The organism is Desulforapulum autotrophicum HRM2 (genome assembly GCF_000020365.1).
GTDB lineage: Bacteria > Desulfobacterota > Desulfobacteria > Desulfobacterales > Desulfobacteraceae > Desulforapulum > Desulforapulum autotrophicum.
Genome location: NC_012108.1, coordinates 173015 through 288357, shown reverse-complemented (window position 1 = coordinate 288357; position 115343 = coordinate 173015). Strand labels below are relative to the sequence as shown.

The window sequence follows — 115343 nt, the reverse complement described above, 5'->3', positions numbered from 1 at the left end:
CCCGAGGATCTGGCCCAGTGCCATGGTTATGCCGACGCTGTATATGACATTTTGCCCAACCACAAACATGGTAAGGGCAACCACGTTGCTCACCAGGTTCATGATGCGGGTGAAACCTGCAGCCCTTGTCATGCTGAACCCCATGACAACCATGAATCCCGTCATCCAGAAGTTACCCGTTCCAGGGCCAAAAAACCCGTCATAAAAGCCAAGTCCAAGCCCAAAGAACACAAAGAACAGGTTCAAGGAAAGCCGTGCCCGGGTGGTGACCTTTCCCAGATCCCTTGAAAACAGGGTGTAAACAAAAACACCCACCAGCAGCAGGGGAATGATATAGGTCAAGAACCATGGATCAAGCCGCTGGATGGCCCAGGCCCCGGCCAGGGCACCAATCAGGGTAAAGAAAATTCCGACCAGGGTCTTTTTAGGTTCCACCTCTCCCTTGCTCGTGTAGTTGCATGCGGCAATGAAGGTGCCAAAGCTTCCCTGGAGCTTATTGGTGCCAAGGGCCATCTGGGGAGGCATGCCCGTTGACATGAGAATGGGCAGGGAAATCAATCCACCCCCGCCGGCAATGGAATCCACGAATCCTGCAAAGAACCCCGTGCCGAACAGAAGGGCAAATAACTGGGGGGAGAGCTCAATTGGGGTCATGACACTTATCCGTCCTGAAATTTTAATTTTTTTTTATATGAAACACTCGCCAAAGCATTGTCAATGAAGGTGTTTCAAAATTCGTTGAGGCCGGAGCCATAACTCGCTCCGGCCGTGCCGGTTATAAGAAGCAACTGTCGAAACATCATTGTGAAAGTCTCGACTTTCAAGCCCTCTTTGGTTTCCCTGACCGGAATATTGTAAACCAAAGGGGGTAGGCTTTTTGCCCTTCCAGGCGTTAAAAAGCGCAGGCTGTTTGAGGACTTTAGCCCGCAGTTCCTGCGCTTTAGCCTGGAAGGGCAAAACTCCCCCCGACGTTTACCGTTCCGGTCAGGGTAACCAAAGGGGGCGCAATGGTACGATCGCCTCCCCTGTATCATCGTGTTTCATGCTTCGTTGTGACTGCCAGGACATGTGGTTTTTTATATGAAACACTCACCGAAGCATTGCAAACAAAGGCGTGTCATCATTCGTTGTGACCATAATCTATATCTCGCTCCGGCCCTGCCGATTATGCAACCAGCAGATATCACTGATATCCTGGAAAAGCTTAAAAATCCAGGACTATATCTTTTGACTGGACTTTTTTCAGTGTAAAATAGTATGAAAATGGGCCTGGGAACGTTTTTATCTGGGACACCCACCAACGGATTGCAATCAAATACCTGTATCGTTCGTTGGGGCCAAAGCCATACCTTGCTCCGGCCGTGTGGGTTTGTGGGATGCAAGGTCAATTGAGAATAAGGATAAACGTTGAAAAGACTGTTTAAATGAAAAAACAAGCCATTATGATCCCGGCCCTTGCGGTAATAATATTTCTGTCCCAGGGCTGTTTCAGAACAGGGCCCCTGCCCCTTGCCCCTGTTCCGGACAGTCTTCCAGAAACCTTCCTGGCAGGCCCGAAAGCTTCTGGGGACAACCCCGGGGCTGCCATGGCGGTTCATGAGCCGTGGTGGAAAAGTTTTGGCAGCAGCGAACTCAACCGGATCATCGACCAGGCCCTTGGCAGCAACTTTACCATTCGGGAAGCCCTGGCAAGGCTTGACCAGGCAAGGGCCATGTCCATGGAAACGCGTTCCCTTCTCTTGCCGGTCATCACCCTTGAGGCTGGCGCTTCCCACAAACGAACCCGGAGCCAGGGCCAGGAATCGACCCTGGATACCATCGCCCTGGGACCGGCAGCAAGCTATGAAATGGATCTCTGGGGAGAGATCAGATCCCGTACAATGGCAGGAGATCTCTCAGCCAGGGCCAGCCGTTCTGATCTTGAAACTGCAGCCATGACCCTGACCGCAGAGGTCTCAAATACCTGGGTGGATCAACTGGCAGCCGTCAAGGCCCTTGACCTTGTGAAACAGCAGCTGGCAACCAACACGTTGCTCCTTGAACTCCTGGAACTCAGGTTTGAAAACGCCCTTTCAACATCCCTTGACATCCTTCAGCAGCAGGAGGCTGTGGCCCATGTAACAGCCCAGATCCCCCCCCTTGAACAAGAGATAAAACGACTGTCCAACCGACTCTGCCTGCTCCAGGGCAAGCCGCCCACCAATGCCCTGGCTGTCATAAATACCGATTTTCCGATCCTTACCCCTTTGCCTGCCATGGGGATTCCTGCAGATCTTTTATCGAAACGGCCGGATATCCAGGCCGCAGGCTTCAGACTCATGGCCGATCAGTGGGAGAGCCGCGCTGAACAGGCCGCAAGGCTCCCGTCCCTGAACCTGACCGGCACCATGGGACTCCAGAGTTCCGGCCTGGATGCCCTGTTTAATTCATGGATCCTCTCCCTTGGGGCCAACATGGCCGCAACTGTTTTTGACGGCGGGAAAAAAGCAGCCGCCCGTGAACAGGCCAAGGCCGTGGTGGCCGAAGGACTTGCATATTATGAACGAACGGTTTTCACGGCCCTGGTGGAGGTGGAGGATGCCCTGTCCGAAGAAGTTCACCAGCGGGCATGGCTCGCCGCCCTTAACCAGGAACTGGATGCGGCCCGGCTGGCCCTGGGCGAAGCCACCCGCCGATATCAAAGGGGGATCATCACCTTTCTGCCCCTGATTTCCGAGCAACTCAATGTCCAAAACCTTGAAAAAGGCATTATTCTTCAGCAGGCTGAACTGATAAAGGCAAGAATTGCCCTGTACCGCTCCCTTGGGGGGAGCTTCACACAAACCAAGAACCTTGGAAAACAAAAGTGACCAGACACACAAACCCGCACGGGATGAGAACAACCGGCCAGAGCACCAAAACACCCTGGACAGTCAAAGCCATCAAGATTGTGCTTCCCCTTTTCATCCTTTCAGCGGGCATTGCCATTGGTGTTTTTCTTTACCAGACCAAACCTGCGGCAAAACGGGGAGCTCCACCTGCAAAGGTACCCCTGGTGGAGGTGACAACGGCAGTTCTGTCCGACCATGGGGTGGTCATCTCCGCCCTGGGGGCAGTAACGGCATCCAGGGAACTGGCCCTTAAATCAAGGGTTTCCGGATTTGTGCTTACGACATCCGACCGTTTTGTCCCCGGCGGTATCTTTAAAAAGGGAGAGATCCTGCTCAGGCTCGATCCCCGGGATTTCGAACTTGCACTTAAAAAGAAAAAGGCACTGGTTCTCAAAACCGAAGCCGAGCTTAACCTTGAAAGGGGAAGACAGGCAGTGGCAAAAGCCGAACTTCGCCTCATGGAGCGTTCCTCCGGCAAACGGGTGAATGAACCGGGGCTTGCCCTTCGAAAACCCCAGCTTGCCCAGGTCCAGGCGGATCTTGAAACCGTAAAGGTGGATGTTGAACAGGCCATGGTTGACCTTGAGCGGACGGTGATTCGGGCACCGTTCAACTGCATGATAATGGACAAACAGGTGGAACAGGGATCCCAGGTCACGGCCCAGGAGAGCCTTGCCGTCCTTGCCGGAACCGATGCATACTGGGTCACGGCCACCATTGCCATGGATCAACTCCAATGGATCCGATTTCCAGGACCGGGAACGGATAAAGGCAGCCTGGTCCAGGTGTTTACCCGGGACAATCAACGATACCAGGGAGAGGTTTTCAGACTTCTGGGGGATGTTGCAGACAAGAGCCGCCTTGCCAGGGTCCTTGTTTCCATCAAGGATCCTTTGGGGCAGAATCTGAAAAGAACCTCCCCCCTGCTCATAAACGCCTATGTAACCCTGGCCATTCAAGGTCAAACCATCAACAACACCATTGCACTTCCCAGGCGGTGCGCCAGGGATGGAAACACTGTCTGGATCGCCAGGGACCGTCGCCTTGTGGTGGCCCCCCTCGATATCATGTGGAAAAACGAAAAAACGCTCTTTGTAAGATCTGGAGTCAAGGCTGGAGACAAGATCATTGTCTCGGAACTCTCGTCAGCGGTGAACGGCATGGCCATACGGGTGGAGGAATCCGACAGCAATGGAAATTAAACAAGAATCAGCAACCCCCAGGGGAGCCGTAACCTGGATGGCAGGCAACAGCGTTGCCGCCAATCTGCTTATGCTGGTGCTGCTGGTGGGCGGTCTTTTCATGGCTACAAAGATTAAGCAGGAGGTGTTTCCCGAATATGAGCTGGGCATTGTCAACGTTTCCGTGACCTATCCAGGTGCAAGCCCGGAAGAGGTGGAGCGGGGGGTTGTTCTTGCCATTGAAGAGGCGGTCCAGGGGCTTGACGGGCTCGATGAAATCCGCTCCACCGCCCTTGAAGGCAGAGCCACAATTAACCTTGAGGTGCTTGAGGGGGTTGATGTGCGAAGCTTTGCCCAGGAGGTGGAAAGCCAGATCAATGCCATCACCTCTTTTCCCGACGAGGCTGAAGATCCAATGGTTTCCGTTGTCACCCGACGTCGCAGGGTCATCTCGTTTGCGGTGTTCGGCAGTGTCGCTGAAACCGTTCTCAGGGAGAGAGCCGAAGCATTGCGGGAAATGCTGCTCCAGGACCCGGCCATCACCCAGGTGGAACTCAACGGGGTACGGGATTACGAAATTCACATTGAAGTTCCCCAGGAAAATCTCAGACGGTACGACCTTACCCTGGCCGGGATTGCGGCTGTTATTTCCACGGCCTCGGTGGATCTTCCAGGCGGAAGCCTCAAGACCGACGGCGGGGAAATCCTGGTACGCATGAAAGAGCGGCGGGAGAGCGCCCCGGCCTATGGCAAGCTTGCCGTGATTACCCTTGATGACGGCACCCGGGTGCTTCTGAAAGATATTGCCATCATCACCGAAGGGTTTGAAGATACCAACGCCTATGCCACATTCAACGGTAAACCTGCCATCATGCTTGAGGTATACCGGGTGGGGGATCAGAAACCCGTGGCAGTTGCAGATGCATCCCGACTGGCCGTGGCAGCGTTCAACCAGACCCTGTTACCCGGCCTTGGGGTTGCCATGGTCAATGACATGTCACAGACTTTCAAGGAAAGAGGCACCCTTTTACTCAAAAACGGTTACATGGGGCTTGGGCTCGTGTTTATCCTTCTGGCCCTTTTCCTGGATATCCGGCTGGCTTTCTGGGTTTCCCTGGGCATTCCCATATCCCTCCTGGGTGCCTTTATCCTGCTGCCCCTGACCAATTTTTCCATCAACCTTGTTTCCATGTTTGCCTTTATTGTCACCATCGGTATTGTGGTGGATGATGCCATTGTGGTCGGAGAAAACGTTTACCATTACCGCCAGATGGGCTTTGACTTTCTTGAGTCTTCAATCAGGGGAACCCGGGAGGTGGCAATGCCCGTTGTGTTCAGTATCCTCACCAATGTGGTGGCCTTTTTGCCGATCATGTTTGTTCCCGGCACCATGGGAAAATTTTTCAAGATCATTCCAGTGGTGGTAATCACGGTGTTTATGGTCTCCCTTGCCGAGAGTATTTTTATTCTTCCGGCCCATCTGGCCCATGGCGATTCAACCCCCCCGGGAAGGTTCATGGGATGGATTACAACCCGGCAGCAGCGGGTGAGCAACGCCCTTGTAAGATTTGTAAAGGCAGTATACACTCCCTTGCTTGAGCGGGTGCTTGAATATCGTTACATAACCCTTGCCGTGGGCCTTGCCATCCTTATCATTGTCGGTGCCTATGTCAAGAGCGGCAGAATACCGACCACCCTCATGCCCAGGGTAGAATCCGACTACGCCTTTGTCACGGCAACTCTTCCCTACGGCAGTGCGGAAAACAAAGTTGCTGAAGTGGTTGCCCAGATTTCCAGGGCAGCCGAATCCGTGATCAAAGACAACGGGGGCCAGACCCTTTCCAGGGGATTTTACGCCCAGGTGGATGAGAACGTCATCACATCAAGAATCATTCTCACCCCCAGCCATGTCAGACCCATCAGTACCACCCGGGTAACAGAACTCTGGCGATCGGCCCTTGGTCCCCTTGCCGGTCTTGAATCCCTGACCTTTCAGGCCGACCGCGGAGGCCCTGCTTCAGGCAGTTCGTTGACCATTGAACTCAGCCACCAGGAGATAGAGACCCTGACGTTGGCCAGCGAGGCCCTGGCCCGGGAACTTGGCGATTTTCCCTCTTCCAGGGACATTGACGATGGTTCTGCCAGGGGAAAACAACAGTTGGACTTTACCATGCTCGCCCTTGGAGAAATGATGGGATTCAAGGCACGGGAGGTGGCTCTCCAGGTCCGCCATGCCTTTTACGGGGCCCAGGCCCTGCAAATCCAGCGGGGAAGAAACGAGTTGACCGTGCGGGTCCGCCTGCCGGAGGCTGAACGTTCCTTTGAACACAACATTGAAACTCTCATGGTCCGGAACCCCCTGGGAGAAGAGGCTCTTTTACGTGAAGTGGTCGCCATGGACCGGGGAAGGGCCTATACAGCCATTGAACGACGGGGAGGCCGCAGGATCTCCACGGTTTCGGCCAATGTGATTCCCAGGGACGAGACCAACCAGCTCATCACGGTTCTCAAGGAGGATATTCTTCCCCGCCTGGAACACGATTACCCGGGGTTGACCAGCAAATTCCAGGGTCGCCAGGCAGACATGCGTGACAGCACCACAAGCCTGATCTCTGGACTTTTCATAGCCCTGTTTGTCATTTATGCCCTCCTTGCAGTGCCGTTCAAAAGTTACGTCCAGCCTTTTGTCATCATGGCAGCCATTCCATTTGGACTTGTGGGGGCCGTCATCGGCCATATTCTCCTTGGTTATTCCCTCTCCCTCATGAGCCTTTTTGGCCTTGTGGCCCTGTCCGGAGTGGTGGTCAATGACTCGCTGGTGCTGGTTGACTTTGCCAACCGTTCCAGACGAAACGGCCTTTCGGCCCATGGGGCCATTGTTGCGGCAGGAACCCAGCGTTTCCGGCCCATCATGCTTACCACCCTCACCACATTTGGCGGTCTTGCCCCCATGATCTTTGAAACCTCCCGCCAGGCAAGATTCATGATCCCCATGGCCATATCCCTGGGGTTCGGCATCCTGTTTGCCACCCTCATCACCCTGGGCCTGGTGCCCACATTTTACCTGGTGGTGGAGGATCTCAGGGATTTGTTAAGCGGGCAGTCACGACCCAGTGAGCCATCAAATAACGACAAAATAGCACCGGTATCATAAATTCCTATAACCCGTTAAAAGGCTATTAATATAATCGCTTTGACATCAAAACCTCCACGCCTATAATTGACTCTACAGCTAATCAACCAATGAAGGGAAAATATGAGAGCCGAGCACATTCTGGAAAAAGGATCGGGCAGGATCAACGAAGATGCCCTTGTGATGGAGGGATCTCTTTTTGGAGTTTTTGACGGGGCAACAAGTCTTGACAAGGCCCTGTTTGACGGCTGTAAAACCGGAGGGAAGATTGCCTCTTCAACGGCCTGCGATGTATTTAAAAAAAACGGAGCATCCCTGGAAATCCTTGCAGGCAAGGCCAACGAAAAAATATGGGAGACCATGATCAGCCATGGTGTAAATCTTTCGGAACGTCAGAACCTGTGGAGTACCAGCGCTGCCGTGGCAAAAGTAGACGGCCGGGTACTTGAGTGGGTTCAGGCCGGTGATGCCTGTATCATTCTTGTCCATGGGGACGGTTCCCACCGGGTACTCGGAGAAAAGCCGGACCACGATTTTGAAACCCTCTCCCTTTGGAAACAGATGGCTCAAACCAGCCCGGTCACCATTGGACAGGCCCTGGCCCATCAGATTGCAAAGACACGGCAGCAAATGAATCGTACCTATGGTGTGCTCAACGGAGAAAGGGCAGCAGAAAATTTCATTCTTTCAGGGGTTGAACCCCTGGAAGAGGTCGCCCATATTCTCCTGTTCACCGACGGGCTTCAGCTGCCAACACCCGACCCGGAACCGCTAAAACGGTTTGACGATCTGGTGAATAACTACCTCAGGCTCGGACTCCATGGTCTCAGGGACCGAATTCGGGCCATTGAAGACAAAGATCCCATGTGCAGACAATATCCCCGGTTCAAGTGCCACGACGATATTGCCGCCATCGCCGTCACCCTTTAAGGGCCTTTTTGTAAACGGCTTCAATTTTTTCAAACACCTTCTCCCATGTATACTCCCCTGTCAGGCGATCATTCATCGGCATGTCCGATACCCCTTGTTCAAGATAATCCCCAATGATCCTGGCCAGAATCCGGGTCAGGGCCTGTTCCAGACGGGGAAGGTCCGACCCATGGGGTGTATCCACCGTTGCAAGGGGCGGAAGATTCAAAAATTTCACCCGGCCAGGGGTTATCCCGCTGAGTACCTCACAGGTACCGGGCAGGGCCGTGGTCACGATTGTGCAGCCAGAGGCAAGGGCCTCCATGAGCACCAGGGGAAGTCCTTCAAAAAATGAGGGCAAAACAAACAGATGGGTACGCCCCATGAGGCGGGCAAGTTCAGGGTGGGTCAAGGTTCCATGGAGACAAACCTGGTCACCGAACTCAGCCGCAAGTTCCTTGCAGGTACGTTGTTCCTCCCCACTTCCGCTGCCGGCCAGGTGCAGCCGCCAGGGCAGTGAGCCCAGGGGTTTAAGGGACTTGAGAAGCCAGGGTACACCCTTTGCCCGGCACAGTTTCCCCGCATAGAGAATCTCCACTGGCGGAGGGGTAGGTTTTGCGACCGGAAAAAAAAGATGCTGGTCAAACCCTGCACCCACCACATGGGTTTTTCCCCGGGCAGCCGGGTAGGTGGAAATGATCTCCTGGGCCTGGACCCTGCTCAGGGCAAGGATACCGGAGACCTTTTGGGAAAGCTCAAGGGGTTTTTCCTTTAAATGGGGACACAGGGCCAATTGCCTCAGACAGGTCCCATGGCAGGAGACAACCATGGGGATGGCGGGTGCAACCTCGGTGGCAAAAGCCGACACCTGCCACAGGTGGTGACTGTGAATCAAATCCGGCTTAAATTGATGGACTGCTGCGGCAATTTTCTCTTTGAATGCCACCTCATAACTTCGAAGCTCCAATGGTGAAAGGGTTGCAAATACCCGACTGGGATAAGGCATGACGTCACTCATTCCAGGAATGGGAAAGTTAAGTGCAGGGGTGTTGAAGTTCACATAAAGGGAGCAATCAGGGTCTATCAGACCAGGGGCCAGGGTGAAATTATCCTGAACGCCCGCCACAAGAAAGTTTTCATGGCCGCTCTGCCGGGCGCAGTTGACAACCGCCTGGAGATATTTCCCACTTCCAGTCATATCCGGCATCTGGCTGATCAGGTGTAAAATTTTCATGGGCTACCCATAACATGATTTTATTAAAATGGGAAAATATTTCCATTGACATTTTAACAGCGGCGTCCTATTGTCAATAAAAATTCAGGTATTATGCATCATGAAGAGGGAATCCTGTGAAACTCAGGAACGGACCCGCCGCTGTAACCGGGAATGAACGCTGTCCAATGTCACTGTCCTTGACATTAATTGTTAATGGGATGGGAAGACACAGCAAGTAAGATGATCCGGAAGTCAGAAAACCTGCCTGATATGGAATGAAATAAGACGATCTTGTGGGCCTGCGCGGTTGGGCTGGATCAATTAAAATGGCGGATGAGGATAAATACGGAATCCCATATCGATTAAATGTCGATATGGGTTTTTTTGTTTACACTGTTTCACATGGAACAATGGAGACCCAGTCTCCATCATATATAATAGGAATATGGCACGCAAGTGAGTCTACCGGTTATCGCCATATGGAAGAAGAGAACAGGGCTTCTGGTGCTCCTGTTCTCTTTTCTTCTAGTCGGGATGGTCATTGCTTCTGCATCCATGGGATATGTCGACATCGGGCCCTCAGATCTTGCGTCCCTGATCAAGACAGAAATCTTCAACGATCCAGGCCCTGTTGATGCCACGGTCAAAACCATTGTCATGGATGTCAGGCTTCCACGGATACTGGTGTGTGCCGCCGTTGGCGGCGCCCTTGCCCTGTCGGGCGTGCTGTTCCAGGGTATTCTCCTCAACCCCCTTGCCGATCCCTACACCCTGGGGGTTTCAGCCGGGGCTGCCTTTGGCGCCTGCGTTGCCATCCTCTTAAGTCTTGGGGCCACACTTGTGTCTGTGCCCCTCTCTGCCTTTACCGGTGCCTGTCTCACCCTTTTTGCCGTCATGTTTCTCTCATTTTCCGGCAGCAACAAAGGAGGGGGGTTTTCCTCGAACAGCCTGATCCTGTCGGGTATCATCGTTGCAGCTATCCTGTCGGCCGGGATCAGCTTCATGAAGTACCTTGCCGACGACCAGGTCTCTGCCATTATTTTCTGGCTCATGGGCAGCTTTGCATCAAAAACATGGGGCGAGGTGGCCTTGACCTGGACGGTTCTGGGTGCGGGACTGTGCATCTCGTTGTTCTTTGCAAGGGACCTCAACCTGGTCTGCCTGGGCGACCGTTCGGCCACCAGCCTGGGGGTTGATACCCAGCGGGTCACCCTGATTCTGCTCGTCACCGGCTCCCTTCTTGCGGCCGTATCCGTATCGGTTTCCGGCATCATCGGCTTTGTCGGGCTGCTGGTACCCCACATGGTAAGAATCATCACCGGACCGGACCATGGACGACTCATCCCCGTTTCCATACTCACAGGATCCCTGCTTCTGCTCGGTGCCGACACCATTACCCGGGCTGTTCTTCCCCACGAAATCCCCATTGGCGTGCTCACGGCCCTGATCGGAGGACCTGTCTTCTGCTGGATATTCAAAAAAAGCCAGGAGATATAGAAGATTCAATGGAAATGATTGTTCAAAATCTGGGTTTCGCCTACGACCAGAAGCCGGTACTCCAGGACATCAACCTCAGGTTAAAGCCAGGATATTTTTATTCCATCCTCGGCCCCAACGGCTGCGGCAAGACCACACTGCTTGATCTGCTCATCCGCCACCACAGGGCCGATACCGGCACCATAATGCTCGAAAAAAAATCCATCCATGATTTCACACAAAAACAGCTTGCAAGGGCCATTGCCCTGGTCTGCCAGGGGTATGACATCAATTTCCCGTTCACCGTCAAAGAGATCGTGATGATGGGCCGGCATCCCCATATAGCAAGGTTTGCCCGGCCCGGCAGCGAGGATGTCCAGATAGTCGACAGAATCATGGAACGAACCGGCATCAAGGGACTCATGAACCGAAGAATCAACCGCCTGAGCGGCGGGGAACGCCAGCGATGTGTGGTGGCCCGGGCCCTTTGCCAGGCGACCCCCCTGCTCTTTCTGGACGAGGCCTTTTCCAGCATGGATATCAACCACACCCTGCGCCTGCTAAACATTGTAAAAACCGAGGTACTCAAATCCAACAGAACCGTTGTGTCGGTGTTCCATGACATCAACCTTGCTGCGGCCTGGTCTGACAGCCTTGTATTCATGAAGCAGGGCCGAATCATTGCCGCCGGTCAAACAGATGATGTTCTGGACGAGGAGATGGTGCGGCAGGTGTTTGAGGTGGAATCCCGGGTTGAGTTCAACCCCTATTCCAGGGCAAGGCAGGCCAGTTTCAAGGCGGGATACCTTGAATAAAGATATCAGCAGAATAAAAACCGCCCTATGGCTGAGCCTTTTCATGGTCCTCTCAAACCTGGCACCTGTCCTTGGAGCACAACGGGTGGTTGACCAAAACGGCCGGACCCTGATATTTGAGCGACCTTTTTCAAGGATCATCTCACTGTATGGGGCACACACGGAGAATTTAGTTTTTCTGGGCCTTGACCGGGAAATCATCGGGGTCTCTCGCAGCGACATCCACGACCCTCGATTTTCAACCACCCCCTGGTTTTCCGCCCACGATGGTCCTGAAAAATTTCTCGGGGCAAGGCCCGACCTTATTTTGATCCGCCCCATGATCGAAAGAGGCTGTTCCAGGCTCATCCAGCAGCTTGAACGCTCGGGTATCACCGTAGTATCACTCCAGCCCGCTGACGTTGAAGGAATGTATGATTACTGGACCACCCTTGGACGACTCACCGGCAGGAATGAACAGGCAGGGGCAATGGTCGCTGATTTCAAACACCAGGTAGCCGGGTTTCGGGCCCTTACCAAGGGCATAGCACCAAAAAAACAGGTCTACTTTGAAGCCATTCATTCAAAAATGAAAACCTTTACTCCTGGTTCCATGGCCCTTTTTGCCCTGGAGGTTGCAGGCGGAATCAATGTTGCAAAAGATGCCAGGGCGTCCAGGGGAACAAATATCGGCAACTACGGCAAAGAACAAATTCTTGCCCATGCAGACAAAATTGACGTGTTTCTTGCCCAACAGGGAGAGATGAATCCTGTTTCCCGTGAAACCATAGAGACTGAGCCCGGCTTTGCCATGATCAAGGCCGTAAAAAACAACGCAATTTACCTGATCGACGAACAAATTGTATCACGGCCTGGATTCAGGCTGTTGCAGGGAATTAAAACCATTGGAGAAATCCTCTATCCTGACATCTTCGGCGCCCTGGATCCCAGGAACTCGGACGCCCTGATCCAGGAGAAGAGGAAAGCATTCTGAAATCCGGAGAGACACGGACCCGGACAGGTCCGTTTCCTTCACCATGTTTAACAAGGAAAACAACACATGAGCACAACCGGTAAACTTTTCGGCATAGGAGTCGGTCCCGGGGACCCAGAACTTTTGACACTCAAGGCCGTACGAACCATTAATGAGGCCGATGTCATTTTTACGGCGGCATCCACCAAAAACAGCTACAGTCTGGCCGTGGAAATCGCCCGGCCCCATATCACAAAGGGGACCGATATCTGTTCCCTCTCCTTTCCCATGATAAAGGACAAGGTCGAGTCCAAAGCCGCCTGGGACAACAACGCCCGCAAGATTGCCGCCGTTCTGGAACAGGGCAAAAAAGCAGCCTTTCTCACCCTGGGAGACCCCATGACCTACTCGACCTACGGATATGTGCTCAAAAGCCTTAAAGCCGTAATGCCCCATGCTGTGGTGGAAACCATTCCGGGAATCACCTCGTTCCATGCGGCTGCGGCAAGGCTCAACCGAACCCTGGTTGAGGCGGAAGAGTCGCTGCTCATCACCTCGGGCGCCTATGGGGGAGAACCCTTGAGAAAGAGCATGGACGGTGTTGAAAACGTGGTGCTGCTCAAGGCATATAAAAACACCGCAGACATCAACACGGCCCTTCAGGATGCAGGCATGATGGAAAAGGCCGTGGCCGTTTCCAAGTGTGGCCGGGACGGGGAAAAAATCATCCATGACCTCACTGACCTTGAGGCAAGGAAACCCGACTACTGGACCCTTATCCTGGCTGGAAAATGAAAAAAAAGAAGAATCAGAAAAAACAGCTGGCTGTCTCACTGATAATCACGCTTATGCTCGTGGGCGGAGGTCTGTCCACAGGTCGCCCTGTGGACACAGCCACCCTTGTGAACAGACTTTTCTTCCCCCTTTTTCGGCTCATGGTATTCATCACCCTGGGGCTTGCCGCAGGCCAGGTGATCGAGGCAACCGGGTGGACCCGGCAACTCTCTGTTGTTGCCCGGCCCTTTTTCAGATTCTCAAACCTGGGAAACCGTTGCAGCGCAGCCTTTACTGCAGCCTTTGTCTCGGGGGTTGCCGCCAACGCCATGCTGCTCGAATTTTTCAAACAAAAAAAGATCACCAAAGCCCAGCTCTTTCTCACCAACTATATTAACCAGCTGCCGGCCTTTTTTCTCCATCTGCCGACCACCTTTTTTATCGTGGTGCCCCTCACCGGAAGGGCAGGGATTTTTTATTTTCTGCTCACCTTCAGCGCCACCCTGTTAAGAACCCTCTGCTTTCTTGTCTTCGGATTCTGGTACAAACCCCTTGCATCCAAAACCGGATTAATCCCGGAAAACAACCCGGAAGAAAGGGCCGGGGAAAGGCCAGGAGCACAAGAAGTCCTCAATGGGATCAGGACAAAACTTCCCAGTCGCATCATGGGCATTGCCGTGTATGTCCTGCCCATTTACACCCTGGTTTTTGTGCTCAACACCAACGGATTCTTTGAATTTTTGAACCAGACGGTTTCCCACACCCTCACCCTGTCGTTCATGCCGGTGGAATCCCTCTCTGTTGTGGTTCTCAGTTTTGCCGCCGAGTTTACCTCCGGGTTTGCTGCAGCAGGCGCACTAATGAATGCCGGGGTGCTGACCACAAAGCAGACCGTTATCGCCCTTCTCATGGGAAACGTGATCGCCTTTCCCCTTCGGGCACTGCGCCACCAGATACCCCGCTACATGGGTATCTTTTCCCCAAAAATGGGGCTTTCACTGTTGGTGAGCGGCCAGTTTTTCCGGATCACCAGCATCATTATCGTTGGATTGATTTACTATGGGGTGGCATGATGGGTGTTGAAATCATCGGCATGGGGCTGAGCGAACATGACCTGACCTCCTACCACAGACAGATAATTGAAAAGGCTGACCTCCTGGTCGGAGGCCGACGGCACCTGGAAATTTTCCATTCCCTGAACAAGGCAAGCCTGACCATCACAGGGAAAATAGACAATGTGGTGACCGCCATCAAGCAACGTATGGCCGACGAACGCATTGTGGTCCTGGCTTCAGGCGACCCCCTGTTTTTCGGCATCGGGTCAACCCTGGTACAGGCCCTTGGGCAAGCGTCTGTCACCATCTACCCGAACATCTCATCCCTTGGGGCGGCCTTCAGTGCCATCAAGGAACCCTGGCACGATGCCCTTTTGATCAGCCTCCACGGAAGAGAGCCTCGGGACCTGATGGCAATGTTCACAACCTGCAACAAAATCGGGATACTCACGGACCACACAAGAACCCCAGGCTGGATCGCAGACCGTCTCATTGAAAACAACCTTACGGGCTTCAGGTTATGCGTACTGGAACGCCTGGGTTCCACCGACCAGACCATCTCCTGGCACGAGGACATGGCGGCCGTTGCCAACATTGAATTTGCCATGCCCAATGTGGTTATTCTGAAGGGAAAAAAGGAGCCCTGCCATGGGAGGCCAAAACAATCATCGTGTCCGCTCCTCTGGCCTGGAATGCCCGACACCATGTTCGTCCATGAACGGGGACTGATCACCAAATCGGAAGTTCGGAGCATCTCCATTTCGAAGCTGCGCCTTTGGGCAAAGGACCATGTGGTCTGGGATCTGGGTGCCGGATCCGGATCTGTGGGCATTGAGGCTGCTTTGTTTGTTCCCCGGGGAAAGGTGGTGGCCGTGGAAAAAAATGCTTCCAGAATTTCAGACATCCGGGCAAACAGACAACAGTTCCAGGCAAACAACCTGTCCGTGGTCCAGGGAAACACCCTTGACGTCATGGTCGATCTGCCTGACCCGGACCGGATCTTCATCGGCGGTGGCGGCCAGGATCTTTTAAAAATCGTTGAACAGGCAGGGCGAAGGCTTAAATCAAAGGGTGTAATGGTGGTCAACACGGTGCTGATCCAACACACAACACCGGTGCTTGACCTGCTCAGACAGATGGGGTTCGCTGCCGAACTTGTCCAGATACAGGTATCCAAATCAAAGCCCATGCCCGTTGGAGAACGCCTGGCGGCCTTAAACCCGGTATGGATTATTTCAGGAGAAAAAACAAAAGGAAACCATCAACCATGACCACGGAAACCAACCCCGTCATTTTTGCAGGTGCAGGCCCGGGAGATCCGGACCTCATCACAGTCAAGGGCCAGACGGCCCTTGCTGGAGCAGACCTCATCATCTATGCAGGCTCCCTTGTACCCGAGGCCCTGCTCAAGTGGAAACGGGCCGATGCACAGGCCGTCAACAGCGCGGCCATGGACCTTGGCGACATCATTAACATGATACAGCAGGCCCATGGGCAAGGCCAGAAAATTGTTCGACTCCACACCGGAGACCCCTCCCTCTATGGTGCTATTTTCGAACAGATGAGGGAACTGGATCGCTGTTATATCCCCTATGAGGTGATCCCCGGGGTCACCGCAGCCTTTGCCGCCGCCGCTGCCATGGGCATGGAATACACCCTGCCCGAGGTGACTCAAACCCTTATATTAACCCGGATTTCAGGAAGGACCCCGGTGCCTGACCAGGAGGATCTTGATCTTCTGGCGGCCCACCACAGCTCCATGGCCATCTATCTTTCCATTGTCCACGTGAAACGGGTCCAGGAAATCCTCAGTCGGCACTATGGAGAGGACGGTGTGTGTGCCATCGCCTATAAGATCGGTCACCCCCAGGAACGAATTATCTATACCACATTGGCACACCTCAGTCATACCGTTGAGACCCAGAACATCAAAAGCCAGGCCCTGATCCTTGTTGGAGATGCCGTGGCCGTGGCAAGGGACAAAGGAGAGGTCATCGCCTCAAAGCTCTATGATGCCGGGTTCACCCACGGTTTTCGGGAAAAAAAATGACCCGGGAGGAAAAAAAGATGCAGACCCGCAATCAAGGCAGGGTTGCCGTATGGGCCATCACCCCCAACGGCATAAAACTCGGCGGTCGCCTTGCACGGGCCTTTGCAGCAAATCACCCCCTTGATTCCCGGGCTAACCCTCCTGGGCCATATACCAGAAGAACTCAGGAAGACAGCCAGGGGGTCGATCTTTTTGTCACCACAAAACTTGCGTCACTTCCCGGTTGTCCAGAGGGTGCCATGGGATTTCAAACCCTTACCCAGACCGTTCAGGAGCAGTTTCATGGGTATGATTCCCATATTTTTATTTTTTCAACAGGCATTGCAGTTCGAGTCATAGCCCCGCTGTTAAGATCAAAGTGTCATGACCCTGCCGTTGTGGTGGTGGATGACAGGGGAATCAACGCCATCAGCCTTGTTTCCGGTCATCTGGGGGGGGCCAATGACCTTGCCCGTACCGTTGCAGCCATGATCCATGCAAGACCAATCATCACCACGGCCACGGATGTCAACCAACTTCCAGCCATTGATCTTGTGGCAAAGGCGGGAAACCTTGCCATTGAAAACCCAGAAGCCATCAAGACCATCAATATGGCATTTCTTCAGGGAGAACCCGTTGAGGTCCACGACCCCTATGGTTTGGTAATGCCCCACATCCCCCATGGACTGGCCATTTTAACCACCGGGATCCCGGAAAAAGACAGGCCCTCGGTGGTGTGCACGGACACGACGGAAAACGTTCCACGTGAAACCCTTGTACTTCGACCACAGATCCTGGCCCTGGGCATCGGGTGTAACAGGGGCACATCCCTGGACGAGATCCAGGCATTTCTGGATCAAATGTTACGGCTAAAAGGACTATCCCGGTCATCGATCTTTACCATTGGAACCACCGAGGTAAAGCAGGACGAACAGGGAATCCTATCCCTTGCACACACTCTTGGCCGGGATATTAAATTTTATGACAAACCGACTCTTAACTCGGTAACCACGATTGAAAATCCATCAAAAATGGTGGAAAAACATTTGGGAGTAAAAAGCGTATGCGAAGCAGCAGCGATTCTGGCGTCAAACAACGGGAACCTCATTGTGCCAAAAATGAAACAGGGAAATGTGACCCTTGCCGTGGCACGAAAACAAATCGACTGTTTGTCATCGGGACCGGCCCCGGGGATGTAAACTACATGGCAGGCAGGGCCATTGACCTGTTGGAACAGGCAGATGCCGTTGCGGGCTATACCACATATATGGACCTGATCCAACCGCTGATCAAGGACAAGAAGACCATTGCAACGGGCATGACCAAGGAGGTAGACAGGGTCGAACAGGCCATTGCCGAGGCCCTTACCGGTAAAACCTGTGCCCTGATATCCGGGGGAGATGCCGGCATCTATGCCATGGCAGGCCTGGTGTTTGAAATGTGTCAGAAAAAGGGGATTCACCTGGTCCGCCACGGAACCCCACACCATGGAGATCATAGGGAAAACATCCTCGAAATCGAGGTGGTCCCGGGAATTCCGGCCCTTGCAGCCGGGGCATCCCTGGTGGGAGCACCCCTGACCCACGATTTCTGCGCCATCAGCCTGAGCGATCTTCTCACCCCCTGGGAGACCATTGAGCAACGGATAACAGCAGCGGCTTCGGCGGATTTTGTCATTGCCATCTACAACCCCAAGAGCAAAAAAAGAGACTGGCAGCTCAACCGGGCAAGGGACCTGATCCTCGAGCACAGGAATGAAAACACCCCGGTGGGAGTTGTGACTGCGGCCATGCGCGACGGCCAGAAGGTTTCAGTAGTTCCCCTCAAGGATCTGGACCAGGCCGAAGTGGGGATGCAGACTGTCCTCTTTGTAGGTAACAAGGCGTCGGTTGAATACCTTGACTTCATGTATACTCCCAGGGGATACTCGGGTAAGTACAAACTCTAAAAAGGGAGATGAAAAATGAAGGGATATGTTCAGGTTTATACGGGCAACGGAAAAGGAAAAACCACAGCATCACTGGGGCTGAGCGTCAGGGCCGCAGGCGCAGGACTCAAGGTTTTTATCGTTCAGTTTCTCAAACAGGGCGACTATTCTGAAATCAAGGCCCTGGAACGATTTTCAGAGCTGATCACCGTCGAACAATACGGCCTTGGCCGTTTTGTCAAAGGCAAACCCTCACCCGAGGACATCGAAGCGGGCAAAAAGGGCTATGAGCGTGTGGTCGAGGTTCTGACCCAGGGCCAGTACGATGTGGTGGTGGTGGAAGAGGGTAATGTTGCTGTGATGTGCGGATTGTTTTCCGAAAACGATATTTTAAAGCTCATGGATCTCAAACCCGACCACGTGGAACTTGTGATCACGGGCCGGGGGGCCACCCCCAGGGTGATGGATCGAGCAGACCTGGTAACCGAAATGCGGGAGATCAAGCACTATTATAAGAACGGGGTCAAGGCAAGGACCGGGATCGAAAAATGAAAAAAACAGACGCCATTGCCGTATTTGGAACCGGTTCTGATGTGGGAAAAAGCATTGTCAATGCTGCCCTTTGCAGATCCCTGGCCGATCGGGGCGTGGGGGTAGCACCCTTCAAATCCCAGAACATGTCCAACAACTCCGGAATCACCCCCGAGGGACTTGAGATGGGCAGGGCTCAGATTGTCCAGGCCCAGGCCGCAAGAATCGTTCCCCATGTGGACATGAACCCGGTGCTGCTGAAACCCACGGGCGAGATGGGGTGCCAGGTGGTGCTCAATGGAAGGGCCTTTGCCAATGCAACAGCCCTTGACTACCACCGGAAAAAAGAGCTCTACTTCAAGGAATCCTGCCTGGCCTATGACCGGCTTAAAAGCCGTTACGATCTTGTGGTCATGGAAGGAGCAGGTTCCTGTGCAGAGGTGAACCTCATGCCTTCGGACATTGTTAATTTTCCCATGGCAGCCCACGCAAAGGCCCCTGTGATACTTGTGGCAGACATTCACCGGGGAGGCGTATTCGGCCAGATTGTCGGCACCCTGGCCTGCCTTCCCGATGCCTTTCGGGACATGGTCAAGGGATTTATCATCAACCGGTTCCGGGGGGATATTACCCTTTTCAGGGACGGTATCGAGTGGATTGAAAAACAAACGGGAAAACCGGTGTTTGGCGTGCTTCCCTGGTACTCCCATTTCAGGATTGATGCTGAGGATTCCGTGGAGATCGAATGCTGCCCATCGATCACCGCCCTGGACAGGAAAAAACCGGCCATTGGTGTGATTCGCCTGCCCCATATCTCCAACTTTACCGACTTCCACACCCTGGCAAGTATCGACGGGATTGAACTCGCCTTTGTAGACAGACCCGGAGACCTTTCCGTGTTCAAGGCCGTGATCATTCCCGGATCCAAAAACACCCGGGCCGACATGGACTGGCTCAGGAGCAGCTGCTGGGAGGAAAGCATCCAGACCCATGTTAAAAATCAGGGCTGCCTGCTTGGCATCTGCGGCGGCTATCAGATGCTGGGCACGGCCATTGAAGATCCCCAGGGGTTGGAAGGAGATCCCGGCACCACCCGAGGACTGGGTCTTCTGCCTGTAAAGACCATCCTCCAGGCACCTAAAACAACCACCTTGAGTGCCTTTGAGTGGGACACTATCCCAGGCGAGGGGTATGAAATCCACATGGGTGAAACCCAAAGAACCGCAGGTTCGGCATTTTTCACGTTAATTTCCAGAAATCAACAACCATGCACTGATTTTGACGGATGCATCGCCGACAATGGCCAGGTGGCAGGCACTTACATGCACGGCCTGTTCGACACCCCGCTTATCCTTAAAAAATGGCTGAACATGGCCGGCATCAAGGATATTGACCTGTCGAACGTCCCGTCAAAAGAGCAGAATTATGCCCAGCTCAAAGACCATTTTGAACGCTACGTCAACCTTGGACAGCTCCTGGATGCCACGGGGGTCAGAGCGGGCAGACAGATTTCAGCATAACCGAACAAAAACAGGACAAAAACAATGATAACTTTGGTAATTGGCGGATGCCGCAGTGGGAAAAGCAGCCATGCCCTTGGTCTGGCAAACGCCCTCTCCGGCACAAGAAAACTTTTCATTGCAACCTCCGTTCCCACGGATTCGGAGATGGAAAACCGGGTGATCAAGCACCAGCAGGAAAGGGGAAACAGCTGGATAACGGCAGAAGAACCCCTGGAGATTGCAAACATCATTGACGAAAAATCAGGGTCATCGGACGTGATATTGGTGGACTGCCTCACCCTGTGGACATCAAATCTTATGTTTAACAACCTTGACCAACCTGCCATCGAACTCAAACTCCAGGCCCTTGCATCAAGCCTTGGCCGCGCCTGCTGCCCCGTAATTCTGGTCTCCAATGAGGTGGGTGCCGGGATTGTTCCGGAAAATGCACTGGCCAGACAATTCAGGGATTTGGCTGGATTTGTCAACCAGCGAATCGCCTCTGTTGCGGACCGTGTCGTCTGGATGGTGGCCGGTATCCCCGTCAAGATCAAACCCGTGACCACGGTCTGACCCTGTCCGGGAACCGTTGTCATCCCCATGCTTTTGATTCCCCCGTTCCCAACAAGCACACACAGACACAAGATCTTTCTACCTGTGCGGGTAGCTTTTTTACATGAAACTCATATAAGTCCGGCGAACGGGAACAGGTATAACCCTAGGCTCATTCTCGCAGCCCGTCCATGGGCTGCTGCGAGGGAAATGGTAGCTCCTTCAGCGTCCATGCTGACCGCTGCCATTTAACCCGCTTCGGGTAAAACCTGTTCCCGTTCACCTCTGTTATCGGATTTTATTGTTTCCATGGCCCTTATCTGCCCATGGAACAGGAAGAAGATTTAAATCCTTCAGCCCTGAAATCAAGATCAAAAACAAGATTAACCTGAACGGCCAGATCAGGCATCAGTCCTGACCATGGATTTTGCAACCTTCAATTCTCCGGGTAATCTCCGCTTCAACCAGGGCATATTCCCTGGAGTTTAAGTCATGGTATGTATGTTTAAACTCTAGTTCCATGATCCCTTCGGGAAGATGGTCAATGGGGGGCATAAATTCAGATTCACGGCGAATTCGAGCCATGGATATCTGAAGGGCACGGGCCTGGTCACTGTCAGCAACGGCCAGCTTGGCAAAGGCGATCCCGGCCCTGTCTGCAGCAAGATCTGCAAAGCTGAACCCAGTCCCTCCCCTTGAGTCCTCCATCTCCTTGAATACGCCCACAATGGATGACAGCCCGCTGTTTGAACCTGCAGCAATGGCGGCTGAGATCAAAAAATGCTGGGTAAGATCACTTCGGCCCACCAGGGTCAGGGTCTGCCTTGCAGCTTTGGGCAGAGCAGCCTCTCCAGGATCTCCGGTGAGAATTTTCTCGGACCAATTCATGACATAGAGGGTCAGGCTGAACACCAGGGCACGGTTTTCCGGTCCTGGGGGTTCACCTGCCCGACTTCGCTCCAGAGCCGTTGCAAAAAGGGGTTGAAAATACGCTGATACTGAGAGTGTGGGTTTATTGAATGAGTGGGAAATGCGGGCAATTTCCACGGAATAGAATCTAATTCGATTCCTCTCCGAAGGAGAGAGGATCAAGTCCCTGGCCTGATTCTGAAACCGTTTCGCAACACCCCGGTCCCATTGAAATTCCAGGCTAACCTTTCGATCACCCGGTTCAATGACCCGGATTGAATCAATGACTTCACCCACGGTCTTAAACCAGGCCGTGGATTTAAAAAAAGGATACCCCAGCGCAATGGCAGGGTTGACCCAAAAAACCGGAACTGGCAATTTTCCCAATTTCATGCAGGTTATGGTTGTTTGTCTGCCTTTGAACGAAAGTCGTGCCGCCAGGTTCACGTATTTACCCGAAAGCCTTCCGGGAAGTTCCATGCATACCTGAATCTTTGCCGATTCAACATTCAGGACGACCTGGGCACCCATCCTGGCATCCAGGGATACCAGGGCATAATCCAGTACAAGGTTCAATTCCTCCTGTTGGATGGTGATTTTTTTCACCTGTCCATCCTTTAATCTGCGGGGATCATTCTGTTGAATGATTTTTTTTATTCTCCCGATGTCCTCCTGTTTCAGTTCTCGATCAAGAGTTACAAGGGGGACAGATTCCAGACCCAGAAAAATCAGCCCGATGGAAAGAGAAATGGCAGACACAAACATCAGAACAATCAAAGATCCGGCTATTAATTTAAGGGTACCCATGAAACATTTACCTTTATTGCTTTGGCCATTGACCAGTGTGTAAAACAATTATTCTTGACAAACCCGTGCACATCCGTATGCTTTTGACATAAATACCACGCCAATGGGCTGTTGTGGCAAGGATAAATTTAAAATTCTAAGGATTTCCCTGGATTATGTGTTTCCCCAGAACAAGCATCACCCACCAGGAGAGGATGCAATGAAAGCATCAACCTTCAAGCTCCTCATGAACATCTACCCGCCCTATTGGGGCACGGGAATCCGTGTCAGAGCCATTTCCAGGGAATACCGCTACATCAAGGTCGTAATGCAACGCCGCTGGTACAATCGGAACTACGTCAATACTCACTTTGGCGGCTCCCTCTACGCCATGGTGGACCCCTTTTACATGCTGATGTTGATTCCTATTCTGGGTCCAGACTATGTGGTATGGGATAAGGCCGCTACCATTGATTTCATCAAACCTGGCAGGGGGACCATGACCGCCGAATTCCGCATTACCGATGCTATGCTATCCGATATCATGGAAAAAACAGCAGGCGGTGAAAAATACATGCCCCAATACCCCGTCGAGATCATGGATCAACAGGACGATGTCGTTGCCAGGGTCGATAAACGGATGTATATCAGAAAAAAACGCTGATACCTTTTTAAGCTGCTGAACACGGCAATGGCCATTATGTCCCACCGAAATAGTGAAAAGATATTGTTTAATTTGTAACCTTTTCACTCCTACTTCGTTACATATGAAACGCTTACCGACGTATTACAATCAGAGGCGTTTCAGCATTCGTTATTGCCAGGGCAGATACCCTGCTCCGGCCATGTCGATTATGAGGTCAAGAAATCCTGTTGTTGCCAAAAGGAGGATCCATGGCAAAACTTTTTCAAATCATTTTCATCCTGTTGTGCTTCTCCACCCTGGGTTTTGCCGAAGAATCCCCAGCCCTGTCCCAACGGGCCATTGAAAGTATTCAACAGCAAACCCATGAAATGAGAGCCCTGGGGGTACCCGAATCCCAGGCCCGGAAAATGTTAACACTCATGGTTCAGAAAACCTTCCAGAAGCAAACTCGAATCCGCGCCCGGCAAGTGATCATAACTGCCGCCAAAGAGGGGTTATCCACGGAACCGATTATTAACAAAGCCATGGAAGGCATGGCTAAACAAGTCCGGGAACAGAACATCATCGTGGCCATGGAAGCAGTTTACCGCCGCCACGCCCATGCAAATCAATTGGCCAGATCTCTATCAAACGACAAAGAAATCATTGAAATCATGACCCAGACCATCGCCGACAGTATGGCCGCGGGAATGAAATCCACGGATATAAAATCAGTGGTGGCCCGCCTGCAGGTACGGACCCTTCAACAAACAAGGAACAGATCAGAAAACGACAATCTGGCCATACAAACCATGAAAACCGTTTGTACCATGGCAAGGCTGGGAGTCGAGTCTTCCATTGTGTCAGACATCCTTCGCAACGCACTGCAAAATCAATATTCTCCCCAGGAAATAAAACAATTACGTCAACTTCTCACCCAAAAAGCCAATATCATTTCTCCCCGACAGGTTGCCAATCAATATGCCAGTTCCATTGGCAAGGCAGGAAAAACAGGCGGTTCAGACGGCAGCAGTAACGGTGGTAGTAGCAGTAAGGGTAGTGGCGGCGGTAATGGCAGTAATGGCGGCAGTGGCAGTGGTGGCGGCGGTAGTGGCGGTAGTGGCGGTAGTGGCGGTAGTGGCGGCAGTGGCGGTGGCGGTGGCGGTAGTGGCGGGAAATGATTCCAAAGGGGTAATAAGCCCCGTTTACAGGCTGCTGGCCAATCCAGAGTGTGGTGACGGATCCGGCACTTGTTTAAAGGCAAAAGGATAGTGGATTCCTACGATAGCTTTTACAGGAAGAATAAAGACCGGATATTTGCCTACCTGCTCCGTCTGACTGGGGACTATCACCTCTCCAACGATTTTATGCAGGAAAGTTTCGTTCGATACTTTTCCCACTATCACACCACCCCCGGCAATAATTGTGCATTGCTTTTCACCATTGCCAGGAATGCATTCCTGGATTCGATCCGAAAATATAAGGAGGAAAAATTTCAGGATAAAAAGGAGGTGGCCTGGGTTAGCAATCCTGAATCCCAACTCATTGAAAAACAGGCATTAGACAAAATGCTTGCTGCTATCCAGAAACTCAACTCAGTTGACCGGGAACTGGTCGCCCTGCTGGCAACCAAAACGTTTTCATACAAAGAGATCGGAAAAATACTTAATATCAGCGAAACCAACGTTAAGGTCAAGGTTCACCGGGCCCGCCTTAGACTCAAGGCAATCCTTAAAAATGGAGGTCAGTGATGGATTATCTTTCCAGCATGTACATTGACGATGAGATGGATCTAAACGCAAAAAAACAATTTGTCGAAAAAGTCCGGTATGATAAAGATTTCTACAAACAAACCCTGGATCTTTTGGAACTGGAACAATTGATTGAGATTCAACCGGTTCTACCGGAACCTCTCCCTGGAAACAGATGGCGTCCACCAATCTGGACAAGACTGGCGGGCCTGTTAAAACCCATTGGGTATACAGCCGCCGGTTTTTCCACAGCAGTGCTGATGCTCTTTACTTTTTTCCAGTCTCCACCTCTCCCCCTGTGCAACAACCGATTCGTCCTTTTTGAACCGGCGGCAAATCAGGTGGAACTGGTCGGGTCGTTCACCGGGTGGCAGAAAGTTGCCATGGAACGAATCGGCAACAGCGGCTACTGGGAACTCAACCTTCATCTTGTTTCTGGCGAACATCGGTTTGCTTATATTCTGAATGGCCACTCCAGAATTGCCGACCCCACACTTCCAGCAAGGGAGGCAGACGATTTTGGCGGGGAAAACTCTATTTTAAATATAGAGACACGCATATGAAATGCTTATCGACCCTTGTGATTTTTATGACGTTGATCGCTGGCTGTGCGACCCATTATTGCAGAAAAGAAAAAGATTCACTGGTACTTTACCTGGAGAAACCAGGTGCACAAAGGGTCTTTTTTGCCTATAGCCTGGATGGGTTCAAACCCCACGAAGCAAGGCATTTGGATGGTCGATGGGTGGTGGTCCTGCCGTACGAGAATCCGTTCCGGTACTACTATGTTGTAGATGATGAAATCTTTCTACCGCCCTGTCAGTTCACAGAAAGTGATGATTTCGGTTCTGAAAATTGTATTTTCGATCCGCAACAATAATAATATTCGCCTCCGTTAGCCCCCTTATTTAATCATATTTAATCATATTTAATCATAGTAGTGTAACTTTTCAACCATCCATACGTTGTAATGGCATAGGGCCCATGATCAAAGAAGCTATTGGGACCCCAGTAGCTGAGCTTGGCATCCACCCAGCACAGGAATGTCAGTAATAATTAATGATTAAAAAGGAGAAAAATGAAATGACTCGAAAATTTATGAACCCCTTGGTAATTTTTATGGCAATGCTTCTGTCAACCGTACCGGCCTGGTGTTCACTACCCGATCAGATAAAACCTGCCCGTTCCGATAAAAACATCACCCCGGATATGACAGTGTTGACTGATTACACTACACTTGAGACTGAAATCCTTCTTGCCAGGGGAGGCAATGGCGGCGGTAATGGCGGCGGTAATGGCGGCGGTAATGGCGGTGGCAATGGCGGCCAGGGTGGCAATGGTGGAGGAAACGGGAATGGCGGGAATGGCGGGAATGGGGACGGTTCCTGTGACGGTGACGGCCCAGGACCCGGTGCAAGTCAAGGCCCTGGACCCGATGCAAGTCAAGGCCCAGGCCTTGATGCTGGCCCAGGACCCGGACCTGACAGCAATTCAAAATAAACAACCCGTTTGTAACATGACTTAGATCACCCTGATTCCCTTTAGGGTGCATTGCAAAAATGCAAACAGTTTAAACAACAAAAACAGGTAAAAGGCAGGGGGATTTCCCCTGCCTTTTTTTGTTTCCCCGGGAGGCAGATGGACTTAGGGCCTTGGAAACAATAAAACCTCACATAGGTCTTGTCTTTTAAGTCATATTTTGAAAAAATTTAATCTGATCAATACCCCAGGCAGGAGGAAAATCCATATCCATGTCAATCAAGTCGGTTAACACGATTTTATACTGCACCCGATGGGCAGAGACGGTTGAATTCTACGATAAAAGTTTAAATTTTCAACGGCTCACCACCCGGGAATGGTTTGTCGAATTTTTTCTGACCGAGTCAGCCAGGCTGAGCATCGCCGATGAATCACGCTGTTCGATCAAGGGCGCCAGGGGTATGGGCATTACCATCAGTCTTGCTGTGGACAATCTTGGGGCGGCACACCGAAAATTTCAAATAAAAAAACTCAGCCCGACACCGATCAAAGACCTCTGGGGTGCCAGGGTTTTTTATCTTTATGACCCCGAGGGAAATCGGATTGAATTTTGGGAATAACGTAAAAAAACAAGAAACCTTGCCCATTGATACGTCGGAGCCCACCATGATCGACAAGTTGAGTTTAACATGGCAAAGGAGTTCCCGAAAATTAGGAATTCCCCAGGGTTTATTGTTTGATCTTGAAGCGCTATCGAGGTAGTATACATTCGTTGCGGATAGAGCTGATACCCCGCCAGGGTCCTGCCGGTTATCGGTATAGAATCAGCACGGAAACCACTCAATAACTGTTTGCTGAAGAAAACAGGGGAAACAAATAAATTCAATGCCGTTAAAAAACCATGAACTTGCCCTTGCCGGTGATTTTGTTCAATACACGGACAGCCATATTTTTTTGACGGGAAAGGCTGGCACCGGCAAAACCACCTTCCTCCATGACCTCAAGGCGAACACGGCCAAACGCATGGTTGTAACGGCCCCCACGGGCGTTGCAGCCATCAATGCTGGCGGGGTTACCCTGCACTCTTTTTTCCAGCTGCCCTTTGGCCCGTTCATTCCAGGATCTGAAACAGGGGAACTCAACAGGCAGCGCATGTTCCGGTTCAGCAGGGAAAAACAGCAGATTATAAAAAGCCTTGATCTGCTGGTCATTGATGAGATCAGCATGGTGCGGGCCGATCTGCTCGATTCTGTGGATGCGGTTCTGCGGCGGTTGCGCCGCAATGACAAGCCCTTTGGCGGGGTGCAGCTGCTGCTGATCGGTGACCTCCACCAGCTCTCCCCTGTAGCAAAAAACGCTGAGTGGCAGCTGCTGCAACAGCACTATGGATCGGTATTTTTTTTCAGCAGCCATGCCCTTGCCCGGACCGAGTTGCTGACCATTGAATTAAACCATATTTACCGCCAGACCGACGACCGGTTCATCCGACTGCTCAACCGGGTTCGAAGCAACCGGCTTGACACGGAAACCATTGGCGAACTCAACCAGCGCTACATTGAAAATTTCACCCCCCACCAGGACCAGGGCTATATCACTCTCACCACCCACAACAACAGTGCAGATACCACCAACCGCGACCGTCTGGCCAAATTATCCGGCAAATCCCATCGATTCAGCGCAACCGTTACTGGAGAGTTTCCCGACCACACCCTTCCGGCCCCTGCCACCCTGGTGTTTAAAATCGGGGCACAGGTAATGTTTCTTCGAAATGATTCCTCCCCCCAACGGCGCTATTACAACGGAAAAATAGGTAAAATAATGGCTGTTTCCGACCAGGAGATACGCATCCTCTGTCCCGGTGAAACCGAAGAAATTACGGTTGAGCCCGTTGAATGGCAAAACATCCGGTACACGGTCCACCCGGAAACCCGGGAGATCAGCCAGGAAATCATCGGTACATTCAAACAGTTTCCCCTGAATCTTGCCTGGGCCATTACCATCCATAAAAGCCAGGGGCTGACCTTTGAAAAGGCCATCATTGATGCCGGAGCCGCCTTTACCCACGGCCAGGTCTATGTGGCCTTAAGCAGGTGCAAAAGCTTTGAAGGCATGGTGTTGAGCGCTCCCCTTCCCTGCCAGGGCATTGAACCGGACCCGGCTGTGGTCGACTACCTTGAAACAGCCCGGCACCATCCCCCTTCTGAAACCAGGCTGGAAAAAGCCAAAATTGACTTCCAGCAACGGTTGATTATCGAGTGCTTTGACTTTCAACTGCTCAACAACCGCCTGAACTACCTTGCCCGGCTCTTGTCCGGTAACCGCAATTTGATCCAGGTGTCGGGTGGAATCGATGTTCAGGGGATCCAGACCCGGGCCGCAGAAACAATCTTTACCGTGAGTGAAAATTTCAAACAGCAGTTGTTCTCGCTGTTCAGGGACAATGTACTGCCCGAATCAGACGCCCAGATCATGGAAAGAACCGGCAAGGCATCTGCATGGTTCCAGGAGAAATTTTCCACAACTTTTGATGACCTTATTGAACGTTTCCAGGTGGAGACTGACAACAGGGAACTGGGTAAGAAAATCGGCAATCTCCTGAACAATGTCAGGCAGGAGATTGCCGTGAAACGTGCCGGCATAGAATCCTGCGCAACAGGATTTTCACCGACCCGTTATCTTAATGCCATTGCAAGGGCTGAGATTGATTTTACACCTGAAAAGAAAAAAAAGAGCCCCCCCCCGGATTATGGAGAATCAGACATTGAACATCCAGAGCTGTTCCAGGACCTCAAGGCATGGCGCACGGCCAGGGCCAGCCAGGAAGGGGTCCCGGCGTTCATGGTTCTCCATCAAAGGGTGCTGATCCAGATCGCGGTTAACCTGCCCGACAATTCAGCAGATCTGAAAAAAGTCAAGGGCCTGGGCGATAAGACCCTGAAAAAATACGGCCAGGAGATCCTGGAACTGGTCAGGGCATATCGAAAAAAGCACAACATTGAAACCGTGGTGCTGCCCCAGCCCCCAGAGCCTTCCTCAACCAAGCCCAAAAAGGAAAAGCCTTCAACAAAAACATCCTCACCAGGGTCAACCCCTTCTAACACCATGCAGGCGAGCTTTGATCTGTTCAACAAAGGACTCACCATTGCAGACATTGCCAAAGAGCGGGGCCTTGTGGAAAACACCATCCAGACCCACCTCTGTTTTTTTGTGGAAAACGGCCTTGTGGATATCAGCAGATTGATCTCTCCTGAACGGCGTAAGACCATCCAGGCAGTACTGGACAAGCTTGAAAACGCCTCGTTAAAAGCAATCAAGCAAACCCTGGGCGACGAGTTCTCCTATGGGGAGATTCGTCTGATGACGTCCCTTCAAAAACACCTGTCCGCCAAGAAACATCCTGTCTGACGACACCGTGTTTCCCCTGATCTGCCATGACGTCCCAGGATCACCCCATTGGAAAAACAGGGTGATCCTGAAACAGTTATAAAATTACCTGCCCTGCATCATGGCTTCAATATCACCATCCACATCACCGATGGGCTTGATGTCAAATTTGTCGACCAGCACCTTGAGCACGGTGGGCGAAACAAAGGCCGGAAGTGTCGGTCCAAGACGGATACCCTTGACCCCGAGGAAAAGCAGGGCCAAAAGAACCGCCACGGCCTTCTGCTCGTACCATCCAATGTCGTAGGAGATGGGCAGGTCGTTGATATCTTCGAGCCCGAATACCTCCTTGAGCTTCAAGGCGATCACGGCAAGGGAATAGGAATCATTGCACTGACCCGCATCCAGCACCCTTGGAATACCGTTGATATCCCCAAGGTTAAGCTTGTTGTAACGATATTTTGCACAGCCTGCCGTGAGGATTATGGTATCCTTGGGCAGCTTTTCAGCAACTTGGGTGAAATACCCCCTGTCCTTTTGCCTGCCATCGCATCCAGCCATGACAATGAAGCGCTTGATGGCACCCGACTTGACCGCTTCCACCACCTTGTCGGCCAGGGCAAGCACCTGGTTGTGGGCAAATCCACCCACAATGGTGCCGGTTTCAATCTCCTGGGGGGGGTCACATTTTTTTGCCACGGCAATCACCTGGGAGAAATCCTTGGTTTTGCCGTCCTGCCGGTCGGCAACATGGTTCAATCCGGGGTAGCCCACCACACCCGTGGTGAAGGTCCGATTCCCATAGGTGTTCTTCTTTTTAATGGGGATAATACAGTTGGTGGTCATGAGGATGGCCCCGTTAAAGGTCTGAAAGTCTTCATTTTGTTTCCACCAGGAGCTGCCGTAGTTGCCCTTTAAATGATCGTACTTTTTAAAGGCTGGATAGTAGTTGGCCGGCAGCATTTCTCCATGGGTGTAGACGTCAACCCCCGTTCCTTCGGTCTGTTTAAGAAGTTCTTCCATATCCTTTAAGTCATGGCCGCTGATCAGGATGCCGGGACGGCCGCTGACGCCGATGTTGACCTCGGAGATTTCAGGATTGCCATAGGCCCGGGTGTTGGCTTCGTCCAGGACCGCCATGGTTGTTACGGCACACTCACCTGCCTTCATGACAAGGGCCACCATTTCATCCACGGACAGATCTTCGGTGGTGGATGCAAGGGCCTCCATGAGAAAATCGTAGATCTCATCCTTTTCAATCCCGAGAACAGCGGCATGGTCGGCATAGGCAGCAACCCCTTTGATGCCGATGATCAAAAGCTCCCTCAGGGACCGGACATCCTCGTTTGTTGTTGCAAGGATTCCAACGGTTTTAGCCTTTTCCTGGTAGGCCGTTGCATCATTGTCAAACCAGACGGCGCAATCGTGGATCATATTCTGGGGAGCAGATGCAGGGGCATCACTGAACAGGCCGACAACCCGGGCCCACAAAGACGCCTTTGCAGGGCCGGGGGTCAAAGCATCAAATTTTGCCTTTAGCTCCTTTTTAACCCCCAGGGACTGCTGGATCCAGAGAGTAAGGCTGTCATCGTCAAAGTTGGCATTGGTGATGGTGGTGAAAAGCCCCTTGGCAACAAACAGTCCCACATCCCTTCCCACGTTCACACCCGAAGCCTTTAGCCCCTTTGCGAGTACGGCAATGCCCTTGAGATTGTAGATCAAAAGATCCTGAAGATTGGACGTGGTCTCTTCCTTGCCGCACATCCCCTTGATGGTACATCCCCTGCCCTTTGCAGTTTCCTGACACTGAAAGCAAAACATATTGATCCCTCCATTTGGTTTTTCGTTTATTTCTCATCATAACCATGAAGGTACACCACGGGCCGTATAATTTCCTTGACCAGGGTCAAGAAACCACAAATCAGTAAATTATTTTTTTCCAGAAACTTGATCCAGAGCAGTACATTTGCCACCTGACGCAAAAGGTCCCCGGGGATATAGGTATTTTCACGGGCATCGGCAAAAAGTGCCTGTGCCAGGAGAACATTCGCCATGGTGGGAATGCCCACCTCTTTATCAAGTAAGAGATTTATTAAAACTACTTACTTGGAATCAGATTACAGATTGCCTCCCTGAAAAGGGATTGATTTTAAAATCATATTCCCATACTATCCGTTTCACTCCCCATGGGAACTGATTTATTCAACCCTGTGGGCTGTTTTATTCTTAAAGGCTTGTATGCAACCCAAGGGCCATGGCATGAATCGGTCTGGATTCTTTGCCATGCCCCATAACCAGTTAAACGGAGAATAAAAGGTGGAGCTTAAGGTAGAAAAAAGAGGAGAGAGTGTCATCCTTTTCATCAAAGGACGTCTGGACGCCGTAACCGCAGGCGAACTCGAGGCAAAATTGACAGATATTATACAGAACGAAAAGGAGAACATCATCATCTCCATGGACGCTCTTGAATACATCAGCAGTGCAGGGCTCAGGGTAATTCTTCTAATTGCCAAAAAACTCCATGCCCTTGGACGAAAGATTGGATTTGCAGCCGTATCCGGCAATGTCAAGGATGTCTTTGACATCTCAGGCTTTTATGCGTTGTTCGAAATCCATGATACCCTGGATGACACTTTTTTCGCCTGATGAAATAAACCGAACCGGTTTATTTTTTTAAATGACCATGCCTTGAGGGGCATGGCAACAGATGAAACTCGGCAACAGGTTTGGGCTGGCGCGGAGTTCAGAAGAAAAGGGGAGGTTTTTCAATTGAAACGAGTGTCATGGCCTGCAGAACTCGCATCCCTTCCACTTCTCCAGGAACATGTGGAAACCCTGGCACAACAATCAGGACTCGGTCCAAAACGTTTGATTCAGCTCTCCATTGCCCTGGAAGAGGTGGTGATGAACATTATCAACCACGCCTATGCCCCGGCAGAAACAGGAAAAATCTCCATAGGATTCGAGGACCAGGGGGACCAGGTCTTTATTTCCATTTCAGACACAGGTGTCGCCTTTAATCCCCTTGGAATGGCTGCCCCCGACGTTAAAAGTAACCTCATGGACCGACCCATCGGCGGCCTCGGGGTGATGATGGTAAAAAAATTCATGGACAAAGTCGCCTATGAACGCTGCAACAATGAGAATACCCTCCACCTGACCTTCAATAAAACCGAATAGGAACCCCCATGTTTTTTTCCATTAAATTTAAAATTCTTATCTCAATCGCCCTGATTATGACGCTGACGGCCGGGGCAAATATCTACTTCACCCACCGGGATGTGGGCCAGGCCATGCTCTCCTCCCAGAGGGAAGCTGCTGAAAAAATGCTGGCCTATGTCCGCCTTAACACAGAGGACGAGTATCGTTCCCTGTTACGGGCCAAAATGGAGATGACCCTGGAAAAAAGGGGGCAGCTCAAGGAGGCGGCGCTTCTGGCCCTGTCAGTGCTTAAATCTTTTAATAAATTTGAAGAAGAAACCGGGAAAACCGGGGCAGAAAAATGGATACAGACCATACCGTTCAAGAATATCCACTACCTTCTCTTGAACCGGGAAACCCGGGTGATGGCAACATCTAGCCCCAGGTTCACATCCAAAATCTTCCAGACCCTCACCGATGTCAAGGGTAGAAACCTTGCCGGAACCATGGCCTGGGACAAAATTTCAGCCCGGGGGGACTATGCCGTGGTCAACCTGGGGGAAAAACAGATTCTGACCTATTTTGTTCCATTTCCCACCTGGCAGTGCACCCTTGCCACAATTCTTGATATCAACGACATCGAAGCCGAGGCTGAAAAAAAACTGGCCAGAATTATCACATCCCTTGAAGCCTCCGCCCGGGAACTGGTTATGATCAAGGGAGGTTACGCCTTTATGTTCACCGGGAAAAAGACCTTTATCATCTCACCGCCAGAAGCCCTGGCCCAGGGCCTTGCAGAGGGAGTCAACACGCAAACAGGCCATCCCATCCTCGCCGATATGATGACCGCTGCCACCCAAAACCCGGAAAAAAACAAAGAAGATCAAAAACTGATCCATATCTCGTCCCTTGACCCCCAACAAGAAGAAATGGCAACCAGTATCAGTTATTTTAAGCCCCTGGACTGGTATATCGGAGTCACCGTCCCGGTTCGGGAAATCCAGCGCCCTGCCCGGGACCTGGTGATTCGCCAAAGCACCCTCATCGCCGTTATGCTGGCCCTGGGACTTTTGATCATTGGATTCATGGTATCCCGAATTGCCTCTCCCCTGCGCGCCCTTGCAGCCCATGCCAAAAAATTACCGAACCAGGATTTTACGGCTGAATCGGGCACAGCAGTCTCCATTCAAGAGCGGGTCCTCCGTTCCAGGGACGAGGTTGGAGAACTTGCCCGATCCTTCGGGTTCATGGAATCAGAACTGAGAAAAAACATCAGCAACCTGGTTGAAATCACCGCTGCAAGGGAGAGAATCCAGGGGGAACTGAATGTGGCAAGGGAAATCCAGATGGGCATCATTCCCAAAACCTTTCCCACCTTTCCCGACCACAACCAGTTTGACCTGTTTGCCACCATCAAACCGGCCAAGGAGGTAGGCGGTGACCTTTACGATTTTTTCCTGCTCGATCCCGACCATGTCTGTTTTACCCTGGGCGATGTTTCAGACAAAGGAGTACCGGCTGCCCTGTTCATGGTGATCACCAGAACCCTGATCAAAACCACAGCCGAACATGAACGCTCTCCAGCCAGAATCATGTCCCGTATCAACACCATCCTGGAGGCGGACAACCCCCGGGCCATGTTCGTCACCCTGATCATCGGCGTGCTGAACATCCGCACGGGAGCGCTGACCTATTCCAGCGGTGGGCATAACCACCCCATTCTTGTAGAAAAAAACGGCAGTATTAACTATAAAACAGACAAGAGCGGCCCCATGGTGGGGGTCATTGCCGATTTCGATTACAGGGAAATTTCCGTGGACCTTCTACCGGGGGACGGATTTTTCCTCTACACGGACGGGGTCACCGAAGCCATGGACAAAGAACAGCATCTTTTTTCCGATGGGAAACTACTGGAAACGGTTCAGAACGGCCCCCTGGACCGCCTTGAAGCGACCATTGAAAATGTCATGGAAAAGGTCGTCGACCATGCAGGGGATGCCCCCCAGTCCGATGACATTGCCATGCTCATGATACGCTACAACGGTTAATTCCTTGGATAACCCAATGAAAACCACAAAACTCACCCCTGCATTTAAGTGTAAGCTCCTCTTTGCAACCACCTTGATGATACTTGCAGCCCTTTCATTCAACGCCTTTCTCACCTCAACCACCCTGGAAAAATTATATGTAAAAACCCTTGCCTCAACCTATGGAATCATTGGCAGGGATCTTCAGATCAGCATAGAAAAAGCTGTGAGGTATGGAAAAAAAATCGATAAATTTATAGGTATGGACCGCCTTCTCAAAAAGACCCACCAACAGATGAACAGGGGCAAAGATACCTCCTTCCAAATGGAAAACCATGTTTCCATTGCGGTCTCTGGCGGCAGTATAAAATATTCGTCTTCCCCCGACCTTGTGGGCAGCAACGCCAGGTTGACCCCCGGCAAATCCATCCTTTCCAACGGGGAAGGCTTTACCGTTCAAAAACAGGCAAAGCGTTATGTGATTCCCATTCCCATCAACGACAAACAGATGGAAACAGTCGGTTTTGTCATCATTGATTTCAGCCGGGCCAGCGTGGACAGACTCATGCATTCAGTTCACCTGAAATACCTTAAAACCGGAGGGATTATTCTTTGTTGCGGGTTCATTCTGCTCGCCATCGCCTTTAATGCGATCCAGCTGAACAAACCAGGTAAGGGTTCAAAGCAATCGGGAAAACGGATAATGATGGCCGCCCTTGCCATTATCATCCTTTGCCAGGTGGCATTTTCAGTCTACGGTAGAAACGCTTTTTACGCCTACTATCTGAAAATAAACAGGGAAAAGGTCGCTCTTATCAATCACACCCTCAAGGGTAAAATCGAATTTCTCCTGAACAAGGGATTAAAGATCAACGGGCTTTTTAAAGTCGAAGATCTGCTCCATGGCATGATTGAACAATCCCCGGAAATTGAAAAGATTGAACTTCAAACCAACGAGAATAAGCCTCTTTATACGGCCGTGAACGACGCCGGGAAAGGTTCGGCCGCAAAGATTGCTGCCAGCGTCAGCAAGGCCGATTCAGATAACTTCTATACCATCAAAACCCCCCTTGTTAAGGAGGGTGAGGTCCAGGAGGGCCGTCTTATGACCACCATTTCCAGGGACAAGGCACTGGAACAGATTAAAGCCATTGGCCTTGATGCCGTGACCGTCCTGGTCATCGCCATCTTGTTTTCTTTTGAACTTTTGGTCATTATTTTTCAAATGGTCGATAAAACCATTGAAAAGACGAAGGTCCACTACATGGATATGCGGCCAGCCGCATTTCTCTTCTCCTTTGGCATTGATATCTGTGTCTCATTTTTACCCCTGTACATGGACCGACTCTATGTTCCCAATGCCTGGATACCCAAGGATATTTTCATTGCACTGCCCATTTCAATGGAAATGCTGTGTGAAGGCCTGGCCATATTCATGGCCGGCACCTGGCTGGACCGAAGGGGATGGCATGAACCCTTTTTGTGGGGTGTTGTGCTGACCGGCGCCGGATTAATTTATTCATGGCTGGCTCCGGATGCCTTTCACCTGATCGCATCACGGGCCGTTGCAGGGTTTGGTTATGGTTTTGTCATCATGGCGGCCCAGGGCTTTGCCATTTCATATTCCAATACCGACGAAAAATCACACGCCCTCACCCAGCTGTATGCAGGTCTTTATGCCGGCAGCATCTGCGGAGGAGCCGCAGGTGCCATGCTGGCCGAACGGCTGGGGTTTAAACCAATTTTTTTAATCGGGGGGCTTCTGATCCTTTCCATCCTGATCTATGTTTTCATCTTCATGTCAGACGCCGTTAAAAAGAGCTCCCAGCATGGGAGTAAAAACCGCCCCACCCCGGCCCCATGGCTGGATCTGTTTAAATTTTGTTCAAACCGAAATATCCTGGGGCTGATCACCCTCATTGCCATACCCGCATCTGTTTCATTGATCGGTTTCTTATACTACTGCATTCCCATCTATCTGAACCAGCATCAGGTGTCCCAGTCAAACATTGGCAGGGTGTTCATGCTCCACGGGATCTGTCTTGTGTATGTTGCACCGTTTATCAGCCGTTTTGTGGACCAGTCCCGGAACAAGAGAGGCTTTCTCATGTTAAGCTCCGTTCTGACGGGCATTGCATTTATCGCCTATTATAGTTTCCAGGGGTTTGTTATCACCCTGTTTTCGGTTGTGGTGCTTGGGGTGGCAGGTGGTCTAATGTATGCGGCTCAAAACCCCTATCTCTTGAAACTTCCCATCACCCAGACCCTGGGCGAGGGAAAGGCTTTGAGCATCATCTCTGCGACAAGCCGGATCGGACAGATACTCGGCCCATTTATTTTTGGCTGGATGTTTATTTTCGGCATTGACCGCTGCCTGCCCCTGGTGGGCGCTATTTACCTGGTGGCTGCCCTGGCCTTTCTCCTGGTCACCCAGAAAGAAACCCTGGCCAAGCCCCCTGCCCTCTCAGATACAACAAAGGCACAGGGGTAAAAGACCACTGACCGGGAAGCTAAGGCCCGCATATCTCAGATACAATATCATCCACGCTTTCATGGTAGGGCACCCGGGTCAGGATATTGTACCGGGACTGAATCTGCCTGGCCTTTTTTAAGGCCTGCTCCCGGTTCATCTCCTTGGAATACAGGGTTATGGCAATGGGTTTTTTGCCGTCAAAGGCCTCGATGATCCTGAGTTCCCGTTCAAGGCTTGGCATTTCAAACTTGGGAAAAAGCGCATAGGTTTTACGCTCCGACGCATATTGAAGGATCACATATTCTGGCTTTGCCGCAGCAAGGAGCTCAAAACCGCCGGGGTCCGAAGGGTGCAGCATGGCACCTTCCCCATGGGTGACGATCACTTCAGGATCATCCTGCTTCCAGGCCTTCCACACGGCATCCTCAATGGCACCGGTAAGGAAATCAAGCACAATGGCGTCAATGACAATGGCGTGCTTAAACCCCTGCATCCAGCCTGTCTGACCCATGGCCACAAACGAGGTTTTGATCTTTCTTTTCTGCAGGCACTCAAAAATATCAATGGCCGTGGTTCTTTTGCCGATGATGCCGTCCGTTCCAATAACAGCCACCTTCTTTGCCGTCACATCCAGAATTTTACCTGAAAAAGATACCCTGAGATTGTTGAAAATTTTTCTCACATCAATCAATTTGACCCCGTACCTGAAGGCAAGTCCTGCAATTTCAGGATCGTCCGACAAAAACATGTGCAGGCCGTTGACGATATCCAGCCCCTTGATGATGGCTTCACAAATCAACGGATAGTAGTCCCGGGGAAGTCGTCCCCCGGCATTGGCAACGCCGATGATCAAAGTTTTAATGCCCGGGGTTGTGCCCAGGGCATGGCCAAGGGATGAAAAAAAGGGAATATTCCTGTGAATCCCATCAAGGACTTCTCCGGCATCCCTGCCCGTAAGGTTGGAATCAATGACACCTGCTATCTCGTATCTGTTTGAAAATTTTACCAGGCCGTGGGCTGTTTTTCCGTAAAACGAGTCATACCTGTCCTGGGCCAGAATAACCGCTTTGGTCTTGGTTACATTTTTGATCATTTTGATGGCTTCTCTATTTCCTGGTAAATTTCATCCGCTGCAACAAGCACATCCACGGGGAGATCAAATCCAATGATTTCAGCCGTCTTGAGGTTAATTGCAATTTTAGGCGGAGCTTCAAAGAGTTGATTGAGTTCACCCGGTTTTGCCCCGTTGAAGATCCGGGCAATTGAGTTTGCATTAAATTCACCCACATACCGGAACTCAGACTGGGAAATGCTCATGAAAAACCCCTGTTTGACCTCGTCTGACCCGGATTGGGAAAATGTGGGAATCCGGCCCTGATTGGTTATCTCTACAAGATCGGCAATGCTCTGGGAGGATATGCCGTTGGGAGCCACGGGGATATAAATGGCGTCCGAAGTTTTTATCAGTTTTTTCAATGCGGTTTTAACACTTTCCACGGCAATCGCCTCTGAACTTACATTGGTCTCCTGGGTAAACGCGCTGACGATTTCAAAATTGAGTTCCTTTGCCAGTCGTTCAATGACACTGATTGCAGCATAGCTTCGGCCTTCAACGGAATTCTCATAGGGAATCCCCAATCTTTTAAACCCCACAATATCGTGGAATATCCGTATCTGCTGTTCATCCCGTGTGGGGTCCACCCGGGCCGTAAAATAATCGTTCCCGGAATCCTCAACACTTTTTATGATCCCCGATGCAATGGGATCACTGATTGAAATCCCGATCCCCGGCACCTTTATCCCCGCCTTGGAAACATCCTGGGCAGCCCAGGTGCCCACGGCAAGAATAAGGTCAATATCTTTTTTGTTTTCAACCCTTGATAAGAGCTGATTCTTTAAATTTTTCCTGAGGGCATCGTCCCAATCAGCGCTGTAGAATCCGTCACTGAGAAAATCGATATATTCGCTGTTGATGTCATTACAGAGCCATGACCAGATTCTTTTTGTACTTTCCGTATGGGGTTCTGGCACCCCACCGGCTTCAATCCATCCCTGGGCCATGAGCCCTTTGACCGTGGCCAGCAAGATTTTAGAGTAATCACTGTAATCACCGCCCTGGTAAAGGGCCACCCGCCATTTAACACCATTATTTTTTACAGGATTGACACCGGCTTCACCGGCAGAGGAGGCCGGCGGCAGCAAAGTGAACGAAACACCAAACATTAACCAGCACATGATTGTGATTATCAATGATCGCTTTAATCTTTTGTTCATACATATCTCCTTTCGCCCAATACCAAAATATCAGCCAAATTTTTATAGCACACCGTCATCGCTTTATGTATAAAAAAACACCCCTTCTATTATTTCACTACCTTGGGATGTACGTTTTGATGGGCTATTCTTATCCCTTGGGGCCAATGGCACGGGATTCCGCCATGGCCCTCACCAGGGGAGCCCTGGTTGAAAAGGCCCGGAATGTTCCACCCCTGAAACCAGACACCAACGGCCCCGCACCGGGTGAAGCCATCATTGAAATGGATCGAATCTGGCTCGGGTTGCAAAGAACAGTGTTCCAGCAAAGGTAACATCCATCCTTGTTTTGACTTGACATTGACTGCTTATCTTTTTAACCTCAGTCTGCTACCCGACCAACCAGGCTTTGCCCAGGGCCAAAAAACTGGACCACAACACATATTGGATGGAAACAGGAGGCAGTCATGGAAGATTTTGTTGAAATCAAGCCCGGGGGCGCTCCCCTGAAACGCATCTATCTGAACCTGATGCTCTGGTTTGTGGGAAGGGCCGTCCAGGCGGCATCAAAGGTCGACCCGGCCGTCCGCCAGGAGTTTGACTCCATGCCCATGGGATTCATCTTCAGCCTGGGCGCCTTTCCCAGCGGGCCGTGGATGGTTGTGGAAAAAGACGCAAACGGCCGGGTAAAATATCTGGGACAACGGGTAAAGGACCGGAATATTGATCTTCGCATGACATTAAAAAGCATGGACGCCCTGCTCCTTCTCTTTACCTTCCAGGAGAGCACCCCGGTGTCCAACGCACGGAACCGGCTGTTTGTGGAGGGCGAGGTTCCCCACGCATGTACCGTGGTCAGAATCCTGGATATGGTCCAGGTCTATCTTCTGCCGAAATTCATTGCAAAGCGTGCCATCAAGAGATATCCCCGCTGGTCCCTTAAACGCCACACGCTGGACCGCATCCAGGTTAATATACGCACCCTGATTGGCTGTTAACCCGACGGATTATCAACCGGGCCGGTCGTCTCCAGACGGGTGGCTGACCCGGCCGATTGTTAAAAGGAACCCTGGAAAAATGAACCCATTGAATGCTCAATTTTTATGCCGATCCATGACCAGCTGTGGAAAACATGCCCTGGAGCATCTCCCGTTGGAGCTTGCGGCCCTTGGAGCGAAAAAGCCCCTGGTTATCACCAGCAAATCAATATCTACATCCAAACGTACCACCCATGTGGTCAATGCCTTTAAGGAATCGGGCTTGACCATTGGCATGGTGGATTCCATCACAGCATCCTCCGGGATTGATACCCTGGACGAGCTGACCACCATTTACCAGGACAAGGGGTTTGATGCCATTCTTGCCCTTGGTGGCCCAGGTGTCGCCAATGTGGCAAAGGTCTTGAACATTGCCGTGTCTGAAACAGACGGCAACCTTAGAACCCTTGCCGGGGCCAATAAGCTTACCCGACCGCTGAATCCGTTGTTCTATCTTCCCTCAGGCCCGGGTTCAGGCTTTGAAACCGCCGGCGAAGCCCGGGTGGATTCGTTGAAATTTTCATCCATGTTCCTCATGCCCGACAAGGTGATCATCGACCCCAGACTCATGGCCGCAGACACCCTTTTACCCCTTGCAGCCCAGGCCATGGCAACGCTCGCCTGCTGTGCCGAGGCCCTTTGCACAACGTGCAATCCTTTGGTGCGGGCCTATGCCGCCACGGGCATCACCCTTGTCATAAACAACCTTGAACCGGCCCTTGCCCCGTTGTTCACCCCGGTTGAAACCCGCAGTTTTTTTCCACGGGCCAACCCCCCAAACAGTGAGCTAACAGCCCTTGCAACGGCCGCCGCCATCAGCGGTTATCTCTGGTCCAACTGTCCCGGCCTCATGGCGGTGGAGATGGGCCATGCCCTTGGCAGCCTGTGTCCCACTGCCCCAGGCCTGCTCATGGGGGTCCTCCTGCCCACGGTTATCGAATACCACCATTTGCAGCAGACAGTCGAACCCCATTCCATGGACCGGATTCTGCTGGCCCTGGCAGGGCTTGACTGCTACTGCACAACCCCTGAAGGCCAGCGGTTTGATCTGGCCCTGGCCCGGATCAGGCAGCTGACCAACACCCTGTTTCTCAATTCCAGCGGCGCCATCCCCCGAACCCTTGGGGATACAGACATCGCGCCTGGAAAACTTGAACAACTGGCAGCCCAATGGGCCATGGACCAGGCATCCGGCCAAGGCAGCCATGCCCCAGGGATCATCCTGGCACATGCCCATGCCGGACAACCCATCAAACAAGGAGGCGGCCATGTACCTGCCTGATTACTATGAATTCTGCTGCAGGGTGAAAACCGTTGCCGGGCACCAGGCCCTGGAAACAATACCCGACCTTCTTTCGGACATGGGTGCTCAAAAACCCATGATTGTGACCGACCAGGGGGTGAGCGGCGCAGGCCTTGTGGACACGGTAATGACGGCCATGGCCGGCAAAGTCACCCCGGGTCCGGTGGCCGACGATGTACCCCCGGATTCCGATCTCAGGATGGTCAACGGCCTTGCCTCGGTATACCGGGAAAATGGCTGCGATGCCATTATCGCCGTTGGCGGCGGCTCGGTGCTTGACACGGCCAAGGCCGTCAATATCCTGGTATCCGAAGGGTCCGACGATCTCATGGCCTTTACCGGCGCCAATGCCCTCAAACGAAAACTCAAGCCCCTGATCGCGATTCCCACCACAGCAGGTACAGGTTCCGAGGTGACCATTGTGGCCGTGATTGCAGACCCGGACAAACGCCGAAAAATGCTCTTTACCTCACCGTTTCTTCTTCCAGATGCGGCCGTCATTGATTCAAGGATGACCTTGACCCTTCCCCCCCATATCACGGCTCCCACGGGAATGGATGCCCTGTCCCATGCCGTGGAGGCCTATACCTGCCTTGCAAAGAATCCCCTGAGCGACGCCCATGCCCTGGAGGCAATTGAGCTGATCTCAACCCACCTGGTAAACACCGTCAAAAATCCCGGAGACCGGGACGGCCGCCTGGCCCTGGCAACGGCAGCCACCCTTGCAGGCATTGCCTTTTCCAACTCCATGGTGGGCATGGTTCACACCCTTGGCCACTCGGTGGGCTCAGTTTGCCACGTGCCCCACGGCACCTGCATGGCCATTTTACTGCCCTATGGTCTGGAGTACAATATGCACAAGGTTGAAGACCGCATCGCAGAACTTCTCTTTCCCCTGGCCGGGAGCGAGGTATATGCATCCACCCGCCCCCATGACCGGGCAACGGCAGCCATCTCCCTGATCCGCAAGCTGAACCAGGATCTCTTTGACGCCACCAATGGACGCCATTGTACGGCCTTTAACCAGGTCAAGACCCCCGAGGGTCACCCTGCCGTGTGCAGCCGGGACCTTGAAGCCATTGCCCGGACTGCCCTTGGGGACGGTTCCATTTTTTACAATCCAGAAGAGCTTGATTTTGACGACTGCATGCTGGTGCTGTCCGCAGCCTGGGACGGGACCCCCCTGGACCGTTCAAAGGTGAAACAGGGATAACCGAACCACAGATCAGGTGCCAATCAAGGAGACAACGTCCATGGGAAAAGGGTATATGGGAAAAATTCTGGTTGTGGATCTTTCAACCAGGCAGATACATGAAGAATCAATTCTTCCAAAAATTTATCAGTCCTATCTGTCGGGCATGGGACTTGGGGCGTGGATGCTGTACAACCGCATACCGGCCCACGCCGATCCCCTGGGGCCTGACAATATGCTCGGGTTCATGTCAGGACTGCTCACCGGAACGGGTAGCCTGTTCACCGGCCGCTGGATGGTGGTGGGAAAATCACCCCTGACCGGCGGATGGGGGGAAGCCAATTGCGGGGGCAGTTTTTCACCGGCCATCAAGCGCTGCGGATTTGACGGAATTTTCATCACGGGCCAGAGCAACACGCCCGTCTATCTCCATGTGGACGACCATACCCGGGAAATCAGGGATGCCACCCATCTGTGGGGAAAGGACACGGTGGAAACAGAAAATCATCTTGTTGCGGCCAGTAACCGACCCAACACCCGGGTGGCCTGCATCGGGCCTGCCGGGGAAAACCGCTCGTTGATTTCAGGCCTCTCAACGGACAGGGGCAGAATGGCGGCCCGAAGCGGCCTGGGTGCCGTCATGGGATCCAAGCGCCTCAAAGCCATTGTCCTGGCCGGCACCCGTCGCATCAATGTCCACAACCGCGACGAAATCAAACGCCTCAGTCAGATCTGCAACCGCTGGGTACAATTCCAGCCGCCCTTTGTCACCGGCCCCATGACCGCCGTTGTGGGAGCCCTCATGCGCATACTTCCCACCGTCCTGACCCAGGACGGACTGCTCTACAAAATCCTGCTTCGAAAATGGGGCACCGTATCCATGAATCAAATGTCACCGGAAATGGGAGACGCACCCATCAAAAACTGGAAGGGAACCAGCAGGGACTGGGGCTTTTTCAAAAGCTACTCGTCCAACCCGGATGTTTTCACAAAGAGTGAACAGGTAAAATACCACTGCTACTCCTGCCCCCTTGGGTGTGGCGGCATCTGCCTGACCAACGGTAAATACACTCAGACCCACAAGCCTGAATACGAGACCGTCCTGGCCCTTGGGGGATTGTGCATGAACCAGGATGTGGAGAGTATTTTTTACCTTAACGAACTGTTGAACCGCATGGGTATGGACAGCATCTCAGCGGGTCATACCGTGGCCTTTGCCATGGAATGCTTTGAACGGGGAATCATCACCCTGGCAGATACCGGTGGCCTGGCCCTTGACTGGGGAAGTGCCGAAGCAGTCATCTCGCTGGTGGAAAAAATGTGCTCACGGGAGGGAATCGGCAATCTTCTGGCCGACGGGGTCAAACGTGCAGCTGAAATCCTTGGCAAAGAGGCCCAGGCCTTTGCCGTCCATGCCGGCGGCCAGGAACCGGGCATGCACGATTCCAGGAACGACCCCGGGTTTGCCCTCCACTACAGTGTGGAACCTGCACCGGGCAGGCACACAAACGGTGCCGGACTCTACTATGAGATGTTCCAGCTCTGGAAGGTGGCCAAAGGTCTGCCTAAAATTCCGCCCATGTATTTAAAGTCGAGTAAATACAAAAAAAGCCCCAGGCACGCTGAGACAGGGGCCATCAACAGCAAATTCATGAATGTCATCAACGGGGGGGGAGTGTGCCTGTTCGGTGCCTTTCTCGGGGCAAAGCGCATCCGAATTTTTGACTGGCTGAATGCAGCAACCGGCTGGAACCTGCTGCCCGAAGATTACCTTGAGATCGGGGCAAGGATACAGACCGTGAAGCAGGCCTTCAACGTCCGCCACGGCATCGAGCCAAAATCAAACAGGATCAGCGACAGGGCCCTTGGCATTCCGGCCCAGAAAAGGGGTGCCAACAAGGGCAGAACAGTGGATGTGGATGCCATGATGGCCGATTACTGGGAACAGTTCGGCTGGGACAGGTCAACGGGAAAACCCTCCCCCGAGATGGCAGCAGATGCTGCAGGAAACAGCAACCCATAACCGGCATGATCGGGGCATGGTCTCTGCCCCGGCCACAAGGATATGTGGGTTTATAAAAAAATGCAGCTTCAAATTGTCGACAGCATAGCCCCTGCGGGACGGCATAATACCATTTTCATTATTCGTTGTGTCGGCGAGCCAACATGGCCGTTATAAAAAAAGGGGAAAAGGGGAAAAAATGTCATTCATCATCAATGAAACCTGCATCGGCTGTGGGGCGTGCACGAAAATTTGTCCGTCCGGGGCCATAACAGGGGAAAAACAAGAACTTCACACCATTGACACCGACCTGTGCATCCAGTGCCGGGCCTGCGGAACGGTGTGTCCCACAGGATCCGTGGAGGATAACTTTGGCCGGATCATCCAGCGGGTAAAACCTGGTCAACGGCTGCAACCGATGTTTGACCGCAAAACCTGCATGGCCTGCACCATCTGCGTGGAGGCCTGCCCCACCGGTGCCATCTGCCTGGATGACCCCACGTCAAAGGATCCCCACGCCTACCCTGCCCTGGCCAACGAAAAGCGCTGCATCGGATGCGGATTCTGCGAGAAAGAATGTCCGGTCGGAGCCATCACAATGGCTGCCCCGGTTGAAATCCTGAAGGCATAGATCGTGTTTGAACAAATTTTCAGTCAGACACTATATGTCGATTAAGGTGTCCCCAGATTACCAGATTACAGATTACCTAAAAAATCGAATGCCGGGCAATGTCTGAAATGGCAACCACTGCCGGGTGCTTTAAAATGCGTTCCACGGATATGGCATAAAACCGCTCCTTGATAAAAGGGCAGCGTCCAATGATCCTTACCTGGTACTGGGTCTTTATTTCAGATTCAATCACGGTGGGCGCAACAAAAACACCGTCTCCTGCCTGGCCAAAGACTTTTAAAAGGGCGTTGTCCTCAAATTCCGCAACAATCAAAGGCTGAATGGAAAGACTTTCAAACCATTGATCCAGGGCAGACCGGAGCATGGTCATGGCCATGGGCATAAGCATGGGAACCTTGTCCAGGGAATGGGGAAAGTTTTCCGTTACAGTGTCGGCAATCTCGTCCACTGCAAAAAAAGTAATCCCGCACTGGCCCAGGAAATGGTTGTAGGCCTTGATGCTCAGGTCCGAACGAATGGGGGCGTCGGACAGGACCAGATCCAGCCTATGAATGGCAAGCTCTCCCAGGAGTTTTTCTTCTTTTCCCTCGTGGCAGATCAGATGCACCTTTTTCTCAAGTCCCAGGGCAGGTGCCAGGAGTTTTCTGGCCACTATCTTTGGGATCTGGTCCACAATGCCAACTTTGAGGGAAAGGGGACCGACCACGGGCCGGTTGTGGATCTGATCCATGAGCTCCCGTCCCAGGGGAAAAATCCTATCGGCATATTGGAATACCATCAGGCCAAGATCAGTGGCCTCAAGGGAACGGCCCTGGCGTTTGAACAATTTTCCGCCAAGGGACTGTTCAAGCTTGCCCATCTGGGCACTCACCGTTGACTGGGCAAGGGTAAGTTTCTTGCAGGCAGCGGTAATACTGCCCTCCCGCATGACGATCCAGAAATAAAAAAGATGGTGATAGTTGAGCCATTCCATGGGTTATATTCGTTTTTTCCGAATGGTTTTGACGATATTATCTATTTGACCGAAACAATCCCTGCCATTACTATCGGCCTTCATATGCCTGTCCCCTGATTGTAAATTTTCAGGTAATCCTACCATGAAACAGGTCAAAGGGTCCACGATTTTTCCCAGGTATTGCCCCCTGGGCCCAGGCATAAACCGCCCGATCGGAAATGATGGTAGACCGATTTATAGGGCCTTTAGATAATCCATCAAAAAACACAAGGAAACTCAACCGACCATGATCATGGATCTTACTTCCACCCTGTACGGTTATCTGGGTGTTATCATCTTTGTCGGGGCCTATGCCCTGGTACCCCTGGAAAACAGCATTCACCTGAGAAAAAGCAAGCCGGTTCTGTTTGCCGCAGGCGCCATCTGGCTGCTTGTCTCAATGGCCTATGCCGCCATCGGGGACACTCACACGGCCCATGACGCCATCAAGGAAAGCCTGCTGGAATATGCAGAGCTGTTTTTATTTCTCCTTGCCGCCATGACCTATATCAACGCCATGGAAGAAAGAAACGTTTTCCAGCGGCTCAGATCCTTGCTGGTCTCCAAAGGCTTTTCCCTCAGAAAGATATTCTGGATAACCGGGGGGCTTGCCTTTGTCATCTCTCCTGTGGCAGACAACCTGACCACGGCCCTTTTAATGGGAGCCGTGGCCATGGCCGTTGGCGGTAAAAACAAGCGTTTCATCGCCATTGCCTGCATCAACATCGTTGTTGCCGCCAATGCCGGCGGGGCCTTTTCTCCCTTTGGCGATATCACCACCCTCATGGTATGGCAGAAAGGCAAAATCGCGTTTACCGAATTTTTTGCCATCCTCGTACCTTCCGTGGTCAACTGGCTGGTACCGGCCCTGATCATGGGTATGTTTGTGGACAAGGGTGTGCCCGCTCCCCTGAAGCAGGATGTAACCATGAAGTACGGGGCCTGGACCATCATGGGACTCTTCCTTGCCACCATTGTGACGGCCGTGTCCTTTCATAATTTTTTCCACCTCCCCCCTGCCGCTGGCATGATGTTCGGGCTGAGCTTTCTGGGGCTCTTCTCCTACCATATCAAACGCCATGAGAACCGATCGCTCAAGTATGACGGGATTCTCGGGGTCAGGGACAAAGACTGCAACGGAAACGGAAACAGCGATTTTTCGCCCTTTGATATCATGAAAAAAATCTCCAGGGCCGAATGGGATACCCTGCTGTTCTTTTACGGGGTGATCCTCTGTGTGGGCGGGCTCTCCCAGTTTGGTTACCTGGCAAAAGTCTCTGAATTTATGTACACGGACCTTGGCGCCACCTGGGCCAATGTGCTGGTGGGGGTACTGTCAGCCATTGTGGACAATATCCCGGTCATGTATGCGGTTTTAACCATGGATCCCACCATGCCCCACGGCCAGTGGCTCCTTGTGACCCTGACGGCCGGAACCGGCGGAAGTATGCTTGCCATAGGCTCTGCTGCAGGTGTGGCCCTCATGGGAACCGCCCGGGGAGTCTATACCTTTGGCGCCCATCTGAAATGGACCCCGGTGATTGCCCTTGGATACGGGGCAAGCATTCTGTGCCACCTGGTGATCAACCGAGCCCTGATGTAAAAAAATGGTGCAGGGATGACACTAGATGACCCTTTGCTGAACTTGAGCAGCAAAGGGTCATCAACGCTCCCAGGTTCAAGGGATTATCCTTTTTTCCGTTCCCGCTCGTCCACCACGCAATGGACGCCCTTGCCGGCCATGGCAGGCCTGAAGCAGAGATTGTCTGACAGGCAGGTTGCAGGCCGGATGTCACCGGATTTCCACCGGTTGACAAGGCCAGGTTCCCGGATCAACGGCCGGCACATGGAAAGATAGTCTGCTCTTTTCGTCGCCACAAGTTCCTGGGCAACTTCAAGGGATCGAATCCCCCCCACCAGGATCAGGGGAATGTTGATGGCACCCTTGACGGCTGCGGCCTCTTGCCTGAAATAGGCCTCCTTGTCAGGTGAATTGATACCCACCCGGCTGGGGGAAAGTTTTCCGCCGGTGAGCATTCCACCGCTGAGCTCAATGGCGTCCATGCCGTTGTCGGCAAGCTGTTTGCACACCCAGACGGTATCCTCAAGGGCCAGTCCATTTTCCTGGAAATCCTGGCAGTTAATCTTGATCAGCACGGGAAAATCATCACCCACGGCCCTGCGGATCGCCTTCAGGATCTCCATGTGAATCCTGGACCGATTTTCAATGGTGCCACCGTATGCATCGGTGCGGCGGTTAAATTCAGGGGAAAGAAATTGACTTAACAGGTAGCCATGGGCCGAATGAAGCTGAACCCCGTCAAACCCTGATTTTCTGGCCCTTAAAGCACCATCGGCAAAGGCCTGCACAAGGTCACTGATATCGCCCAGGGTCAGTTCATGGCGGGGCGTTTTTCCAAGGCCCTCGTACACGGACGGCACACAGGGAGCCATGTTGGACAATTTTTCTGCGGCAAAATTACCGGCATGGGCAAGCTGGACAACGATCTTGCCCCCTGCCCTGTGCACGGCGTCGGTCATGGTTTTGAGCCCGTCGATGTGATCGTCGGAATAAATGCCCAGCTGCCAGGGTCCGGCCTGGCCCTGGACAACCACATTGGCGTGGCCCGTAATGATGAGGCCCACACCCCCCAGGGCAAGGTCTTCCATGGTTTTAACCAGCCGGGGCGTAACAGATCCGTCGTCTGCTGCCATGCCCTCCCAGGTGGCCGACCGGACAAAACGGTTGGCCAGGGTCATTGTATTGATGGTGGTTGTTTCAAAAGCAAACATCTTTCCCCCTTAAATAGCCGTAGCCGCCTCAAATCCCTGGTGAACCGCGTCAAACGCCATGCCGATCTGCCGTGCATCCCCGATAATGGCAAAGGGTATACCCGTCTCCTTAATCACAGGGGCAAGTTCGGCTTTGGATCTGGCCCCTGCCGCAACAACCACCGTGTCGGCTTCAATGGTTTCAATGCCCTGGGCTGTTTCAATCCTGACGCAAGTGGCCGTGATCTCAAGGGCTCGGGCTCCTGTTCTTGATTCTATGCCGAACCGCCCCAGATCCTGGAGCATGGTCCATTTGGTGCTCTTTCCAAAATCCTTACCCACCTTGTCAAGCATCTCAAGAATGGTGATCTTTTTGGTTCCCCGGATGCACATTTCAGCAAGATCCTCGGCGGGTTCAGCCTTATTGATCAAAAGAAATTTCAAGGCTTCAGGGGAAAGGGTTCCCTTTTCAGCCAGAAAAAGGGCGGTTTCAACACCCACGGCACCGCCGCCAATCACCACCACCCGTTGTCCGGCATGGGCCTTTTTCAACAGAAGATCCCAGGCATCAATCACATGGCTGAGCTCAATTCCGGGGATGGGCGGGGTCATGGGCAATGCTCCCGTTGCAAGAATGATATGATCCGGAGCAATCGCCTCAATCAGGGCCTTGTCCACGGTCGTATTAAGATGAACATCAATGTCACGGATTTCCACCTGGACGGCAAGATCCCGGGCAAGGGCGGCAAATTCTTCCCTTCCCGGAGGGGCAGCAGCAAGGTAAAGCTGGCCCCCGAGCCGGTCTAAGCCGTCATAGAGGGCCACGGCATGGCCCCGGTCACAGGCCGTGATGGCGGCGTTCATACCTGCGGCCCCCCCGCCGATAACCATCACCTTTTTAGCGGTCCCGGTTCGATCGACAGTATGGGTCAGCTCATGGCCAGCCCTGGGGTTGCACAGACACTCCACATGTTTGAGCTTGAACAGGTTGTCAAAACAGCCCTGGGCACAGGCAATGCAGTGGATGATCTGGTTCTCCCTGCCCTCTTTCACCTTCATGGGCAGCATGGGGTCTGCAATCAGGCTCCGGCCCATGGCCACCATGTCGCACATGCCGTCGCTGATAGCCTCCCTTGCCGTTTCAGAATCATTGATGCGGTGGCTTGAAATCACAGGCACATTAACCACCTCCTTGATGCCCCGGGCGAGGTAGGCAAAGGTTCCCCTGGGCACCTGGGCCGTGATCTGGGGAATCCGGGCCTCGTGCCAGCCCACATTGATACACAGGGCATCCACTCCTGCCTGGTCAACCAGGGCCTTTGCATACGCCTGGAGTTCTTTTCTTCCCTGGCCCTGGGGCATGAAATCGTTGCCGTTCATGCGCACGATTATGGGATAGTCCGGTCCCACCTCGGCCCTGATGGCCGCCATGACCTCAAGGCCGAACCGCATGCGATTATTGAGGCTTCCCCCATATTCATCCTCCCGTTTATTGGTCAACGGTGAGAGAAATTCGCTGATCAGATAGCCTGTGCCGCTCAAGATCTCCACGGCATCAAACCCTGCGGCCTTTACACGGCCGGCAGCCGCAGCAAAACTTGCAACGATCTCCTTGATCTCGTTGATTTCCAGGGTCTTTGGCATTTCCCGGGTGAGGTTGGAGGCAATGGCAGAAGGTGCCACGGGCTGTTTTCCATCAATAAAAAACGAAAAGTTGTAACGGCCGGCATGGTTGAGCTGACAGCAGGATCCGGCACCGTTTTCCTTGATGGTGGTGGCCAGACGCTTCAACCCGGGGAGATACGCGTCCCTGTGGGCGCCGATGTTCAGGGTGGATCCTGACCGGTCATCCACGGTTGCATACCCCACGCAAATCATACCGGCCCCGCCTGCTGCCCTTTCCTTGTAAAATGCGACAAGCTGGTCTGTTACCTGGTAATCTTCAGCCATGCCAAGGTGCATGGCCGGCATGTAAATTCGGTTCTTGATTTCAAGGTGGTTGATCTTGATGGGTGTCAGCAGGGGATCTCTCATTTTGTTCTCCTTGGATGTAAGACATTGTCTTTGTCAGCCGTTGCCGTGGTAAGATTAGACCTGGAGAGAATGATGGCCCGTATCTGCTCCAGGGAATCGGTCATGTAATAGTCCTGTTTGGTCACCTTGGCGAGCATGCTTCCCCCTTCGATCAGGGCCAGGATAATGTTGGCCATGGCATCAGGATCGGTGTGATCCTGTATGGTTCCCTGTTCGATCCCCATGGCCGCAATGGAAGCGATCCGCTGCTTGAGGCGCTCAATGGCCTCAACCGTGAGGCGGCAGAGGGCCTCGTGGGTGTCATCGGCCTCCGTGGCCGTATTCAGGATGGGGCATCCGCCATAGTCAATGATCTGGCGATAACGTTTGCCATAGGCCCTTGGAAGGGCCAGGAGCATTTCCACGGGCGAAGTTTCTTTGTCCATCTCCCTGAACAGTGAGTTGACCAGCTTGTCCACATTGTACTGGAATACGCACACGGCAACCTCATCCTTGTCCTTGAAGTTGCCGTAGATGCTACCCTTGGTCAGGCCCGTTGCCCGGGTAAGGTCGGACAGGGAGGTGCCCGAAACCCCCTTTTTATTAAAAACAGGCGCTGCCTTTTCAATGATGAACTGCCTTGTCTGGCGGGCCTTGCTCGTATCTTTAGATTTCATGATTTGATCAAATACCAATCGGTATATTTTATGTCAAGGACAATTTAAGCCCTTGATGAAAATCCCAGATTGGCTTAAAACCTTTTCCATGGAAACCATAAGAAGCGTTAAAGAAATCAACTGGGAAGAGTGGGTGCCGGGTGTCCGGGCCGTTATTGTCTACATTCACCAGAACAACCAGGTGCTGTTGATCCACAAAAAAAGAGGACTTGGAGCTGGCAAGGTCAATGCACCCGGGGGCCACATTGAAGCAGGCGAGACCCCGGAACAGGCCGCCGTCAGGGAATGCCAGGAAGAGGTGGGGCTCACCCCAAAGGGACTTGAACTCAGGGGCAAGCTGTACTTTCAGTTTCTGGACGGCCTTCGCATGGAGGGATTTGTGTATACGGCAACAGCCTTTACCGGTGACATGATCGAGACGGACGAGGCCGACCCCTTCTGGTGCCATGTGGACAAAATGCCCCTGAACCGCATGTGGGAGGATGATTTTTACTGGCTTCCCCAGGTGCTGCGGGGCAAGCAGATGGACGGCCGCTTCATCTTTGACAATGACACCATGGTGAGCCTGGATGTGGCCATCCGGGACCCGGAATAGTGCAAAGTTCCTGATTCAGTAAACGCTCCAGACAGTCCGTCCAGGTTTATTCCCCAAAACCTTTGGTGAATTTGTCCCTGAACCATGTGAACATGGTGTTTAAAAAGGGAGGGTTCGTTTCGATTCTGGGCCCAGCAGATGGAGAGAAACAACGCTTTTACGGATCATTGCCGGGCTCGATCATCCCAACGCCGGATCGATCCGGCTGAGCGGTCGGGATGTGACCCGGGAACCGGTGGCCAAACGACGGCTGGAAATCGTGTTCCAACCCCAGAGATGGTTGACTCATGGGATCAAAGACCCATTAAATCTTAATCCTGCCGTAATAATATCCTAATTCATACCAGATAAATTATCATCCATAAATCGCTGAAGGAACGGGTTAACCGTTTTCGATCTTCAGCCAACAGACAACTGGAGGTGACTTATGCTGTGTGAAAAGGTGGAACATTATACCCCTTCTGACAAAGAGGTCTACATGAACCAAAGGCAACTGCAGTATTTCAGGGAACGTCTACTCATGGAACTTGAAGATCTGAACATGGTAACAGCCCATCACAGGGCAGGGGTGCAGAGTATTGGGACATCGGATCCCGGTGATTTAAGCTTCTTTGAGACCAAGATGGCCATGCAGCTAACTAAACTGAACCATTACCACAAGAAACTCAAACAGGTTATGCTGGCCCTGGAACGTATTGATGAGGGAAATTTCGGGTATTGTCTCCTCTCCGGCAACAGAATCGGCTTAAACAGGTTGGAAGTATTGCCCTGGGCAACTCTTGCTGTAGAGACCCAGGAAATGCTCGAGCGCTCACCACACCCAACTCCCTGTCCGGATTATAGATTCAATTTCTCCAACCAATACAATGGGTTGTCGGCCGCTGAAATATGTATCAAAAATTTCAGCTACGAAAAAAACAAAACCATTCTGTCCGGGGACATCGGAACAACTTGCGTATAACCAGCACGGCCGGAGCGAGGTGTGGTTCCCGGCCACAACGAATGATGAAGCGCATCTGTTGCAATGCTTTGGTGGGCGAGAGACACTCCCCTATAGCTGAAACGTATAGTTCATGGGGGAGTGACTATCCTGACAATTTGGTGCGCCATAATTTTTGCAACTGACCGACCAGGATGACAATCAGGATCATAATCAAAATAAACCACACCTGTTTTGAATGGGACTGTCGTCCGGCCCAGGCGGCATAAAGATAAGGAAGCGTACTTGACACAAAGGTAACGACGCTCCATTTTAAAACGGTTCTAAACGCCTGGTTTTTTTCTCCCATTGAAGCAATCAGACGGCTCCAGCCAATGATGTAGGTCGGCACAGTCACCGTATCCAGAAATAAAAATATCCAAGGGTTGATACCATATGCCCGGAGTACATTAAAGCCCACCAGAAATTTAAAAACGGCATATGTCCAGAGAAATGCCATGGCAGGGATGCATGTTTTTGAACCAAGGGGCAGATTCATCAGATCTTGCCTTTTTCAACATGGAATAAAATTTGTGCACCGGTAACAGAACTTCTCCCGGTATAAAGAAAGGTCAGAACCCAGATAACCTCCACAAAAATCATCACCCAGGGGGACCTGAGTTCTCTAAAGCCTGCTTCAATGTGAACCAGGGTTTCCCGGGCCGGAGAGAAAAAAAGGAGAACGACCAGGATATAGGCCAGGGAACCTGCCGCCATGACCTGATAGGGAGTAATCTTGAAACAGCCCCTGAAATCCGCCCGAAAAAATTCAGAGAGGATTCTCCAAACCTGTGTCACCACCATGGTTTCCATGAGGGCTGCGGCAAAATAGCCGTTCATGTACAACCATGTTCCCACAAGGGCTGCCGTGGAATAAAGAATCGCAGTGATGATCTGGATCGGAATGACTTTTTCCCCTTCCAATCCAGAGGCATAGGCTATTTTTTTTGTTTTACCGAAAAAAACCAGATAAAAATGACCGAACAGCTTTTGCACCCAGGGGCGGCATTGATCGACGGGTTTTCCATAGCAGCAGCCGAAACTGATGCATGCCAGGCGGCCAAGCCCTTCGCCATATGCATAGGCGATACACATTGCCGACAAAATAACGGTGACATTCAGATTAAACCCATCTGTCCGGCCTGGGACCAGGCCGGGAATCAAGTTGATCAGGAATATCAGCCATGGAGCCACAAGGGACCCGGCAAATACCGCCCCCCCCACAGTCAAGGTGCCACTCTTTTTTTCCACAATTTTCGCAATGATTTTCGCCGCAGGCATACACACCCCAAGCAGTGCAAGGATGAAAATGCAAATTCCCTGAACAGGGATGCCGGCAGAAACGGTCAGTAAAAGGAAGATGACCACGGCAAAGGTATAGGCATTGGCGCTGAAAAGACCATAATAGGTCAGATTCAACCCCCTCCATCTACCGTTCTCATCCTTTTCCAGGGGAAGGGTCGCCAATATTTGCCATTTCTCCCGGGGAAGGATTTTACCTCCCCAGGCAATGGTCAAAAAGATTAAAACAGCTGTAATACCGATAAAAATAATCTGGTCCATTAAATCGCCCTTCCTATTGTTTCCCTTACGTTAAGATCGGTTTCCACCAAAGGCCTTCCAAAGCCTTGGGCAAAACGGCTTTTGACATCTGTTCTGTTCTGGTTTTCCAAAAGGTCACTGGAAAATCGAATCCTGTTTTTTTCAAATATCAGCACAGTTGTGGAACTGCCCGGGGCAAACAGGCTTTTGGGCTGTCCTTTCTCAATAAAATCACCCTTTTTCAAGGGTAGGGGAGACGCATAGCCATGGGCACTGTAGCATTGATCTATTCTGCCGATCATCAACGCCACAATTTCCACCATGGCCACCCGTCCCACCCCGGTTCCCTTGTCCACATCCGTGTCAATAACCGTTACGCACCGTCTGTTTTTGGAAAAAGGAGTGACGGACTGCACCACGGCATTGGGGTTGCAGGAATGGTAGAGGCCGTCAATTTCGTAGGTGTCTGCAACCCTGCCTGAAACCGGTGAATGATTGTAATGGTATTTGTCGGGTGTCAGCCGGAAAACGGCATAATCGCCCTGGGAAAAAGCCTTTAACCATTTAAGCTTATCCGATCCGATCAACTCGTTATAGGAGAAAAAAGTCTCCTTGATAAACACCATTTTCTGGGCGGAAAAAGAACCGGTCAATATCCTTGAATCCGCCGGGGAGACCACAGCGGATGGAGAGCCTTGGAGAGGTCTGCACTCCCAGTAACGGATCTTACGTTCAAATATTTTTCGATGGGTGTCAAGGGCTTCGATTCGGCCCCAGATTTCATCCGGGTTGATTTTCAGATCGTTGAGAATTCGTTCAATGGGAGGATTTTTGTCCGCCAATCCCAGGTTGGACAGAAAAAAACGCCAACAATCAAGATCATAATTTAGAAAGCCCAGCAATGAAGATGTGCGTTTTGACACAAACTGATTAAAGAGAAAAGGCGCATTTTCCCGAATACGGGAATAAAGGAGGGAAATAATTGGATCACCCACAAGACGTTCGGTCTCGATGGATGCGGTTTTTCTTCGAATATACTGGTGGGTGGAAAGTTTCATTTCAGCCTGTCTTAAATCTTAGATTTAGATGTTGCCAAATGCTCTGGTTTCTTTGTTCACATGGAGAATAATCAGAAACAGCATTTTTTTTGCCGATTCAGGAGGGAGTCGATCTTCAAAAAAAAGCTGTTTAACCTCTGCTATAAACGAATTGAGCGGCTGTTCCCCGAGAATGTCTCCCATGGCCTTTCCGTGGCCGGATTGATTGAAGCCTGCCCAAAAATCCATCTGCCGGAGTTCCTGCTCAAGAACAACAAATCCCTCTTTGATCTGTTTTTTTCTCAGCCCGTCAATATAATAACCCTCGGCTTTTTTATTAAAGACCTCGCCCTTGAATTCCATGGGATTTTTTTTCTTGTCTGCTTTAAGTATCCCCTGGGTGAGTCGTCCACCGGCTGAAAAAACCTCCGGATAAAGAATCCTTGATTCAAGGTCCTGAAGCATCCCTTTTACCGACGCGCCCTGGATGAGTTCCTGTCCATCTTTTTTCAACATTTGAATAAGGGCTTTCTTATAATCAATCAACCGGATGCGCGTATATCCGGGATACCTTTTACTCGCCCTGGTTTTTGTTATTTTTGAAACAATCTGTCCCAGGAATAGGTTTTTCATTCGGGTTTTGACATAACAGGTGGGTAAATTGATTGCCGTGCAGAAAAAAATCTGCCGTCGCTCACTTTCAACATCCGGAGTGTCTGGAATTGTGGAATGGGTTACCTCTCCGGTAAAGATATAGTAGTAGGCCAAAACCGTTATCAGATTTTGCAGATCCAAGGCACCGGCCATATCCGACATCAGGTTTTCAAAGATGCTGAAATACCGGTGCTCAAATCCGCTGTATCCCATTTCAGAGTATTGCCTGTTTCTGACAAGCTGATACATGGGCATTTGTTCATCAAAAACTCCCATCTGGGCCAGATCTTTTTTTAATTGTTCTCCATTGCCCTGAATTCCGCTCAGGGCGGGGCTCTGGTCCGTACTCATGAGGGAAGCAAAATAGTCAATCAGTCTGGCATCTGGAATACAATCGCCCTTAAGCCCAAAGCTGCGACCGATCATCCGATCCAGCCATACCGGTCCGAAGGGGGTGACTGCACGGCCCAGGATGTTGATATCGGCCTTGCGTTTCCACCGTCTCCAGATCATTCGAAGGTGGGTATAATCGACCTCGTGGGGTAAAAAGCCCAGGACCTTTTCCGGATGAAAATCCTCAAAATCAAGCCGCAGTGGCGAAGCGCTGTAGGTGCCGGGGAAAAGACAGAGAAAATGCTCTGTAATTTTTATGACAAGGTCTCCCAGGTGCTTTTCATGGAACGCTGAAAAACCCGAGGCAGGATCCTTTAACAAACGCCCGAGCTTAAGACTTCCCATGCTGATATGGGTGCCGTTGTTGGCAAGACTGATGTTGGAATTGCTGGGCAGCACCACCAGGTTTGACGTGATGATACCTGCCTCCTTGAGCTTTGATATTGCATTGATCTGACTTCTGGAGAGAACCTTATGACACAGCTTCATGTAATCATGCTTTTCCTGGCCCCTGGCCCACCCCGACAAACAGGGGCTCATGAAAAGGGATCGATAAAAAGCGTCTGAAATGCTGTCGTTGAGTTTTTTCTGCATTAATGGCGGTGAGGAAGAAAAGAAAATCCGAATCTGCTGACCATGCTCCTTCAGGCAAAAGGTGTCTTGGGCATAGGCGACCAGAATCTGGGTAAACAAAAACCGGATCAGGGTCTCCTTGGCCATTTCACAGCCAACGGAGTCTGAACCATTGGTTCGTACCGGGTAAAAGGAAAAAATTTCAGGAGAGGTGTTGTCATTTAAAAAATGAGCCATCATTTTTTCACCGGTAATTCGCACCATGGGATGACAGGTTTTATCCGAGCCGATATCCGAGCCAATGGCATTTGCAAGGGCAAGCTTCAATACATAGCTGACGGGAATACGAATAAATTCCTCGTCATCTTTCATGAACGTAAAATCTGCGGCATCGGATCGATTCCCAGAATCCGGTATTGTCTTGTCCGATTTAAGGTCTGCATTAAAGATATGATTTGCAAAGGTATTGAGGGTACGTCTCGGGAACCGGACCCAGCTGTTTTCCCAGACGTCATCAGTCTTCTGATTCAGGTAACGTTCAAGGCCAAGCTTTTTTTTCCGGGACATATCCCCGGAGGCAGCCCTTCGAACGATGTTTTTATAGTAGTTGGATTCTTCGATGGTGATGGCAAGATCCAGATCCTTCCTCTTTCCAAGAACCACGGCCTGGAATTCGTTTTCCGTACCGGCAGTGACATCCCTTGCTGAAAAGGGTAATGATGCGGCAAATGCATCGGTTGACCCGGTATCTATTTCCATCGTTTCCAGAAGATAGCCAAGGTCCCGACGAGGATCTGAACTGCCGACCATGTTGTCAACAAGTTTTAATTGAGCTGTCATTTTATGAACTAACCTCTTCCTTTTTTTAAGGTGATTGATCCGACAGCCCAACTATCCCATGGAAATATTTTTAAAATATTATCCGGGTGCTAAATCTTTGTTTGATTTGATGGAAAGGTTTAATCTCGACCAAGGTTCTAACCTGAATATGTTCAAGCTCAAATCCGATCCTAATATGTTCTGGGTACTATCCAAGATCCAAGATACTATCGAACAAATGCTTCAGGGAAAGCTGGCGATAGTATCCAAAACATCATAAGAGAAGGAGATTAATAATGCAAAAAATCGTTTTAATTAACCGGAACAAATACTATTTTGCCGTGGTCTTGATCTTATCCTGCCTGCTGTTTGTAAAAATATCCTTTGCAGATACATCAAATCATTATACGGGAAAACCGGCTAAATATGTCTTTTTCCTGGTGGGAGACGGACTTGGTATTCCCCAGAGAATGGCAACCCAGGCCTATCTTGGGAAAAAACTGCTTATGGACACCTTTCCCGCCCAGGGAATTACCACCACCCATGCCAATAACCGCTTTATCACCGGTTCTGCCGCATCGGCCACAGCCCTTGCCACAGGGGTAAAAACCAATATCAATTATATCGGGGTGGATGCAGAGTTGAAAAAATTGTCCACCATTGCGGAAATGGCAAAGCAGAGGGGGAAAAAGGTCGGCATCATCTCAAGCGTGTCCATTGACCATGCAACGCCTGCTGCATTTTATAGCCATGTGAAGCATCGGAAAATGGCCCACGAGATAGACGTGGCCCTTGCCGAAAGCGGGTTTGACTTTTTCGGCGGTGGAGGTTTAATGGACCCGACCGGAAATAAATCTGAACAACCCCTGGGAGATGCCTTAAAAATGGCAAGGGAAAACGGCTATACCATTATTGACAACAAAGATAATTTTCTCGGCCTGAATAAGAGCAGCGGTAAAATCATCGCCTATAATGAATGGCTCCAGGACGGCGGTGCCCTGCCATATGCCATGGATATGGGTGAGAAGGACATCACTCTTGCCCAGTTTACTCAGAAAGCTGTGGAGCTTATAGACAACCCAAACGGTTTTTTTCTCATGGTAGAGGGCGGCAAAATTGACTGGGCCTGCCATGCCAACGATGCCACAGCCTCTATCACCAATAATATTGCCTTTGACAACGCAGTACAGGTTGCCTTTGATTTTTATCAAACCCATAAACAAGAGACCCTTATTGTGATCACCGGCGATCACGAGTGCGGCGGTTTGACCCTTGGATTTTCCGGCACCCAATACGCCTCTCACTTTGACGTCCTGAAAAACCAAAAAGTATCCTTCCAGAAATTTTCCGATGACATGGTCAAAACATATAAAGCTCAAAGCGGTGCCTCACCTGACTTTGACTCCTTTCAACCCTTCATTGAAAAATATTTCGGCCTGAAATTTTCCCCGGTCCAGGGATCCGACATCATGGCTGTCAAGCCCCATGAACTTGAAAAAATCAAAACAGCCTTCCACATGACCATGTCAGGGACAAAAGAAAGTCTCAATAAACCGGACAATTATATTCTTTACGGTGGATATGATCCATTGACGGTTACCCTGACCCATATCATGAGCCAGAAAGCAGGACTTGGATGGACCTCGTACAAGCACACCGGCGTTCCGGTCAGCACATCCGCCATCGGGGTCGGATCTAATCTGTTTAACGGTGCCTATGACAACACCGATATTGCAAAAAAGATCATGTCGGTCATGGGTATTGATTTTAAAAAACAGATTGCCGGAATTTAGCGCCGTTAATTTAAAATTCATGGTTCTTTTACGACAGCCGATATCCGCACTTTTTGTGGATATCGGCTGCATAATTATTTTATATGAAACGCATGTCGAAACATCATTGTGAAAGTCTCGACTTTCGAGCCCTCTTTGGTTTCCCTGATCGGAACATTGTAAGCCAAAGGGGATAGGATTTTTGCCCTTCCAGGCGTTAAGAAGCGCAGGCTGTTTGAGGACTTTAGCCCGCAGTTCCTGCGCTTTAGTCTGGAAGGGCAGAAATCCCCCCGACGTTTACCGTTCCGGTCAGGGTAACCAAAGGGGGCGGAATGGTACTATCGCCTGCCCTGTATCATCGTGTTTCATATTTCGTTGTGTCCGCTAGGACATGTGGGTTATAAGAAACTCCCCCGAAGCATCACCAATGGCGGAGTTTCAAATTTCGTTGTGGCCAGAGCAGATCCCATGCTCCGGCCATGCCGGTTATAGAAAAAAGGGCGACAAATCATGTTTAACAAACTTGGCTTTAAAGAAAATATCCCAATTTTACTCATCCTGATGATTATCTGCACTATTTTGTCGTTTCTTCCCAACCCTTATTACAAAACGGGTGAAAAAGCGATTCGATGCAAAGGAAAAATCATGGATGCAGACAATTCAGATATTCTTCAATACGGAATGGTTAAAAAAGGGACCCAAACCGTTGTTCTTCAATTGATTTCAGGAAAATTCAAGGGCAGAACGCTTAAAGCCGGTAACCAGCTCATGGGGCAGATGGACAGGGACAAGCTGTTCAAAAAAGGAGATACTGCCCTTGTAGTCCTGTCCCTGGATGAAAATCAAAATATTGTATTTGTCAACCCCCAGGCCCATTACCGCATCAACAGCCTGATTTTTTTATTTGCGATTTTTACAGCCGGTCTGATCCTTTTCGGCGGCTGGACCGGGGCCCGTTCGTTTTTTTCTTTTATCATTTCAGCCTTGATCATCTGGAAACTGCTTATCCCGGCTTTCTTAAACGGCTATCCGCCTGTCAGTACCGCATTTGCAGTTATTATCCTGCTCTGTTCAATCATTATTTTCCTGGTCGCCGGCGTCAATACAAAAGGTTTTGCTGCTTTTGCCGGCGCAATCCTGGGAGTTCTGACATCCTGCTTTCTCTCCCTTTATTTTACCCCGGAATTAAACCTTCACGGTGCGATCATGCCGTTTGCCGAGACACTTCTATATTCCGGCTACGGTCATCTGGATATGACCGGCGTTTTCATTGCAGGTATTTTTATCTGCGCTTCGGGTGCGGTCATGGACCTTGCCATGGATGTTGCCGCCAGCATGGATGAGCTGATCAAAAAAAAACCAACTTTAGGTAGAAAAGACCTGTTTTTTTCTGGCCTCCGGATTTCCAGAACGGTTGTAGGCACCATGACGACCACGCTTTTGTTTGCCTATTCCGGCGGTTACGTAACCCTTTTAATGGCGTTTATGGCCCAGGGAGTACCTGTCCTCAGCATGTTCAACCTGATTTATGTAGCTGCTGAAATCATGAAGACCCTTATCGGCAGTATCGGACTTGTCATGGTGGGTCCGTTCACCGCACTGGTAGGTTCTTTTGTCCTGACACCGTCTGCGGTCCGGAAAAGAATCAATGCTTCTCAATAACCCCCATCTCGTCCTGAATAAGAGCTGCGGTAAAATCATCGCCTATAAGCGCACCCTGGGTGGGCCTGGTGGCCAGGAGTCTGAGCAGGGTGCTTTTACCACGGCCGGAAGGCTCCACAAAAACGATGGGTCAGGGATAAGTAAATTTCTCGGTGGGACGTTCGATTCGGATGGGTGCGCCATGTAAACAATCTTGGTGCACAGGGTGAAAAAGCGGTGGGGATTTAAATTACGCCGAGATACATTGCCAGAGCACCGAGCAGGGAATGGGAGAGTGTGATCCCCCAGATATTGTGGCATTTTGTGAATATGACTCCCCATGCCAATCCGCTTATCAATGCAATAATAAGCAATGGCGGGTGTCCGTAAATGACATGGAGAAAGCAAAAGGAAAAGGTGGATACCCGTAAAATCCATCTGTGATCAACGTTTGGAATCCGTTTCATTTCTGCAAAGAGAACGCCTCTGAAAAACAGCTCCTGAACAGGCCCAAGAAAAAAAATATAAAAGATATACATCTGGGAAAGGTGATTATGGGTTACAGGCCTTAAAAAACCGGCTTTATGGGTGATGTACAACCCGATGGCCCCCACAACACAAAATATGAAATTCCAACCCAGGGAACGCATCAGATTGTCGGTTCGAAACCCCAATTCACGGCTGTTGTAGTGCCTGCGGCAGCAAAAACAAATAAACCCTGCCAAAATGCCGAAACATGCATAAAAACGGTATTCAAATGGAATAATTTTCAGCCAGATCAGGGTTACCGGCGTATAAAACATAAACAGCAGTAAAAAGAGGTAATAAAATGGCGCAATATGATAAAATCCATACCGAGAGTTCGAGGCGTTTCTGAATTCTTGAACAGCCTCCATCATTGAGATGGAATTTAAGGTCATGTGTTTTTGATTCATCGATTGCCCTGAATCCCTTTGTTGACAGAATCATGAATAATAAATGCAGGCACTCTAACACAACCTTAATCAAAGCGAAATATTTTCTTAATATTTATAAGGAGATCCGGGGCAGCCCCCCCCCGACGATTCCGTTTTCGTCAGGACAGCCGTCTGGGCGGTATAAAAATTTATGACACCCTTCATAGTCAACAATCAAGGGGCTAACCATCATTGGCGAATGGGTTTTTAAACACGAATGTACTTTTTAACACAATTCTAACAATTATAGGGTATGGTAAGATAAAATTCGTCTAATTTGTCTTGTTTCATATCCCACGACACCCAGTATGGGTAAAGAGCCTGAACTCATGGCCCTGGTACTGGGTTTGTTTACCTACCCCTTAGGTTTTAGTCGGAAAATCCGGCAGGACCCGCAACACTTGAAAATGTGGGCCGGGGATCTAAGCGACTACAATGCCTGTGACTACTTTAACGGGCGCATTCCCCCGGACTTCCGAAAAATGAACAAATGAGGAAAACAGATGAATTTAAAAAAAGAACAAGATGAATCTCAAGACATCAAAGCAATGCAAATCAAAGATATCAATACATCTATACGAAAAGCTAACTTGAAAGGAGTGATTAACAAAATTGTTCAAACCGGTGGACCTACAATCTTCAGCATATCCGATGGAACTGGAAATATTACAATAAAGGATTTTGTTAAACCAGGGCAGCGGGCATACCCGGAGATTGACGAGGGTTCATTTGTTACCGCATTAATCAAGGTGGGTTCATATAAGGGCGTATTGGAAGGTGAAATCAGATCAATTGAAATCCTGAATGAACAAGAAAAAGACCTATTGAAACAGGAAATAAAGAGACTTGAGATAGACGGCATCAAGGTAAAGGATATCGGATTTCTAGTAGACAACAGAATCCTGGATAAACTTAAAAATCGCTTCATTCTGGCTGCACAGCAGATAAAACTTGCCATCGTTCAGGAGCGACCGATTATAGTAAGACATCACAATGACTGTGATGGCTACTCGGCCGGTTTTGCTTTAGAACAGTCGATTGTTCCTTTGATCGTTAAGCAGCATCATACCCCAAAGGCACAGTGGGAGTTTTTTCTGCGGGCTCCCTGCCAGGCTCCGTATTATGAAATAGATGATTCAATCAGGGATACTTCAAACTCGCTTCGTAACGCTGCAAAATTCTCCAATAGAATGCCGCTCATCATTATTGCCGACAATGGCTCGTGCGAGGCCGATTTAATGGCTATCAAACAGGCCCGAATCCACAACATTGAATTTATTGTTGTTGACCATCATGGCTTTGATAAAGATGTGATTTCCCAAGAGGTGCTTACCCATATCAATCCGTTTCTGGTGGGAGAAAACGGCTCTGCCATGTCGGCTGGGATGCTCTGTGTTGAACTTGCCCGATATATCAATAATGATGTCAAGAATATGTCACATATTGCGGCAATGAGTGGATATGCCGACAGGATAGATTTAACTGATGAAAGGGTTGTTTTAAACTATCTATCGATGGCGGAAAAGGAAGGAGATAATCGAGAATTACTCTCTGATATTGGACTTGTTATTGAATATGTATCCTCAAAGGTGAGATTTATGGAGGTGAGGGAATATATTGAGGTGCTCTTTGGAGAACCACGGGACAAACAAACCAAATTGGTATCGCTCATGGCTCCCTACATCCGTGATCTGGACAGAAAAGGTCTTGCTATTGGAAAAGCGGGAGCAATTCAAGAAAAATTCGGCAATCTGGTCCTTCAGACAATCGAGATAGATAAATTCTTTCCCGGCTTTGGTTTTTTCCCAAAGCCGGGGCGGGCGGTTGGGCTGATCCATGACAACTATGTGTTGGAAACCAGTGAAACGGCATTAATAACAGTAGGTATTATGAATACTGCGGTAACCATACGTGCTACAACTGCTGCAAATTTTTCTATTCATTCCCTAAAGGTTTTTTTAATGGAGCAACTTCCTGATTCTTTTGTTGAAGGAGGGGGACACAAGAACGCCGGTGCGTTAAATTTTATTCCTTGTATGAAAAATGATGTGGTTCGGCTACTGAAAGAATTTATTACTCAAAAAAACAAACGATAATGGATAAAAACGATTTACAAAAACCCGGCATCAGCATGACGGGAACTTCTTAAAAGATGTTTGAATACACAAGATAAAGACATGACGCAGACCTCAATGATTCCCAAAAGTATTGCCAAAGATCTTAAGAACAACAACCATCGAATTTTACAAACAGTGCTTTTTCTGTTCTGTTTTATTGTTATTTTGCTGGCATGGATCCTGAGCCTGAACCAGCTGAATAAAAGCAAATCATCTCTTTTGCATGGTTTGAAACAGGAGCAGCAGAACCTGACCAGTATCCTGGCAGAGAATCTATTCCAGGTTCTGGAGCAGAATCACGCCATTGAGGTCTTCGCCCTGGAGCGGCTTTCCGGGAATAAAGCAATCTCCCCCGACGTAATTTCCAGGTTTCTAAACGGTAAAAGGGGGTTCAACCGGATCGTTCTGTATGATTCCTCCGGCAACACATTGTACATGTCGTCCCCCAGTTACAACAATCGACCGACTCGGAATCCCATGGACCATCATATTCGTGAAAGGGTTCAAATCAATAGCCCACGGGTGGTTGCCCTTCCCGCCGTTTCACCGGATGCCACCTGGCAGATCCCCATTTTATTTCCCCTGACAAGGCACGACGGGGTTTGCGGCACCATGCTCCTTGAGCTGGGCATAGGCATCAATGATTTTCCGGGTGGGTTTCCGGAACACCAGCCCTGAATTGCCGTCCAGGATCAAGGGTTCTTCGGGTTTAATGGCATCCAGGGCTGCGGTCACACCGATCACCATGGGGATCTCAAAGGACCTGGCCAGAATCACTGCATGGGATGTCTTTCCGCCCTTGGACAGCACGATCCCCTTCAGGTTCACCTGCTTCAGGGCCACCATATCCACAGGAGAAATATCCGAAGCCACCAGGATCGTTGGCTGCCTGAGCTTTGTTGTAATAGTTCCTTGAAATCCGAACAGGTTATGGAGCACACGCTTGCCGATATCCTCGATATCGGCCCACCTATCCTGGAAATAAGGATCATCAAGCCCCCGGAAAAAATCGACATGTTTTAAAACGATTTTTTTCAGGGAATATTCTGCGGTCAGCCCGTCCTGGATATGGTCTTTCACCTGTTTCATGAATAAATTGTCCTGGAGCACCATCAAATGGGTTTCAAGGATGGCCTTATCCTGGGGAGACAGATCCCGGGCCCCTCCCACAAGGCTTTGCACCTCGGCCTCTGATTTCAGAAATGCCGTCTCAAGACGGGCTATTTCGGTCGGTATATCCTCGCCTGTTTCCTGGGCGACCTGATCGAAACTCACCCGTTTGCCCAGGAAATAGGCCCTGCCTTCTGCAAACCCGCTGGATACCGGATCCCCATGGAGGAGCGTCTTTTTTTCGGATTTCCGGGGATGGGCCGAATCGTTAATCCCCAGGCAGGACTCACCCAACAGGTTTAGCTGTTTGTTCATAATAGAAATGGATCCTTGTTCAAGAGGTTGGTCAGAATTATGCCACGGCCCGGGCAGTCTCGCTTTGCCTGGGAACTTGCAATGGAGGGTAGGCTTCCAGAGGACGAACTTCAGGCTGCTCGCCTTCAAGGATATCGCCCAGGGCCTCGTCCCAGGAGAAGTTGACCCGGATATGTTCTGCTGCATGCATGCCCATGCGGTCAAAGGCCTGGGGGTTGTTCTGCTTCAACTTAACAAGTTCCAGGATCTGACGGCTCCAGGCGCTGGAATCCTTGGTCTGTCGCACAAAACCGGTCTTGCCGTTCACAACGATCTCCTGGGGACCGCCCACATCGGAGACCATGGCGGCAAGGCCGCAGGCCTGGGCCTCGAACACCACCATGCCAAAGGTGTCAGTGGTGCTCGGAAACACGAACAGGTCTGCACAGGTATAAAACTCAAGCATTCTGCCATGGGGGATGCAGCCGGTGAATACCACCCGTTCAAAACCTTGAAGCAGCTGCTTCACCTCCCCAAGGTCGGGACCATCCCCGCAGATCACCAGGTTGACGTCACTTCTAGCCGCTGCAACCTGCCTGTAAATATCCACAAGGAAATAAAGGTTTTTGTCCCGGCTGACCCGGCCCGCCCACAGCAGGGTAAATCCCCGGGGAATCTTATGGAGCCCCATGAATGCCCTTTTCTCCATGTCGGAAAATCGGGGTGGCCGGATATCGATGCCCCGCTTGAGCAGCCTCATCTTGCAGTGGTCGTATCCCTGGGATTCAAGAATCTCCATGTATGCCCTCGTAGGAACCCTGATCTCATCGACACAGGCGTAAAACCACCGGGTGTACTCATTAATGACATCTGCAACGATCTCATCATCGAACATGAACCCGGCCTGGGCGGCAAAATCGGTATGAAAAATCCCAGAAACCGGGACACCCATTAGCTTTGACATGAGAAGGCCGAGAAGGCCCACCGGGCCGGGGGTTGATATGATAATTCGTTCGGGTCTCTGTTTGTAGATCTGTTCAACAGAATTGAGCAGGGAGGGAATGTGCAGGGTATAGCTTGCGTAAAAGTCGGGACTGTGGCAAAAAATCGAGTTAAGGTTCAGGGTGTTGGGCAGCAGATCCCTGGCCTTGTCATCCGGCAGGCAGACAACAAAGGTGGCGTTGCAATCCCGGTCAAGGGCGCTCTGCATGTAGTTGGAAAGGCTCACCGCAACCCCGTTCAGGTCGTTAATGGTGTCGGTGAACCATAGTACCCGGTCCTGTCCATGGCTGCCAGGTCCCACATATTCGTGTTTCAGTGCCGTGATAAGATCCCGGTCAAGGAAGAGATGTTTCAGGGAAGAGAAGAACGGAACCGAAATGAACATCATGGGAAGGGAGGCGCTGATGTTCTTGAACAGCCGTCCTGCATCCCCGTTGCACAGATCCTTGACCATGGACTCCATGACCATGAAGGTGAACCCGTCAAACAAGGTGGCCATGCTCGTATAAATCTTTTCCATACGCGCCTCCACATCCATGGTCCGGTTTCGGGACCAGCTGAGCACGTCGTCAAAGAACCGAAAAATAATCTGATCCCTGGCTTCTTTGCCCCGCTTGATTTTCTGCCGGATAATCCAGTTTTTCACCCTGCGGTCGCTGTCGGAAAACAGGATGCTGCCCACAAACTCCTGGATGCTGTGGGGATCGTTCATAAACCTGGATCCGGAATAATCACAAAAAATCTTGTAGATGGAGAAGGCCAGGCTCTTGTAATCGTTGCTCCTGCCCGAACTAAAGGTGCGCTTCTCCCGGATGCTGTTGATGAAATCGGCCCTGGTGATCCCCCAGGGGGCCGTGGTATAGGTCTGGCCGATGAAAAGGCCAGCATGGTCGTCTGAACCGCCAGTTATCCCTTTTATCCAGGGATCGCTGCCGGCAGGCTCAATTGAGTACCGGTCTGCAAGGACTTCCATGCGATCCGGGGTCAGGCTGTGGAGCACGGCCTGCCATACCTCGTTGTGTAGACTGTTCCTGGCGCCGTTGATCCCTTCAAACACGTCAAAGAGCACCATCAGTTTCTCCAGAACCGCAAGGGTCAGTCTGTTGTTAACGCTGTAGGTGGCATGGGCCACGGAATAGGCCAGGTTTTCCTTTAAAAGGTAATCCCGGAGCAGGTAAATATTGTTTCTTATCCCGTCAATCGCCTTGAACTGATCCCGGGTAAGATCAAACACAAGGATGTGGATCTTGCAGTTGTCTTCGGGGAAATAGGCGGTCACCTCCACACTTAAAAAGGTATCATCAGGATGGGCTTTGACCAGGTTGAGTCCCCCCTCGATGGTGTTGTGATCCGAGACCGTGACAAAGGTCATTCCCTGGTCTTTCGCTTTTTGATATATTGCCTCAACATCGGTGTAGGACTCCCTGGCCCCCACCTTTTTTAAAAACCACTCGGACGGCCTTTTTGACGCCATGGAGTGCACATGCAGATCGGCACAAATCATTGGTCTTCTCCTTGTCTGTTCAAATTCATGGTCATATTCTGCCTTGATAGCAACCCCACCTTATCCGGTCGGCATGAGGATAAAGTTAGGATCGCATTTGAATCAAACAAAAACAGGACGGGCGGATCACCCAGCTCCTGTTTATATGAAACTCCGTCCAAAGCCTTGTCATTGGGGGATTTTCAATGTTCGTTGTGGCCGGATGCCATCCCTCGCTCCGGCCGTGCCGGTTATTCGGTCTTCTATTCATCCAGTTTCATCATGATCTGTTTTAAATTATTCTGGCCGGTGGCAATATAGTAGATATCCTCAGCAATATTGGTGATGTGGTCGCCGATGCGCTCAATGCACCGGGCCATCAAAACGATCTGGGTCCCGTCCTCAAAACTGTCCACGCATGGGCCCTTTGTCTGATCAAACACCAGCCCCATGATCCGTTTAAAGCTCTCATCAATCCCTTCGTCCCGTTTCCACACGGCAGAGGCTTTATCTGCATCCATTGCCAAAAACGCCTCAACGGCCTCCTGGAGCATGCTCCTGCAGTCGGCAGTCATGTCCACGATACGTTTTACAATACCATGGTCCGGTCTTTTCTTTAAAAAAATAACACCCTTGGCAATATTTTCAGCATTATCCCCGATCCGCTCCAGTTCATAGGCGATCTTCATGGCAGCGAGGAAAAAACGCAGGTCGACGGCCATGGGTTGGCGCTTTGCCAGAAACCGGACGGCATGATCTTCAATCAATCGTTCCAGGACATTGACCTTCTCATCGTCCTTGGCCACCTTGCCGGCCAGGCCTTTGTCCATTAGATCAAACGCAATGGCAGCCTTTTCCAGCTGGTTTGAACAGGCCATGGCCAGTCGGTTGATTTCGTCTGAAAGATGCGCTATCTCTTTATCAAATGATTTCACGGTATGATTCAGCATATCCATCCTTAAATTATCCAAATCGTCCAGTAATATAGTCATGGGTTAACTGGTGCAGGGGATTCATAAAGATCTGATTCGTGGTCCCGATCTCAATCAGATCGCCCATGTGAAAGTAAGCGGTCCGCTGAGAAATACGGGACGCCTGCTGCATGGAATGGGTGACAATGGCGATCGAGTAATCCTTGACCAGCTCATCAATCAGGTCTTCAATGATGGCCGTGGCGATGGGATCTAGGGCCGAGCAGGGTTCATCCATCAGTATCACTTCCGGACCCACCGCAATGGTCCGGGCAATACAAAGCCGCTGCTGCTGCCCTCCGGAAAGACCGGTACCCGGCTGTTCTAGGCGGTCCTTGACCTCATTCCACAATCCTGCCCGCTTCAGGGACGTCTCCACCAGTTCATCGGTTTCGGTTTTGTTCTGGACCAGGCCATGAATTTTGGCACCGTAGGCCACATTATCATAAATGGATTTGGGAAAAGGGTTGGGCTTTTGAAAGACCATACCCACCTGGGCCCTCAACGGTACGACATCCACATCCCTATCATAGATATTTTTGCCGTCCAGGGTAATCCGCCCTTCGACCCGGCAGCCGTCAATGGTGTCGTTCATCCGGTTAAGCGTTCGCAAAAAGGTGGATTTTCCGCATCCGGAAGGCCCGATCATGGCGATCACCTCGTTACGGCCAATATCCAGGGTTATATCGTTAATGGCCTTTTTTTCACCGTAATTATAATACACATTGACATGCTCACACCGCATTCTTGGATTGTCCACCGTCTTTTGTCCCACGGTTCTGCGATCGTCTTTAGGAACGAGCCTTGTATTGCCCCGGGAAGGCGTCGCCGAATCGCGTTTTGAATCAGGGGGTTTTTTTTCCGCCCCAAGGCGCCGGGGTAAAACCATTGTTGATTGGTTGTTCATGATTTAAACTCATATTTCAATTAAGAGAATGAAGTGGCTGCCCTCAGGCCCTAAAGGCATCCGGCAGCCACATTGTACGAACAGGAACTGATTTTGTTCAACTTAGTTCATCTGCGGTCCTTAGAAATCAGCTGCCGCCATGGGGACGAGATCAGCAACCGCTTTTACAAACCGGGCTCTTTCTTCCTTTGGCATGGGAATCAGGCCCTTGTCCGTCAGGTATCCTTCATTGCCCCAGGCTTTTTCACTGGTGAACTCTTTGAGAAATTCACGGATGCCCGGGATTTTATCGACATGCTCTTTTTTCACATAAAAAAACAGCGGCCGGGAAACCGGATATGAACTGTCGGCAATGGCATCAAAAGTCGGCTGCACACCATCAATCTTGGGTTTCGCTCATTTTTGTACGCCTAATTTTTTTTTCCGACCACGAAGGAAAGGTCATAGGTTTTTTCTGGCAAATCCAGAAGCGTTAAGATTCTTTTCTGTAAAGCCGTCAATTCTTCAACCACGACACCGGAAATTTTTTCTCCCTTTTCTTCGATCAAAAGGTGAAGGCTGTCAAATTGTGAAAGCAATCGTTCTGCAGTGGGGCGTTTTGTCTTCATTTTTGGATTTCCGGGAACAAGCCCTGCAATAGGTTCATCTGCTTTGGATAACTCCCTGCGGACGACAAATTCCATCAGGGTCAATGCCTGAAGGGCAATGGTCAACATTACCATCAAGCCTTTGATTCTTTTCTGCAGACGTAAAAATAAAGGCAGTACAGGGATATGCCCTTTTTTTAGTCGATGGAAACCCCGTTCTACAAGCCACTCATCCCTGTAGTATTGTGTGCTTTGGTTAAGCGTCATACTGTTTTCGTCAACATTGGTTGCAAAGATCCGCCAACCAGCCAACGCTTTGAATTCTTCAATCGCCTCTTCATTTCGATTTACCATTAAGTCCAAATTCAGGACTTCCACCATTTTGAAAGGGGTGTTTGGCCCTGGGCGTCCTCTACCAATATATTTTTTCTGCAAGGTTACGGAGTCGTTGATTTCAAGATGAAAATAGGCCTCAACGTTACATGCCTGCAATATCTTTTCGGCTTTGAGCTTAAAAGAATCTACGGAGTCGTTGGTCTTTGCCTTAAGTTTAGCCAATTTGCTTTCGGCTTTGTCCAAACGATCTTGAAACGATTTTTTCCGACGCTGCGCATGGCTATTACTCAGGCTAACCATCCATCTTTCCTGCCATCGATGAACTGTTCCGCTTTCGAGCTGTTTTTCCATTTGCTGATTCACGACAAATCCCTTGCCTACCACCCGTTCGTTTTGGTCTTCATCTTTTGGGAGCAACACAATCTCTTGAAAGGCTTGCCCAGGGTTCAAAACCAACTCTTTGATAAGACGGGGAATCTCACCGGTCATTGGTAATGGAAAAAGGTAATATCCTTTTTCATGATCTATTGCAGCACGGGTTTCAAGGGCGGCTGCCTTGCAATCTGCAATATACAAAAAATCAGGGTTGCCGATGGTTTTCACCATACGCTGCCAGGCTGGGAAATAGCAGGGGTCATCAGCACGGTTCCCCGGAAGAGTTTCGCTTAAAATGGGAACCCCAGACGGGTCCAATGTTGCAAGGCCTTGTTTGAATTGAAGAAGATCTGGCCGATGATCTTTGCTGTGACCAAATTCCAAGATACCGTTCTTTCTGCTCTCTGGGTCATGGTACACATTGAAAGCCGTGGTGTCATAGCGAACAATTTTTGTCGGTAACTGGTAAGCACAGATAATGCCTTGCCCCATCTGAATCTGAAACTCTGATATGTATTCGTCGTTTTCTCCAAACACCTGTGCAAGTTTCCCCAGGCGGTCGTCTGTGGCATCTTTTTCACCCACGTTCCAGCCTGTCACACGTTCTATAACTGTTTTATGTTGATTTGCCCAGGATTCCACCCCGTAAAAATGATGGGTCAAGGAATGCAACACATAGGTTACGAACAAAACCGTCAACTGACCATAGCTGAGACCGATCCAGTTACCATGAGCAATAAAAATACTGTCAATTGTTTTTTGAACGTTCATCTTTTCAAGGGTTGCGATGATAAGCGGTATCGTATCGATTCTCTCAATTTTTGGGGCCATCATAAACCTCCAGGTAATGGGTTTTATGATGACCATGACACGGCTGGCCTTAATTGTCCAGTGCAAAGAGCCTCGTTAATTCAAATACCTCTAAAAAATAAGCGAAAGGTCAGATCAATGAAAGAGCCCTGGATTTTATCGGTGTTCTGGTCCAAAAACGAGAACCCAAAAATCCCCAGTGCATCGGGATTGGCTTCGAGTTTCTGAACAATCAGGTTGTCGTTTTCACCGGCTTCGATGTAGGCACCATCTTCTCGAACCGTATGACAAAGTGCTTTGTACGCCTTTTTGTCTGTTTTAGCCATGGCTTTAATCCAACCGAATTCTTCAGCACCGGCTTCCATGACCAGCTCAACAAATGCATCCCGGGTACCGGATGTGGGCGGAGGACCCAAGACTTCGATTTTAACATCAGGCAGAGAGGGGTTTACATCTTTCCATGTTTTGTAGGGGTTGGGCTGGGTGTTGCCGGCAATATTGTCCGTTGAGGGAACCGTTTTGGCCAGGGCCAGGAACAGATCCCTGCGGGTCAGTTTAAACGGGGCGGCTTGCTTGGAGTTGGCCACAACAATGCCGTCATAACCAATTTTTACCTCTACAATTCTGATGCCGTTTTTCGTCGCTTTTTCAAACTCGGATTTTTTAATTCTTCTGGAAGAATTCGTGATGTCCGGATGCTGGACCCCGACACCTGCACCGAACAGTTTGTGTCCTCCGCCGGATCCGGTGGATTCAATTTTCGGGGTCTTAAACTTGGTGGATTTACCAAATCTTTCGGCAACAACCGTCGCAAACGGATAAACGGTTGAAGAGCCGACAATCGAGATATAATCCCTGGAAGCGTCGGCAAATGACGGACCTGCAACCCCGGCAACAAAGGCCAGGGCAAAAATAGTGAGCAATGCTTTTTTCATTTTTTCTCCTGTTTTTTTAGTAGCTTGCAACTAATTATACCTACCAGCGTCTTTCAAATTTCTTTCTTAATATGACAGCAGCGGCATTCATGGTGATCAGAAATAGCAGCAACACCATGATGGCGGCTGATGTCCGCTCCAGAAACGCCCGTTCCGGGCTGTCTGCCCACAGGAAGATCTGAACCGGTAAAACCGTAGATGGATCGGAAAATCCGCCCGGTATATCGACAATAAACGCGACCATGCCGATCATCAGCAACGGTGCGGTTTCTCCAAGGGCCTGGGCCATACCGATAATGGTACCGGTCAACATTCCGGGCATGGCAAGGGGCAGCACATGGTGGGTTACCATCTGGATTTTGGAGGCTCCCACCCCCAATGCAGCCTCACGAATCGACGGTGGTACCGATTTCAACGAAGCCCGACCGGCGATAATAATGGTCGGCAACGTCATGAGCGTCAGAACAAATCCACCCACCATGGGAGACGATCTGGGCAGTCCGAAAAAATTCAGGAATACGGCCAGGCCCAGAAGGCCGAAAACAATGGAAGGAACGGCTGCGAGATTATTGATGTTGACCTCAATGAAATCCGTCCATCTGTTTGTCGGGGCAAACTCTTCAAGGTAGACCGCTGATGCCACACCAATGGGAAAGGAGAGTATCAGGGTGACAAGGAGGGTAAAAAAAGAACCGCAGGCTGCCCCCCAGATTCCGGCAAGCTCCGGCTCCCTTGAATCACCTGCCGTGAAGAATGTTTTATTGAAACGCTTTTTGATCCGGTTCTTTTCAACAAGGGTGTCGATCCAGGTGATCTGGGCATCATTCAACCTGCGATCACCTTCCGGCACATCCCGCCGGATGTGGCCCTTCATGAACATGTCCGTATCATCATCGGCCGGTACCCACAAAGAAATGGTGCCGCCGATCCCTTCAGGATGTTTTCTGACATAATTGAGCAGATCATAGGAGGCGCCGGAGCTGACCATTGAGTAGAGTTTTTTCTTTTCCCTCCGCTCTTTGACCTGGGGAAACATTTCCCGCAATGACTTCTTGACCATGCCCTGATAATCGGCCGTGGCCAGGTTTGATTCGTCAATTTCCCCAGGATCCAGGAAAACATCAATGTTGATGTAGGTCTGCTGAAAAGCCGTATATCCATTGGCAACGATACTGACAAATAGAACCCCCAGGCAGAGCAGGCTGAGGATGATGGCACAGAGGCCGTATCGACGGAACCGTTTTTCCGCCCCATATCTTTTTTCCAGCCCCTGATTGACAATATCCATGGTTCTTTTGCTGTTATTGTTGTTATTCATATTGCTCCCTGTATTTTCGAACCACATAAAGTGCAATCACATTGAGAATCAGTGTGACAACAAACAGCATCAGACCCAGGGCAAATGCTGCAAGGGTTTTGGGACTGTCAAATTCCTGGTCTCCCACCAGCAGGGTCACAATCTGAACGGTGACGGTGGTCACGGTTTTCAAAGGATTGACGGTCAGGTTGGCCGAAAGTCCGGCTGCCATGACCACGATCATGGTTTCGCCGATGGCCCGGGAAACCGCCAGCAGCACCCCGCCCACAATACCGGGCAGTGCTGCCGGCATAATCACCTGGCGGATGGTTTCCGACTGGGTGGATCCAAGGGCGTAGGCCCCGTCCCTCAGACTCTGGGGGACCGCATTGATGACGTCATCGGACAGGGAAGAGACAAAGGGTATGATCATCACACCCATGACAAGACCCGCTGCCAGGGCACTTTCACTGGAAACATCCAGGCCGATCATTGCCCCGGTATTTCGTATGAATGGTGCCACCACAAGCGCTGCAAAAAAACCGTAAACAACGGTTGGAATTCCGGCCAGTATTTCAAGCATGGGTTTGGCCACTGCCCTGAACGTCTTGTTGGCATATTCTGAAAGATAGATGGCGGACATCAGCCCCACAGGTACGGCCACAGACATTGCAATGGCGGAGATGAGCATCGTTCCCGCGAATACAGGAATGACGCCAAACGCACCCGAAGAACCGACCTGGTCCGCCCGGATGGCCATCTGGGGGCTCCACTCAAGGCCGAACAGAAATTCTGTCAGCGGGATTACCTTGAAAAACCGAATGGCCTCGTAAAGTACGGACAGGACAATCCCGATGGTGGTAAAAATGGCAATGGTGGAACAGGCGATCAGGAAATACTTTATGATCCGTTCAACCTGATTCCTGGCCCTCAGGGACGGTTTGATCATCCGCCGGACCACGAGGCCTCCCCCAATTGCAAACACAACGGCAATCACGGTCAATGCCATGTGGCTGATACTGACCAGCCGTCTGTAATGATCTGCAGCATCCTGAAGATCGGCGCTCACCTTTCCCGAAACGATATTCCCGTAGACCAGGTTCTTGATGTCGTTAACGATCAGATTCAACCGGTCCAGGGGGAGGTCTCGAAAGGTTTCAGGAAGGCTGGTCAACACCATGTCTGTTATGATGCTGGATTCAAACCCCAACCAGAAGGCAAACACCAGTACAGCCGGCAGGCCGCACCACAATGCGGTCAGGGCGCCGTAGTATCCGGGTCTTGAATGGAGCATCCGGGGACCGCCTGCTGTCTTTACAACGGCAAAGGCGCGTTTTTTGCCCAGCCAGAATGCCATGGTTGAAATCAACAGTAAAAGGATCAATAGATTTGCGGGTGTCAAATTAACCTCTTGAGTCATTTAAATTCATTGTTTATCGGCGAGTCCCTTCTCCGACCCTTTCCAACTTGTTGTTCAAGCTGCATCCGGACAGCTTTTCGGCACGGTGTTCCCACTGAATTGTAGCGGTTCCTGGACCGGATCCCCACCGGAATGTCCGGCCCTGTCCGCCTGGTCGAACCGGGCCAGTTTACTGCTGGTATCCATGAGCAGGCTTTCCAGCTCCAGGGCAATGGTTTCAGACTGGGACTGAACGTCAGCGGCAAATCGACTGGTGGCCTGGGCCGTATCCCGGATTTCTGAAATCCTGTCGGACACATCCTTGATCTCCACGGAGGTGGCCTGGGCGTTGCCGGCGATTTCTTCGGTAACAGCTCCCTGCTCCTCCACAGAGGCGGAAATCTGTTGGCTGGCCCCCATGAGCAGCACGATCCCTTCCTCAATTCGAGTCGTATAGCCCACCATCGTCTGGGTGGCCGACTGAATCGAATCGATCTTGCGGGCAATGTCCTGGTTGGCCTCTTCGGTCTGCTCGCTGAGTGCTCTGACTTCCTTTGCCACAACGGCAAACCCTTTTCCTGCCTCCCCGGCCCTGGCGGCCTCGATACGGGCGTTCAATGCCAGCAGCTTGGTTTTTCCGGCAATATGCCGGACAATATTCACAATCTCATTGATTTCATTGGATGCCTGGGCCAACCGGTTGATATCATCCCGGGTGATCTGAACCATATCATTGATACCGTTGACCTGGTCGTTCTGCATGTTCAACTGCTGACCGATCTCCCTGACCACCTGGCTGAGCTGCCCGGTGGATTCCGATACCGAATCGGTCTGCTGGACTGTTTTGACAACGGATTTTGTTGCAATGAGGATCTGCTGCTCGGTGTCCTCTGCCAGGGCCGAAAGTTCGGACGCTTCGTCTTTCATGGTATCTGCTTTCCTGCGCAGGGAGAATATCAGCCCGGACATGCGGTTGATCAATTTAGAGATGACCTGCCGGTCTTGTTTTTTGCGTTCATCTTCAAACCGGAGGTTGACCAGGGCACCCTGAAAACCGACCAGGGCACCGGCCAGCATGCCGATGCGGTCTTTTCGATTTTCATAGGGGATGGATACGGTCTCACCTTTATTGATCCGGTCAATGGCCTTTGTCAGCTTGCGCAACGGGATTTCAACAATATACCAGGCCAGGGCATAGAGCAGTATAATATTGGCCAGAATGGCGGCACCGGCGATCCGACGATTGGTCGCCTGGCGTTCGTTCTGATATTCGATCAGCTGCTGTCGCTTTTTTTCAATCTCCTCCACCTTGTAAAGGATCTCGTTCCGTGCGGTTTCAGCTGCAATGGCTTCATCCGCCAAAAGACTTTTCAGTGCGAGGATCTTGTTTCTAAGGGCATCCCCGTCATCCGAAATATTGATGGCCTCTAGGATAAACCCATTGATGGCATCATAATCCTTAACAGGATCAGCTGTTTTAATGTCAATGCGCTGAACAGCATCGGAAAATTCTTTGTCCGCCTTTAAAAGGCCTCTAAAGACCACCACAGAATCATCCAGGTTTTGAACCACAAATTTCCCCTTTGAAATATCCCGCCGCTGGGACCGGTTGAAAAACGGTTTGTAATTGTTTCGCCCCTCAATGACCCCATCGGCTGCCACGGTATAATGTCCCTGAATCCATTCCATGATTGAATTTGCAGAATCGACCTCAAGCCGTTTCGGGATTTCAAGGTATTTTCCCTGCAGATCAAAGATGGTGGTCCTCAGGTTTTGATTCATGTCCGAATTGATCTCCAGCAGAAGATTTGTTTGTTCACCGATCTGGAAAGACATTCTGTAGTTCATGTATACGAGCAGGCCGATACACAGATTTGAAATCAGCCCGACCCCTATCATTAATTTCACCCCCACCGTCAGCCATGTGCTCTTTTCAGTCGTAACGCCGGGTTTGACGAATTCATTTTCAGAATCAACCGTTGAGACCAGATTCATTGTTTTATCCTTATGATTCATTCCAAAAGGTCTTCCATCCAATTATGTTCAATACTAACAATGAATAATTAGAGTGGTGTTAGAATATGATGAGACTGAAGTTAGCCGGCCTTTAATAAAATGGATTCCTGCTCAAGAAAGCCCATAAAATCTTCATAAGGCATGGGCCGGGCATATAAAAAACCTTGGACCATGTCACACCCCTGGGCCACAAGGAAATCCATCTGGGTAGGGGTTTCCACCCCTTCGGCAATGGTCTTCAGGGACATGGCCTTTGCCATGGCAAGGGCAGCCTTGACAATGGCCCTGTTTGAATTCTGGTTTTCAATGCCGCTGATCAGGGAACGGTCCAGCTTCAAGGTGGTCAGGGGCAGATTTTTAATGGAGTTAAGCGAGGAATACCCGGTGCCGAAATCATCCAGTTCCACGCTCAGCCCCATCAGCCTTAACTCGTTTAAAATCATTCTTCCCCTTTCCATGTCCTGTATCAAACAGGTTTCGGTAAGTTCGAACTTCAGGCGGCTGGGATCAATACCGGCCCGGTTCAGAATCCCTTTCATTTTATCAAGGAAACGCTCATCCACAAACTGCCTGGCACTGATGTTTACGCCAATGGCAAATTCTTTGGGAAGGTCATAACGGCCCAGGTCCTTTATGTACTGGCATGCCTTTTCCATCACCCATTCCCCCAGGAGAAGAATAAGGTCCGTACTCTCTGCAATGGGGATAAATAATTCCGGTGAAACAGGGGGCTTGCCCCGGGGCATCCAGCGCAAAAGGGCCTCGGCACCGCAGATTTTCCCGTTGTTCAGGAACTGGGGTTGAAGAAAAAGGAAAAACTCTTTCTTGCCCAGACCGGTCTGCATATCAAGTGCCATGGCGGCTCTGGTGTCCACCATGGCCTGGCGAGCCTCGCTATAGAAGCAGACCCGGTTCCGTCCCCTGTCCTTTGCCTCGTACATGGCCACATCTGCCCGTTTAAGCACTTCGCCCTCGCCGGCATCCCCGGACTGGAAAAGGGAAACACCAATGGAGGCGCTGCTGTGGTGTAAATGGTGTTCACGACCAAGAAGATATGCCTGGTTCAGCATGCCCTTGATCTTCTCGGCAATGGCCATGGCCTTTTCATGCCCGACCTTTTCATCCTGTCCCAGCCATTCCAGCAGCACAACGAATTCGTCACCACCCAGGCGGGCCACCGTATCTGTTTCCCTGACACAGGCCTGGAGCCGTTTGGCCACCTCCACAAGCAGGGCATCACCCACATTGTGCCCCTTGGTATCGTTCAGGCTTTTGAAATTATCCATATCAAGCATGAGCACGGCGCCGCAGTTCTTTTTTCTGCGGGATATGGCAATGGCATGGCCCAGGCGATCCATGAGCAGCCGCCGGTTGGCCAGGCCGGTCAGGGCATCGTACAGGGCAAGCTTTTTGATCTGGTCTTCCGAGGCTTTACGCTCGGTGACATCCCAGATATACCCGTACCACAGGGTTCCGCCGTCTGTCATCCGCTCGGGTGTGGCATGGCCTTCCAGCCAGATTAGTCCTCGTTCAGGATGAAGGATTCGAAACTGGGATTTCCAGGTTTCAAGGGTCTGGGTTGACTGATTAACACGCTCCGTTACCCGTTCAACGTCCTGTTCATGGATGCGATCCAGCAGGACACCTGCCTCCTGTTCCATTGCCTTGGACGTTATTCCGCAGGCCTGGTAAACCCCGCTGCTGACATAGGAAAAATGATAACGGCCCCGGGTATCCAGTTGACACTGGAAAATAAACCCCGGGATATGCCCGGACAATTTTTCAAGTTTGGCGGAAAGTTCCTTGCGCTCGGTGATATCCTGGACCGCACCGGACACTTTTTCAACCCGGCCATCCCTGCCCTTTACCGATGCGGCATGCTGGTAAACCAGGCGTTCAACACCGTCCTGACCTTTGATCCGGTATTCAAGGCTTAACGCCCCTTGTTTTTCCACAAGGGAGCGAAGGCTCTTAGTCACCATGCCCCGATCTTCAGGATGAACCTGTTTGAGCACCGCCTTCCAGGTCAGCTCAACATCGTTCCGGCACATCCCGCAGATCTCGTATATCTGGTCGGAGCAGGTAAACTTACCGGTCCTTGTGTCCAGTTCCCAGTCCCCAACCAGGGCAAGTTTCTGGGCAGCCAATAGCCGTTTACGGGTTTTGGTCATTTCTTTTACTGAAGATTCAAGGGAAAACAATGCCCTTTGAACCTGGCCCTCCAGGGGACGGAAGATAAACCCCAATTCAAGCAAAAGAGCGGCAATGGCTGCCAGCCATATAATCAGTTCAAATCTCTCTATTTTGACAATGGCATCCCGGCTGATGTTTTCATATTCATCAACCGCAGCGTCCAGGAGGGGTTCCAGCACATGGGGACCGTAGGTGATCAGAAAAAGATAAGGGGCGGATCCCGTATGGAGCGCCTCCATATCCGTATCATAAACCTGGCGGGCACGCTCCAGGAAACTGCCCAGGGCCGACTCCAGTCCGACCATGGGATCATCATAAATAATCAGCAGTTTATTATTGACCAGCTTTGGAATATTATTTTCTGGATCTCCCTGCCTCAGTGTCTTGTGTGCGGCTTGCATCTTATTCATGCTCCTGCCCACCTGTGCCTGGGCCTGTTTGAACTCCTCCTCATCTTCAGTGGCGGCCATCAGGCTTGCAAAATATGCGATTCGGTTGGTCAGTCCGGCCTGGTGCCCGGCAAGATTGACAATCTTTGAAAAATCCCGCTGTTTTGATACCACCTGCTGCATGGTTACAAAAGAGGCAGTCACAAGAAGAGCGATGGCGCTAAGGCCGATCAGGTAACGCAGGCGCAGGTTTTGGACCGTACTCAGGTTCATCATGATATTCCGATCCTTAATTCATCAACATTAAGCCCGATATGTTCAGGCAGTGTTTCCCGCAACAACGGGTAGACCGCTTTGTCTTGGAGACAGGACCGTTAGTACCATTGAATTGTTAGGCGATTATGAATCCAAAAAATAAATTTTTTTTAATTAAGGGGTAATGTCTTTCTAATAAAATACAAATGAACTTCGTGCACTCTTCTACTCTTAAGTCATGGTTGTTTTAATACAAACCCTTAAGGTGCTGGAGGGAATATGAATAAAGTACTGTTCATCTGTGGTAAGAACAGTGGGAGAAGTCAGATGGCGGAAGCCTATCTGAATCAACTGGGCGGCAATGACTACGAGGTCAAAAGTGCAGGGTTAGAACCTGCTGAATCGGTTAATCCCCTTGTGATTGCCGTCATGAAGGAAGAGGGGATTGATCTTGCCCATAAAATCCCCCGGAGCGTTTTTGAACTTTTTAAAAGAGGGGAACTGTTTTCCCATGTTGTCACAGTTTGCGATTCGGAAACCGATGCAAAGTGTCCCGTGTTTCCCGGCATTGCCCATCGACTCAACTGGCCATTTCCCGATCCTGAATATGTAACCGGGTCCGACGGGGAGAAACTGGAGCAGGTAAGGGCCATCAGGGATCGAATCAAAGCGTCAATTATCGAATTTATCGCCTGAACGATTTTTGATTCATCCGCCACAATGGAAATAAGACGATCCAGACAATCCGGCCGGATTTATTCCTCAAGGCCCCTTATTGCCACCAGATACTCCTGGTATCCCATGAGGTAGAACGACAGCGGCTTTGAAAAGTTCCGGCCCAGGATACCATCCACAAAAAGCCGACTGATGTGCTGTTCCTGTTCCAGTATCCCCTGGGCAAGAATGAAAATCCGCCGCTCCTCCGGGGTGAACCTTGCGACCATTTCCCGGGCCGTGATCCTTGCCCTTGGCTGGTACATCCAGAAATAGAGCATATCAAGGGCGTTAATGATGAGCACGTTGATAAGATCCCGCACTTCACCGTTGGTCGAGTTGATCAATTTTTCAGGATCTTGAAGAATCGTCAGTTCACAGGTGTCTGGAAACAGCAGTTCCAGCCTGGAATAGGAGTCAAACAGTTCCCGGAACTTCTTTTTGTAATCCCGGGTTCGCAGGGCCACGTTGTGGAACCGGTCTGCACTGCCTTCAATGATCCCGGCCACAACATCGGATGCCGCCTTGGAGATTATAGCCGCCCACTTCTGGAGAACGGCGTCAATGGCCACAATTCCGGATGCCCCGAGGATGCCGCCGATCGAGGCACTCAAAACAATGGCAATGGGTATGGAGAAAATGCTCCTGAAAAAGTTACCCATAATCGCAGCCCGGGGAAGTCCCCGAAAGGCGTTGTGGGTGGAAAGATAGATGCCGTTGGCAAGGGCCATGATGGCATACAGGGCCATGGGGTTGGTTGCCACATTAATGCCAAATCCCTTGTTCAGGAGAAGGGTTTTCACAAAATAATCAAGAAGAGGCACGGAAAAACCGGTAAACAACAGGGAATCGGTCATCCTGTCCCAGCTCACATAGTCGTTCCAGCGAAGCAGGTGGGAGCGGTTGATGCCGCCGCCACCAAGCACCGACTGGATGATATTCCTCAGCCCTGTGATCCCAAACCAGATAAAGGCACCGAAATAGGCCAGAAACCACCAGTCCTTTGTCAGGATAAAACAGGCAAAAGCCGGGACAAATCCAATGAATACCTTGAGGGTGTTCTTGAGCCTGGAATTCAAATTGTCCCAGGATTGGTCGTAGGGTTTTTCCTCTTTTGTGGCCTCAACGTCAAGGCTCAGGCCGTTGGAGATCTCCTTTTGAATGCCTCCCAGGGTGACAATGTTGCCCTGGGGCGTCATGCGTGCCGAGTACTCTTCAACAACCCAGTCTGATTTTTTCTTTGCCCCCAGACGTTCCAGTCCCGGGAACTTTCTAAGCCATTTTACAAGGGCACCGGCAGTTGCAGAGGGAATTGTGGTGACCCTGAGGCAGGTCTGCATATTAAAGGGAATGATCAGCCTTGAACACCCTTTCCGACTGACCTCACGCCTGGCCTGGCGGGGCAAGGTGTCGATGATGCCAAGGCCCATGCCATAGGCCTGGAGGGAGCGGCCCGTGGAGTCACTGCCGATCCTTGATCGCAGGCGGGTCGTTCGGTACATGGTCCTGAACGTATAGATATCGTGGAGAATGCCAACAAGCTTCCGGGTTCTATCGCTCTCATCCTTGTGTCCCCGGCTCTTCATCTGGCCGATAATCTGGCGGACAATCCTTTTAAGCTTCAGGAGGCTTGCCTCGTTAATGGCTTGCTGGAGCTCGCTGATGGCCGGAATCTGGTCTGTTTTTCCCGTTGTATAGGCCTTGAGGTTAAAAATTTCAAGCCTGGTGATGAGTCCATCGCTGTCATAGAGAAGTTCCAGCACATCTTCAACATTCATATTGTCAAGGTTAAGGGTGATTCTAAAGCTTGGGAGGAGCGTGACAATCTCGTCAAGGAGTCTGTTAAATCCCAATTTAAGCCTGGGCGGTATTTCAGAATCATCCACGTTGTCATTGACGGTCATGGGATCTGGAATTTCTGGAAAATTTTCTGGCTGCAGGTAGCCATCCACAATGTCACCGGTGGAGAGCTGGTCCACGGCCTTGATAAGGGCCTTTATTTCCTGTTTTGCATTGTCATCAGCCGTTGCATAGGTGTGGCTGATCTCCTTGAGCCTCAACTTCATCAAACGGATAAGGTGGAGATGGATATACTCGCCAAGGTGGAGAATCGACGCCTGACCCGGTGCCACAAATTTGAGAAATTTATCAGCATCCAGTGGCTCCAGCTCAACCCCAAAGGCCTGATTCAAAATGATTCGCTGTTTGTCGTTGAATGCGGCAAGGACCTTGAGGATATAGGCAGTCTTGTACTTGAGCACCTCTTTGCCCTGGTCCATGAATTCGATCACATGGGGTTCGGCCAGAAAGCATAGAAACGTCTGGATATCGGGCAATCCCCTGGAAACCCATATAAACGAGATGTAGCGATCCCTGAACCTTGCGGCAAATTCAATGCCGATGCGAAGGTCAATATCCATAATATCGGCAGCCTCAATGAGTTCGGCCGCAAACCTGGGTTCAATATAATGGTAGTAGATCACCCGCAGTCGTCGTATTCCCTTGATCCATGCGTCCATGATCAAATGGGTAGGCGATTTTCGACCCTTTGTGTTGGCGTCGTGGACATGGTCATCAAAGGTGACCTGATTCCACTCTTCAGGCATTTCAAGGAGGTGGTGGGCCTTGAGTTGACGTCGGATCAGCCTTGGTTTTCCAGAGGCTGTGGTTCGAAAGGCATGGGCAAGTTCAAGTTGTTTGAACTTATCTCCCCTGGCCCTGACCAGGTCCTTCATAATCTGGAGAAGTACCCGGGCCGTATTTTTGGGCAGGACACCTTCAGCCGTGTTGAGGATCTCGTCCTTCAATCCCCTCAACGCCTGGAGCCTGTACTCCTCATCCCCGCGCTCCATGGATTCCAGAAGATGGACAACCGAGTTTGCAATCCGAAGTCCCTTGGACTCGGACAGCTCCTTGATACCAAAGGGGTGAAAAAACGGGTAATAGAGCTTTTCCGTGTACCCAAGGGCACTGCCCTCATCGTAAACCGCATTGACTATCTTGATAAGGTCCTGATCTCTTTTATCAAAAAAGAGCCGCTTTGTTTCAAAACCCATTGTCAGAACATTTCTCCTACGTATTAACCGAGTACGATCCTAACATTAAATTAACAATAGACAAGCTTCATGGGTACTTGAGTCAGCTTGGATTGTCAAGGGGATGTGATTGGACTGCCAGGGCCAACGCATATAAATACTCTGAAGTGCCTATAGCCCTGGCGGGGTCAAAGATCACCCGAACACGACTTTTTCCAGATATTTTGTATCCATAGCAGCATTCAGCCTTTTTGTTTTCACACTTCCTTCCTGATGCTGTTCAATCGATCAGGCCTTGTTGCATATGGTAATAAATGGATATCATATTCCATTAGTATGCATGAGTATCACCAAAATTTTCTTGACACGCCAAATACAAACCAATATGACACAAATGTTTTCAAAAAAGAGAATGAAATGGGAAAAAGCAAGTTTAATTTAGGAGAATGAAATGAACAAAGCTATTTCGATATCAATCCTTCTGCTGATCCTTGTCGGGAATAGCTATGCAGCAGATTTAATAGTTTTTAGTGGTACGGGTCTTATCAAGCCAATGGAAGAGATGCGTAAAAATTATGAAACCCAGAAGAAAATACAGGTCGATATTCATTACGGCAGTTCAGGCGAAATCTTCGGGATGATTGCCGCAGGTCAACCATGCGATGTATTGATCCCCGGTGCTGCAAAGTATACCCAGGACGCATTGAAAAATGGATGGGTTATTCAGGATACCATCCGTAACCTGATCCTTCATGTACCGGTCATCGCTGTGCCCAAAGGAAATCCATCTGATATCAGAAGATTAGAAGATTTAGCCCGGCCGGGGGTTAAGGTGGCCATTGGTGATCCCAAGGCCCCTGCTATTGGCAGGGTGGCAAAGAAGATGCTGAAAAACGCCGGATTATGGGAGAAAGTTCAACCCAATATCAAGGTGTATGCCCCGACAGTTAATCAATTATTGATCTACGTTGCCTTGAACCAGGTTGATGCTTCATTGATCTGGGAGGATTTAACAGTCTGGGCAGAGGGAAAAGGGAAAATCGAGGTTGTGCCCATTGAAGCAAAATACAACATGATTAAAACCATTCCAACAGCTGTATGCTCCAAGGCTCAGCACATGGAAACTGCCATGGATTTTAATGCCTATGTGGCATCCGATGAAGGCTTTCAAATCTGGAAAAAATGGGGTTTCAAACCTTGCGACGAATAAATTATTTTCGCCTTTCATTTATCCTTATTTCTCAATTCATTACCCTGCTGTTGGTCATGGCCATTATTTCACTGTTTATTGTGCCTGATTTCACAGATATCTGGGAGAATCTATGGAGCGATGAAATGCAATTTTCCCTCAAACTTTCTATGGTTACAGGTTTTATATCCACGATATTGGTCATGATATTTGCCCTTCCCATTGGCTATACATTGTCACGATTTGATTTTATGGGCAAAGGATTTGTCAAAGCCATTATTGATCTGCCTGTGGCATTTCCTGAATTGGTCCTGGGCCTCTGCCTGCTGCTGCTTTTCGGTAACAGCATCATCAGCAAGTGGCTGGAAGTGATAGGGCTGAACTTTGTTTTCACAAAGCAAGGGGTGGTGGCAGCTCAATTTTTTACGGCCCTGCCCTATGCCAGCCGTATCATGAAATCGACCTTTGACTATATTGATCCCAGGCTGGAGTTTATTTCCCGTTCCTTGGGCTACTCCATGTTTGAAACGTTTTTAAATGTTTCCCTTCCCCTTGCCAACAAGGGGATACTGGCTTCCACGATCATTTCCTTTGCCCGGTGCATCGGAACCTTTGGTACGGTGCTGATTCTGGCGGGGGGATCATACATGAAGACAGAGGTCCTTCCCATAACTCTTTATTTGAATATATCCTATGGCAATATGGGAATGGCATTGACCAGCGGAATTGTTTTGATGGTCGTCTCCTTTGCAGCCATCTATGTGTTCGAAAGGGCAGAGGCCAACCTCTGATGTTTCTGGAAATTGAAGAACTGCAGATCAATCTGGGGGAATTTTATCTCCAGAATATTTCCTTTTCCCTGGAAAAGGGAGATTATTTAAGTATTATCGGTCCCACCGGATCAGGAAAGACGATCCTCCTGGAAAGTATCATTGGGTTCTGGTCTCCGGATAAGGGCAAAATTATCATTAACGGCGAAGATCTTACCCAGGAATTGCCGGAACGGCGACGTATCGGCATTGTATACCAGGACTATGCACTGCTGCCCCATTTTACCGTTTTTAAAAACATTGCCTATGGATTGAAAAAAATCCAGAAGCAGGGGATCGATGAAAAAGTGATGGCCATGGCCGCCTCCCTTCATATTGATCATCTCCTGCACCGCAAACCAGATACGCTTTCCGGGGGTGAACAGCAACGGGTCGCTCTTGCCAGAGCGCTTATTGTTGAACCCCGGCTTCTGCTCATGGACGAACCGTTTTCCGCCCTGGATCTCCAAACTCGCCATGAGGCCCGGCAGCTTCTCAAACAGGCCATTCAAGATCGGGGAACCACTGTCATTCACATTACCCACGACCTTGAAGATACCTGGGCTCTAGCCAACAAAGTTGCGGTGATAAAGGATGGACATTTAATTCAATTCGGTAGTCTGGAAGAAGTTTTTCACCGACCCGCCTCCCAATTTATCGCAACTTTTGTCGGTGTTAATATCCTTAATGGAGAAATCATTCGATGCACTGACGGGAAAAGCAATATCAATGTTAACGGTTTTGAGCTCAGTTCCTGTGACCAAGCCTGTGTTGGAAGTAATGTGAAAGTGGCCATACGCCCTGAAAATATTATTGTTTTTAAAGACCCGCCAGCTTCTGATGCCACACAGAATGTTTTAAAAACAACCCTGGTACAGATTGTCAATCAGGGAAATACCCTTATGCTGCATTTAAAATCATGGGAAACAATTATCAAAGTTCTGGTTACCCATAATGCGCTGGGAATACACAGACTCAGAAAAGGTGACGTGGTATACGCCCTTATTCGGCAGAGTGATATCAGAATTATACCGGTTCAGCTCCAGAATATGTAGATTTTAATTCATTGTCACAAGTAGATGTCAGGCGTTCTGAATTTAAGATATTATCGTCCGCACGTGTCGATTCTTTTTGGAGGGAAGAAATGAAAAAAAGCGTTTTTCCATGGAAGTACAGGGTCTTTTTATTGCTGGGTTTATTTGTTGGATTATTAGTGCCCATGGCAGGGCAGGGCTTGTTCTTGGCGCAGGCGCAGGAAGATACGGCATCTAAACTTATTTTTAGTGCGCAACTTCGGGCACGATATGAATTCCAAAATAGTTTCAACCAAAAATTTTATGGAGATAATCCAGGGGCAGGAAAGGCCAATGATGGATTTGTGTATGGAAGGCTACGAACTGGACTTGATTGGTATCCAACAGACAAGGTTCACTTTGCCCTGTGGGGACAACATGCGGATGCCTGGGGCTATGCACTGTCGGACGACGATTTTTACAACAAAACATTCAAAACGATCCATCATCCTCAAAAAGATTACTGGGAACTTTCGACAACCTACCTTGAGGTAAAAGACATCCTCAACACGGGCATGGGTATCAAGGCAGGACGTCAAAAATTTTCCTATGCAGACAGCCGGGTTTTCGGTCCGGGAGAGTGGGGAAACTCCGGGAGATGGGTCTGGGATGCCGTCAAACTGTCCTGGGTTTTTAATAGAGGATTTGTTGATGTTTTTTACGGCCAGACCATGCTGCATGAAATCAATCAATTCAGCGTTAACCATCGCCACGGCTATGAAAGCGTGGGGTTGTATGGCCATTTTGAGCTCTTGCAAAAACCGTTAGAAATCATTTTTGAACCCATGGTCTTCACCAAAAAGGATGATCATTCGAACTACACAGGAGAAGTTGACAAAAGATCGGGTACTCTGGATTCGTGGTACGCCGGTGCATACGTGAAGGCCTCCATGAAGGGGTGGAATTTGGAAGGAACCTTCCTTAAAGAGGAAGGTGATTATGCAAAGGATGATATTGATGCCTATGGCTATCATACAATGCTTGCTTATACCTTCTCCTCTGCCTGGAGACCTCGATTGGGCGTCGCCTACAGCTATGCCTCGGGCGATAGCGATCCCAGTGACGGAAAAAATGAAACCTTCCATGAAGCTTTTGGCGCCAAAGACAAAATGTATGGTCGAATGAACCTTTTTTCCTGGAGCAATTTGCAGGATTACGAAGCCAGCCTTACGGTGAAACCTCGCGAGTGGTTTTCGGTAAAAGGGGAAGTGCATCAATTCAAACTTGCCGATCGACATGACGCCTGGTCTCTCAACAAAAAACTTTACCAGGACAAAACCGGCGAAAGTGGTAATGACGTGGGCAAGGAAATTGATATTGTCGCAACGTGTAAATATTTCAAAAGTCATACACTTATGGCGGGGTTCGGTCACTTCTGGCCTGATGAATTTGCGGAAAAGGTCGCTTCCCACAAGCAGGCAACCTGGGCCTTTTTACAATGGGAATATAAATTCAAAACCCCTTTATTTTAAAAGGAGAATAAAGTATGTGGTTTCCAAACCGGTGTCATCAAGGGCATCTTCAAAGGTTTTCAGCCATCGGAATGTTTGTCGGTATTGTTATCCTGGGATTAAGTTTTGCTTCGACAGTCTCTGCCATGACAGACGAAGAGAATGCTGCTGTCGCAAAACATTGGCAGGAAAAACAGCAAAAATATGAAGAACTCGAAGATGCGATGAAAAAACCGTATAAGTCATTTGACGGTCCTCCTAAATATATTTATCGGGGCACGGATTCAATTGACAAGACAGGCACTTTCTATGCGCCGCTTCAGGAAGAGTGTGCGTATCTGCCGGAATTTGAGTCGATCTTTACTGAAGGAACGGCAGGACAGTACTTTAAATATACCCTGAAATTCGGCATGAAGGATATTATTCGTTTTCATGGCCATTCCTGTGAAGCGCTGTACTATACAGCCGCCATTTGTCGGCTGATTTGTGATCAAATGTTTCCCGACGGGGTTGTCGATCGGACCATCCTGCGAGGAATTGTGGGACAATCGCCCTGTATTGCCGACTCCATGGCTTATATTACCGGCGGGCGCTTACAATTTGGCACGCTGAGCATGGACCCGAGTTTAGGACATGCAGTCGTTATTCAGCGGATTGACACCGGGGAAACCTGGATGGGCGTGTGGAAAGACGGCATTCAATCCTGGAACGCGAAGAAAATCTTTGGCACTCCCAACAAGGCGAATCCCATTCCCTATAAACGATGGTCAAACTGGAAATATGAGCCAGAGACTCCAGCGGATCAGTTGGATGACTGTAAAATTTCATGGGACTATGATCAACCGGAACTGCTTCAACGATTACGGGACGTAAAAGATAATTTAAAATATCTCCCCAAAGGCCAGAAACCAACAATTGACGCAAATAATGTGAGGGAAGAGTTCAACTGGCTTCAGTACCGGCATTTGCGCGAAGTTTTCAAGCACCCCTTGGCGGAGAGCTTTCAGATCAAACAGGTGCCGAACTATAAATGGGAATACCCCCATGTCGAGCCATTATGGGTTCCCCGCTTGGATCAGAAAGCAAAATGGGCACCGTTTATGTCTCACCCCGAGCAAGTAGAGAAATAAGAAGCTGATGGCAACATAAACAACGTATCAGCCCGTGCCTCGAATGTGTCGGGACATATTTATCGTTTAAAAGGGACGGCCAGATTTAATATCGTGGGCAGAGTGCTTTGTTTTTCCTGTTCAATTCTTCACATGCCTTTGATGAAGCTCTTTGCGGCAGACCGGTACAAGTCTTTTGCCGTCCCCTTTTGTCTCACATCAGGCTGAACCCATAACCGTCATACATGTTTTTGGGTCCCAGATCGAGTTCTTTCAGCATAAAAATCAACTTTCGGACTTCAACTTTGATGATCAGAGTCAGGCTTGTTTTATTGGAGGCTGAATCTCTTATCAGGTTCCATGCTTTTAACAACATCTTGTCCGCTTTCCAAGCCGAACAAAAGTGCAATAATACAAACCTGCCCCCAGGTATGACCCCAGGTAAACAGCCAATCCCGAAAGTTGAGTAAGTAAATTAGAGTCGTTGTTTTTATTTGACAATTCGTCTGCCTTGGCGTAAAACTATACCTAAAGGTTAAGAAATTATTATTTATCACCATTAAACATACCTTTAAGTAAACTTAGAGTGGTTAATTTAAGCCCAAGTCACAACAAATAAAGACCAGAGGGAAAAAAATGAGCCTCTTTGGAGCGACAGACTCAGCCATAGCTGAAGATATCGGCGACAGATTAAAGACCCTGCGTCTTGATCGAAATTACAGTCAAAAGGAACTCTGTGAGTTAACCGGACTTTCTATAAAAGCCATCTTGAACGCCGAAAAAGGCAAGAGCAATATTGTGACATATATAAAAATTCTGAGGGCTTTAAATTGCCTTGATCATTTGGAAAATTTTATCCCGAAACCGGGTATCAGTCCAATGCAAATAGTCAAATCATCGAGTAAGAAACGTATTCGAGCGTCAAATAAGAAACAGACCCAAACGTCAGGCCGAAAACGTGTCAGAAAATCAGATGAGGACCGTACCCAGACAGAATAATGGAGGGCCTGATGGAATCGATAACAGCCGCATCTATCAAAATCTGGGGTGACATAGCTGGATATGTCGCCTGGGAAAAAGGTGAGCCTTGCGCCACTTTTGAATATGAACCCAAATTTTTAAGAAATGGCCTCGACCTGGCTCCCATGACAATGAACTTGCGGGATGCCAGACAGGGAGCCAGGTGGTCTTTTCCAGATATAGACCCCATGACCTTCCATGGTTTACCCGGGTTATTAGCCAGCAGTCTGCCAGATAACTTTGGAAACAAACTGATAGACTCATGGTTAGTGAGGCATGGTCGTGATCCCAAAACCTTCAATGCCATTGAACGACTCTGCTATATTGGTACCCGGGGAATGGGGGCACTGGAATTTTATCCGCAATTAAGTTCAAAACGCCTTGATCAGTCAATCACTGTTGATGTCAAAGAATTGATGGCGTTGGTCCAGGACGCATTAACGGAACGGACTCGCCTTGATGCCCGAATAGATGAGGGTACGGCTGATAAAGAGAAAGCAGAGGCTTTATTAGCTATCCTGCGGGTTGGAACGTCTGCCGGTGGCGCTGTTCCTAAAGCCATTATTGCAATAAATGACAAAGGACACGTTATTTCCGGCCAGTCCGATGTCCCCAAAGGGTATGAGCATTGGATTTTGAAATTTGACGGTATTTCGGAAGATAAACCAGACAAATTTGGTACATCCTTTGATAATGGCCGAGTAGAGTATGCCTACTACCTGATGGCCCAGGATGCCGGAATCAACATGATGGAATGTCGGCTCTTAGAAGAAAATGGAAGAGCTCATTTTATGACTAAACGATTCGATCGAGTAGGAAATGAAAAAATCCATGTGCTGTCACTGGCCTGTATGAGTCACCTGGGGTGGAACCCGGCAGGATCAGCCGGATATGAACAGGCATTTTATACGATGCGTATGCTTCGTATGACCTATGCCGAACAAGAACAGCAGTTTCGCCGGATGGTTTTCAATGCAGTCTCAAAAAACATTGATGATCACACAAAAAATATCAGCTATATGATGGATAAGGATGGCGTATGGAAACTGTCTCCAGCCTATGATCTCACCCTATCTTTTGATTCCACAGAATTATTCGGAGATCAGCATAAAATGACAATCAATGGAAAACAAAAAGATATCACCATTGAAGATCTTCTTAGTGTCGCTAAAAATATGGGAATCAAAAAAGGCAGCAAGATCATCGAACAGGTTAGAGATTCAGTAGCCCGATGGGATACCTTTGCTGGCCAGGCAGGGGTTCAAAAGGATGTTCGGAAACATATCTCTGATCTTCACATGAGTTTAAAAGACACTACTTGAAATAACGCCTTGTCCGGTGCTGGAGGAGGGTTTTGGCGTCCAGGTCTGCCACAGAGTTGACCCAGGCGACAATCTCAACGCCTGGACCGGTCTGTAAAAATTTTTCAGCGGTGGCCCCGCCGCAGATCCGTCCGATGGTTTCCCTGGCCAAGGATCGGCCTCCGCCGCTTGATGCCCGGATGCCGTATTTCATCTGGTAGGTATAGGAGGGCCGCAGGATATTCACCATGTCGGCATAGTCGTCGGGTCACTGGTCCTGGTTTGGAACTAAGGGCCCACTCAAAAATAACTTTACATTTTGGAGGCCAATTCATCCAGCCCTGACGCGTTGTGAAAATTCGGCGTATTCCTGATATGCCTGCATTTTCACGCCTTGCAGGGCAGGCGACTTGACCCCCAAAATTGGTAATTTATTTTTGAGTGAACCCTAAGAGGGAGATCGGGGTGCCTGAGGCACTTGCCATATGTCTCTCCTGAATATGTTAGATTTTAAATATCTGTCGGTTAAAAAAGCTTACTTCCTATGGATGATTGGTAAATCGTCCATAACTTATTTTTTTCCCAAATTTTCCAAAATCAACTTCCATTTTATAGGCTTGAGTCAAGAGCCCATAAGCCAACAAAGACCTGCTACCCAATGGCTGGTCTGGCTTCCAGAGCGGGGGTTCCAGTCGCTGAATCGCACGGCCCTGCCCAGCCCACAGGCAACGTGTCCATTGATCCCGCCCGATCCAGAAAAGCGATCCCCCCGATCCAGGAAAGATGAGCGGCAGAACGTGTAAATTTTGCATGCATGCGTGCTTTGCATGCATGCTTTTCAAATTAAAAGGAGATGGCTCAAATACAATTACGCTTATAAAACAGCATCATAGGATGTTTTCCACACATGGCACAGGACGTGCATATGCCGGCAACAGGAGTTAACAACAGCAGCATAATTATAAGCAAGGAGTATTGTAATGAGAGAGGTACAGACGACCTGTCCCTATTGTGGAACAGGTTGCAGCTTGGTTTTACAGGTGGAAGATAATAAAATTGTGAACGTTGTGCCGGCAAAGGGTAACAGCGTAAACCAGGGGCGGCTATGTTCAAAGGGGCATTTTGGCATGGAGTTTGTCCATAGCCCTGAACGATTAACCGAACCACTCATCCGAAAAGATGGCATTTTACAGCCCGCATCCTGGGATGAGGCCTATGACCTTATTGCAGAACGATTCTCCGCTTATAAAGAGACCTTTGGCCCCATGAGTATTGCGGGTTTCAGTTCTGCCCGCTGCAGCAATGAGGAAAACTACCTCATGCAGAAGCTTATGCGGGCAGGGGTCGGCACCAATTCAGTCGATCATTGTGCCCGTCTGTGACACGCTCCCACTGTGGCCGGACTGTCCACAACATTGGGAAGTGGCGCAATGACAAATTCTATTTGTGAACTGGACACAATGGGCAAAGGAGATCTCATCTTTGCCATTGGCACCAATACAGCGGCATGCCATCCCCTCATGGGGGTAGGAATGCTTGCGGCCGTGCAGAGGGGTGCCCGTCTGATCGTGGCCGATCCCCGTGCCATTACCCTGACCCAACATGCGGATCCATGGTTGCGCCTGAACCCGGGCAGCGATCTTGCCCTGCTCAACGGGCTTGCCCATGTGATTATTACAGAAGGGCTTGAGGATACATCTTACATAGCGCAGCATGTGGACGGATTTGAAGCCTTTAAAGCGCTTGTCGAGGTCTATACCCCTGACTATGTTGAGGCCATTACCGGAATTGGTGCGACCAAAATTATAGCCGCAGCCCGACTCATGACCGAGGCCGATAATATGTCTATCTATTACACCATGGGGATAACCCAGCATATCACCGGCGTTGATAATGTCACCGCTGTCTCCAACCTTGCCCTGCTCACGGGGAATATCGGCCGCCCAAAAACCGGGGTGAATCCGTTGCGGGGTCAAAACAATGTCCAGGGGTCCTGTGATATGGGCGCGCTTCCAGATGTGTTTCCGGGGTATCAAAAGGTGAATAACAAGGCGGTGCGTAAATCCTTTGAAAAGGCGTGGGGAGTAGACTTGCCTACGAAACCGGGGCTCACCGTTCCTTCTGTCTTTGAGGCAATTGAGCAGGATGCGGTAAAGGCAGTTTATGTTTTTGGAGAAAATCCCATGCGCAGCGACCCGGATGTGAATCATGTCCAGCATTGCCTTGAACACCTTGATTTCCTGGTCGTGCAGGATATCTTCATGACCGAGACCGCCCAGATGGCGGATGTGGTTTTACCCGGCGCCTGCTTTGCGGAAAAAGACGGCACCTTTACCTCCACTGAACGACGGGTTCAGCGGATTCGCAAGGCCGTGGAACCCTGCGGTGACGCTTTGCCTGACTGGAAAATTTTAGCTGATATCCTTGACCGTCTCGGCGTTCGGGCCACCTATGACCATCCTTCACAAATATTCGACGAGATGTGTGCCCTGACGCCCACCTACAGGGGCATGAACTATCAACGCCTTGAAACAGAGGCCCTGCAGTGGCCATGTCCCACCAAAGATCATCCAGGAACCCCCATCCTCCATGTGGACGGGCCAATGTCTGGAAAGGCGAAGTTTGCCCCTTCACATTATCGACCGCCGGCTGAAATGCCCGATGGGCAATACCCGCTCATACTCACAACCGGACGGGTTGTCACCCATTACCACACGGGAACCATGACACAGATGTGCTGGGGCCTGCACGGCGCTGACCCCCGGGAACGTGCTGAAATCCATCCAGAAGATGCCGATAAACTGGGCATTGAAGATGGGGACGCCATCCGGGTTTCTTCCCGCCGGGGCAGTGTGGAATGCCTTGCTCAACGAACGAAAAGGGTACCCCGGGGCCTTGTGTTTATGACCTTTCACTATTCAGAAAGTTCGGGGAATATGCTGACCACTTCAGCGTGTGATCCTGTCACCCAGACCCCGGAATTAAAATTTTGCAGTATTGCCATTGAAAAGATACTTCCCCGGGCGGACTTTGCCGCCCAGGGACACAAGGAGTTAAGTTATCATGAGTAAACATACCGATTCAGAAAAGGGCCTGTATATGAGGGCGGGAACCCGTCTGAACCCCTTTGTGGTGGCAGATGCCAACCTGTGCATCGGTTGCAGGGTCTGTGAAATCGCCTGTGCCTCAGCCCATACAAAAGGCGACGAGCTGCTGACCATAGGTAATATTAATACTCCCATTCAGCCGCGCCTTTACCTGGTTCGGGATGGACAGACAGCTGTACCCGTGCAATGCCGCCATTGCGAGGATGCTCCCTGCGCGCAGTCTTGTCCTGTTGATGCAATATGCCAGGTCGATGGTGTCATTCTAATCGATGATAAGCGTTGCATTGGCTGTAAGTCATGCATGATGGCCTGCCCCTTTGGCGCGATTGAACTGATGCCCCTTTATGATCAGGGACGCCCGGTGATCCAGCACCTTCCCCTGGATAATGATGAATGTAAACAGGCCTATTTTGCCAGTAAATGTGATCGCTGTGCCCATCTTGAGGAACCGGCCTGCATTGCCAACTGTACCCGGAACGCCCTGAAGATCTTTCAGCCGGAAAACCACAAGGACAGCCGCATGGTTGCCGCTGCAAAAAGTTTATCCCAGTTTGCTGGAAATTATTCGCATTAGTTTTTTATGGGTGAATGAAAATGATCTGGATAAAATGAATGATGAAAAATCAGAAATATTTGCCGTAGACAGGTTCGGTAATACAAGGAAAAAGTATGAAAGATGCTATTGTTGCAATAGATGAAGCGTTGTGCACAGGGTGCGGCAGGTGCAAGGAAATATGTCCAGTGGGGGCTGTTTCGGGTACACCTGGCCAACCCCATAAAATTGATCAAAAAAAATGTATCATCTGCGGACAATGTGTGCAGATCTGTTCGGGATATGAATCCATTCTCGAGGAATATGCCATTGACCGGGCCACTCGCTTAGAACAAAGGGGGATGCTTGATACGGTTCAAGAGCCTTTGTTTGCAGCCCACTACCGTGGAGATGTGAAAAAACTTCTGGCTGCCCTGGAAGATGAAAAGACCGTCACCCTGGTACAATGTGCACCCGCCGTACGCGTGGCGCTGGGTGAGGAGTTCGGACTTGCCTATGGGGTGCTTACGCCGGGAAAAATGGCCACCTCCCTTCGCAGGCTTGGTTTTGATCGCGTCTACGATACAAACTTTGCCGCTGACCTCACCATCATGGAGGAGGGGGCCGAGCTTCTTGCCCGGCTTGAGAAGAATGAGGGACTGCCCATGTTTACATCCTGCTGTCCCGGTTGGGTAAAGTATCTTGAAGATCATTATCCGGACCTGCTCCCCCACCTTTCCAGCTGCAAGTCTCCACAGCAGATGGGGGGCGTTCTCTTTAAGACATACGGTGCCGAACTTGCCGGGGTCGAGCCAGGCTGCGTGTACAGTGTTGCGATCATGCCCTGCACCTGCAAAAAATACGAGTGTGATCGAGACGGTATGGATTCCAGCGGTTTCAGGGATGTTGACCTTGTTATCACCACAAGGGAACTGGCTCAACTTCTGAAACATAAAGGAATCAAGTTTGCCGGCCTTGCTGATGGTGAGTTTGATCAGCCCCTGGGGGCATACTCGGGTGCGGGCAATATCTTTGGCAGCACAGGCGGGGTAATGGAGGCCGCATTGAGAAGCAGTCTGGAGCTTGCAACGGGAGTGCCCCTTGACAGTGTGGAACTAAACTATCTGCGGGGTGGTGAAGGATTTCGAGTGGCCCAGGTGGAACATCAGGGGGTTCAACTCAAGGTCGGTATTGTGGCAGGTATTCAACATGTGGCACCGCTGCTTGATAAAATCCAACAAGGGGAGGCCGATTTTCACTTCATCGAAGTGATGTGTTGCCCCCTGGGATGTGTCAGTGGTGGGGGTCAGCCGAAGACGGTTCTTCCCCAGCAACGCATCCATGCCACCCAGGCGCGTAAACAAGCGCTCTATCGGCATGACAGCGGACTTGAGCTGCGCAAATCCCATGAGAATCCTCAGATACAGCAACTCTACAAGGACTTTCTTGGCGCACCCCTGGGAGAAAAGTCCCACCATTTATTGCATATTAACTACAGCGACGCTGAACACTGTGGAGGAGATCATGAATAGTTTTGTTGTGGGGGATCCACGTCTGTGCATCGGCTGCAAGGCCTGTATCATTGCCTGCGCCAAGGCGCACCGGGAAAAGGGGAAAGACAAGGAATATGATCATCCCTTCCACCCCCGACTGTCCCTTGTTGAAACCCCTGGAATAACCATTCCCGTTCAATGCCGGCATTGTGAAGACTCACCCTGTGCCCAGGTCTGCCCGGTGAATGCCATCATACAAAAAGGCAACCATATTGACGTGATCGATGAACTTTGTGTAGGATGCAAAAGTTGTGTTTTAGCGTGCCCGTTTGGCGCAATTTCTGTGACCGAAAGACCAGCCCTTGGTGCGGGTTTTCGGTTGGAAATCCATGGAGGGGAGGACTCCTGTGAAAAGCAGATCTTTCGGGTTGAAAAATGCGATCTTTGCGGAGACGATGAAGATCCTGCCTGTATCAAGGTCTGCCCTGCATCCGCCCTTCGATTGGTGCGTGGCGAACAGCTTGAAGAAAAAAAAATGAGCCGCAGGAAGCTCAGTGCAAAGCGCCTGTAAGGTGGAGTTAAAATGGCAGAGCAAAACGAACAACAAGAGATCCTCAGAAGATTTCAGCCGGATGGTACCATCACCTATGTCAATGATGCGGCTTGCCGTTTCTACCAAAAGGAACGCCATGAACTGGTGGGCTATAATCTTGCCTTCTTTTTAACGAACGTTGAAAAAGAAGCGATTATGGAGGCCATTTTCTCCATCACCCCGGAAGAACCCATGGTTATCACCCGTCCCAATTTTGTTCCCACCGACGGGGGCATTCGCTGTGTTGAATATGAAAACAGAGGCGTGTTTGCCCCTGATGGTACGGTTCTTGAGTATCGCTCTGTGGGACGTGAGATCGGTGAAATAAGACCTGGAGATCAGGGGAATGGCAGCGGGGGCACTTCGGGTACAGGCATAGAGAAAAAAGGGCCAAGATATTTAGAGCAGAAAAGTGTCGGTATCTTCTCGGCAGAGATGCTCGAAGTCATTGAGCATGCCGAGAAATATCATCAGGATCGCAGCATCCCCGTGTTGATTGAAGGCGAGACCGGTGTTGGCAAGGAGGTGGTCGCAAGGCTTATTCACTTTGGCGGCAGAGATTCCCTTCTTCCCTTTATGGATATTAACTGCACCGCTCTTTCTTCAAATCTTTTTGAAAGTGAGCTTTTTGGCTATGAAGCAGGGGCCTTTACAGGGGGCGTCCAGCGGGGGCAAAAGGGAAAACTTGATTGCGCCCGGGGCGGCAGTCTCTTTTTAGACGAAATTGCCGAAATCCCCATGGATTTGCAGGCCAAACTGCTTCGTGTTCTGGAAGAAAAAAATTTTTACAGGGTCGGCGGCCTCCACAAGGTCGCCACCGACATTCGGGTTATTGCCGCCACCAATGTCGGATTCAGCCAGCATATGCGGGAAGGCAAATTCAGAAAAGACCTCTATTACAGATTAAAGGTGGGGCATATTCGCATTCCCGCCCTCCGTGAAAGACCCGATGATATTTTACCCCTTGCCCGGATGCTCCTGGCTGATTTCAGCGCTAAACGGAAAAAAGACTTTCAAGGATTGAATGAGGAATGTGAACAACTCTTTGTTCGCCATCCATGGCCAGGCAATATAAGGGAGCTGAAAAATCTGATCGAGTGGGCGACCTTTATGTATGATGACAAACTGCTGCGGCCTGAACATGTGGCCCACAGACTTGAGACTTTTGACGAACCCGCCACGGCCCTTCCCGCATCCACAACCCACCCGGCAAGTATGATTACCGTGGCAGATATCCAGGCAGCCCTTGCCAATAGTTCCGGAAATAAAACCCAAGCGGCAAAGTCTTTGGGCATCTCCATAAGAACCTTGTACAATCGGCTGCAAAGAGGTAGGTAAGCATAAGGCCAAAACTATTATTGTGTTCGCAAAAAGGAAGCACCATGAAACGATTCAAAATACTCTTGATTTCTCTGGTTATTACAATAATTGCTGTGTCTGTCAGTGCCGGAGGGCAGAAAGAACCTGCGGATGTAACACAGCTCAACATCTCCTATGTCAAATCTCCCTTTAATCTACAGGTAATGGTACTGAAAGAGAGACAGATGCTCGAGAAAGCGTTTGCACCTGAAGGGATAACGATAAAATGGCATGAAATTAATTCAGGTGCCAAACAGGCCGAAGCCATGGCTGCCGGTTCCCTTGATATTGCATCTGTCATGAATACGGCTTCTGTCATTATTGCCAATTCTGCCGGTAATGAAATCGATATAATAGATATTGTAAGCAGACCCGAGCAGACCTTTGCAGTGATGGTTATGGATGACGGGCCCCGGAGTGTTAAGGATCTGTCCCATTGTGTTGTCGCCGGGCCCAAGGGTACGGTTCTTCATCAAATGCTGGCAGCCATCGAAGAAAAAGAAAACCTGGAAGATGTACAGCTGGTCTCAATGAGTTTACCCCAGTCCCAGGCAGCCCTTATATCCAAAAATGTTGATGCTGCACTGCTGGCAGGGTCTCTGATCATAAAAACACAGAATGCCGGCGGGCGGGTTCTGACCACATCAGAGGGATATGTTACTCCCCTGCTTGTCAGTGCCAGTCCCCGGCGTTTTGCCCAAAATCATCCAGAGATCATTGACCATTTCACTTCGGTTCAGCAACAAGCCTACACTTTCATACAGAACAATCTTTCACAAGCAATTGCCATAGGGGCCAGGGCACAGAATCTTGACAGTGACGAAGCCAAAGATCTCTATAATCGATCCGGGATTGCATCCAGTTTTACGGCGGATGATCTTTCCGGTCTTGCCCGGGATATAGCGTTTCTAAGAAATTTGAATATGATAGAAAATGATTTAGAGGCATCGGAAATGCTGGGTGACAATTTAAATGTTCACTGAAATTGTCAGGTCAAGATATCATAAACATGAATAGAACAGCCATGGGAACGTTTGAAACGCTGATCATACCGCTTTTAATTCTTGTTCTCTGGACACTGGCGTCTTCTTTTCAGTGGGTTAATCCCTATCTGCTGCCCTCTCCCGGCAGGGTTTTTCTTGCCGCCTGTCATCTGGCTGAAACCGGAGAACTTGCAAAACACCTGATTGTCAGTTTTAAAAGAGTGCTTGCCGGATTTTCGGTTACACTGGTGATTGCGGTTCCTTTGAGTTTTCTTATCTATATTCTGCCTGTATTTAAACGGCTTTTGAGAGTTCCCCTTGAATTTCTACGCTCAGTACCGCCGATTTCCACGATTCCCCTGCTTATATTGTGGTTCGGAATAGGAGAAGCATCAAAAATGGCCGTTATTGTAATGGCATCTTTTTTCCCTGTTTTTCTTAACCTTATGGGGGGGCTCAATACCATTGAAAAAGAGTGGCAGGAGCTCTCGGAGACGTTGAAGTTCAACCATGCCGAATACATTCGCTATGTGCTTTTCCCCGGAGCGTTCCCTTCGTTTCTGACAGGCATTCAGCTGGGATTGAGTTACTGCTGGAGAGCGCTGATGGGCGCTGAAATGATAGCAGCCGCTTCAGGGCTGGGTTATCTTATCCTGGATTCCCAGGAAATGGGTCGAATTGACAAAGTTTTTGTCGGCATAATCACCTTGGGTATTTGCGGCATCGTCCTGGATCGCGTTCTTATTAAACTGTTTAACCGGCTGATTCCCTGGAAAGACCTTGAGGTAGAACATAAATGGTAGGAAATGCGCCAGAAATAAGAATTGAAAATCTGAACAAGATTTATGGGAGTCACGAGGAGGCGGTTACAGCGGTCAAAAATGTTTCCATGACGCTTGCGCCCGGTTCTTTTACGGCCCTGGTCGGTTACAGCGGCTGTGGCAAAACAACGCTTCTCCGGCTTCTTGCCGGACTGGAAAAACCCTGCTCCGGTTCCGTCTGCGTGTATCCGGATCATACTTACCCAGCGGTCATGTTTCAAAACCCCTGCTTGCTCCCCTGGATGACAGTACGCAGAAACCTGCTGGTTGCCCTGCGGCACCGGCTTGACTGGAAACACAATAAAAAAGAAATCGGGCAGCGGGTGAACGCAGCCCTTGAACGGGTCGGGCTCAGGGACAGAGAAAAGGCTTTTCCCCACGAATTGTCAGGGGGTATGGCCCAGAGAGCAAGTCTTGCAAGAGCCCTGTGTCAGGAATCCGGTTTTCTCCTGATGGATGAACCTTTTTCGTCCCTTGATGCGCTTACCCGGGCAAAACTTCAGAAAGACCTCAAAGGCATCTGGTACAAGAAAAAATGCACCATCCTGTTTATTACCCATGATATTTCAGAAGCCCTTTTTTTGGCTAAACGAATTTTGATTATGAACAACGGGTGTATTACAGCAGACCTGACGGCTGATACGTTAAATCAGTATGATGATGCCAAAGCTGTAATTCTCTCTTTAATGAATGGTAAAACAAGAAAAAATGAAAACTAACCCCAAGGCCCTGGGTCCCGCAGAATTGACAGAACTCTTTTACAACGCCACAACAGCCGAACTGGCAACTATGGGAAATAAGATTTGCACCCAGGTCCATGGCAGAAACGTTCTGCTCCGCGGACTCCTGGAATATACCAACTACTGTGTCAGCAACTGCCTGTACTGCGGTATCCGCCGGGAGAATCGGAAGGTACAACGCTACCGGATTAAAGAAAACCGCCTGCTTGAAGTGATTCAAGCCGGTTTCGACAGGGGGCTTCGTACCTTTGTCATTCAAGGGGGAGAGGATCCTTGCTATCCTGTGGAAAGAATCTGCCGACTGGTTGAAGCGATCAAACAGAAAACCCGGGGAGAGGCCGCTGTAACCCTCAGCTGCGGAATGCGCAGCAGAGAAGAGTATGGAGAGATGGTACAGGCGGGGGCAGACCGTTATCTGATCCGTTTCGAGACCTCTGATCCAAAGCTGCACGCCTGCCTGCGGGACGGTAAAACCCTGAAAGACCGACTGCAGGCCCTTGAGGATACCCGTACGGCAGGTTTTCAAACAGGCAGCGGCTTTATGCTGGGACTCCCCGGAGAAACGCCAGAAGTCAGACTGGAAAACATATTACTCTGCCAGAGACTGGAATTGGATATGGTTGGAATCGGCCCCTTTATCCCCCATCCAGATACCCCCCTGAAGCATGTGAAGCAACACCCCATTGAGGATTCCATCCGGGGAGTGGCACTTCTGCGCCTGGCCCTGCCCCAGACCCATATCCCCGCTACAACAGCGGCGGGAACCCTGCAGCCTGACGGCAGGGAACAGATGATCGCTGCGGGAGCCAATGTTCTGATGCCCAATATAACACCGGCGGATTTCAAGAAGGACTATCTGCTCTATCCCGGTAAAATCTGTCTTGATGAAAGCGGGATTCACTGCATCAACGACCTGTCCAGTCGGGTCAGACCCCTGGACAGAGAACTTTGTTTTGACCGGGGAGATGCCCCCCGAATTGCAGGGATGAGACAATGATTCTATACGGAGAAGAGACAAAAAAAGCCCTGATTCTATTCGGCCCCGGCCAGACCGCCCGGGAGATGATACGCGCCTATGGGGAAGTCAAACTGGCGGCTATCCGGGCGCAGCAGGAGAGCTCAGGACTCTATCCTGGGGACTATTTTCCCCTGCTGGAAGAGACGGCAAAAGAGATCATCGAGGGCCAACTGGATGCCCAGTTTCCCCTTCCCTTAAGTCAGGGGGGAGCGGGAACCAGTTTCCATATGAATCTGTGCGAAGTCCTCTCAGAGGGGACCAACAGAAAATATAAGGGTGATTTCAAGGCCCATCCCCTGGATCACCTGGCCCGTTTTCAGTCCACCAATGACACCTTCCCCACGGCGGTAACCCTTATGACCTTCCGCTACCTGGAACAGGTGGAACAGAAGGTTGTCTGTCTGCAGGAGCAGCTTGTAAGCCGTGAGACCCTGTATGAGGAGTGGCTGATGTGCGGTCGTACGGAACTTCAGGATGCCCTTCCCATGACCCTGGGGCAACTCTACTCCGCCTGGGCAGGTCCGGTGGAAAGAGACCGCTGGCGCCTGAATAAACTCAAAGAAAGGCTCAGAACCATCCCCCTGGGGGGTACAGCCATCGGAACAGGGTATTCGGCCCCGCGGAACTATGTCTTTTCAGCAGAAAAACATCTTCGGCGGATTACGGGCCTCCCTCTCTGCCGGAGCCAGAATCTCTGCGACCAGGTCGCCCATACGGACAATCTGGCCGAATGCGCCGCAGGCCTTGGTCTCTGCGCAGATAACCTGTACAAGATGTGCAGTGATATGCTGCTCTACAGCTCCTCACTCAGCGGAGAGATCCGGCACAAGGAAATGCAGTACGGTTCTACCATCATGCCGGACAAGAGCAACCCTGTTCTGCTGGAACTGATCAGAGGCTTGAGCATGGAGTGCGCCTCCTCCGCCGCGCTTATCAGAGAGTACAGCCGCTCGGGACAGATGCAGCTCAATGCCAATCTGCCGTTCCTGGCCGAGCAGATGATCCGTCTGTTCCACAGCCTGACAAGGGCCCTGGACTGCGCCGCAGGTCCTCTCATGGACGCCCTGGAGCCGGACAGGGAAAAAATGGAAGCCCGCCTGGCAGTGAGTCCGGCCCTTTTGAATACCCTGAAAGATGTTCTGGGTTACAGTCGGCTCAAAGAGCTGATTCCCCGGATTAAAGCGGCCTCCCCGTCGAACAGGGATGCATTGATACTATGGCTGAATCAGAATACCGGCCTCAGTAAGGCGTTTCTGCACGATAAATTCAACTACTTCAACCTAACCGGTTTTACAAAGGAGTAACCCCATGAGTACCCCCCCCCTGGCGGAAATGACCCGCATCGTCCTGGCAGGCGTCAGGAATGCCGGGAAATCCTCCCTTATGAACAATCTCTTCCAGAAAGATATCGCCATTACCTCGGAGACGCCGGGAACCACCACCGATCCGGTTACACGAAAAATAGAACTGGGCAAACTGGGGATGTGCGCCATTACAGATACAGCCGGTCTGGATGATGCAGGCGCCCTTGGAGAACAGCGGATACTAAAAACCAGAGAACGTCTGGAAACGGCGGATCTTATTCTCTTTGTCAGCCCGGGAGACAAGGCCCCCACCCCTGCAGAAAAGGAGCTGAAGAACTGGCTTCTTGAAAAAAATCTTCCCTGGATCGGGGTTATCAGCTTTAAAGATCTTCCCCGCCACGAAGAAAAAAAAACCTTCTTTGAGCAACAAGAGCAGATTGTTCTGGATAATACCATCGAGAAAAGCTGTCTGCCTCTGATCGAAAAAATGGAAAAACTGGAGAAGGAGATCCACCGAGAGATGACGCCCGTTGAGGGCCTGGTGCAGGAACAGGATCTGGTACTGCTCGTAACCCCCATTGATCTTGCAGCCCCGGCAGGCCGTCTGATCCTCCCCCAGGTGGAAACCATTCGAGACCTGCTGGATCGGGATTGTGCCGCCCTTATCGTAAAAGAGAGGGAACTGTACACCTTCTATCATAATATAGGAATCAAACCGGCCCTGGTAATCACGGACAGTCAGGTGTTTCATAAGGTTGCAGCAGATATCCCCGAAGATCAGCCGCTGACCTCCTTTTCAATCCTCTTTGCCCGTAAAAAGGGGGATCCCTCCCTCTTTATCCGAAGCCTTAACGCCTTGAAAAACTTTCCGCAAAAAGGGCGGGTCCTGGTAATGGAGGTCTGCTCCCACCACCGCCAGGCCGAGGACCTGGGAACGGTCAAGATCCCCCGTCTATTCCGGCAGCTGGTCGGATCCCAGGTGGAGTTTGGTCACACCCGAAAGGTGCCAAAAGATCCAGATGCATGGGATATGGTCATTCATTGTGCAGGGTGCATGATCACTCAAAAGGCCATGGATTCCCGCCTTGAAATATTCAGAGAAAAAGGGATCCCCGTACTGAACTACGGCCTTTTTCTGGCCTGGGCCAACGGTCTTCTTCCCCGGGCGCTGGAACCTTTTCCTGAATTGGCTGAACTCTTTTTGGAAAACAATCCCCTGTAACAGACCGAACAATGCTTTTAGTCAAGATGGGTGGGAATCATGGCGGAAAGATGTATGAATAGCACAAAGAACCGGGCAGTCTGGACAATGGATTAAAAACCATCGTCCCTCCGGTGGAACCTGGAGAAAGCCGCGGCAGGGCAGGGCAGGTGAGCGTTCTGCTTTGGTATCCGAGCGGCTTCAGGAGACAAAAACAAAATCTTTGGGTACGACAACAATTCCTTTTTCAGAAACGGTAAATCGATTTCGGTCTTTCACCAGGTCGTAACCAATCTGCTCTCCGGGGGGAATGCTCACGTTTTGATCAATAATACAGTTCTGCAATCTGGCACCTGTACCAACATGAACGCCACCAAACAGAATTGATTTTTCAATGATGGCGTTTTCATCAATAAAGATATCTTGAAACAATATGGAATGTCTGACACTGCCACCGGAAATTACAACACCACCGGCCAATATTGAATTAACGAATACGCTTTCAGCGCCAGAATTTCCGTTAATCGTTCTGGCAGGCGGAGACTGTGGCTGATATGTACGGATAGGCCAGTCTCGCTGATAAAGATTTAACGGTGGAAAGGGCTTCAGCAGATCCATGTTTGCCTGGTAATAGGCATCTAGTGTGCCCACATCCCGCCAGTAGCGATCAGGGGTGACCCTGCCCCGTGCTCCGCCGAATTTATAGGCCTGCACTTTATGGTGTTGCACCAGTCGAGGCAAAATGTCTTTGCCAAAATCGTGACTTGAAGCATCATTGTGCTGATCTTCCACCAATGCGCGGCTTAACAGTTTGGTAGAAAACACATATAACCCCATGGAAACCAGGGCTTTTTCTGGATTTTCAGGAAGGGGCGTAGGCTGTCCAGGTTTTTCCTCAAAGGCAATTATTTTGAGATCCGCATTGGTAACGACCACACCAAACGCCTTTGCTTCCTCAACAGGAACCTCCATACAGGCGATGGTGACATCTGCGCCCTGCTCTTGATGGGCGCTGAGCATTGCCGCGTAGTCCATCCTATAAATATGATCCCCGGAAAGGATTAAGGTATACTCGGCATTGCTGCGTTCCAGTAAATTCAGATTTTGAAAAATAGCATCGGCTGTTCCTTGATACCAATGTTCTCCACTATTCATCTGGGCAGGAACAGGCGTGATATATTCCCCTAACTCAGGATTAAAGATTGACCAGCCATCTCGAAGATGCTTGTTCAAGGAGTGGGACTTATACTGCGTTAAAACTAATATTCGACGCAATCCCGAATGCAGGCAGTTGGCCAGGGTAAAATCAATAATCCGGTACTTGCCGCCAAAAGGAACTGAAGGCTTGGAGCGGCTCGAAGTCAAAGGGTGTAACCGGGAACCTACGCCTCCAGCCAAAAGGAAGGTTAATGTCTGATTTTGCATGGTGGTATCCCTTTGCCTGTTAAAGATTGATTATTAATGATAACCTCAACTTTCGTTGATTTAACCCGTGGTGGACGGTCCCATAGGTGTTTCTTTATTCATACATAACAACATGCAGGTCAAATATGCAACGCTATAAAATTATTCATCGTACTTACTACAACTATTCTTGTGAGGTTACCCTTGGACCCCATACTTTGATTCTGCGGCCAAGGGAAGACCATGAACTGCGCATAGAACATTCTTCCCTAAAAACCACACCCCGGTCGACCCTGTACTGGCATCGGGATGTGGAGGGAAATTCAGTTGCGATTGCAAATTTCGATTCGCCCACGACCCAGTTGGTGATTGAGAGCGAAGTTATCATCCAGCAGTTCAATGAAACGCCCCTCGACTTTCTGGTTGCGGATTACGCAATGGGTTATCCCTTTAGGTATCAACCGGATGACAGGGTTTTGCTGTCTCCCTATATGGCATTACCTGGGCGGGAAACAATCGATGTGGTGAATAAATGGATTACCACTTTCTGGCAACCTGGCGACCCGATTCAGACCTACACGCTCTTACAGCGACTTGCCGCCCACATTTATAAAACATTGTCATACCAGGTGAGGGAGGAGCCTGGCGTACAAACAGCCCTGCATACACTGTCCTGCGGAACTGGATCTTGCCGTGATTTTGCTTTCCTCTTTATGGAAGCAGCCAGGTGCCTGGGACTGGCCGCACGCTTTGTGAGTGGATATCTCCACGCACCACGGATGTCCCATGTCATTGGCACGACCCATGCCTGGGCCGAGGTTTACCTGCCCGGCGCAGGATGGAAGGGATTCGATCCAACGATTGGTGAAATGGCTGGAATCGACCACATCGCCGTAGCCGTGGCAAGGTTGCCCGAATCGGTGCCGCCTGTCGCGGGATCATTCACTGGCGCCTCGGATTCTGTTCTTGATGTGGGAGTCTGGGTAAGCAAATGCTGATCAAGTCAGGTATCATCAACCGTCAAGGTTTGTTCCTGGCATGAACCCTTAAAAGCAGCACCAACCCTGAAAAAGCAGTCAATCCCATGGTGGCAAAGGTCAGTCCCCAGGAAAAGGGGCTGTTACCGCCCCCTGTCAGATCCAGAACCACCCCGACCACAATGGGGGAAAGCGAGGCGGCAGCAAATCCTGCCAGGGATTGAAGCGCCATGGTGGCGCCACGCCGGTCCGGATCGGCTGCAGTGATAACACCGGCATGGATGGCTGCAGAATCCCCCTGGAAGAAAAAAGTATAGGCAATGCAAAGGCAGACAAGCGCAGGAAATGGCAGGTCTGCCATAAATCCAATGCCCAGGCTGAGCAGGCCTGACACCGTCATGACAGCGGATACGATCCTGTGACGGCCAAATTTTACGGCAAGTTCACCAAACAGAATGCTGGCAAACATACCAGATATTCCAGCAACAGCCATGACCGTGGTTGGCGCCATGAACGGTGTGGAACCGGCGTGAAGCGTTATGGAAAAGGTCAGGAAAGCCACCATCCAGGAACGGGCGGCAAACATTTCCCACATATGACACATATAGGCAATGATGTAGGTTCTTGCCCCAGAATTCTGCCATACAGGCCTGAAATCCAGGGCGCTCAATATACCTGATAATGAACTTTCTTTTTTTTCAATGGGCATGGGAACCAGGATCATCAGGCACAGCAGCAGAACAAATCCGGAACATGCCCCAGCAATGAAAAATACCGGTTTCCACCCAAACCATTCAAAAATGACACCGGCATAATAAAAGGAAGCATTCAAACCCAGCCCGAAACAGGCCGTATAAAAAGAAATCGCCCGTGGCAGAAACGGTGCTTTAAGTCTATCGATAAGGACTTTTAAGCCCGGAATAAAGGTGCCGGCAAGGCCAATGCCACACAAGGCCCTGAAAACAATGGCGGTCCAGAACCCCTGACTGAAGATTCCAAATCCCAGATTGGCAATCATGCTTACAAAACAAGAGACAAGGTATATTTTCCGGGAATCAATACGGTCCGTCAAACTGGTTAAAACAGGGACGGCAATGGAATATCCGGCAAAATAGATGCCACTGATCCATCCTGCCTGGCTGTTTGTCAATGCCCACAGATCCATAAAATGGGGAAGCATGGCGGGAAAGGCAAACACGCCAAGCATACCAAGCACCTGTGCCATGCACATAACGGCGATAAGGGCAGCAGCTTTTGCCGGTGTTGAACCGGTTATCATGATCACCAATATTTATATCTTTTTATGTTTCTGGGCAAACCGTTCGTAAATACTTAAAAACCCATCAATATTTTTCTTTGATGGTAATGTGACGGTGCCCCCTGTTTTCCAACCTTTCTGTTTGTTTGACCCTTATTTATGAACAAGATCGGTCAGCAATTGCTTGCCCTCCGGACCCAACCCCAGGCTTTCGATTTCCATGGACAACTGATTCTGGTTACCATACCCCCCGGCATATCCATTAAGGCGGGCGGCAGCCGTGGACGCTATCAGGTCTTTGTGGTGGGGGTAAATATCCAGGATTCCCTTTTTAAGCGGGTGATGTTTTAAAAGATATTTCTGATGGTAATCTTCAGCCATGGTAAAAGAATGAAGCGGCACGATGGCTGTTTTTACGATTCTGCCTGTTTTTTTCTCCAGGATCTTTTTCGAATCCATTGCCAGCCTGCGTTGCTGTTCGTTATGAAAAAAAACAGCATTTTTATATTGCTGGGACCAGGACTGCCGGGAGGGTTGATGGCTGTCCCAGAAAACAGCCAACAGTTTTTCATATGTGATCTGCTGTGGGTCATAATCCACCTGCACGGTTTCAGTGTGATCACCCATTTTTTTGTACGTCGGAGCCACCATGGTTCCACCTGCATACCCGACACGTGTACGAACGACACCTTTGATTATCCCGAACCGGGATTCAGTTCCCCAGAATCAGCCCAACCCAAATGAGGCGGTTTCATAAACAGTTGGTTGGCCCATATCAATGGTTGGTCGGGTCATGGGATTTTTGTGGTTTCCACCCGGGTGCAGGCCTTTGGACAGGGCAGCCCCGGGACCCATGAATACCAACATTGTCCCAACCACTGCAAGCAGGTCATATTTCAAATTCTTCATGATCATTCTCCTTGAAAATTGGCAATAATAAATGTGCAGACATACTGACTTAAATATTATTGTGGGTACAATACGGATTACCGACCGCCTATCCTGAAAAAGACAAATGCATCTACTTTGGGTTCATCCTTTGCATTTATCGTTGGGCCCAAATCGCTTCAGGCTGGACAATCTCAAGTTTCGGTATTGCGGCATTGATCCGTCTTGTTCGCCAATAGTCATTTTTCGTTTGCAAATTATACCCTAAGCCAATGCCACACAGGCGCTGAATATAACACCGGCAAGTACAGCAGCTTTTGCCGGTGTTGAACCAGTTGGCGATATTTTGATGCACGATTATGGATAACAGTATCCTTCCTGCCCAAATTTATTAGATCGTCCGGGCATATAATTCATCAGGCGCCGGATGCGTTCACCTGTTGAGGGATGGGTATTGAGCCATACCAGCCCCTGATCCGGAGCCAGCCGGAAAAACCGCTTTAATCCATGTTGCCTGTAAACTTCAAGTTTATTCAGTGCCGAGGCCAGCATCAACGGATTTCCAGTCAGAAATGCGCTGCCCAGGTCGGCGTCAAACTCCCGGGTTCTTGACAGGGTAAACTGCAGCAATGTGCTCAATGCCGGTGCAAATATCAGCAGGGCCAGTGCCACAAGGGAAATCTCTACATCACTCAACAGTATCAACGGAAGGGAAAAGAGCAGAAGCAACTGCCCGGCAAGCGAGGCAAACTGGGTCAATAGCCCGAAAAGCGCAGCAAACCCCATGACCTTCATGTCATTGTTGCTGATATGGGAGATCTCGTGCCCCATTACTCCTGCAATTTCATCCAGATTCAGGACAGACAGAAGCCCCCTGGAAACGCAGATGGCAGGGTCTTCTGGGGTTCCCGCAGCAAAGGCGTTGAGGCGGGCTGAAGGATGATAGTAGAGCCGGGGCAGGGTTGTCAGGCCGGCGCGCTGGGACAATGTACCAGCGATTCCATGCAGCTGGGGCAGTGAACCAGGGGAAACCCGCCTTGCACCGGAGGCCAGCATGATGAGATGGGCCGGCACACGGGGAGTTAGAAAATATGACGCCACACTCAGCACAAGGGCAAACAGAAGGCCGGTAGTGCCGGCGATGGTCCAGCCCAGTCCGCCTAAAAGCGCCGCCAGCATCAATAGAATCAAGATGGTATGCATCAGATTTTTAAGTTTTTGATTTACCAGAAATCGCTTGTTCATTATATCACCTGCTTTTTGAACATTGTTTTAAACCAAGATAAGTTTAAAATATTACCAAGTCAACATTGCGCCTTTAGAGTAATGCAGCGTTTAAATCGGAACCCATGGGGTCAACCCCCTGAAAAGATTAATCCAGACCGCTGAATTCGATGTGATCAATCACAAAATAGTGATCAAAATCCGGCCCGGCCAGGTCACTGCCAATCCCTATCCAGAACGGCATGAGCATGCCCTGGACCTGTTTGTAATCGCGGTAATGAACAACGCCCCGGTAGGACCGGGAGAGTTTGCGCAGCGTGAATTCAACGTAGTCGATGCGGTTGGTACGGGTATTGATGTAGATCAGATACTGGTCGTATTCTGCCAGATCCCGGGTGGGCGGCCCTTGCGTGGCATAAACAACCCGGTAGGGAATGGTGTTGATTTCTGTCGTTCCCACCAGGGTCAGTGCCGGGTGGCGCATCAGGGTCTGGTGCCACTCCAGGTAGCACTGCAGCGGTCCCAGATACAGGGAGATGGAGGCACTTTTCCTGTGGCGCTTTCGGGTGCCGGTGCGTTCATAACTCTTTCCGTCAAACCCGATGGTCTGCCCTTTTTTTTCACCGTTCAAAAAGGTGAACTCAATCTGCTGACGGGAAAGCCCCAGGCGGGCATGAAATTGCTGAGTGTTCTCATCCAGGGGCGTCAGCCACCGAATGATGGTTGATTCCCAGACATCCGTGCCGGTCACTTCCATGGCTGAATGTTTCTGATAACGGCCCAGAGGGTCCATGGTCTGCAGTACTTCCCCCTGAAGCTGCTGTATGGATACGTCCCCGCCAAGGGGTTTAAAATCCTGCCTGCGCTCCGGTGAGTTCAGGTTTGCGGTGGAACAGCCGGACAAAATCAGGAGCATGATACCCATTACACACCCCGCCCCCGGCAATGATGCAACTCGTATCATGACCATAAAATTTCCCTCCTTATCCTATAAAAAAGCAGGCAGGCTCCTTTTTCTGTCCATCAGCCCGATGTATCCTGAACATGAACCCCCTTTTTTTTCAAGTCAGCCAAGATCTTTTTCAACTGACCTTTTGAACAATCATTGATGTTATAAACATTTTTAACGTTGTCCTTGAACAGCAGTACCAGGTGACCATCCTCGTTCAGGTACGCCGTACGGATATAATCCTGTGAGAGCCAGGGCTTAAGGCTCTCCAGAAAGTCTGTCATCATGCATGTTTCCATTGTCTGTCCCCCGCTTTTCAGTGTTGATCTGCGTTATTTTCCATAAAAATCGGCTGTATTAAAGGTATGACAGGGTTGCCCTGAATCAAGCTGCGATCGGTTAAATATGCTGAAAAGGGCGCCAGATCAAGGCAGGAATAGAACAGGAAGCCATGATCCGGGAAATCGCCATTGTATTTTTTTCCTTCAACTGTATGATGGTGGTTGCATTGATATATTTTTTTCTGTAAAAACGGGTCTCCGAAAATTTAATTGTTTTTTCACTGGCGGTGGGGCCGCTTTTTAAGGGATGAATCATGAATCAAAAAGATAAGCTGGAAAGGTGGACCATTGAGGATTCTGCCGATCTCTACCACATCCGGGAATGGGGAGTGGGATACTTTGATATCTCAGACAGCGGGGATGTGGTGGTTACCCCACTTCGAAACAACAAGGATATCTCAGTCAACCTGCCTGAAATCATCGCCGGCATCCAGGCCCGGGGGTATGACATGCCCGTCCTGCTGCGCATCGAAGATATCCTGGACTCCCAGATCACCCACATGCACGAAAGTTTTCGCACAGCCATCAGAACCTTTGACTACAAGGGAGAGTTCAAGGGGGTTTTCCCGATAAAGGTCAACCAGCAGAAACAGGTGATAGAGGCCATCACCAATATCGGCACCCAGTACCACCACGGCCTTGAGGCGGGCAGCAAGGCGGAACTCATTGCTGCACTGTCGTTTCTCAAGGACAAGGAGGCCTGCCTGGTCTGCAACGGCTACAAGGACCGGGAATTCATCGATCTTGGCCTCTATGCCTGCAAAATGGGCTACAAATGTTTTTTTGTCCTGGAGATGCCAAGCGAACTTGACCTGATACTGGAACGCTCCAGTGCCCTGGGAATCCGGCCCCTCATCGGCGTCCGCTTTAAACTCTCCACCCAGGCCGGAGGCCACTGGACAGAGTCCGCAGGGGACCGGAGCATCTTCGGCCTGTCCACCTCACAGATCATCGAGGTGATAGAGAAACTCAAATCCCTGGAGATGCTCGACTGCCTCCAGCTGCTCCACTACCACCTGGGGTCCCAGATATCCAACATCCGGGATATCCGCGCCTCGGTGCAGGAGGCCTGCCAGGTCTATGCCGGACTGGTCAAAGAGGGAGCAGCCATGGGGTATTTCGATCTGGGGGGAGGGCTGGCCGTGGATTACGACGGCTCCCACACCAACTACATGAATTCCCGGAATTACTCGTTGGAAGAGTACTGCGCCGACGTCATTGAGGCGATCATGGAGATCCTGGACGTGGATAAGATTTCTCACCCCAACATCATCACGGAATCGGGACGGGCCACGGTGGCCTACTACTCGATACTCCTGTTCAACATCTTTGACACCAACACCTTTGATCCGGAACCCCTGCCGGAAACCCTTGCCCAGGGAACCCCGGAAATCGTCGAAAACATAATGGAGGTCTTGACCAGCCTGAATCTGAGAAACATCCAGGAGTGCTACAACGATGCCCTGTACTACCGGGACCAGGCCCGCCAAATGTTCAAACTGGGAAAAATTTCCCTGAGGGAACGCTCCCTGGTGGAAAAGATCTTCTGGAACATCATCCATGCCGTGGGCGACAACATCAAGCACCTTAAATTTGTGCCCAAGGATCTCACGGGTATCGACATTGCCCTGTGTGACACCTAT

The 115343-nt window shown here is 50.4% G+C and carries 99 protein-coding genes, 3 pseudogenes and 1 riboswitch (2 of these 103 running past the window's edge); of the genes and pseudogenes, 64 read left to right on the top strand and 38 right to left on the bottom strand.

Translation table 11 applies throughout. From position 1 onward, the window contains the following. Positions 1-654: the 5' portion of a TSUP family transporter gene (locus tag HRM2_RS01165; RefSeq protein WP_012662611.1), read on the bottom strand. The gene continues 123 nt to the left of window position 1, outside the view; the window shows 654 of its 777 coding nt (coding positions 1-654); its start codon is at positions 652-654; the stop codon falls past the left edge of the window. A 770-nt stretch (positions 655-1424) separates the two neighbouring features. Between HRM2_RS01165 and HRM2_RS01160 the strand changes: the two genes are divergently transcribed. The 4 genes from HRM2_RS01160 (at position 1425) to HRM2_RS01145 (ending at position 8114) form a co-directional block, all read left to right on the top strand. Further along, the gene (locus HRM2_RS01160) at positions 1425-2849 is read left to right on the top strand and encodes an efflux transporter outer membrane subunit (protein WP_049770383.1); all 1425 of its coding nucleotides are present in this window, start codon (positions 1425-1427) and stop codon (positions 2847-2849) included. A 23-nt stretch (positions 2850-2872) separates the two neighbouring features. Beyond that, complete coding sequence (locus HRM2_RS01155; RefSeq protein ID WP_012662609.1) at positions 2873-4072, top strand: efflux RND transporter periplasmic adaptor subunit; 1200 nt, start codon at positions 2873-2875, stop codon at positions 4070-4072. Then, entirely contained in the window at positions 4062-7205 is a 3144-nt protein-coding gene (locus HRM2_RS01150; protein ID WP_012662608.1) for an efflux RND transporter permease subunit, read from the top strand. The genes HRM2_RS01155 and HRM2_RS01150 overlap by 11 nt, the downstream gene beginning before the upstream one ends. Positions 7206-7307: 102 nt before the next feature. Continuing rightward, complete coding sequence (locus HRM2_RS01145) at positions 7308-8114, top strand: protein phosphatase 2C domain-containing protein (RefSeq protein WP_012662607.1); 807 nt, start codon at positions 7308-7310, stop codon at positions 8112-8114. Here HRM2_RS01145 and HRM2_RS01140 read toward each other — a convergent pair. Continuing rightward, positions 8104-9327: a glycosyltransferase family 4 protein gene (locus HRM2_RS01140; RefSeq protein WP_012662606.1), complete on the bottom strand. Its 1224-nt coding sequence runs from the start codon at positions 9325-9327 to the stop codon at positions 8104-8106. The genes HRM2_RS01145 and HRM2_RS01140 overlap by 11 nt on opposite strands. 69 nt (positions 9328-9396) lie before the next feature. Continuing rightward, a riboswitch (cobalamin riboswitch) is annotated at positions 9397-9592 on the top strand. Between the two features lie 221 nt (positions 9593-9813). Between HRM2_RS01140 and HRM2_RS01135 the strand changes: the two genes are divergently transcribed. The 12 genes from HRM2_RS01135 (at position 9814) to cobU (ending at position 20943) form a co-directional block, all read left to right on the top strand. Next, positions 9814-10806 carry a FecCD family ABC transporter permease gene (locus HRM2_RS01135; RefSeq protein WP_012662605.1) on the top strand — a complete coding sequence of 331 codons (993 nt, stop codon included), beginning with the start codon at positions 9814-9816 and terminating at the stop codon, positions 10804-10806. 8 nt (positions 10807-10814) lie between these two features. Next, positions 10815-11600, top strand: coding sequence for an ABC transporter ATP-binding protein (locus HRM2_RS01130; protein WP_012662604.1), 786 nt, complete (start codon positions 10815-10817; stop codon positions 11598-11600). Beyond that, positions 11593-12573: an ABC transporter substrate-binding protein gene (locus tag HRM2_RS01125; protein ID WP_232364162.1), complete on the top strand. Its 981-nt coding sequence runs from the start codon at positions 11593-11595 to the stop codon at positions 12571-12573. The genes HRM2_RS01130 and HRM2_RS01125 overlap by 8 nt, the downstream gene beginning before the upstream one ends. Before the next feature lie 66 nt (positions 12574-12639). Further along, the gene (gene cobI, locus HRM2_RS01120; protein ID WP_012662602.1) at positions 12640-13347 is read left to right on the top strand and encodes a precorrin-2 C(20)-methyltransferase; all 708 of its coding nucleotides are present in this window, start codon (positions 12640-12642) and stop codon (positions 13345-13347) included. After that, positions 13344-14399: a nucleoside recognition protein gene (locus tag HRM2_RS01115; protein WP_012662601.1), complete on the top strand. Its 1056-nt coding sequence runs from the start codon at positions 13344-13346 to the stop codon at positions 14397-14399. The genes cobI and HRM2_RS01115 overlap by 4 nt, the downstream gene beginning before the upstream one ends. Beyond that, on the top strand, positions 14396-15652 hold the full coding sequence (locus HRM2_RS01110) for a bifunctional cobalt-precorrin-7 (C(5))-methyltransferase/cobalt-precorrin-6B (C(15))-methyltransferase (RefSeq protein WP_012662600.1): 1257 nt from the start codon (positions 14396-14398) through the stop codon (positions 15650-15652). The genes HRM2_RS01115 and HRM2_RS01110 overlap by 4 nt, the downstream gene beginning before the upstream one ends. Continuing rightward, on the top strand, positions 15649-16431 hold the full coding sequence (gene cobM, locus HRM2_RS01105) for a precorrin-4 C(11)-methyltransferase (RefSeq protein WP_012662599.1): 783 nt from the start codon (positions 15649-15651) through the stop codon (positions 16429-16431). Before HRM2_RS01110 ends, cobM begins: the two co-directional genes overlap by 4 nt. Further along, complete coding sequence (locus tag HRM2_RS01100) at positions 16428-17609, top strand: cobalt-precorrin 5A hydrolase (RefSeq protein WP_012662598.1); 1182 nt, start codon at positions 16428-16430, stop codon at positions 17607-17609. The genes cobM and HRM2_RS01100 overlap by 4 nt, the downstream gene beginning before the upstream one ends. A gap of 5 nt (positions 17610-17614) precedes the next feature. Further along, positions 17615-18358, top strand: coding sequence for a precorrin-3B C(17)-methyltransferase (gene cobJ, locus HRM2_RS01095; RefSeq protein ID WP_041272975.1), 744 nt, complete (start codon positions 17615-17617; stop codon positions 18356-18358). A gap of 15 nt (positions 18359-18373) precedes the next feature. Further along, on the top strand, positions 18374-18889 hold the full coding sequence (locus HRM2_RS01090; RefSeq protein ID WP_012662596.1) for a cob(I)yrinic acid a,c-diamide adenosyltransferase: 516 nt from the start codon (positions 18374-18376) through the stop codon (positions 18887-18889). Then, the gene (locus HRM2_RS01085; protein ID WP_012662595.1) at positions 18886-20388 is read left to right on the top strand and encodes a cobyric acid synthase; all 1503 of its coding nucleotides are present in this window, start codon (positions 18886-18888) and stop codon (positions 20386-20388) included. Before HRM2_RS01090 ends, HRM2_RS01085 begins: the two co-directional genes overlap by 4 nt. A 24-nt stretch (positions 20389-20412) precedes the next feature. Next, entirely contained in the window at positions 20413-20943 is a 531-nt protein-coding gene (gene cobU / locus HRM2_RS01080) for a bifunctional adenosylcobinamide kinase/adenosylcobinamide-phosphate guanylyltransferase (protein ID WP_012662594.1), read from the top strand. A 387-nt stretch (positions 20944-21330) separates the two neighbouring features. Here cobU and HRM2_RS01075 read toward each other — a convergent pair whose 3' ends face one another. Further along, positions 21331-22638 (bottom strand): hypothetical protein, encoded by a 1308-nt coding sequence (locus HRM2_RS01075; protein ID WP_012662593.1) that lies wholly within the window; start codon positions 22636-22638, stop codon positions 21331-21333. 199 nt (positions 22639-22837) lie between these two features. On the opposite strand from HRM2_RS01075, the gene HRM2_RS01070 reads away from it, so the two are divergent. From HRM2_RS01070 to HRM2_RS01050, 5 genes are all read left to right on the top strand, one after another. Next, positions 22838-23281, top strand: a complete 444-nt coding sequence (locus HRM2_RS01070; RefSeq protein ID WP_012662592.1) for a DUF4442 domain-containing protein — start codon at positions 22838-22840, stop codon at positions 23279-23281. A 230-nt stretch (positions 23282-23511) separates the two neighbouring features. Continuing rightward, positions 23512-24423: a hypothetical protein gene (locus HRM2_RS01065; RefSeq protein ID WP_012662591.1), complete on the top strand. Its 912-nt coding sequence runs from the start codon at positions 23512-23514 to the stop codon at positions 24421-24423. A gap of 90 nt (positions 24424-24513) precedes the next feature. Further along, positions 24514-24993: an RNA polymerase sigma factor gene (locus HRM2_RS01060; protein ID WP_187149320.1), complete on the top strand. Its 480-nt coding sequence runs from the start codon at positions 24514-24516 to the stop codon at positions 24991-24993. Continuing rightward, positions 24993-25556, top strand: coding sequence for a glycogen-binding domain-containing protein (locus tag HRM2_RS01055; RefSeq protein ID WP_012662589.1), 564 nt, complete (start codon positions 24993-24995; stop codon positions 25554-25556). The genes HRM2_RS01060 and HRM2_RS01055 overlap by 1 nt, the downstream gene beginning before the upstream one ends. Beyond that, complete coding sequence (locus HRM2_RS01050) at positions 25553-25873, top strand: hypothetical protein (RefSeq protein WP_041272974.1); 321 nt, start codon at positions 25553-25555, stop codon at positions 25871-25873. The genes HRM2_RS01055 and HRM2_RS01050 overlap by 4 nt, the downstream gene beginning before the upstream one ends. Before the next feature lie 278 nt (positions 25874-26151). Here HRM2_RS01050 and HRM2_RS26885 read toward each other — a convergent pair whose 3' ends face one another. After that, positions 26152-26439, bottom strand: a complete 288-nt coding sequence (locus HRM2_RS26885; RefSeq protein ID WP_187149319.1) for a hypothetical protein — start codon at positions 26437-26439, stop codon at positions 26152-26154. A 305-nt stretch (positions 26440-26744) separates the two neighbouring features. On the opposite strand from HRM2_RS26885, the gene HRM2_RS01040 reads away from it, so the two are divergent. After that, the gene (locus HRM2_RS01040; protein WP_012662587.1) at positions 26745-27092 is read left to right on the top strand and encodes a VOC family protein; all 348 of its coding nucleotides are present in this window, start codon (positions 26745-26747) and stop codon (positions 27090-27092) included. Between the two features lie 265 nt (positions 27093-27357). Further along, a complete protein-coding gene (locus tag HRM2_RS28020; protein ID WP_012662586.1) occupies positions 27358-29877 on the top strand; it encodes a helix-turn-helix domain-containing protein in 2520 nt (839 codons plus the stop codon). 84 nt (positions 29878-29961) lie between these two features. Here HRM2_RS28020 and hcp read toward each other — a convergent pair whose 3' ends face one another. Together hcp and HRM2_RS01025 are read right to left on the bottom strand one after the other, a co-directional pair. Continuing rightward, positions 29962-31677: a hydroxylamine reductase gene (gene hcp, locus HRM2_RS01030; protein ID WP_012662585.1), complete on the bottom strand. Its 1716-nt coding sequence runs from the start codon at positions 31675-31677 to the stop codon at positions 29962-29964. A 26-nt stretch (positions 31678-31703) separates the two neighbouring features. After that, positions 31704-31925, bottom strand: coding sequence for an EscU/YscU/HrcU family type III secretion system export apparatus switch protein (locus HRM2_RS01025; RefSeq protein ID WP_041272972.1), 222 nt, complete (start codon positions 31923-31925; stop codon positions 31704-31706). A gap of 247 nt (positions 31926-32172) precedes the next feature. Between HRM2_RS01025 and HRM2_RS01020 the strand changes: the two genes are divergently transcribed. The 4 genes from HRM2_RS01020 to HRM2_RS24835 all read left to right on the top strand — a co-directional run bounded on the left by HRM2_RS01020 (position 32173) and on the right by HRM2_RS24835 (position 37515). Further along, positions 32173-32502, top strand: a complete 330-nt coding sequence (locus HRM2_RS01020; protein ID WP_012662583.1) for an STAS domain-containing protein — start codon at positions 32173-32175, stop codon at positions 32500-32502. Positions 32503-32634: 132 nt separating this feature from the next. After that, positions 32635-33036, top strand: a complete 402-nt coding sequence (locus tag HRM2_RS01015; protein WP_232364268.1) for an ATP-binding protein — start codon at positions 32635-32637, stop codon at positions 33034-33036. Positions 33037-33044: 8 nt separating this feature from the next. Continuing rightward, positions 33045-35045 carry a SpoIIE family protein phosphatase gene (locus HRM2_RS01010; RefSeq protein WP_012662581.1) on the top strand — a complete coding sequence of 667 codons (2001 nt, stop codon included), beginning with the start codon at positions 33045-33047 and terminating at the stop codon, positions 35043-35045. Between the two features lie 16 nt (positions 35046-35061). Continuing rightward, positions 35062-37515: an MFS transporter gene (locus tag HRM2_RS24835; protein WP_012662580.1), complete on the top strand. Its 2454-nt coding sequence runs from the start codon at positions 35062-35064 to the stop codon at positions 37513-37515. A gap of 19 nt (positions 37516-37534) precedes the next feature. Here HRM2_RS24835 and HRM2_RS01000 read toward each other — a convergent pair whose 3' ends face one another. Together HRM2_RS01000 and HRM2_RS00995 are read right to left on the bottom strand one after the other, a co-directional pair. Further along, the gene (locus tag HRM2_RS01000) at positions 37535-38590 is read right to left on the bottom strand and encodes a DUF1611 domain-containing protein (RefSeq protein WP_012662579.1); all 1056 of its coding nucleotides are present in this window, start codon (positions 38588-38590) and stop codon (positions 37535-37537) included. Then, positions 38587-39771 carry an ABC transporter substrate-binding protein gene (locus HRM2_RS00995; protein WP_012662578.1) on the bottom strand — a complete coding sequence of 395 codons (1185 nt, stop codon included), beginning with the start codon at positions 39769-39771 and terminating at the stop codon, positions 38587-38589. Before HRM2_RS00995 ends, HRM2_RS01000 begins: the two co-directional genes overlap by 4 nt. Before the next feature lie 107 nt (positions 39772-39878). On the opposite strand from HRM2_RS00995, the gene HRM2_RS26880 reads away from it, so the two are divergent. The 6 genes from HRM2_RS26880 to HRM2_RS00970 all read left to right on the top strand — a co-directional run bounded on the left by HRM2_RS26880 (position 39879) and on the right by HRM2_RS00970 (position 45915). Further along, positions 39879-40085 (top strand): hypothetical protein, encoded by a 207-nt coding sequence (locus tag HRM2_RS26880; protein WP_232364161.1) that lies wholly within the window; start codon positions 39879-39881, stop codon positions 40083-40085. 132 nt (positions 40086-40217) lie between these two features. Further along, positions 40218-40748, top strand: coding sequence for a hypothetical protein (locus tag HRM2_RS00990; RefSeq protein ID WP_012662576.1), 531 nt, complete (start codon positions 40218-40220; stop codon positions 40746-40748). Between the two features lie 79 nt (positions 40749-40827). Next, positions 40828-42069: an iron-containing alcohol dehydrogenase gene (locus tag HRM2_RS00985; protein ID WP_012662575.1), complete on the top strand. Its 1242-nt coding sequence runs from the start codon at positions 40828-40830 to the stop codon at positions 42067-42069. Further along, positions 41993-43303 carry an iron-containing alcohol dehydrogenase gene (locus tag HRM2_RS00980; RefSeq protein ID WP_232364267.1) on the top strand — a complete coding sequence of 437 codons (1311 nt, stop codon included), beginning with the start codon at positions 41993-41995 and terminating at the stop codon, positions 43301-43303. The genes HRM2_RS00985 and HRM2_RS00980 overlap by 77 nt, the downstream gene beginning before the upstream one ends. A 40-nt stretch (positions 43304-43343) precedes the next feature. Further along, on the top strand, positions 43344-45305 hold the full coding sequence (locus HRM2_RS00975) for an aldehyde ferredoxin oxidoreductase family protein (protein WP_012662573.1): 1962 nt from the start codon (positions 43344-43346) through the stop codon (positions 45303-45305). A 178-nt stretch (positions 45306-45483) separates the two neighbouring features. Next, positions 45484-45915: a 4Fe-4S binding protein gene (locus HRM2_RS00970; protein WP_012662572.1), complete on the top strand. Its 432-nt coding sequence runs from the start codon at positions 45484-45486 to the stop codon at positions 45913-45915. A 76-nt stretch (positions 45916-45991) separates the two neighbouring features. Here HRM2_RS00970 and nhaR read toward each other — a convergent pair whose 3' ends face one another. Then, the gene (gene nhaR, locus HRM2_RS00965; RefSeq protein ID WP_012662571.1) at positions 45992-46888 is read right to left on the bottom strand and encodes a transcriptional activator NhaR; all 897 of its coding nucleotides are present in this window, start codon (positions 46886-46888) and stop codon (positions 45992-45994) included. 274 nt (positions 46889-47162) lie between these two features. Between nhaR and nhaD the strand changes: the two genes are divergently transcribed. Continuing rightward, on the top strand, positions 47163-48512 hold the full coding sequence (nhaD, locus tag HRM2_RS00960; RefSeq protein WP_232364160.1) for a sodium:proton antiporter NhaD: 1350 nt from the start codon (positions 47163-47165) through the stop codon (positions 48510-48512). A gap of 83 nt (positions 48513-48595) precedes the next feature. Here nhaD and HRM2_RS00955 read toward each other — a convergent pair whose 3' ends face one another. From HRM2_RS00955 to HRM2_RS00945, 3 genes are read right to left on the bottom strand one after another with little or no spacing between them, the layout of a single operon-like run. Beyond that, entirely contained in the window at positions 48596-49702 is a 1107-nt protein-coding gene (locus HRM2_RS00955; protein WP_012662569.1) for an NADH:flavin oxidoreductase, read from the bottom strand. Between the two features lie 9 nt (positions 49703-49711). After that, complete coding sequence (locus tag HRM2_RS00950) at positions 49712-51715, bottom strand: oxidoreductase (protein WP_012662568.1); 2004 nt, start codon at positions 51713-51715, stop codon at positions 49712-49714. Next, positions 51712-52371: a TetR/AcrR family transcriptional regulator gene (locus tag HRM2_RS00945; RefSeq protein WP_012662567.1), complete on the bottom strand. Its 660-nt coding sequence runs from the start codon at positions 52369-52371 to the stop codon at positions 51712-51714. Before HRM2_RS00945 ends, HRM2_RS00950 begins: the two co-directional genes overlap by 4 nt. Positions 52372-52426: 55 nt before the next feature. On the opposite strand from HRM2_RS00945, the gene HRM2_RS00940 reads away from it, so the two are divergent. The 3 genes and pseudogenes from HRM2_RS00940 (at position 52427) to HRM2_RS00935 (ending at position 53927) form a co-directional block, all read left to right on the top strand. Then, on the top strand, positions 52427-52966 hold the full coding sequence (locus HRM2_RS00940) for an 8-oxo-dGTP diphosphatase (RefSeq protein WP_232364159.1): 540 nt from the start codon (positions 52427-52429) through the stop codon (positions 52964-52966). A gap of 160 nt (positions 52967-53126) precedes the next feature. Further along, positions 53127-53303, top strand: a pseudogene (locus HRM2_RS28235) (hypothetical protein); the annotation flags it as partial. Between the two features lie 90 nt (positions 53304-53393). Then, positions 53394-53927: a TraR/DksA family transcriptional regulator gene (locus HRM2_RS00935; protein ID WP_012662564.1), complete on the top strand. Its 534-nt coding sequence runs from the start codon at positions 53394-53396 to the stop codon at positions 53925-53927. Positions 53928-54051: 124 nt separating this feature from the next. Here the strand turns inward: HRM2_RS00935 and HRM2_RS00930 are convergent, their stop codons facing one another. Genes HRM2_RS00930 through HRM2_RS00915 form a run of 4 tightly spaced genes read right to left on the bottom strand, consistent with a single transcriptional unit; the run spans position 54052 to position 58984 of the window. Next, the gene (locus HRM2_RS00930; RefSeq protein ID WP_012662563.1) at positions 54052-54444 is read right to left on the bottom strand and encodes a hypothetical protein; all 393 of its coding nucleotides are present in this window, start codon (positions 54442-54444) and stop codon (positions 54052-54054) included. Next, positions 54444-55508 carry a hypothetical protein gene (locus tag HRM2_RS00925; protein ID WP_012662562.1) on the bottom strand — a complete coding sequence of 355 codons (1065 nt, stop codon included), beginning with the start codon at positions 55506-55508 and terminating at the stop codon, positions 54444-54446. Before HRM2_RS00925 ends, HRM2_RS00930 begins: the two co-directional genes overlap by 1 nt. Then, on the bottom strand, positions 55508-56545 hold the full coding sequence (locus HRM2_RS00920) for a phosphatidylserine decarboxylase (RefSeq protein ID WP_012662561.1): 1038 nt from the start codon (positions 56543-56545) through the stop codon (positions 55508-55510). The genes HRM2_RS00925 and HRM2_RS00920 overlap by 1 nt, the downstream gene beginning before the upstream one ends. Positions 56546-56569: 24 nt before the next feature. Beyond that, entirely contained in the window at positions 56570-58984 is a 2415-nt protein-coding gene (locus HRM2_RS00915) for a hypothetical protein (protein WP_012662560.1), read from the bottom strand. Positions 58985-59259: 275 nt separating this feature from the next. Here HRM2_RS00915 and HRM2_RS00905 point away from each other — a divergent pair, with 275 nt between their 5' ends. The 3 genes from HRM2_RS00905 (at position 59260) to HRM2_RS00895 (ending at position 62584) form a co-directional block, all read left to right on the top strand. Beyond that, on the top strand, positions 59260-60756 hold the full coding sequence (locus HRM2_RS00905) for an alkaline phosphatase (RefSeq protein WP_012662559.1): 1497 nt from the start codon (positions 59260-59262) through the stop codon (positions 60754-60756). A gap of 489 nt (positions 60757-61245) precedes the next feature. Then, positions 61246-62397, top strand: coding sequence for a YibE/F family protein (locus HRM2_RS00900; RefSeq protein ID WP_012662558.1), 1152 nt, complete (start codon positions 61246-61248; stop codon positions 62395-62397). Then, entirely contained in the window at positions 62384-62584 is a 201-nt protein-coding gene (locus HRM2_RS00895) for a hypothetical protein (protein WP_041272969.1), read from the top strand. Before HRM2_RS00900 ends, HRM2_RS00895 begins: the two co-directional genes overlap by 14 nt. Before the next feature lie 37 nt (positions 62585-62621). Here HRM2_RS00895 and HRM2_RS00890 read toward each other — a convergent pair whose 3' ends face one another. After that, positions 62622-63311, bottom strand: a complete 690-nt coding sequence (locus HRM2_RS00890) for a CPBP family intramembrane glutamic endopeptidase (protein ID WP_012662557.1) — start codon at positions 63309-63311, stop codon at positions 62622-62624. A gap of 329 nt (positions 63312-63640) precedes the next feature. On the opposite strand from HRM2_RS00890, the gene HRM2_RS26450 reads away from it, so the two are divergent. The 3 genes from HRM2_RS26450 (at position 63641) to HRM2_RS26445 (ending at position 66127) form a co-directional block, all read left to right on the top strand. Beyond that, on the top strand, positions 63641-63826 hold the full coding sequence (locus tag HRM2_RS26450; RefSeq protein ID WP_148214533.1) for a hypothetical protein: 186 nt from the start codon (positions 63641-63643) through the stop codon (positions 63824-63826). A 9-nt stretch (positions 63827-63835) separates the two neighbouring features. Next, on the top strand, positions 63836-65428 hold the full coding sequence (locus HRM2_RS00885) for a RecJ-like exonuclease (DnaJ-type Zn finger protein) (RefSeq protein WP_012662556.1): 1593 nt from the start codon (positions 63836-63838) through the stop codon (positions 65426-65428). 81 nt (positions 65429-65509) lie between these two features. After that, on the top strand, positions 65510-66127 hold the full coding sequence (locus HRM2_RS26445) for a hypothetical protein (protein WP_012662555.1): 618 nt from the start codon (positions 65510-65512) through the stop codon (positions 66125-66127). Here the strand turns inward: HRM2_RS26445 and HRM2_RS00880 are convergent. The 11 genes from HRM2_RS00880 to HRM2_RS28015 form a co-directional block, all read right to left on the bottom strand. Next, a complete protein-coding gene (locus HRM2_RS00880) occupies positions 66023-66874 on the bottom strand; it encodes a phosphoenolpyruvate-utilizing N-terminal domain-containing protein (protein WP_012662554.1) in 852 nt (283 codons plus the stop codon). The two genes, HRM2_RS26445 and HRM2_RS00880, sit on opposite strands and share 105 nt — an antisense overlap. 37 nt (positions 66875-66911) lie before the next feature. Beyond that, positions 66912-69359, bottom strand: a complete 2448-nt coding sequence (locus tag HRM2_RS00875; protein ID WP_012662553.1) for a glycosyltransferase — start codon at positions 69357-69359, stop codon at positions 66912-66914. A gap of 242 nt (positions 69360-69601) precedes the next feature. Further along, on the bottom strand, positions 69602-70273 hold the full coding sequence (gene phoU, locus HRM2_RS00870; protein WP_232364158.1) for a phosphate signaling complex protein PhoU: 672 nt from the start codon (positions 70271-70273) through the stop codon (positions 69602-69604). 28 nt (positions 70274-70301) lie between these two features. Next, entirely contained in the window at positions 70302-71216 is a 915-nt protein-coding gene (pstB, locus tag HRM2_RS00865) for a phosphate ABC transporter ATP-binding protein PstB (RefSeq protein WP_012662551.1), read from the bottom strand. Positions 71217-71336: 120 nt separating this feature from the next. Next, positions 71337-71591 carry a PstS family phosphate ABC transporter substrate-binding protein gene (locus tag HRM2_RS00860; RefSeq protein ID WP_012662550.1) on the bottom strand — a complete coding sequence of 85 codons (255 nt, stop codon included), beginning with the start codon at positions 71589-71591 and terminating at the stop codon, positions 71337-71339. Between the two features lie 35 nt (positions 71592-71626). Then, positions 71627-73345 carry an IS1634 family transposase gene (locus HRM2_RS00855; protein WP_012662549.1) on the bottom strand — a complete coding sequence of 573 codons (1719 nt, stop codon included), beginning with the start codon at positions 73343-73345 and terminating at the stop codon, positions 71627-71629. An 80-nt stretch (positions 73346-73425) separates the two neighbouring features. After that, positions 73426-74259, bottom strand: coding sequence for a substrate-binding domain-containing protein (locus HRM2_RS00850; RefSeq protein WP_012662548.1), 834 nt, complete (start codon positions 74257-74259; stop codon positions 73426-73428). A 40-nt stretch (positions 74260-74299) separates the two neighbouring features. Next, positions 74300-75577: a phosphate ABC transporter permease PstA gene (pstA, locus tag HRM2_RS00845; protein WP_012662547.1), complete on the bottom strand. Its 1278-nt coding sequence runs from the start codon at positions 75575-75577 to the stop codon at positions 74300-74302. Beyond that, positions 75570-76958 carry a phosphate ABC transporter permease subunit PstC gene (gene pstC / locus HRM2_RS00840; protein ID WP_012662546.1) on the bottom strand — a complete coding sequence of 463 codons (1389 nt, stop codon included), beginning with the start codon at positions 76956-76958 and terminating at the stop codon, positions 75570-75572. The genes pstA and pstC overlap by 8 nt, the downstream gene beginning before the upstream one ends. A 72-nt stretch (positions 76959-77030) precedes the next feature. Next, positions 77031-78950 carry a methyl-accepting chemotaxis protein gene (locus HRM2_RS00835; RefSeq protein WP_012662545.1) on the bottom strand — a complete coding sequence of 640 codons (1920 nt, stop codon included), beginning with the start codon at positions 78948-78950 and terminating at the stop codon, positions 77031-77033. A 101-nt stretch (positions 78951-79051) separates the two neighbouring features. Next, positions 79052-81829 carry an EAL domain-containing protein gene (locus HRM2_RS28015; RefSeq protein WP_012662544.1) on the bottom strand — a complete coding sequence of 926 codons (2778 nt, stop codon included), beginning with the start codon at positions 81827-81829 and terminating at the stop codon, positions 79052-79054. Positions 81830-82087: 258 nt separating this feature from the next. Between HRM2_RS28015 and HRM2_RS00825 the strand changes: the two genes are divergently transcribed. Beyond that, positions 82088-82504, top strand: a complete 417-nt coding sequence (locus HRM2_RS00825; RefSeq protein WP_012662543.1) for an arsenate reductase ArsC — start codon at positions 82088-82090, stop codon at positions 82502-82504. A 59-nt stretch (positions 82505-82563) separates the two neighbouring features. Here HRM2_RS00825 and HRM2_RS00820 read toward each other — a convergent pair whose 3' ends face one another. Continuing rightward, positions 82564-85578 (bottom strand): hypothetical protein, encoded by a 3015-nt coding sequence (locus HRM2_RS00820; protein WP_012662542.1) that lies wholly within the window; start codon positions 85576-85578, stop codon positions 82564-82566. Positions 85579-86008: 430 nt separating this feature from the next. Here HRM2_RS00820 and modA point away from each other — a divergent pair, with 430 nt between their 5' ends. The 7 genes from modA (at position 86009) to HRM2_RS00785 (ending at position 93530) form a co-directional block, all read left to right on the top strand. Next, positions 86009-86767 (top strand): molybdate ABC transporter substrate-binding protein, encoded by a 759-nt coding sequence (modA, locus tag HRM2_RS00815; RefSeq protein ID WP_012662541.1) that lies wholly within the window; start codon positions 86009-86011, stop codon positions 86765-86767. A gap of 56 nt (positions 86768-86823) precedes the next feature. Next, on the top strand, positions 86824-87537 hold the full coding sequence (locus tag HRM2_RS00810; RefSeq protein WP_232364157.1) for an ABC transporter permease: 714 nt from the start codon (positions 86824-86826) through the stop codon (positions 87535-87537). Continuing rightward, positions 87537-88610 carry an ABC transporter ATP-binding protein gene (locus HRM2_RS00805; RefSeq protein ID WP_012662539.1) on the top strand — a complete coding sequence of 358 codons (1074 nt, stop codon included), beginning with the start codon at positions 87537-87539 and terminating at the stop codon, positions 88608-88610. The genes HRM2_RS00810 and HRM2_RS00805 overlap by 1 nt, the downstream gene beginning before the upstream one ends. Positions 88611-88699: 89 nt before the next feature. Continuing rightward, entirely contained in the window at positions 88700-90100 is a 1401-nt protein-coding gene (locus tag HRM2_RS00800) for an alginate export family protein (protein ID WP_012662538.1), read from the top strand. A gap of 14 nt (positions 90101-90114) precedes the next feature. Continuing rightward, complete coding sequence (locus tag HRM2_RS24830; RefSeq protein ID WP_012662537.1) at positions 90115-91209, top strand: formylmethanofuran dehydrogenase subunit E family protein; 1095 nt, start codon at positions 90115-90117, stop codon at positions 91207-91209. A gap of 615 nt (positions 91210-91824) precedes the next feature. Continuing rightward, positions 91825-92187, top strand: coding sequence for a helix-turn-helix domain-containing protein (locus HRM2_RS00790; protein ID WP_012662535.1), 363 nt, complete (start codon positions 91825-91827; stop codon positions 92185-92187). Positions 92188-92198: 11 nt separating this feature from the next. After that, positions 92199-93530, top strand: a complete 1332-nt coding sequence (locus tag HRM2_RS00785; RefSeq protein ID WP_012662534.1) for a type II toxin-antitoxin system HipA family toxin — start codon at positions 92199-92201, stop codon at positions 93528-93530. On the opposite strand, the pseudogene HRM2_RS00780 reads toward HRM2_RS00785, so the two are convergent. Next, positions 93523-93762: pseudogene (locus tag HRM2_RS00780) on the bottom strand (chorismate synthase); the annotation flags it as partial. The gene HRM2_RS00785 and the pseudogene HRM2_RS00780 sit on opposite strands and share 8 nt — an antisense overlap. Before the next feature lie 727 nt (positions 93763-94489). On the opposite strand from HRM2_RS00780, the gene HRM2_RS00765 reads away from it, so the two are divergent. The 11 genes from HRM2_RS00765 (at position 94490) to hydF (ending at position 106680) form a co-directional block, all read left to right on the top strand. Then, positions 94490-96580: a formate dehydrogenase H subunit alpha, selenocysteine-containing gene (locus HRM2_RS00765; protein ID WP_012662532.1), complete on the top strand. Its 2091-nt coding sequence runs from the start codon at positions 94490-94492 to the stop codon at positions 96578-96580. Then, on the top strand, positions 96573-97190 hold the full coding sequence (locus tag HRM2_RS00760; protein WP_012662531.1) for a 4Fe-4S dicluster domain-containing protein: 618 nt from the start codon (positions 96573-96575) through the stop codon (positions 97188-97190). Before HRM2_RS00765 ends, HRM2_RS00760 begins: the two co-directional genes overlap by 8 nt. Before the next feature lie 95 nt (positions 97191-97285). After that, complete coding sequence (locus tag HRM2_RS00755; protein WP_012662530.1) at positions 97286-98680, top strand: [FeFe] hydrogenase, group A; 1395 nt, start codon at positions 97286-97288, stop codon at positions 98678-98680. Further along, on the top strand, positions 98673-99212 hold the full coding sequence (locus HRM2_RS00750; RefSeq protein WP_012662529.1) for a 4Fe-4S dicluster domain-containing protein: 540 nt from the start codon (positions 98673-98675) through the stop codon (positions 99210-99212). Before HRM2_RS00755 ends, HRM2_RS00750 begins: the two co-directional genes overlap by 8 nt. A 12-nt stretch (positions 99213-99224) precedes the next feature. Beyond that, positions 99225-100571, top strand: a complete 1347-nt coding sequence (locus tag HRM2_RS00745; RefSeq protein WP_012662528.1) for a sigma-54 interaction domain-containing protein — start codon at positions 99225-99227, stop codon at positions 100569-100571. A gap of 44 nt (positions 100572-100615) precedes the next feature. Then, positions 100616-101575 (top strand): ABC transporter substrate-binding protein, encoded by a 960-nt coding sequence (locus tag HRM2_RS00740; RefSeq protein WP_012662527.1) that lies wholly within the window; start codon positions 100616-100618, stop codon positions 101573-101575. Positions 101576-101601: 26 nt separating this feature from the next. After that, a complete protein-coding gene (locus HRM2_RS00735) occupies positions 101602-102378 on the top strand; it encodes an ABC transporter permease (protein ID WP_012662526.1) in 777 nt (258 codons plus the stop codon). Beyond that, on the top strand, positions 102372-103115 hold the full coding sequence (locus HRM2_RS00730) for an ABC transporter ATP-binding protein (RefSeq protein WP_012662525.1): 744 nt from the start codon (positions 102372-102374) through the stop codon (positions 103113-103115). Before HRM2_RS00735 ends, HRM2_RS00730 begins: the two co-directional genes overlap by 7 nt. Then, entirely contained in the window at positions 103105-104133 is a 1029-nt protein-coding gene (gene hydE / locus HRM2_RS00725) for a [FeFe] hydrogenase H-cluster radical SAM maturase HydE (protein WP_202944677.1), read from the top strand. The genes HRM2_RS00730 and hydE overlap by 11 nt, the downstream gene beginning before the upstream one ends. Further along, positions 104130-105458 carry a lyase family protein gene (locus HRM2_RS00720; RefSeq protein ID WP_012662523.1) on the top strand — a complete coding sequence of 443 codons (1329 nt, stop codon included), beginning with the start codon at positions 104130-104132 and terminating at the stop codon, positions 105456-105458. The genes hydE and HRM2_RS00720 overlap by 4 nt, the downstream gene beginning before the upstream one ends. 4 nt (positions 105459-105462) lie before the next feature. Beyond that, positions 105463-106680 (top strand): [FeFe] hydrogenase H-cluster maturation GTPase HydF, encoded by a 1218-nt coding sequence (hydF, locus tag HRM2_RS00715; protein WP_012662522.1) that lies wholly within the window; start codon positions 105463-105465, stop codon positions 106678-106680. A gap of 180 nt (positions 106681-106860) precedes the next feature. Here hydF and glgC read toward each other — a convergent pair whose 3' ends face one another. Beyond that, positions 106861-108084, bottom strand: coding sequence for a glucose-1-phosphate adenylyltransferase (glgC, locus tag HRM2_RS00710; protein WP_012662521.1), 1224 nt, complete (start codon positions 108082-108084; stop codon positions 106861-106863). A gap of 125 nt (positions 108085-108209) precedes the next feature. Between glgC and HRM2_RS00705 the strand changes: the two genes are divergently transcribed. Further along, positions 108210-109061 (top strand): transglutaminase family protein, encoded by an 852-nt coding sequence (locus tag HRM2_RS00705; RefSeq protein WP_012662520.1) that lies wholly within the window; start codon positions 108210-108212, stop codon positions 109059-109061. Between the two features lie 22 nt (positions 109062-109083). Here HRM2_RS00705 and HRM2_RS00700 read toward each other — a convergent pair whose 3' ends face one another. The 7 genes and pseudogenes from HRM2_RS00700 to HRM2_RS00680 all read right to left on the bottom strand — a co-directional run bounded on the left by HRM2_RS00700 (position 109084) and on the right by HRM2_RS00680 (position 113658). After that, complete coding sequence (locus HRM2_RS00700) at positions 109084-110319, bottom strand: MFS transporter (protein ID WP_012662519.1); 1236 nt, start codon at positions 110317-110319, stop codon at positions 109084-109086. A 132-nt stretch (positions 110320-110451) separates the two neighbouring features. Further along, positions 110452-110589 (bottom strand): hypothetical protein, encoded by a 138-nt coding sequence (locus HRM2_RS28185; RefSeq protein WP_332306312.1) that lies wholly within the window; start codon positions 110587-110589, stop codon positions 110452-110454. 60 nt (positions 110590-110649) lie between these two features. Beyond that, positions 110650-111012: pseudogene (locus HRM2_RS28180) on the bottom strand (peptide-methionine (S)-S-oxide reductase MsrA); the annotation flags it as partial. Positions 111013-111024: 12 nt separating this feature from the next. Next, the gene (locus HRM2_RS24825; RefSeq protein ID WP_012662517.1) at positions 111025-111207 is read right to left on the bottom strand and encodes a hypothetical protein; all 183 of its coding nucleotides are present in this window, start codon (positions 111205-111207) and stop codon (positions 111025-111027) included. Between the two features lie 336 nt (positions 111208-111543). Beyond that, positions 111544-112431: a zinc metalloprotease HtpX gene (locus HRM2_RS00690; RefSeq protein WP_012662516.1), complete on the bottom strand. Its 888-nt coding sequence runs from the start codon at positions 112429-112431 to the stop codon at positions 111544-111546. 127 nt (positions 112432-112558) lie between these two features. Then, entirely contained in the window at positions 112559-113380 is an 822-nt protein-coding gene (locus HRM2_RS00685) for an LBF_0142 family lipoprotein (protein WP_012662515.1), read from the bottom strand. Between the two features lie 53 nt (positions 113381-113433). Continuing rightward, positions 113434-113658 (bottom strand): hypothetical protein, encoded by a 225-nt coding sequence (locus HRM2_RS00680; protein WP_012662514.1) that lies wholly within the window; start codon positions 113656-113658, stop codon positions 113434-113436. Positions 113659-113954: 296 nt separating this feature from the next. Here HRM2_RS00680 and speA point away from each other — a divergent pair, with 296 nt between their 5' ends. Continuing rightward, positions 113955-115343 carry the 5' portion of a biosynthetic arginine decarboxylase gene (gene speA / locus HRM2_RS00670; protein ID WP_012662513.1) on the top strand. Its footprint extends 531 nt past the window's final position, so the window shows 1389 of its 1920 coding nt (coding positions 1-1389); it begins with the start codon at positions 113955-113957; the stop codon falls past the right edge of the window.

Coding starts and splice junctions, on each gene's coding strand:
- HRM2_RS00750 (WP_012662529.1), top strand. CDS start 98,673: ATGAATAGTTTTGTTGTGGGGGATCCACGTCTGTGCATCGGCTGCAAG.
- HRM2_RS00930 (WP_012662563.1), bottom strand. CDS start 54,444: ATGAATCTGCCCCTTGGTTCAAAAACATGCATCCCTGCCATGGCATTT.
- HRM2_RS00680 (WP_012662514.1), bottom strand. CDS start 113,658: ATGGAAACATGCATGATGACAGACTTTCTGGAGAGCCTTAAGCCCTGG.
- HRM2_RS01160 (WP_049770383.1), top strand. CDS start 1,425: ATGAAAAAACAAGCCATTATGATCCCGGCCCTTGCGGTAATAATATTT.
- HRM2_RS01075 (WP_012662593.1), bottom strand. CDS start 22,638: ATGGGTACCCTTAAATTAATAGCCGGATCTTTGATTGTTCTGATGTTT.
- HRM2_RS00915 (WP_012662560.1), bottom strand. CDS start 58,984: ATGACAGCTCAATTAAAACTTGTTGACAACATGGTCGGCAGTTCAGAT.
- HRM2_RS00760 (WP_012662531.1), top strand. CDS start 96,573: ATGAGTAAACATACCGATTCAGAAAAGGGCCTGTATATGAGGGCGGGA.
- HRM2_RS00735 (WP_012662526.1), top strand. CDS start 101,602: ATGAATAGAACAGCCATGGGAACGTTTGAAACGCTGATCATACCGCTT.
- hydF (WP_012662522.1), top strand. CDS start 105,463: ATGAGTACCCCCCCCCTGGCGGAAATGACCCGCATCGTCCTGGCAGGC.
- HRM2_RS00950 (WP_012662568.1), bottom strand. CDS start 51,715: ATGAGAGATCCCCTGCTGACACCCATCAAGATCAACCACCTTGAAATC.
- HRM2_RS00800 (WP_012662538.1), top strand. CDS start 88,700: ATGAAAAAAAGCGTTTTTCCATGGAAGTACAGGGTCTTTTTATTGCTG.
- HRM2_RS00980 (WP_232364267.1), top strand. CDS start 41,993: ATGCCCCAGGGATCATCCTGGCACATGCCCATGCCGGACAACCCATCA.
- HRM2_RS00890 (WP_012662557.1), bottom strand. CDS start 63,311: ATGAATCAAAAACACATGACCTTAAATTCCATCTCAATGATGGAGGCT.
- HRM2_RS28020 (WP_012662586.1), top strand. CDS start 27,358: ATGCCGTTAAAAAACCATGAACTTGCCCTTGCCGGTGATTTTGTTCAA.
- HRM2_RS00835 (WP_012662545.1), bottom strand. CDS start 78,950: ATGAATCTGGTCTCAACGGTTGATTCTGAAAATGAATTCGTCAAACCC.
- HRM2_RS00885 (WP_012662556.1), top strand. CDS start 63,836: ATGAATTTAAAAAAAGAACAAGATGAATCTCAAGACATCAAAGCAATG.
- HRM2_RS00855 (WP_012662549.1), bottom strand. CDS start 73,345: ATGGCCCCAAAAATTGAGAGAATCGATACGATACCGCTTATCATCGCA.
- HRM2_RS26880 (WP_232364161.1), top strand. CDS start 39,879: ATGTACGTTTTGATGGGCTATTCTTATCCCTTGGGGCCAATGGCACGG.
- HRM2_RS00875 (WP_012662553.1), bottom strand. CDS start 69,359: ATGATTTGTGCCGATCTGCATGTGCACTCCATGGCGTCAAAAAGGCCG.
- cobM (WP_012662599.1), top strand. CDS start 15,649: ATGACCACGGAAACCAACCCCGTCATTTTTGCAGGTGCAGGCCCGGGA.
- HRM2_RS00685 (WP_012662515.1), bottom strand. CDS start 113,380: ATGGTCATGATACGAGTTGCATCATTGCCGGGGGCGGGGTGTGTAATG.
- HRM2_RS24835 (WP_012662580.1), top strand. CDS start 35,062: ATGAAAACCACAAAACTCACCCCTGCATTTAAGTGTAAGCTCCTCTTT.
- HRM2_RS00880 (WP_012662554.1), bottom strand. CDS start 66,874: ATGAACAAACAGCTAAACCTGTTGGGTGAGTCCTGCCTGGGGATTAAC.
- HRM2_RS01110 (WP_012662600.1), top strand. CDS start 14,396: ATGATGGGTGTTGAAATCATCGGCATGGGGCTGAGCGAACATGACCTG.
- pstB (WP_012662551.1), bottom strand. CDS start 71,216: ATGAACAACCAATCAACAATGGTTTTACCCCGGCGCCTTGGGGCGGAA.
- HRM2_RS00905 (WP_012662559.1), top strand. CDS start 59,260: ATGCAAAAAATCGTTTTAATTAACCGGAACAAATACTATTTTGCCGTG.
- HRM2_RS00925 (WP_012662562.1), bottom strand. CDS start 55,508: ATGGACCAGATTATTTTTATCGGTATTACAGCTGTTTTAATCTTTTTG.
- hcp (WP_012662585.1), bottom strand. CDS start 31,677: ATGTTTTGCTTTCAGTGTCAGGAAACTGCAAAGGGCAGGGGATGTACC.
- HRM2_RS00850 (WP_012662548.1), bottom strand. CDS start 74,259: ATGAAAAAAGCATTGCTCACTATTTTTGCCCTGGCCTTTGTTGCCGGG.
- HRM2_RS00810 (WP_232364157.1), top strand. CDS start 86,824: ATGGCCATTATTTCACTGTTTATTGTGCCTGATTTCACAGATATCTGG.
- HRM2_RS01130 (WP_012662604.1), top strand. CDS start 10,815: ATGGAAATGATTGTTCAAAATCTGGGTTTCGCCTACGACCAGAAGCCG.
- HRM2_RS00920 (WP_012662561.1), bottom strand. CDS start 56,545: ATGAAACTTTCCACCCACCAGTATATTCGAAGAAAAACCGCATCCATC.
- HRM2_RS00990 (WP_012662576.1), top strand. CDS start 40,218: ATGGAAGATTTTGTTGAAATCAAGCCCGGGGGCGCTCCCCTGAAACGC.
- glgC (WP_012662521.1), bottom strand. CDS start 108,084: ATGCAAAATCAGACATTAACCTTCCTTTTGGCTGGAGGCGTAGGTTCC.
- HRM2_RS00900 (WP_012662558.1), top strand. CDS start 61,246: ATGTTTAACAAACTTGGCTTTAAAGAAAATATCCCAATTTTACTCATC.
- HRM2_RS00805 (WP_012662539.1), top strand. CDS start 87,537: ATGTTTCTGGAAATTGAAGAACTGCAGATCAATCTGGGGGAATTTTAT.
- HRM2_RS00895 (WP_041272969.1), top strand. CDS start 62,384: ATGCTTCTCAATAACCCCCATCTCGTCCTGAATAAGAGCTGCGGTAAA.
- HRM2_RS24830 (WP_012662537.1), top strand. CDS start 90,115: ATGTGGTTTCCAAACCGGTGTCATCAAGGGCATCTTCAAAGGTTTTCA.
- HRM2_RS00790 (WP_012662535.1), top strand. CDS start 91,825: ATGAGCCTCTTTGGAGCGACAGACTCAGCCATAGCTGAAGATATCGGC.
- HRM2_RS00975 (WP_012662573.1), top strand. CDS start 43,344: ATGGGAAAAGGGTATATGGGAAAAATTCTGGTTGTGGATCTTTCAACC.
- HRM2_RS00955 (WP_012662569.1), bottom strand. CDS start 49,702: ATGTTTGCTTTTGAAACAACCACCATCAATACAATGACCCTGGCCAAC.
- HRM2_RS00995 (WP_012662578.1), bottom strand. CDS start 39,771: ATGAACAAAAGATTAAAGCGATCATTGATAATCACAATCATGTGCTGG.
- HRM2_RS01145 (WP_012662607.1), top strand. CDS start 7,308: ATGAGAGCCGAGCACATTCTGGAAAAAGGATCGGGCAGGATCAACGAA.
- HRM2_RS00945 (WP_012662567.1), bottom strand. CDS start 52,371: ATGAAATCTAAAGATACGAGCAAGGCCCGCCAGACAAGGCAGTTCATC.
- nhaR (WP_012662571.1), bottom strand. CDS start 46,888: ATGGAATGGCTCAACTATCACCATCTTTTTTATTTCTGGATCGTCATG.
- HRM2_RS00935 (WP_012662564.1), top strand. CDS start 53,394: ATGCTGTGTGAAAAGGTGGAACATTATACCCCTTCTGACAAAGAGGTC.
- pstA (WP_012662547.1), bottom strand. CDS start 75,577: ATGAATAACAACAATAACAGCAAAAGAACCATGGATATTGTCAATCAG.
- HRM2_RS00940 (WP_232364159.1), top strand. CDS start 52,427: ATGAAAATCCCAGATTGGCTTAAAACCTTTTCCATGGAAACCATAAGA.
- cobU (WP_012662594.1), top strand. CDS start 20,413: ATGATAACTTTGGTAATTGGCGGATGCCGCAGTGGGAAAAGCAGCCAT.
- HRM2_RS00985 (WP_012662575.1), top strand. CDS start 40,828: ATGAACCCATTGAATGCTCAATTTTTATGCCGATCCATGACCAGCTGT.
- cobJ (WP_041272975.1), top strand. CDS start 17,615: ATGGCAGGCAGGGCCATTGACCTGTTGGAACAGGCAGATGCCGTTGCG.
- HRM2_RS01115 (WP_012662601.1), top strand. CDS start 13,344: ATGAAAAAAAAGAAGAATCAGAAAAAACAGCTGGCTGTCTCACTGATA.
- nhaD (WP_232364160.1), top strand. CDS start 47,163: ATGGATCTTACTTCCACCCTGTACGGTTATCTGGGTGTTATCATCTTT.
- HRM2_RS00755 (WP_012662530.1), top strand. CDS start 97,286: ATGAAAGATGCTATTGTTGCAATAGATGAAGCGTTGTGCACAGGGTGC.
- HRM2_RS00700 (WP_012662519.1), bottom strand. CDS start 110,319: ATGATAACCGGTTCAACACCGGCAAAAGCTGCTGCCCTTATCGCCGTT.
- HRM2_RS01090 (WP_012662596.1), top strand. CDS start 18,374: ATGAAGGGATATGTTCAGGTTTATACGGGCAACGGAAAAGGAAAAACC.
- HRM2_RS01050 (WP_041272974.1), top strand. CDS start 25,553: ATGAAATGCTTATCGACCCTTGTGATTTTTATGACGTTGATCGCTGGC.
- HRM2_RS24825 (WP_012662517.1), bottom strand. CDS start 111,207: ATGAAGAATTTGAAATATGACCTGCTTGCAGTGGTTGGGACAATGTTG.
- HRM2_RS00970 (WP_012662572.1), top strand. CDS start 45,484: ATGTCATTCATCATCAATGAAACCTGCATCGGCTGTGGGGCGTGCACG.
- HRM2_RS26445 (WP_012662555.1), top strand. CDS start 65,510: ATGACGCAGACCTCAATGATTCCCAAAAGTATTGCCAAAGATCTTAAG.
- HRM2_RS00740 (WP_012662527.1), top strand. CDS start 100,616: ATGAAACGATTCAAAATACTCTTGATTTCTCTGGTTATTACAATAATT.
- modA (WP_012662541.1), top strand. CDS start 86,009: ATGAACAAAGCTATTTCGATATCAATCCTTCTGCTGATCCTTGTCGGG.
- HRM2_RS01140 (WP_012662606.1), bottom strand. CDS start 9,327: ATGAAAATTTTACACCTGATCAGCCAGATGCCGGATATGACTGGAAGT.
- HRM2_RS00730 (WP_012662525.1), top strand. CDS start 102,372: ATGGTAGGAAATGCGCCAGAAATAAGAATTGAAAATCTGAACAAGATT.
- HRM2_RS01040 (WP_012662587.1), top strand. CDS start 26,745: ATGTCAATCAAGTCGGTTAACACGATTTTATACTGCACCCGATGGGCA.
- HRM2_RS01155 (WP_012662609.1), top strand. CDS start 2,873: ATGAGAACAACCGGCCAGAGCACCAAAACACCCTGGACAGTCAAAGCC.
- HRM2_RS00745 (WP_012662528.1), top strand. CDS start 99,225: ATGGCAGAGCAAAACGAACAACAAGAGATCCTCAGAAGATTTCAGCCG.
- HRM2_RS01150 (WP_012662608.1), top strand. CDS start 4,062: ATGGAAATTAAACAAGAATCAGCAACCCCCAGGGGAGCCGTAACCTGG.
- HRM2_RS00705 (WP_012662520.1), top strand. CDS start 108,210: ATGCAACGCTATAAAATTATTCATCGTACTTACTACAACTATTCTTGT.
- HRM2_RS01065 (WP_012662591.1), top strand. CDS start 23,512: ATGGCAAAACTTTTTCAAATCATTTTCATCCTGTTGTGCTTCTCCACC.
- HRM2_RS26450 (WP_148214533.1), top strand. CDS start 63,641: ATGGGTAAAGAGCCTGAACTCATGGCCCTGGTACTGGGTTTGTTTACC.
- HRM2_RS00825 (WP_012662543.1), top strand. CDS start 82,088: ATGAATAAAGTACTGTTCATCTGTGGTAAGAACAGTGGGAGAAGTCAG.
- hydE (WP_202944677.1), top strand. CDS start 103,105: ATGAAAACTAACCCCAAGGCCCTGGGTCCCGCAGAATTGACAGAACTC.
- HRM2_RS00785 (WP_012662534.1), top strand. CDS start 92,199: ATGGAATCGATAACAGCCGCATCTATCAAAATCTGGGGTGACATAGCT.
- HRM2_RS01055 (WP_012662589.1), top strand. CDS start 24,993: ATGGATTATCTTTCCAGCATGTACATTGACGATGAGATGGATCTAAAC.
- HRM2_RS00720 (WP_012662523.1), top strand. CDS start 104,130: ATGATTCTATACGGAGAAGAGACAAAAAAAGCCCTGATTCTATTCGGC.
- HRM2_RS01100 (WP_012662598.1), top strand. CDS start 16,428: ATGACCCGGGAGGAAAAAAAGATGCAGACCCGCAATCAAGGCAGGGTT.
- HRM2_RS00690 (WP_012662516.1), bottom strand. CDS start 112,431: ATGAACAAGCGATTTCTGGTAAATCAAAAACTTAAAAATCTGATGCAT.
- HRM2_RS28015 (WP_012662544.1), bottom strand. CDS start 81,829: ATGATGAACCTGAGTACGGTCCAAAACCTGCGCCTGCGTTACCTGATC.
- HRM2_RS01000 (WP_012662579.1), bottom strand. CDS start 38,590: ATGATCAAAAATGTAACCAAGACCAAAGCGGTTATTCTGGCCCAGGAC.
- HRM2_RS00820 (WP_012662542.1), bottom strand. CDS start 85,578: ATGGGTTTTGAAACAAAGCGGCTCTTTTTTGATAAAAGAGATCAGGAC.
- cobI (WP_012662602.1), top strand. CDS start 12,640: ATGAGCACAACCGGTAAACTTTTCGGCATAGGAGTCGGTCCCGGGGAC.
- HRM2_RS01070 (WP_012662592.1), top strand. CDS start 22,838: ATGAAAGCATCAACCTTCAAGCTCCTCATGAACATCTACCCGCCCTAT.
- HRM2_RS01010 (WP_012662581.1), top strand. CDS start 33,045: ATGTTTTTTTCCATTAAATTTAAAATTCTTATCTCAATCGCCCTGATT.
- HRM2_RS01085 (WP_012662595.1), top strand. CDS start 18,886: ATGAAAAAAACAGACGCCATTGCCGTATTTGGAACCGGTTCTGATGTG.